Below are 101806 nucleotides of genomic sequence, written 5' to 3' on the forward strand. Positions count from 1 at the left end.
TGGCGGGCTGTTCGGACATCTTTTGGTCTTTCCGTGGGAGGGAAGCGCGAAGGGAAGACCGCTGTAACGCTTGAGCGCGCAGTTGATCCCGAGGGCGTGGCGGACACTGCGGCGGCGCGTCGCACGCATCGGACAGGTGTCTGTCGAGCGTCGTGGCGGCGGAATATGACCAGCCTTAGCGGCGCGGTGATCGGTACGACGTCTGGCTTACGAATGACGACGGCGCAGGCACGGCCTGGCGTGCAACGGATTCCGTCGAGCAGGGCGCAGTTGGGAAATGTTCAGTGAAGATGTGGAGCGGGTGAAGGGAATCGAACCCTCGTCACTTGCTTGGGAAGCAAAAGCTCTACCATTGAGCTACACCCGCCTATCAACGGCAACCCGCTGATCGGGTCGGCATCGGGGTCCGGATGGCACCCTCTGCGCGACGTGGTGGGCCAATGCCACGTTTCGAACGGGGTCGTCAACGGGGATAAGACGATCCGCGCAAACTCCCGCAATGCCGACGATCGCCTCGTCCCTGTCGATTTCGCCGCGGGACCACCGGTACCGCGGCGACATCGTCGTCATCCCGCGATGGTCGCGACCGAGCCGGAGTCGACCCGGATCCCGGCGCCGTTGATGAAGCTCGCCCGTTCCGAACACAGGAAGGCGACCGCGGCGGCCACTTCCTCCGCCCGGCCGCGGCGTTTGAGCACCATCCCGGGCCGTTCCTCGTCGAGGAAGCTCGCGATCGCCGCGTCGAAGCTCTCGCCGCGTTCGTCCGCACGCTTGCGCATCATCGTGTCGGTCATCGGGGTCGCAATGAACGCCGGGGAGACGGTGTTGACCAGCACATTGTCCCCGCCATAGGCCTTGGACAGGCCCTTCGCGAGACTGAGGATGCCGGCCTTGGACGCACAATAAGCGAGTTCGTCGATATAAGGCTGGACCCCATCCTCCGAGGCGAACAGCACGATCCGACCCCAGCCGCCCGCGCGCATCGCCGGGATCGCCTCGCGACACATGCGGACCGCGCCCATCAGGTTGATGTCGAGCGTCTGCTGCCAGCCGGCGTCGTCGACCTCGAGGAAATCCCCGGTCGCGCCGGTGACCCCGGCGGCATTGACGTAGATGTCGGGGTTGCCAAGTTTCCCGCGAACCTCCGCCCAGATCGCGCTGACATCGTCGATCCTGGTCACATCGCCGGTGACCGCGATGACGTCCCCGAGCGGCGACAGTTCGGCAACCGCCTCGTCGAGCGTCCCGCCGGCTTGATCGGTGATCGCGACGCGGACGCCCGCCTCGAGCAGCAGCTTTGCCGTCTCCTTGCCCATGCCCGAATCCGCACCGCTGATCAGCGCGATACGGTCCTTGATGCCGAGATCCATGGTGAACTCCTTACTGTTTGGATGCCAGAAAACGGTCGGCGGTGCGAAGTGACAGCGCCATGATCGTGAGCGCCGGGTTGGCGGCCAGCGCACTCGGGAAGATCGAATTGTCGCAGATCAGCAGGTTGGGGATGTCGAAGCTGCGACCGTCCGGGTCGACCACCGCCGAAGCGCCATCCCGCCCCATGCGGCACGTGCCGATGGTATGCGCCGAGCGGCTGACGGAGAAAATGTCGCGCGCGCCCGCCGCCGCCCAGATCTCGGTCAGCGTGCGGCGCGCGTAATGATCGATCACCCGTTCGTTGGCGTGATAGCTGTAGTCGATCCGCGCCTTGCGATGCCCGAAGGCGTCGGTCTCGTCGGCGAGCGTCAGCCGATTGTCCTCGTGCGGCAGGCATTCGCCGTTGATCCCGATCCCGGCCATGCTGTTGTAGCCGCGCAGCAGCGTCTGGAGACGCTCGCCCCACATGCCCGCGCCGCGCGCGAGACCGGTCGCGAGGTTGACCGGGAGCACGCCGAGGCTCTGGATCAGATAGCCGCCCGCGCAGCCGATGTCGCCGGGGCGCATCATGTCCTCGCTGATCAGCGAGGAGGGATAGCCGCGGTTCATCCGCATGTCGGCGTCGAACCGGCCCCAGACCTGAGTCGCGACATGCGCCATGAAATTGCGCCCGACCTGACCGCTCGAATTGGCGATTCCGAGATTGAGCAGCAGACGCGGAGTCTCGACCCCACCCGCGCACAGGAAGACGGCGGAACAGCGCTGGCGATGCTCCCGGCCGTCCTGCCAATAGACGACCGCGCTGATCCTGCCGCTTCGATCGAATTCGAACGAAAGAAGGCGGGACTCCGCGCGGATCTCGGCACCGTGCGCGACGGCGGCGGGCAGGTACGTCGTGTCCATGCTGGTCTTGGCGGCGTTGCGGCAGCCCTGATGACAGGCACCGCAATTGACGCACGCTTGACGCTGCCCCCAGTGCGGCTGGTCACGATCACGCGACACCAGCGCAGCCGGCGCATCGGTGGCGCGAATGCCGAGGGCGGCACAGCCGCGCGCCATCGCATCGGCGGAGGCGTTGCGTGCTACCGGCGGGTAGGCATAGCGCCGCGTTGCATCCCACGGATAGTCGGCCGGCCCGGATACGCCGGTAAACTGCTCGACCTCCGCAAGGTAGGCGGTGAGCGAGTCATGGTCGATCGGCCAGTCGGCACCTTCGCCGGTCAGCGTTTGCAACCGCAGGTCGCGCGGATCGGGGCGCGGGCAGAACGCGCCCCAGTGGAGCGTCGACCCGCCGACGCCCATGCCCGAATTGTTCGAACCGAACGCGGTGGGGGTCGATCCGCCACTGAGGCGTTCCTCCATCCAGTAGATGTCGGCAGCGACTTCGTCCGCGACGTGATCGTCCGGACGGAAGGCGCGGCCGGCCTCGAGCGCGACCACCGACAAACCCGCCTGCGCGAGCCGGGCCGTCAGCGGCGCGCCGCCCGCGCCGGTGCCGATCACGACCGCGTCGACGACATCGTTGGCGGCATGCCGCGGCGCGTTCAAGAAGATTGCTCCACGGGGCGCTGCCACGTTTCGAGGTCATCCGCGGCCGTGCGGGTGTACCCCTGCTTGCGCGGACCATCGCCGCCGTTCGCGAAGCCGTCATAGCCGATCGCCGCCATCGTCGCGGGGAGGGACATCCACACTCGCGCGGTTTCGGCACGTACGTCCTCGAACCACAGCCGCATCTGTTCGGCGGTGAGTTTCGAGTCGTCGTCCGCGATGCCGATCTCGCCGGCGTCGATGCGCTCCAGCAAGGCCGCCTGCGCCGTGCCCGGCGCGGTCGCAAACCCCCCGTCGAACGCGGCGAGCGTCGCGAGCCCGCGCGTCCATGCCGCGCGATCGGCGGGCAAGGCCGCAAAGCGCCAGCCGTCGCCCGGCCCGTCGGCGATCCCGGCGAGAATCCGGTCCGCCAGCGCGCGGTCCGCGCCGCAATCGGGGAGGATCTGCCCGACCAGCGCCGCCATCGTCGCGACATGGTCGTCCGTCCACGACGACAGGTCGGAGGAGGGGGGATGGAGCCGGTCCACCATCGCGGCGCGCGTCCGGTGGCTGACGCGAGCGGAGTCGAGCAACCGCGCGAACCGGGCCGGGAGTGCCGCCGGTTCGACCATCGCGGCATGACCGTCGATCAGGCCGGCAAGCACCTGCGGCTGTTCGTAGGGAATGAGATGCGCCGCGCCTTCGACCACCCGCAGTTCGGCGGTGGTATAATGCGGCAGGTTGAGCCGTCGCTGCGCTTCCGCGCCGAGATCGCCGTCCTCCGCCCCCGCGAGGATCAGCGCGGGGATCGGCACCCGCCCCGCAACCGCGCGCCAATCCTCGCGGCTGCCGCGCTCGAGCCAGCCGAGCCACGCTTCCCGGCTCGATCGCAGCACGTCGGCGATCGCGTGGTCCCGGGCTTCGCCGGCCAGCGGGGTCGCGGTATTGGCATCGACGAACGTCACGGCGTCGTCACGCGTCGGCGACCGATCGGCGAACCACCCGATCATCTCGGCGCGGCGATCCTCGTCCATCGGTTCGGGCGCGGGCGGCGAGGCCGCGACCAGCACGACGCCGAGGACGCCCGACAGGCCGATCTCCCCGGCGGCGGCGCGTGCCGCCACCAGGGTGACGATCTTGCCGCCCATGCTATGCCCGACCAGCACGCAGGCGATGAGGTGACGCGACCGGATTTCCGCCGCGAGCCAATCCGCCATCGCGGCGACATCGGCATATCCCGCGTCCGCCGCATCGCCGAACCCGGGCAGGTCCAGCGCCACGCAGGCACGGTGCGGCAAGTGCTCGACGACACGATCCCATTCTTTAGCGCTCGCGCCCAGCGCGTGAAGAAATACCAACGTCGGTCCGGTCATGCAGCCTCGCAAATTCTCTTCTGCGTGACGATGCAGCGGCGGGTACGTTCCGGTGAAATGCCCGCGGAACCGAATAATTCCGCCGCCGCCCCGCACGCCCGGCGCGCGCCTAGTCAGACCGTGACTTCGCCCTCGTCCGTTCCATCCCAATAATGCACCCGCACCGCGCGCACATGGATCATCACGAGACCGGGGGTGTCGATGCCTTGCGGAAACCAGCGATCGAGATCGGACGTCCAGCGCTCGGCAAACGCCTGCTTGTCGCGGACGATCTTGCCCGCGCCCTCGACCGCGACGAACAGCGGCGGTTTGCCGAGCAGCCCGGCGCTGCCCTGGAACGACAAGGCGACGTGCGGATCGCTCGAAATGTCCGAGACGGTGCGCGCATCGTCATAGCTGAAGTAGAAGCTGTCGCCCTGCCATTCGACTTCGCCGTTGTTGCTCATCGGGCGGGTCGCGAGCTGGCCGCCTTCGGTCCGGGTCGTGAGCATCGCGAAGTCGATCTTGCCCATCGCCTTGGCGAGATCGTGCAGGGTCATCTCGGTCATCAGGTCTTTCCTCAACTGTCGGAGCATGCCGCCCGGACGGACAACGCCGCAAAGGCCGGGATAGACCCGCTCAAATCCACCGGGCGCTCCCGCCGGCGCGGGCGGGTGCTCCAACACAACGGTTGGCGATTCGTGCGGGAGACGCCAAAGAACGGTGATGTCCGGTACACCGACTATTTCGACCCTGGCCGAACTCGCCGAACTGGCGGGAGTCTCGGTTGCGACGGTCTCCCGCTCGCTCGCGGGAAACGCGGTCATCGCGAAGGCGACGCGCGACCGGATCGTCTCGCTTGCGACCGAACACGGCTTCAAGGTCAACCAGGCCGCGCGCAATCTCCGGCTCAAGCGGACCGGCGCGATCGGTGTCGTGCTGCCGCTCGGGCACGAGACCGAGCAACATTTGTCCGATCCGTTCTTCATGAGTCTGCTGGGGCCGCTCGCCGATGCGATCGCGGATCGCGGGCATGACCTGCTGCTGTCGCGGATCATCCCGAAGGACGATCGCTGGCTCGACGCGATCGTCGATGCCGGGCGAGTCGATGGCGTCATCGTGGTCGGCCAGTCGAACCAGATCGATGCGATCGAACGCGTCGCCGAGCGCTATCGCCGGATCGTCGTGTGGGGGGCGATCATCCCCGACAAGACGCAGGTGACGGTCGGCAGCGACAATGTCGCGGGCGGGCGGATCGCGGCGGAACATCTGCTGGCGCAGGGGCGGCGGCGGCTGGCGTTCTTCGGCAATACCGAGGTGCCGGAATTTGCCGCGCGTTATGCCGGCTTCCAGCAGGCGCTCGCCGCATCGGGGAGCGGGCAGGCGACGCTGCTGCCGGTGCATCTGACGAGCGAGGCGTCCTATGCGGCGATCGAGGCGTATCTCGCGGGGCATTCGTCGCCCGACGGGATCGTCGCGGCGTCCGACGTGATCGCGATGAGCGCGCTGCGGGCGCTGTCCGCGCATGGCAAGCGCGTCCCGCAGGACGTGAGCGTCGTCGGCTATGACGACGTGGTGATCGCGATGCACACCAACCCGCCGCTGACGACGGTCCGGCAGGATGTCGCGCGCGGGGCCGCAGTGATGGTCGACCTGCTGTTCCGGCGGATGGAGGGCGAGGACGTCCGATCGGTCGAGATGGCGCCGGAGCTGATCCTGCGCGCGTCCGCCTGATCAGGCCACGGCGCGCTCCGGCTGTGGCTGCGGCGCGCGGACGAACCAGGTCGCCACCGCCGCGGCCAGCATCATCCCCCCGCCGAGCAGCAGCACGTGCCGCGGATCGCCGCCCAGCAGCGGACGATAGGCGAGCCATACGAACAAAATCTCGACCATCATCGGGATGACGATGAACATGTTGAAGATGCCCATGTAAACGCCGGTCCGCTCGGGCGGGATCGCGTTGGCGAGCATCAGATACGGGTTGCCCATCAGGCTGCCCCAGCCGATCCCGATCCCGACCATCGCGACCACCAGCAGCGGGATCGACCCGGTCGAGGCGATCGTCAGCATCGCAGCGCCCGACAGCACCATCGCGACCGCATGGATCGGCCGTGCGCCGAACCGCCGCGCGAAGGGCACCATCGCGAAGGCCGAGACGAAGGCGACGAGATTGTAGAACGCCCCGAGCTGGCCGTTGAGCAGCCCCGCGTCGCGAAACCCGACGCTCGAGGGATCGCTGGTGTGGAACACGCCGCGGGCGAGCGCGAGCACGACATATTGCCAGTAGCAGAACATGCCGAACCACTGGAACAGCATCGCCACCGCAAGCTGACGCATCGTCGGGGGCATGTCGCGGATTGCGTCGACAAGGCCGGTGACGGTCGAGCGCAACGACAGCGGATCGGCGGTGATTGCGGCGTCCTCCTCCGGCGTCAGCGGCAGCTCGGGGACGCGCCAGACCGACCACAGGATCGTCGTGATCGACAGCACCGCCCCGATCAGGAAGCTGATCCGCGTGATTTCGGGAATGCCGTTGCTGTCGAGCGTGTCCTTGTTGAGGCCCCACCAGACCAGCAGCGACGGGGCAAGATAGGAAAGCGTCTGCGCGAGACCGGTGAAGGCGCTCTGCGTGAGGAAACCGAGCGGGCGCTGCGCCGCATCCAGCCGGTCGCTGACATAGGCGCGGTACGGCTCCATCGTGACGTTGTTCGCGGCGTCGAGCACCCACAACAGGCTCGCCGCCATCAACAACGTCCGGCTGTACGGCATCGCGAACAGGCACAGGCTGCACAGGATCGCGCCGACGAGGAAATAGGGGGTGCGGCGCCCGAGGCGGGTCCGCGTCCGGTCGCTCATCGATCCGATCAAAGGCTGGATGACCAGTCCGGTCATCGGGCCGGCGAGCCACAGCAGCGGCATGCTGCCCTCGTCCGCGCCGAGATAGCTGTAGATCGGCCCCATGTTGCTTTGCTGCAGCCCGAAGCTGAACTGCAGGCCGAGGAACCCGAGGTTCATCTGCAGGATCTGCGCGAACGACAGATGGATCTTGCCGACCGATACGCTGGTCACGTCTCTCTCCCGAAACGGCGGACTGTTGCCACCCTGCAACGGCGCATAAGCGATCCCGCAAACGATTGCAATTTTCGTCTTGCAAACGTTTGCACGAATCGATTAGGACCGGATCGAGCCGATAAACGGCCATGTTGTTTCCAGGAGAGTGATATGTTGAAAGGGCGCACCCTTTTTCTCGCGACGACCGCGCTGCTGGCCGCCACGCCGGTTTTCGCACAGCAGACCCCGGCCCCGGCGGCTGCGCCGGACCCCGCCGCCGAGCCACCGGCGAGTGACGACATCATCGTCACCGCGGTCGCGCGCGGGCAGAACCGCCTCGACAGTTCGGTTTCGGTAAGCTCGCTCAACAGCGATGCGATCGTCAACGCCGCCCCGCGCTCGACCGCCGAGCTGTTCCGCAGCCTGCCGGGCATCCGGTCCGAATCCTCGGGCGGCGAGGGCAATGCCAATATCGCGGTGCGCGGCCTGCCGGTCGCCTCGGGTGGCGCCAAGTTCCTGCAGCTCCAGGAAGACGGGCTGCCGATCCTCGAATATGGCGACATCGCCTTCGCCAATGCCGACATCTTCCTGCGCGCCGACTTCAATGTCGCGCGGATCGAGGCGGTGCGCGGCGGTTCTGCCTCGACCTTCGCCTCCAACTCGCCCGGCGGCGTGATCAACCTGATCTCCAAGACGGGCGAGCAGGAGGGCGGCTCGATCCAGGGCACCGTCGGGCTCGACTACGGCGAATATCGCCTCGACGCCGATTACGGCGGCAAGCTCAGCGATACGCTGCGCTTCAACGTCGGCGGGTTCTACCGCGTCGGCGAGGGGCCGCGGCGTGCGGGCTATGACGGCAACAAGGGCGGGCAGATCCGCGGCAACATCACCAAGACCTTCGACCGCGGCTTCTTCCGCCTCAACGTCAAATATCTCGACGACCGCGCGATCGCCTATCTGCCGAGCCCGGTCCGCGTGACCGGAAGCGACAGCAACCCGACCTACCGCTCGCTGCCCGGGCTCAGCGCCAATACCGACACGATCCACAGCATCTATTTCACGCGCGCGGTCACCCTCGACGGGGCGAACAACCGCGAGGTCGACGACATTCGCGACGGGATGCACCCGGTCGTCAAGGCGATCGGCTTCGAAACCGAATTCGAGGTCGCCGATGGCTGGAAGGTCAGCGACAAGTTCCGCTATTCGGACATTTCGGGGCGCTTCATCTCGCCCTTCCCGGCGAGCGTCGACACCGCGCAGAACCTTGCCAATGCGATCGGTGGCCCGGGGGCGATCCTGAGCTACGCCAACGGCCCGAACGCCGGTCAGGCCTATGCCAACCCGACGACGTCGAACGCGATCGGTGTCGTGCTGTTCAACACGAAACTGAACAGCCTCAACAACATCACCAACGATCTGCGAGTCAACCGGCGGTTCAATGCCGGGGACGGGACGGTCGACGTCTCGGCCGGCTTCTACAAGTCGCGCCAGACGATCAACGTTGACTGGACGTGGTCGTCCTACCTGCTCGACGCGAAGGGTGACAATGCCGCGCTGCTCAACGTCCGGACGGCCACGGGCCTGTCGCGGACCGACAACGGGCTGGTCGCGTATGGCGCGTCCTTCTTCGGCAATTGCTGCCGTCGCAGCTACAACGTGGACTACGACACCAACGCGCCGTTCGCGTCGATCGGCTACACCGGCAGCGGCTTCAACGTCGATGCCAGCGTGCGCTATGACACGGGGAGCGCCCGCGGCTTCGTCATCGGCGATGGCCCGGTGACGAGCTTCGACGTCGATGGTAACGGGACGATCTCCTATCCCGAGACGCAGACCACCATCCTGCCGCTCAACAGCCCGCAGCCGGTCAACTACAACTTCCACTATGCGTCCTATTCGTTCGGCGCGAACTATCGGCTGGCGAGTGACCTCTCGGTCTTCGCGCGCTACAGCCGCGGCGGTCGCACCAATGCCGATCGCTTCCTGTTCAACGCGAACAATGTCAGCGCGACCTCGGGACGACTCCAGCCCGGCGCGCGTCCGGTCGATTTCGTCCGCCAGGCCGAGGCGGGGGTGAAGTACAGCCATGCCGGGCTCAACCTGTATGGCACGGGCTTCTGGGCGAAGACCGCCGAGCAGAATTTCGAGGCGACGAGCCAGCGGTTCTTCGACCGGACCTACCGCGCTTACGGCGTCGAGCTCGAGGGCAATTACCGGGTCGGCGGGTTCAGCCTCGCCGCCAGCGGGACCTATACCAAGGCCAAGATCATCAGCGACAACGTCACCCCCGCGGTGATCGGCAACCGCCCGCGTCGCCAGGCTGAGTTCGTCTACAAGGTGACCCCGCAATATACGACCGGGCTGTTCACGCTCGGCGCGAGCGCGATCGGCACGACGTCGAGCTACACGCAGGACACCAACCAGCTGAAGCTGCCCGGCTTCACGCAGGTCAACGCGTTCCTGAGCGTGCGTCCGGTGGAGCGGGTGCAGGTTTCGGTCAACGCGAACAACCTGTTCAACACCAAGGGCTTCACCGAGGCGGAGGAGGCATCGATCCCCACCAACGGCATCGTGCGCGCGCGCTCGATCAACGGCCGCACCATCTCGGCCGCGCTCAAGCTCGACTTCTGAACCGACCGCCCCGGGCGCCATCGCGCCCGGGGCATCTTGACGCCTGATCCAGTGAGTAGCCCGCTATGACAAGTCTCTGGTCCCGCGACGCGGTCGCCGCGATCGCGGATCGGCCGATCCCCGAGGTGCCGCGGATCGCCGCGCACAGCATGCCGCCGGTCCTCCCGGGGCAGGACCTGTGGGATTACTGGCCGGTCCAGGAACGCGACGGGCAAACCGCGACGATTGCCGGCGGCATGCTCCAGATGCTGCTGTCCGCCCCGGTCATGCCCGACCCCGAATCCCGCCACGCGCTTGCCCGCATCCGGTTGATGCACGAGACGCCGCACGGCTGGCGCGACCTTGGCACCATGTTGCCCGACGGGCTTGCCCCGGGGAGCCGCGAATGGTCGGGGTCCGCCATCGTGACACCCGGGCACGACCGCGTGACGCTTTATTTTACCGCCGCCGGGCATCGCGGCGAGGCCAAGCCGAGCTTCGACCAGCGCCTGTTCGAAACCACCGCCACGCTGTCGGTCGAGGCAGGCGTGCCCCGGCTGACGGACTGGACGACCCCCATCGAGTCGGTCGTCGCCGACGGCGAGATCTACACGCGCGACATGGCCGGGGGCGGCGCGATCGGCACGATCAAGGCGTTTCGCGATCCGGCGTGGTTCCGCGATCCAGCGGATGGGGCCGAATATCTCGTCTTTGCTGCCTCGCTTGCGCAATCGACGTCGTCCTATAACGGGGCGGTCGGGCTGGCGCGGCGCGTGCTCGGGGGCTGGGCGCTGCAGCCGCCGCTGATCACGGCGGACGGGGTCAATAACGAGCTCGAGCGCCCCCATATCGTCCACCACGACGGGCGCTATTATTGCTTCTGGGCGACCCAGCGCAAGGTCTTCGCGCCGGAGGGACCGTCGGGACCGACCGGCCTGTACGGAATGGTCGCCGACCGGATCGAAGGGCCGTGGACGCCGCTCAACGGGACCGGTCTCGTCTGCGGGAACCCGCCCGCCGCGCCGCTTCAGGCGTATAGCTGGCTGGTGCTCGCCGACCTCAGCGTGTTGAGTTTCGTCGACCGGCCCGGGCTCGCCGCGAACCCGGTGGATGCAGCCGAAGCCCGCGCGCATTTCGGCGGCACGCCCGCGACGCCGTTCCGGATCGTGCTGAACGGCGACCGCGCGGCGGTGGCCTGAGGCAGCGGACGGCCGGGCCGTGCCGCTGCCCCGTACGATCAGTTGATCGGCACGCCGCCGGTGACCGCGATCACCGCGCCCGTCATGTAACTGCCCTCGGCAGAGGCGAGCAGGACATAGGCGGGGGCAAGCTCGGCGGGCTGGCCCGCGCGGCCGAGCGGGGTATCCTGCCCGAGTTCCTCGAGTTCCTGCGGAGACTTGGCGATCGGCTGGATCGGCGTCCACACCGGACCGGGCGCGACCGCATTGACGCGGATCCCCTTGGCCGACAGCAGGTTGGACAGCCCGACCGTCAGGCTCGAAACCGCGCCCTTGGTGGCGGCGTAGACGATCATGCTCTTGGTCGCGACCTTGGCCTGTTCGCTCGTCGTGTTCACGATCGCCGAGCCCGGCTTCATGTGCGGCGCGGCGGCCTTTGCGAGGCGGATCATCGCGAAGACGTTGGCCGAGAAGGCGGACTGCATCTCGTCGTCGTCGATGCTGGCGATGTCCTCGTTGATGGTCTGCTGGGCCGCATTGTTGACCAGCACGTCCAGCCCGCCCAGTTCGGCGACCGTGCGCTCGACCAGCGTCGCGCAATGCGCGCGATCCCGAAGGTCGCCCGGCAACAGCAGGCAGCGCCGCCCCGCCTGCTCGACCCAGGTGCGCGTGTCCTCGGCATCGTCCTGCTCGACCTCGAGATAGGAGATCGCGACGTCCGCGCCTTCGCGGGCGTAGGCGATCGCAATCGCCTTGCCGATCCCGGAATCGCCGCCGGTGATGAGCGCGACCTTGCCCGTAAGCAGGCCCTTGCCGACATAGCTCTGTTCGCCATGGTCGGGCTTGGTCTTCATGTCGGTGGTCAGGCCGGGGCCCTGCTGCTGCGGTTCGCCGGGGAAGCTGGTGGGCTGGCTGGTGCGGGGGTTGTCGGTCATGCGGTTCTCTTTCCTGCGATGTCGCTGACCGAACGGTCGTGACCCGGTTAAGTGCCCGCGATTCCGCTCAGTCCGGCGCGCGGCGGCGGGTGGGGGCGTGAAAATCGGCGGGTTTGTCCGCGATCCAGCGCAGGAAGCGCGCGATGTCGGGCTGGACCCGCAACGCGTCGAGATCGGCGAGGCCTGTCGCGAGATCGTGGTTGGAGACGCAGGCGTGGATGGTGCGGTGGCAGATCGGATGCACCGGCAACACCTCGGTCCCGCCACGACTCTTGGGGATGCGGTGGTGCCACTCGACCTTCCGACCGAGCGGTCGCGCGCATAGCCCGCATCGCTCGGCCCCGGCAGGCAGCAGCGCGCGCGCGTCCGCCTGCCGCAGTCCTTCCATCCGCTTCACCCGTCCGCCCATTTTCCCAACATGGTAACCCCCGCGCGCGCTGCCAAGGGGCGTTGAGGATGCGCCATAACCGACTGTTCAGGCCAGCGTTTCGAGCCTTATCGGCAGGTCCCGCACGCGGCGGCCGGTGGCGTTGAAGACGGCGTTGGCGACCGCGGCGTTGACCCCGATGATCCCGATTTCGCCGAGCCCCTTCACCCCCTCGGGGTTGACCGCGGGATCGTCGTCCTCGAGCAGGATCGCGGTCATCGCGCCGACGTCGGCGGCGGTCGGCACGAGATATTCGGCAAGGTCGCGATTGAGATACGCCCCGGTCCGTGGGTCGACGATCGTCTCCTCGAGCAGGGCACTGCTCTGGCCCCAGATCATCCCGCCGAGCAACTGGCTCCGCGCGGTCAGCGGGTTGAGGATTCGCCCCGCGGCGAAGGCCCCGACATGCCGGCGGATCCGCACCTCGCGGGTGTCGGCGTGGACCCCGATCTCGACGAAATGCGCGCCGAAGGTCCAGGCAAGCTTGTCCTTGGGGGTGCTGACGAGCTTGAGATGGCCCTTGCGCAGGTTGTCGATCGTCGACGGGTCCGACCCCGGTGGGGTGAAGGCGACCTCCACCGTCCGGTCCGCGCTCGATGGTTGCGCCAGCAACTGCCGACAGGCTTCTGCAAGCGCGTTGACCAGCGTCGTGCTCGTCGCGGATCCGCCCGAGATGCCCGCGGCGGGCAGGGCGGTGTCGCCCAAGTCGACGCGCACCTTGCCGACCGGCACGTTCAGCCGCTCCGACGCGGTCATCGCCAGCAGCGTGTAGAGGCCGTTGCCGATTTCGTGATGCGCGGTTTCGACATGGACCGCGCCGTCGGCGGTTTGCGTGACGCGGACGATCGCGGCGCCGATCTTGACCGGGCGCGCGGCGGCGGCGCACCCATGGCCGACCAGCCACGCGCCGTCGCGGGTCGTGCCCGGATCAGGGGATCGTGCGGCCCAGCCGAAGGCGGCGGCACCGGCATCGAAGCAGCGCATCAGGGGGCGCGTCGTGAAGGGATCGCCCGTCACCGGATCGCGCAGTGTATCGTTGCGGCGGCGAAGCTCGACGGGATCGATCCGCAGCGCATGCGCAAGCTCGTCGACCGCGCTTTCGAGCGCGAACAGATACGGCACCTCGGGCGGTGCGCGCATCGGTCCCGGCGTGTTGCGGTCGACCCGCGCGACGCGTTCCGCACTCGCGATATTGGGGCAGGCGTAGAGCGCGGTGGTGACGTCGGTGCCCTCCATCGCGAACGTGTCGAACCGCGAGGTCGCCACCTCCGCCGTGTGCGACAGCGCGACGAAGCGGCCGTCCGCATCCGCCCCCAGCCGGATCGCATGCTGCGTCTCGGTACGATGGTTGGCGATGGTGAAGCCGTCGGCACGGCTGACCACGATCTGGACGGGCCGCTGGAGGCGGCGCGCGGCGATCGCGCCCAATACCGTATGTTGCGACAGCGCGAGCTTGGACCCGAAGTGCCCGCCGATGAAATGCGCGACGACCCGGATCTTGGCGGGGTCGATCCCGAGCTGCGCCGCCAGCCCGTTGCGCGCCGCGCCGACGAAGCGGGTGGGTTCGTAGACGGTCAGCGTGTCGCCATCCCAGACGCTGGTCGTGGTCGGCAGTTCGATCGCATTGTGATGCTGGATCGGCGTGGTGTAGCGCGCGTCGACCGTCGTTGCCGCCGTGGCGTAGGCGGCGGCGAAGTCGCCGACGTGCGGGTCCTCGAAGCCCTTGCGAAGCGTCGCGAGCGGGACGGCGTTCGCGCCCGGGTCGCCGCGTTCACCGACATGCGGCGCGGCTTCGTAGCCGGTCCGGATCGCGTGGGCCGCCGCCTGCGCTTGTTCCAACGTCTCGGCGATGACGACCGCGACGATCTGGCCGGCATAATGGATTTCAGGCGAGGCCAGCGGGCGCAGCGTGCTGTTCGCCCAGCCGTCCGCCATCATGTGCCCGATCGGCGCGACCGCATTGGCGACGTTGCGCCAGGTCAGGATGTCGAGCACGCCGGCGCCCTGCAACGCCTCCGTCGTGTCCATCCGCACGATCCGGCCCCGCGCCATCGGGCTGGTGACGAGCACGCCATACGCCATGTGCTTTGGGTGGACGTCGCCCGGGAACGCGGCGGTGCCGCAGACCTTGGCGGGTCCGTCGATGCGGGCATGCGGTTTGCCGAGGGTCGCACGGTCGGTGGCTTGCGGGGCGTTGATTTCCATTTGATATCAACGCGCGAATGCGGCGGAGTTCCGCTATCCCGCCAGCGCCACGCGGTATACCGCATGGTGCGTCAGGACGAACAGCGTCCGCCGGTCCGCGCCGCCGATCAGCAGTTGCAGCGGGCGCGCGGGCACGTCGATCCGGCCGAGCGCGCTGCCGTCGGCGGCGTAGACGAACACCTGTCCGTTCGCGACATAGACGCGGCCCTGCGCATCGACCGCGACGCTTTCGCCGCCACGGTTCGCAAACGGCTTGAGGTCGACCACTGCGCCTTGGGCCGCGAGCCGTCCGCGATAGGTCCTGTTCTCGGACCCGTTGGTGACGAACACCGGTTCGCCCGGTCGCGCTACGGTGAAGCCATGCGCATCGAGGGAGTCCGAAAAGCGCCAACCCCGGAAGGACGACGGACCCTGCTGGAAGGTGCGATAGGCGGGCAGGGCAATGCTGCCGTCGGGCGAGACATACTGCTGCGGCTTGGCGAGCGCCATGTCACGCGCGTACATCTCGGCGAGGGTCGGGTAGGTGTAGCTCCCGAGATCCAGCTGATCCTTGAATTCGCCATTGACCCAAGTGTTTACGGGCAGAACTGTCGCCGCGGTTGGATGATCGGTCGCAAGCGTTGGAGCGATCGTCACGATCGCGCCGTCGGGGGTGCGCGGGTTCAGGCTGTAGACCGTCCCGTTGCGCCCGTCCGACGACAGGACGAGCAGGTCGCCGGACTGCTGGACCGCGAGATTGACCGCGTCGAGCGGCGCGTCGCTGACGATCGACAGCCCCGTATCGGGCGCCCAGCGATGGATGCGCTGCGCATGCCGGTCGACGAAATACAGCGACCCGTCCTGCCCGATCGCCCCACCCGAAGCCGAGTAGAAACCGTCCGCGATCCGCTCGGCGGTGCCGAGCGACGGCGCTTGCGCAACGGGGGCTGCCGCCCCGGACAGGTCGAGCGCGGCGAACTCCCGTTCGCGCACCTCCTTGCCCGAGGCCATGTCCTGGATCGCGTTCTCGTACGGAAATTTGCTGACGCGTAAATAGGTTGCACAGCCTTGCTCGTCGCAGGTGCCAAGCCCGCTCTCGGCATTGACGTGGACGTTGCGAAACCGGACGGCGTTCGTCCCGTACAGCCGCACCGCCGTCGGCGCGGGCTTGATCGAGCGTGTGACGCGATACGCGTGGTAATTGGCGATCAGGATATCGCGCGAATCGCGGATCTCGAACGAGTTCGCGTCCTGGCTCTCGCCGGCTTCCTCCTCGGTCTGCGGCGCGAGGAATTCCCAGTTGGCGACATGGTCGAGCACGAACTCGCTGCGCGCATGGTGCTCGCTCGACATCTGGTAGACGTGACCGGGCGTCGTCGTGTCGGACACCAGCATCCCCGCCGAGGCATAGGTATCCGGCGTCCACAGATTGGCGAACGTCCCGCCGCCGCCGCGCGTCACCCACAAGCTCGGATATTGCGCATCCCAGCGTTTGGCGGGGTCGGCGTCGCCGCTGTGGTTGGCGTTGTACGGATCGAACCGCGATCCATCGGCGAGATCGGTGCCGTGGCCGCCCTGGAACTTGACGTCCTCGACCAGCGACTGCGCCCCCGCCATCCACAGCAACGCGGTCGCGCGCGGGTTGATCCCGCCGGTGAAGAGCCCGAGCCCGGAGACGATCGCAGTACCGCCGTGCGCGCTCTCGATCAGCGGCCTGGCGCTGCCGACCCCCTGGAAGGCGGGCGTGCCGTCGGGGAGGATCAGCTGCGTCAGGCTCGGGTGGAGTGCGACCAGCACGCTGTCGGGCCGGAGCTTGAGCGTATCGGTGACGACATAGCGGCCGGCGGGGAAATAGACGGTGCGGTGCGTATCGATCGCGTGCTGGATCGCAGCGGTGTCGTCGGTGTGGTCGTCGCCCTTCGCGCCGAGCGTGCGGACGTTGGTCCAGTCGGTGGTCGGCGGCAGTGCGCGGATCGCCAGCGCCGCGGGCGCGGGGAGCCTTGAGATCGGCGCGGCCTTCATCACGGTCTGATAGGTGCCCGTCGTCCCCAGCCCGGGAACCATCAGGCCATAGCCGAAGGACGCGACGCGGTAGCTACTGCCAGCGCCGCCGACCGTCCGCCCGCTGTCGCGGAACCGCGCGAACACCGGCGTCGCACGCGCCAGCGCGTTCTCGAAGCCGATCTGCGTGAAGACGGTGTTCTCGTTGCTGATGACGACCGCGGCCTTGGTGATGCGGTCGAACTTGACGTCCTTGCCCCACAGCCAGTCGCCATAGCCCCGGTCGATATCGATCGCGGTCGGCATGTTTCGGAACGCGACGTTGACCAGCGTGAGGTTCGCCTCATGCTCGCGAATTCCGGCCTCGCGCTGCCCGTCGAAGCTCGAATCGAGCAGCGTGAACTGCCACGCGGGGGAGGGTTTCTCGGTCAGGATGCCATAGCGGCCGCCGTGGAAGTGCAGGTCCTGCGCCTGATTGGCGACCTGATACAGTCCGGCGAGCCCCGACCCGATCTGGAAGTCGATATGCGCGAGATAGGCATGTTGCGCGGCGTGGAAGCGGATCGCGGTGGCGGCCGGGTTGCCCTTGCCGATCACGAAATCCACGTTCGACAGCGCAGGGTAGAAGGTGCCGGGATTGGCATCCGCGATCGCCGGATTGAACGGCACGCTGCCGGGGGGCGGGAAGGGCGTGCGATAAGCGGCAGCCGTATCGACCGCGCCGGGTTTCGCGCCGGCAAAGATTACCATGTTGGCGAGCCCCTGCTGGAAGCCGGGGGTCGCATCGCCGAGCACGATCACGGGGCGCGTGTTGCCGACCCCGAAGACGCGCACCCCGGGCCAGAGGAAGATCGTCCGGCTGATCCGGTAGCGCCCCGACGGCACGAACACGATCCCGCCGCCACCTTTCGCCGCCGCCGCATCGATCGCGCCCTGCAGCGCCGCCGTATCGTCTGCACGCCCGTCGCGCACGCCCGCGACGGTGACCGCGCGGGGGTCCTGCGGCGCGGTCCGATAGTAAGACGTCGAGGCGAACGCGGGTGCCGCCGCCCCGCACAGGCTCGCCAGCAGCGTCAGACGGAACGGGAGCGACCTGGCGGCCATGATAGGTCCTTCAACAAAACGTCCCGACCACCGGCCGGGACGAGGGGTTGCCGCGACCACCGGTCGCGGCGGGGGAGGGTAAAGTCAGAAATTGTAGCGCATGCCGATCCGGAACATCCGGCCAAGCGTATCGTACAATCCCTGGTTGACGTCGATTCCGGTGTTGGTCTGCGGCGATGGTTCCGGATCGCTGTTGAGCAGATTGTCGATCTTGAAATAGGCGTTGAGCTTCTTGGTAACGTTGAACGACCCGCCGATGTCGAGATAGAAGGCACCCGGCATCGTGTTGTTGTCGATCGTCGGCCGCTGCGTGTTCTGCAGCGGGGTGCGCCCGGTCGGACAGGTGCCCACGCTGCACACGACATATTCGTTGCTGTACACACCGTCGCTGAACCAGCGTTCCTGCACGTTGAAGCTCACCCGGTCGCTGCTCCATGTCTGCGTCGCGAGGAGCTTCCACGACGGCGTGTTTCCGGCATTGACGCCCGCGCCCTGCGTCGGGATCGTGCCGGGAACGCCCGGATCGGTGATGAAGTTCTTCACGTTGGTCGCCAGCCCGCGGATCGCGATCCGCCCGGGAAGCCCGACCTTGTCGAGCGAGGTCTGGTAGCTTGCCTCGATATCGAACCCGTCGGTGAAGATCGACGCGAGGTTGAACGCCTGGAGATTGACGAACGGCGTGCCGGTCGCGGGGGCCAGATCGAACGCGCTGCACAGCGTGGTGACGCCGTTGAAGCAGAGATTGACCTCCTGCTGCGCGTTGAGCGTCGAGATCACGCCGTTGAGCTTGATCCGGTAGTAATCGAACGAGGCGCTGAACCCGGGGAGCAGCGACGTCCGCGTCAACACGATACCCGCGGTGGTATTGCGCGCGATCTCGGGCTTGAGCGCGGTGTTGCCGATCGCATTCTGCAGGATGGTCAGCGCGCTGCCGTTGAACGGGTTGGTGAAGTTGGGGACGGTCGTGGTGATCGGCGCGGCGAACAGCTCGGACAGGTTGGGCGCGCGGACGTCGCGCGAGGTGACCGCGCGCAGTCGGATGCCGTCGATCGGCGTGTCCCAGGTGCCGCCGATCTTCCAGGTATAGACCGTGCCCGACGTGCTGTAATTGGTCACGCGGCCCGCGACGTTGAGGTTGGCTTTCCCCAGCTGTTCCGAATTGACGAACGGCAGGTTCACTTCGAGGAACCCTTCCGCGACGTGATAGCTGCCGCGGCCATTGTGGTAATTGCCCGCATACCAGTTCGCGCCATTGGTCGAGAGCAGCGGGTCGGCCGGGTAGGCAGCGGAATTCGGGCTCTCGCTCGACACGCCATTGCCGTAGGGATCGCCGACGACATGGTAGAATTCGTTGCGATATTCCGCACCCGCCGCGACCGAGACCGGCCCCGCCCATAACGTCAGCGGCGAGCCGCTGAAGCTGAAGTTGAACGCGTCCTGCGTCTGGCGGGTATGCTGGAACGGGCCGTTCTCGGGTTCGATATAGGCAAGCGCGGCCGCGCTCGGCGTCGCCCCGCCGATGATGTTGATCGGCACGCACCCGCTCGCACGCGCTGCCGCACTCGCGCAGACGATCTCGCCGTTGAGCCGGATCGCCTGGATCGCGGCATTGTAGCGCGGGGTCAGCGTGATGTTGTCGACGTTGATGTCGGTGATGTTCTCGCCATGCTCGTAGGAGACGTCATACGACCAGTCGGTCCCCAGCACCGGCACCTTGCCCGCGGCCCCCCCGACGAAGCGATATTGCTTGCGCGACGGATAGACCGTGATGTTGCGCGGAAGCTCGCCGTTGCTCGTGCCGAACTGGAACTGCGTGATCCCCGCGGTCGCGCACGCCGCCTGGATCGAGGCGGGGACATAGGGGTTCGAACATTGCAGCGTCAGCCCGGACTTGGTCGCGCCCGGGTTGGGCTGGTTCATCGTGTCGACCTGCGCGATGTTGACGGTCGCATAGATCTCGTTGTTGGCGTCGATGTCGAACCCGACACGGCCATAGCCATTGTAGCGATCCAGCCGCGACTGGAGCGTGGTGCCGATCCCGACGTTGCCGGACAGGTCGCCGCCGAGGCAGAATCCGCCAGAGGCGAAACAGCCCGAGACGTTCCCCGCCGCATTCTTCGCGGGAACGCCGTTCGAGCCATATTGGAACGGGAACGGGTTGCCGTTGACGTCGAACGCGGTGCCCTGCAGCGGTCCGGCGCTAATCAGCCCGTATTTGGTATATTGATACGCCTGCGCGTGATCGCGCACGAGATATTGCGGGGATCCGTCGTTGGTGATGCCGCGGTTGACGAAGGTGGTCGTGCGATACCAGTTGCGCGACCCCGCCAGATCCTCGCCGAACCCGCCGGCGGGGACGCCATCCTCGTGATCATATTCGCCGCTGAGCTGGACATGGAGCCGGTCGTTGAAGAACGCCTTGCCGACCGCCGCCTGGAACAGCCCCTGCTTGTTGTCGCCGTAGGTGGTGATGCCGCCCTGGACGTTCGCCTTGAACCCGACGAAGCGCTTGGCGGTGATGAAGTTGACGACACCGCCGACCGCATCCGACCCGTAGGAAGCCGACGCGCCGCCGGTCACCACGTCGACGCGCTTGACCAGCAACTGCGGGAACAGGCTGATGTCGGGCACGCCGGTCACGTTCGCGCCGACGACGCGCTGGCCGTCGAGCAGCGTCAACGTGCGGATCGTGCCCAGGCCGCGCAGCGAGAAGGAGCTCAGCCCCTGCTGGCCGCTCGAGGTGCTGTTGGTGCCGGTGGTGACCCCGCTCGACCCCTGCAGCGAGGGCAATTGCGCAATGGTGGTGAAGATGTTGGGCTGCGCGTTGCGGGCGATGTCGGCGACGCCGATCACGGTCGTGGGCGTCGGCGCGGTGAAGCCGCTCGCGGTGATGCGCGAGCCCGTGACGACGATGTCGCTGTCCGCCGGCGATGCGTCGGGCGCGTTGGGCACCGGGCCGGGGGCGGGGATGACCGCCTGGTCCGGGACCGACTGGCCCGCGTCCGGGGCGGTCTGCGCGCTTGCCGGGACCGCAAGGGCGATCGCGATCAGCGAGGCGACGCTCGCCCCGAGCAGGATCCCGCGGCGCCGTGCGACGGGAGAAGTGTCTGAAACGATGCTAGCCATGATAATCCCCACCTGTTTGTTTTATCGTTTATTCAAAGTCGTTTGCGCTCGCCAGCTCATACCCTGACCGAATAGAGCGCATGGTGCGTCAGGATGAACAGCGTTCGCCCGTCCGCCCCGCCGAAGATCAGTTGCAGCGGCCGCTCGGGCACGTCGATCCGGCCGATCGCGCTGCCGTCGGGGGCATGGACGAAGACCTGCCCGTTCGCGATGAAGACGCGCCCCTCGCCATCGACCGCGACGCTTTCGCCGCCGCGTTCCGTGAACATCTTGAGATCGGTCAGCGTGCCCCCCGCGCCGACCAGCCCGCTGAGCGTGCGCCCTTCGGACTCGTTGCTGACGAACACGCGCGACCCGGTCTTGCCGCGGACGAAGCCATACGCATCAAGCGTATCCGAGAAGCGCCAGCCGACATGGTCGGGCGTGCCCTGTTGCCAAACCCGGAACGCGGGGAGGACGAGGCTGCCGTCGGGCGAGACATATTCGAGCGGTTTCGCGGTGGCCGCATCGCGCGCGAACATCTCGCCGAGCGTGGTGAAATGGTCGGTCTTCGCGTCATATTGGTCGCGGAATTCGCCGTTGTTCCACCAGTTGACCGGAAGAAGCGTGGTCGCGTCGGGATGCGCGGCGGCGGGCGTCGCCGGGATGACCTGCAGCGCGGCTTTGGGGGCGGCCGGGTCGAACGCATAGACGCTCGCCTCCGCGCCGAGCGAGGACAGGACGAGCAGCTTGCCCGACGCCTCGACCGCGAGGTTGACCGGGTCGAGCGCGGCGTCGCGCACCGTCTCGAGCCCCTTGGCCTCGGTCCAGCGATGGATCCGCTGGAAGCGATGCTCGACGAAATAGAGCGCTCCCCTCGCATCGACTGCCGCGCCCGAGATCGAGAAGAACCCGTCCTCGAGCTTGCGGACCGGACCGATCCCGGGGATCGCCGCCGTCGGCGCGGCGACGACCGGGGTCGCGGGCAGGTCGAGCCGCGCGAACTCGCGCTCGCGCAGCGCGACGTGGCGGGTCTTGTCGACGATCGCATTCTCGAACGGGAACTTGCTCGCGCGGACATAGGTGCCGCAGCCCGCGGGCTCGCAACTCGCGAACGCGCTCTCGGCGTTCACATGGACGTTGCGGAAGCGGATGTCGCTGCTGTTGGTGAGCTGGACCGCGGTGGCCGCCGGGTGGAAGGTCCGCGTGACGCGATAGCTGTGGTAGTTGGCGAACAGCAGGTTGCGCGAATTGCGGATCGCGAGCGACACCGCGTCCATTCCCTCGCCGACTTCCTGCTCGGTCTGTGGCGCGAGGAACTCCCAATTCTCGACCCCGTCGAGGACGATCTCGTTGCGGACGTGATGCTCCGCCGACAGTTCGTAGACGTGCCCCGGCGTCTTCGTGTCGGAGACGTAGAAGCCCGCCTGCGCGAAGGTATTCGGCGTCCACACGTCGGCGAAGGTGCCGCCGCCGCCATCGGTTACCCAGATGCTCGGATATTGCGCGTCCCAATGGTTGTCCGCGACCGGATCGCCGCTGCGCGCGCTCTTCGCGCCGAGCGGGAGGCCGTCGGCGGTGGGGGTTCCGCCGCCGCCCATGATCTTGACGTCGTCGAGCAGCGAGTCCGCGCCCGATCGCCACAGCAGCGCCGACGCACGCGGGTTGATCCGCCCGGTGAACAGCCCGATGCCGGAGACGATGTTGCTCCCGCCGCGTGGGGTCTCGAGCAGCGGGACGACGCCGCCGAGCCCGGCGTGCGCGGGGTTGTTGTCGGGCAGGACGAGCTGCGTCAGCGCCGGATGAAGCCCAAGCAGCACGCTGTCGGGCTTGAGCTTGAGCGGCGCGGTGATCCGGTAGAATCCGATCGGCAGATACACCACGCGGTGCGTGTCGATCGCGCGCTGGAGCGCGGCGGTATCGTCGGTCTTGCCGTCGCCGACGACGCCGAGCGTGCGCGCGTCGGTCCAGTCGCTGACCGCGGGCAGGGCGCGGATCGCGGGCGCGACGGGGGCGGGGAGGGCGGGGAGCGCGGTGATCTGCGCCTCGGTCGCGACCGTGCCGATCGCGCCGAGCGCTGGGACCGCGACGCCGTGGCCGAATGCGGTGACACGGTAGCTGCGGCCCTTGCCCGCCATCGTCTTGCCGCTTTCGCGGAACTGCGCGAACACCGGCGTGTCGGTCGCGACCGCGTTGTCGAAGCCGATCTGCGTGAAGACGCTGTTCTCGCGGCTGACGACGACGCCCGCGCGCGACACGCGTTCAAAGCGGACATCCTTGCCCCACAACGAATCGCTGTAGCCCGGGTCGATCTCAATCCCGACCGGCGTGTCGCGGATCGCGACGTTGACCAGCGTGAGGTCGACCTCATGCTCGCGGATCGCGGCATCGCGCTGGCCGTCGAAGCTCGAATCGATCAGCGTGAACTGCCACGCGGGCGAGGTCTTCTCGGTGACGATGCCATAGCGGCCACCGTGGAAGTGCACGTCCTCCATGACGTTGCCCGCCTGGTAGACGCCGGCGAAGGCGGAGCCGAGGCGGAAATCCATGTGGCTGAGGAAGGCATGCTGCGCGACGTGGAAGCGCACCGCGGTCGCCGCCGGGTTCCCCGCGCCGATCTCGACGTCGACGTTGCTCATCGCCGAATAGAAGGTCGCCGAATTTGCGTCGCGCACGTCGTCGCGCGGCGGGACGACGGTGGTGACGGGGACGGGGACCTTGCCGACGTTATACTGGTCGCCGCCGGTGAAGATCACCATCGTGCCGACCCCGCTCTGGAACCCCGGCGTCGCGTCGGCGAGCACCAGCACAGGGCGCGTTGGCCCCACGCCGAAGATGCGGATGCCCGGGGGCACGAGGATGCTGCGCGACACGCGATACCGGCCCGAGGGGAGGAACACGATCCCCGCGCCCTGCCCATCGGCGCGGCGCGCGGCATTGATCGCGTGCTGGATCGCGGCGGTGGCATCGGTCCTGCCGTCCGCCGCCTGCGTGACGGTGATGGCCAGCGGGTCCTTCGGGGTGGTCGCCAGCGTCGAGCGACCGGCCTGCGCGGTGCCGGGCAACAGCATCGCCGCCGTCGTCATCAGCCAGACTGCGCTTCTCTTGATCACGTCGACGCTCTCCCGGGCCCAGCGCCTGCAAGGCCGGACTGCTGCTGGATAGTCTGAGTATTCGGGTGTGCCATCCGCGACCAAGGTCGTAGTTTTCATCCGCGCGGGCGCTGCGCTAGAGCGCCATCCGGCATGGTCCGGCCTCGCGCGATCGTGGAGCGCAGGGGGCCGTGCGGTACAAGGACATGACTTTGCAACGGGCATCCGCCACCAGCACGATCGCGCCGATGGCGGTCATCATCATGGGCGTCAGCGGCAGCGGCAAATCGACGCTCGGGGCGATGCTCGCCCCGATGCTGCACGCCAGCTTCGTCGAGGGGGATTCGTTCCATGACGCGGCGGCGGTCGCGAAGATGCGCAGCGGCCATCCGCTCGACGATGCGGATCGCTGGCCCTGGCTCGACCGGCTCGGCACGGCGATCGGCGTGCGCGTGCGCCGCGATGGCGTGGCGGTGGCGGCATGCTCGGCGCTGCGCCGCGTCTATCGCGAGCGGCTTGCCACCGCGATCGGCCAGCCGACGCGGTTCATCCTGCTCGACGACAGTCGTGCGGAACTGCAGCGGCGGATGGCGGCGCGTGCCGGGCATTACATGCCGCCGAGCCTGCTCGACAGCCAGATCGCCACGCTCGAACGCCCCGCGCCCGACGAGGCCGCGACGATCCTCGACGCCAGCGCCCCGGCCGAGGACCTGAGCGCCGAGGCCGTCGTATGGCTGACGCGCGAAGCGGCACGGCTGCGCGCAGCGCAGGCGTAGGGTTTCCGACCCCGTCGCGCGGGCGGTCCGCTAGGGCATCAGCCGCTTGCGTCCCTCCGACAGATGCCAGCGCATCGCGAGCGCGGCGCCGTCCGGGTCCTGCACCCGGATCGCTTCAACCACCATCTCATGCTCGCGCAGCATCGCGCCGATCACCTCGGGCGGGCGCGAGCGCGAGATGTCGACGCCCGCGCGCATGATCCGCTCGACATCCGCGAACAGCGCCTCGAACGCGATCAGGAACGCGGGGTTGGCGGTCGCCAGCATCACGCGGCGGTGGAATTCCATGTCCTCGTCATGCGCAGGCGCGCTCGACAGCAGGGCGGTGCGGAGACGGAGCAACCCGTCCTCGATCTGCGCCATCTCCTCGTCCGAGCGCCGCGTCGCGGCAAGCCGCGCCGCCTCCGCCTCGAGCACGAAGCGGACCTCATAGGTGCCGAGCGTCGCGGACATATGGTCCATCGGCATGAATGCGATCAACTGGTCGGACGGGCGGCGCTTGACGAACGACCCCGCGCCACGCCGCGCCTCGGTGATCCCGTCCGACGCGAGCCGAACCAACGCCTCGCGCACGATCGTCCGCGACATGCCGAAGGTCTCGGCGAGCCGCGCCTCCGACGGCAGCCGGTCCCCCACCGCCAGCGCGTCGGCGTTGATGATCTCGACGATGCCGGCATAGGCCCTGTCGGCCAGACGCCCCTCGCTCATCGGTCTCTCCCTCGCAATCTTCGCAGCGGCCAGAGTAGCCGAAGCGTCGTCGCATTCAACGCAGATGCCGGGATGGCACACCCGTGGTCAAGCTGTCGGACAGCATTGCGTCAAATTGGCAACAAATCGCAGAATATGACGCTGTGGAAACAATGGGGGGTTGAACCTGTCCAACCAATTTGCCTAGTGTAATGCAGTGAGGACTCGAAAGCGGGCCTTGCGCGACCGGCGTGTCCGGTCGGACGAAGTGCGTGCAACGTCACGCCCAACGCTACAGGGAGAGGTTGCGTGATAGCCGATCAATCGCATGTGCCGTCTTGTGACGCTGCCCCGGACCAGCCGCTCGCGCTGCTGACGCCGACCCAGCGCAAGGTGCTCGACGGCGTGTCCTCGGGCCAGCTCAACAAGCAGATCGCGTTCGACCTCGGGATCGCCGAGGCGACGGTCAAGGCGCACATGACCGCGTTGATGCGCAAGCTCAAGGTCCGGAACCGCACGCAACTCGCCATCACCGCGCAATCGCTCGGGTGGCAGGGGCAGATGCTTGCGTACTGATACAATGGGAAAACCGGTGATGGACTTCGGGCGACGCGACCTGCTGCTCGGTTCCGCCGCGCTCCTGCTGGCGAACAGCAGCGCCGCGCGTGCGGTGCCGGGACGCAAGCTCGGCTATGCGATCGTCGGGCTCGGCAGCTACGGGCTCGGCGTGATCATCCCGCAATTCGTCAATTGCACGCACAGCCGCCTTGCCGCAGTGGTGAGCGGCGACCGCGCGAAGGCGACGCGGGTCGCCGCCGAGCATGGCCTCGGCGCGGGGGCGATCTACTCCTACGCCGATTTCGACCGGATCCGCGACAATCCCGACGTCGATATCGTCTATGTTTGCCTGCCGAACGCAATGCACGCAGAGTTCACGATCCGCGCCGCGCGCGCGGGCAAGCACGTGCTCTGCGAAAAGCCGATGGCGGTGTCGGTCGCCGAATGCGAGGCGATGATCGCGGCGTGTCGTGCGGCGGATCGCAAGCTGATGATCGGCTATCGCTGCCATTTCGAGGCGTATAATCTCGAGGCGGTGCGGCTGGCTCGGAGCGGGGCGGCGGGGAAGATCCGCTACGTCCGCAGCGAGCATGGCTTCGTCCAGCACAATCCGGCGGCGTGGCGGCTCAAGCGGGCGCTGTCGGGCGGGGGCTCGCTGATGGACATGGGCATCTACAGCCTGCAGGCCGCGCGCTACATGACCGGCGAGGAACCCGTCGCGGTCACCGCGCGCGAATCGACCGACCGGCGCGACCCGCGCTTCCGCGAGGTCGAGGACATCCTCGACTGGACGCTCGAATTCCCGTCCGGCGCGATCGCGAGTTGCCAGTCGATGTACAGCGCCGCGCAGAACCACGTGCTGCTGATGGGCGACGCGGGGCGGATCGAGCTCGAACCTGCGACGCGGTATACCGGCAACCATATGTGGGTCGGCGAGGACGGTCGCGAGAAAGCGGTCACCCCGCCGCCGGGGCCGCGCGTCACGCAATTCGCAGGGCAGCTCGACCATATGTCCGAGAGCGTCGTCGCCGGGCGAGAGCCGATCGTCTCGGGCGAGGAGGGCCTGCGCGACATGCGGATCGTCGAGGCGATCTACCGCTCGGTACGCGAGGGGCGGACGATCCGGCTGGGGTAGGAGGGCCGGAACCGCCACCTCTCCGTTCGTTTCGAGCGTAGTCGAGAAACCTGGCACAGCGCGGGGTTTCTCGTCTTCGCTCGAAACGAACGGGGGGGGGCAGGAAAATGCCGGAGCCCCTCGCCCGGCACGGAATTTCGTGGCAGCACGCGGGCATGTCCGATCTCCCGCCTCCCGCCGCACCGACCCCCAAAGCGCTCGAGGGCGTCAAGGTCCTCGACCTGTCGCGCGTCCTCGCCGGCCCGTGGGCGACGCAGATGCTGGGCGACCTCGGTGCGGACATCCTCAAGATCGAGCAGCCGGGGCAGGGCGACGATACCCGTCGCTGGGGCGGACCCGCGCTCGCCGACGGCTCGGGCGATTCCGCCTATTTCCTGTGCGCGAACCGCAACAAGCGCTCGCTCGCGATCGATCTCTCGACCCCCGAGGGCGCCGCGCTGATCCGGCGGCTGGCGCTGCAGAGCGACATAGTGGTCGAGAATTTCCGCGTCGGCGGGCTTGCGAAATACGGGCTCGACCATGCCGCGCTATCCGCGCTCAACCCGCGGCTGATCTATTGCTCGATCACCGGCTTCGGGCAGACCGGGCCTTATGCCGACAAGGGCGGCTATGACTTTTTGATCCAGGCGATGGGTGGGCTGATGAGCATCACCGGCTTGCCCGATGGCGTGCCCGGCGGCGGGCCGATGAAGGTCGGCGTGCCGATCGTCGACCTGTTCACCGGCACCTACGCCACTGTCGCGATCCTCGCCGCGCTGCGCCACCGCGATGCGACCGGGCAGGGGCAGCATATCGATTGCGCGCTGCTCGATACGCAGCTCAGCATGCTGTCGAATCAGGCGTCGCGCTATCTCAACGGCGGCGCGGTGCCGGGGCGGTTGGGGAACGACCACCCCGATATCGTGCCGTATCGCGATTATGCGTGCGCGGACGGCGATATCGTCGTCGCGCTTGGCAACGACCGGCAGTTCCGCGATTTCGCGGCGATCCTCGGGCTGGGCGCGCTGCTCGAGGATCCACGGTTCGCGAGCGTATCGCTGCGCAGCGCCAATCGCGCGGCGCTGCACGATCTGGTCGGCCCGGCGGTGGCACGGTGGCAGGTGGACGATCTGGTCGTCGCGATGGAGGCGGCGAAGCTTCCGGCGGGCAAGGTGCAGGGCATTCCCGAGATCCTCGCGGATCCGCAGGTTGCGGCGCGGGGCGCGGTGCAGACGCTGGCGCGCGACGACGGCACGCCGCTGCGGGTGGTCGGTTTCCCGGTGATATTGTCGGAGACGCCGGCCCGCTACGATCGCGCACCGCCGCGCGCCGGGACGGATACGCGCGCGGTGCTGGCGGAGGTGCTGGGTGTGTCCGAGGTGGAGCTGGATGCGCTTGCGGCGGGTGGGGTGATTTCTGGTTAGAGCGCTGTTGTTGTTCAAAGAATGCGCTTCCCCGGCGAAGGCCGGGGCTCAGTAGCGAAGGTCGCCGTTCTCGCGCGGTGCGCGCGCGAACTGTTGCGCCGCTACTGGGCCCCGGCCTTCGCCGGGGAAGTGTAAGAAGGGGGAAGAGCGGGAAGGGGAGGGTGATCGGCAAGGCCCCCATCACCGCCCGCCATCACCGCCCCTTGAACAGCCCGCCCAGCACACCGCGCACGAGGCTCCCGACGATCCCGCCCGAAGCCCCGCGCGACGAGCCGAATACCGCCTTTGACACCTCGTTCGCGACCTGCCGCCCGACCGCCGAAGACGCCGACCGCGCCGCCGAGGTCGCAACCCGGTTCCACGGCGAGTTTGCCGCGGCGAGCGCGTCGTCCTTCGCCTTGCGGTCGGCCTCGCGCTGTTCGGCGACGCGCTGTTTCTCCGCCACGCGCGCGGCGACCGCATCGGCCTTCGCCTGGACCGCGGCAGCCTTGTCCGCGGCCGACTTGGCGGTGGCTTCGGCGGCGGCGGCGGCGGCTTCCTGCGCCTTGCCCGACAGGATCTCCTCGGCCGAGACCCGGTCGATCGGCGTGTCGTATTTCGTGCCGACCGGATCGGTCTGGATCAGCACGCCGCGCTCGACCGGCGTCACCGGGCCGACGCGCGAGCCCGGTGGCGCGATCAGTATGCGTTCGACCGGCGCGGGCGAGCCATCGGGGAGCAGCATCGAGACGAGCGCCTCGCCGACCTTCAGCTCGGTGATCGCGGTCTCGACGTCGACCCCGGGGTTCGCGCGGAAGGTCGTCGCCGCCGCGCGCACCGCCGCCTGGTCGCGCGGGGTGAAGGCGCGGAGCGCATGCTGGACGCGGTTGCCGAGCTGCCCGGCGACCGTATCGGGAATATCGATCGGGTTCTGCGTGATGAAATAGATGCCGACGCCCTTCGAGCGGATCAGCCGCACGACCTGCTCGATCTTCTCGAGCAACGCCTTGGGTGCGGCATCGAACAGCAGATGCGCCTCGTCGAAGAAGAAGCACAGCACCGGCTTGTCGGGATCGCCCACCTCGGGGAGATGCTCGAACAATTCGCTCATCAGCCACAGCAGGAAGGTGGCGTACAGCTTGGGGCTCGCCATCAGCTTGTCCGCCGCGAGGACGTTGACGATGCCGCGGCCCTTGTCGTCCGTCCCGATGAAATCGTCCATGTCGAGCGCAGGCTCGCCGAAGAAATGCTCGCCGCCCTGGCTGCGCAACTGGAGCAGCGCGCGCTGGATCGTCCCGACCGACTGTTTGGAGACGTTGCCGTAAGTGGTCGTCAGTTCCTCCGCGCGGCCCGCGCAATCGACCAGCATCGCCTGCAAGTCATCGAGGTCGAGCAACAGCAGCCCGTCCTTATCCGCGACGTGGAAGGCGATCGTCAGCACGCCTTCCTGCACCTCGTTCAGGTCCATCAGCCGCGACAGGAGCAGCGGTCCCATCTCGCTCACGGTGGTGCGGATCGGATGGCCCTGCTCGCCGAACAGATCCCAGAACTGCACCGGGGTATCGGCATAGGCCCAGGTCGCATCCCCGATCTCGGCGGCGCGCGCGGCGAAGGTGGCGTGGGTCTTTGCGGTGGGGGAGCCCGCCATCGCGAGGCCGGAGAGATCGCCCTTCACGTCGGCGACGAAGCAGGGGACGCCCGCCTTCGACAGGCCCTCGATCAGGCCCTGGACCGTGACGGTCTTGCCGGTGCCGGTCGCGCCCGCGATCAGGCCGTGCCGGTTGGCGCGCTTGAGGTCGAGCTGTTGGGGCTTGGTGCCGCCCGTGCCGGCGCCGATGAAAATGCCACCTGGGGCAATAGGGGTGTCGGTCATTACAGGGCCTCCCGCGCGCGCTGTTGCGGGCAAAGCTATTGCGCGAAATCGGTGGAGGCGGAAGGAAAATTCCGCTCCCCCGGTGGGGGGAGCGGAACGTTCGTCTTACTTCTTGAGCTTGACGCCGATGAACGCAGCCGGGTTGCGCCCGCGGACCAGCAGCAGCGCGATCTGCGTGCGACCGGCGGCCTTGGCCTGCGCGACGGCTGCGGCGAGCGCTGCCGGGGTCGTCGTCGGTGCGCCATTGGCGGAGATGATGACATCGCCGCGCTTCAGGCCCTTGGACGCCGCGTCGCTGGTCGGATCGACCATCCCGACGACGACGCCCTGCACCGACGAATCGATGCTGAAGGTGCGCGCGATCGGCGGGGTCAGCGTCTGGACGGTGACGCCGAGCGCGTTCGGCACGGCCTTTGGCACCGTCGGCGTATCGTCGTCGTCGCTCATGTCGTCACTCTCGGCACCGCTCGCCTTGGCGATCAGCGCTTCCTCGGACGGACGCGTACCGATCACGGTCGCGATCGTCATCGGGCGGCCCTGCCGCAGGATGTCGATCGGGACGCGGCTGCCCGGCGTGATGTTCGCGACGAGATAGCTGAGCGACTGGTCGGGGTTGACCTGCTTGCCATCGACACGCAGCACGACGTCACCGACCTTGAGCCCGGCCTTTTCTGCGGGCTGGCCCGGCTCGATCTGGCGGAGCAGCTCGCCCTGGTTCTTGGGCAGGCCGAACGAGTTGGCGAGATCGTCGTCGATCGGCTGCGGGCCGACGCCGAGATAGCCGCGCGCGATCGTGGTGCCCTTCATCAGCTTTTCGATGACCGGCTTGGCGTCGTCTGCTGGAATGGCGAAGCCGATCCCGATGTTGCCGCCCGATTGCCCTGCGAAAATCTGCGAGTTGATGCCGATGACGTTGCCCGACAGGTCGAACATCGGGCCGCCCGAATTGCCTTGGTTGATCGCGGCATCGGTCTGGATGAAGCGATCATACGCGCCGCCGCCCGTCACGCGGTGCAGCGACGAGACGATTCCTGCGGTCACCGTGCCGCCGAGACCGAACGGATTGCCGATCGCGACGACCCAGTCGCCGACGCGCGCCGCGTTGGAGTTGCCGAACTTGACGAACGGCAGCGCCTTGGCGTCGATCTTGAGCAGCGCGAGATCCGACGTCGGATCACGGCCGATCAGCTTGGCGACATATTCCTTGCGGTCGGTGAGCGTGACGGTGATCGAATCGACCGTCGCGCCCTTTGCGCCTGCGGCGACGACGTGGTTGTTGGTGACGACATAACCGTCGGGCGAAATGATGAAGCCTGATCCCAGCGACGTCGCCTGGCGCGTCACCGGCGCGGCGCCACCGCCCTGGCTCTGGTTGAACAGACCCTCGAACGGCGTCCCCGCGAACGGATTGGGCTGCTGTGCCTGGGTGATATGCTGGCTGGTCGAGATGTTGACGACCGCAGGCTGCAGCTTGGCGACCAGATCGGCGAAACTCATCGGCGCGCCGGCCTTGGGCGCGGTCGCTGCCATGGCGGCGGGTTCGTTCTGCGCGGTTTGCGCACCGCTCATCGTGGGGAGCGCGATGGCGGTCGCTGTGCCGCTCAGCAACAGGGCGGCGGTGATGGCGTAGGCGTAGCGCACTAGTGATCTTCCTCTCGTCTACCGTGAACGGCAACGCGCATAGTCATACGACGCGATGCTGAACGACGTTTGAATATGAACCGTTAGTCAGGCGAAATGGATGCACTCTATCACTTCTTGCCCTCGAATTGGCGCAGATAGGCATTGTCGCCCGACAGAACCATCGACGTGTCGCCCTTCGCCTCGGACCCGAAAGTCGTGCGGTAGGACTGCATTGCGCGATAGAAATCGTAGAAGTCGGGGTCCTTGTTGAACGCCTCGGCATAGATCTGCGCGGCCTTCGCGTCGGCTTCCGCGCTGATGATCTGCGCGTCCTGCTGGCCCTTCGCCTGGATCGTCAGGCGCTCCTGCTGGCGTGCGGTCTTCATCCGGTCGAACGCGCTCTGCAGCGGGGTGCCAGCGGGAAGATCGGTCCGCTTGATGCGGACGTCGATGATCTGCACGCCATATTGGCTCGCGAGTTTCTGCAGGCCGGCACGGATATTGTCCATCACCTGCCCACGCTCGGGGCTGAGCAGCGACGCCGACGGGCGCTTGCCGAGCTCGTTGCGCAACGCCGAGCTCAGCAACGGCTGGAGCTGGTCGATCACGCGCTGTTCGGTCACCGAGGTGCTGCCGGTCGACGTCACCGCCTGCAGCGGATCGACGATCCGGAAGCGCGCATAGGCATCGACCTCGAGCCGCAACTGGTCGGTCGAGAGCACGGGCTGCTTGTCGAGCTCGACGTCGAGCACGCGCTTGTCGACCCAGATCAGCCGGTCGACGAACGGGATCCGTGCGGCGAGGCCAGCGCCGGTGCTGCCGAACACTTCGTTCGGCTTCCACCGGTTGATCGTGCGGTAGGGCTGTTCGAAGCGCAGGATGACTGCCTGGCTCGTCTCGGGAACGATCGTCAGCGAACTGGCGAGCAGGATCAGCCCGACCATGGCGGCGGCGCCGAGCGTTACGGGGTTACGGGCGAGATTCACTGGGCTGCTCCCGGAGCGGGCGTTTGCGGGGCGAGGGCGGCGGGCGCGATCGCATCGGGAAGCTTCTTGCCGCGCGACAACGGCAGATAGGGGACGACGCCCGGTGCCTCGACGATCGTCTTGTCGCTGCGCGCCAGCACCTGCTCCATGGTCTCGTAATAGAGACGACGGCGGGTCACCTCGGGAGCGAGACGGTATTGCGCGTACAGCACGTCGAACGAGGTCGCATCCGCCTGCGCGCGCGCCAGCGTCTGCTGCGCATACCCACGCGCCCGGTTGATGTTGCCCTGGGCTTCCTGCTGCGCGGCCGAGACCGCCTTGAAATCGTCGATCACCTGCGCCGGGGGCGAGGCGTTCTTGATCGCGACGCCCTGGATGCGGACGCCCGAATTATAGCGGTCGAGGATCGACTGCATCTGCTCCTCGGCGCGGACTTCCATCGCGTCGCGGCCGCCACCGAGCGCCTGGTCGAGCGATACGGTCGCGACGACCGCACGCATCGCGCTTTCGGCGGTCGCGCGGAGCGTCGACTTCTGGTCCTTGATCTGGAACGCGAAGTCCTGCGGGTTGCTGATGATCCAGCGCACCGAATAATCGAGGTCGACCACGTTCTGGTCGCGCGTCAGCATCAGGTTCGCGCCCGCGCCTTCCTCGGGGAAGGTGTCGGTGCTGATCTGCGCGACGTCGACCTTGGCGACCGACGACAGCGGCGCGGGCATCGTCAGGCGGATACCCGGCTCGAGCGTCCCGGCATAGCGACCGAGGAACGTCACGACACCGCGCTGCTGCGGACCGATCGAATGGACCGCGGTAAAGGCGAGCCACAGCACGAGGATGATCCCGACGCCGATGATCCACAACTGCGTCGGCGAGGGCGTGCCGGGGATCCGCGGGCGACCGCCGAAGCCGCCACCATTCCCGCCGCCGCCGCCCGAGGTCCGCGCGCGCTTGAGGAATTCGTCGAGCGCGCTCGGCCCGGTCTGTTTTCCGCGCGGCGTGCCGCTTGGCGGTTGCGCCCAGGGATTGCGCGGGCCACCCCCGCCGGGCGTGCCGCCCTTGCCATCGTCGTCGGAACCGCTCGGAGGGCCGCCCCAGGGGCCCTTGTTGTCGGCGGTAAGGATGGAGAGGCGGCGGAACCAGCCCGAAAGGATCGTCATATGACCTTTATAGGGGGCAAGACTTACGAAAAACAGTGGCAAGCGTACGCCACGCGCCTATCTGCACGCGGATGACCGATCCAGTTTCGCTAGACGCCATGCTAGCCCCCGTTGCGGGCACCCGCGCCACCGGCCGTATCGAAGGCGACCGCGCCAGTATCGTGGTCGATGTCAGCGGTCTCGACGAGGCCGAGCGCGATTCGCTCGAAGCCAATGTCCGCGCGTTCGCGGGCGGCCTACCGGGCGTGGCGACGGTGCGCGTCGCGCTCACCAGCCAGCGCAGCCAGCGGCTTTCGATCGCGGTGGCGAGCGGAAAAGGCGGCGTCGGCAAGTCGACCGTGTCGGCCAATCTCGCGATCGGTCTCGCCGCGCGCGGGCGCCGCGTCGGGCTGGTCGATGCCGATATCTACGGCCCGTCGCAGCCGAAGCTGATGGGGGTCGAGGACGCCAAGCCGACCGCGCGTAATAAAGTGTTGCAGCCGGTGCCGACCCCGTTCGGCGTGCCGATGCTGTCGATGGGGATGCTCGTCGCCGCCGACCAGGCGATCGCGTGGCGCGGGCCGATGGCGGCAGGCGCGTTGCAGCAGATGCTCGACGCGAACTGGGGCGAGGCGGATACGCTGGTGCTCGATCTCCCGCCGGGGACGGGCGACGTCCAGCTCACGATGATCCAGAAATACCGGCCGCAGGGCGCGGTGATCGTCTCGACCCCGCAGGATCTCGCGCTGATCGACGCGAAGCGCGCGATCGACCTGTTCGTCAAGGCGGGTATTCCGATCATCGGGCTGGTCGAGAACATGGCGGGCTATGTCTGCCCTTCGTGCGGGGAAGTGTCCGATCCGTTCGGCAGCGGCGGGGCGGAAGCGGCGGCGCTCGCGCTGGGGATTCCTTTCCTCGGGCGGATCCCGCTCGACATGGCGGTGCGAATTTCGTCGGACGCGGGGCAGCCGTCGGTCGCGGGTGACGGCCCGGAGGCGGTCGCGTTCGGTGCCGTTGCGGACAAGGTTGCCGTATGGATCGGGGCGCAACGCTGATGCTGACGCAGGACGCCGAGATCGCGACGCTGTTGCGCGAGACCCGGACGATCGCGCTGGTCGGTGCCTCGGACCGGCCGCATCGGCCATCCAATGGCGTGATGCGGTCGCTGCTGGCGCATGGCTATCGCGTGATTCCGGTCAATCCGCAGCTGGCCGGGACCGAGATCAACGGGGTCGCCGTCGTCGCCGCGCTTTCCGACATCGCGGAGCCGATCGATCTGGTCGACATCTTCCGCAATTCCGCCGCTGCCGGGGAGACGATCGACGCGGCGATCGCGATCGGCGCCAAGGCGGTGTGGCTCCAGCTCGGGGTGATCAACCCGGAGGCGGCGGCGCGCGCCGAGGCGGCGGGATTGCAGGTGGTGATGGACCGCTGCCCCGCGATCGACATTCCGCGGCTGGCGATTCCGCGCATCGCCTGAAATTTGCCATGATCGCACCGCAGCTTGAATACCATGCTGTTGCTGATCCTCGCCGCGCAGGTCGCGACATCCGCCCCGGTCGCGCCGTCGTCCGCGCCGTCGAAGCCCGCGTGGTCGATCCTCGATCCGGTCGGCACCGAACCGTGCAAGCCGCGTGACGGGGCCAAGGCGAAGCCCGACGACATCATCGTGTGCGGCAACCCGTTGCCGTCGCAGGCGCTCCCGTATCCCAATGAGGTCGTGCTCGATCGACCGAAGCCGTCCAACCCCTATAGGACGGGAACCGGCGCGCTGGCGGTGGAGAGCAGCGCGCCGTGCGCGACGATGCAGGGGGGGTGCCCGGGTGGCATCCAGTTCTTCAGCGGCGGGACCCAGGTGGTGCGGCTCGTGCAGAAGCTGGTGTCGCCGGGGAGCTGTTGCGAGGACCCGGGGGAGGGCAAGGACCCGATCCGCCTCGGCAAGGACATTGCGCACGGGATCGGCGGCGTGTTCCGCAAGAAGCCGGACAAGTCCGGCCGCGTTGCGATTTCGCTGGAGGACGAGCCGCGGCCGTCGGTGATCCTTCCCTAAAAAGCCCCTCCCCTTCAGGGGAGGGGTTGGGGGTGGGGCAGTGCCTCGCAGAGAGCTTAGTTCTGCTGCACGGCCCCACCCCAACCCCTCCCCTGAAGGGGAGGGGCTTAGATTACCCCAGGATATGCATCCACAACGGCTGCCCGACCAGGCTCTGCGACCCGCGCAACCGCTCCAGCGCCTGCGCCACCGCGCGTTCCGGCCCCTCGTGCGTGACGATCGCGACAAGCACCGATCCGTCCGCCATCGCGCCACGCTGCATCAGGCTCTCGATCGACACCCCCGCATCGCGCATCGCCGCCGCGATCTCCGCCAGCACGCCGACCCGGTCGGCGACGGTGAAGCGCACATACGCCCGCCCGCGCCGGTCGCCGGTGTCGGCGGCGGTCTGCTGCGTCAGCGCATCCGCCGGCATCGCGAACGCCGGGCCGAATTCGCCGCGCGCAATGTCGATCAGGTCCGCCACCACCGCGCTCGCGGTCGGGCCGTCGCCTGCGCCCGCACCCTGGAACAGCAGCCGCCCGACGAAATTGCCTTCCGCCACCACCGCATTGGTCGCCCCGGTGACATGCGCAAGCGGATGGCTGACCGGCACGAGATGCGGATGCACCCGCTGGAACAACCCGGCCTCGTCCGCCTCGGCGACGGCCAGCAGCCGCACCCGATACCCGAGCGCCGCCGCCTCCGCGATATCGGCGGCGAGTACGTGGCGGATCCCGCTCGCGGCGACATCGGCGAAAGCGGGCTGCGTCCCGAATGCAAGGCTCGCGAGCAGCGACAATTTGTGCGCGGCATCGACCCCGTCGATATCGAAGCTCGGGTCTGCCTCGGCGAACCCGAGTGCCTGCGCCTCGGCGAGCACCTCGGCGAAGTCGCGGCCCTCGGCTTCCATTTTCGACAGGATGAAATTGCACGTCCCGTTGAGAACGCCATAAACCCGCTCGATCACGTTGGCGGCAGCGCCTTCGCGCAGCCCCTTGATCACCGGCACGCCACCCGCGACCGCTGCCTCGAACTTGAGCGCGACCTGCGCGCCTTCCGCGAGCCGCGCCAGCTCGAGCCCGTGGTGCGCGAGCATCGCCTTGTTCGCGGTGACGAAGCTCTTGCCCGCCCCGAGCGTCGCGCGCGCGAGCGTCAGCGCGGGGCCATCCGACCCGCCGACCAGCTCGACCACCACGTCCGCGCCCGACTGCGCGAGCGACGTCGTGTCGTCGACCCACTGGAAGCGCTCGATGTCGACGCCGCGGTCCTTCGACCGGTCGCGCGCCGACACGGCGACGATCTCGATCGGCCGCCCGGCGCGCCGCGCGATCAGCGCGCCATTGGCGTCGAGCAGGCGGATCACGCCAGCGCCGACCGTGCCGAGCCCGGCGAGCGCGATGCGAAGTGGTTCGGTCATTGTTGCGGTCCCCCGTCCCCCCGGCAACGCGCCGGGGCTGTCATGGCGGACCCGCTAGCGGAGGATTAGACCGCGGAACAACCCCGAAACGACAGATTATTTCTTGATAAGCCCGATCTCGACCAGCCGCTCGTACAGATAGTCATGCGCGGTGATCGGGGTCGGATAGCGGTTCGGGTTCTCCGCGGTGATCGTCGCGGGCAGCGTCTCGATCAGGAAGTCGGGGGCGGGATGGAGGAAGAACGGCATCGAATAGCGTGAATGCCCGCGCCGCTCGACCGGCGGGTTTACGACGCGGTGAGTCGTCGAGGGAAGAACATGGTTGGTCAACCGTTGCAACATGTCGCCGACGTTGACGACCATCGCGCCTTCGGGCGGCTTGATCGCGAGCCAGTTGCCGTCCTTGTCGAGCAGTTCGAGCCCCGCTTCCTCGGCCCCGAGCAGCAGCGTGATGAGGTTGATGTCCTCATGCGCCCCGGCGCGCACCCCCGGCGCATCGGTGGGGATCGGCGGATAGTGCAGCAGGCGCAGCACCGAATTGCCGTCCTTTACGGCAGGGTCGAACCAGTCGGGCGCGAGCCCGAGATGCCGCGCGATCGCCGACAGCAGCCGGTCGCCGGCGGTGTCGAACGCGGCGAACAGCTCGATGAAGGTTTCGCGAAAGCCCTCGGGCTGGTCGGGCCAGACGTTGGGGGACATCTGTTCCTCGAAGCGATGGCCCTTGGCCAGCTCGCGCCCGACGTGCCAGAATTCCTTCAGGTCGACGTGAGTCGCGCCCTTGGCGATCTCGGTCTTGAACGGCGTGTAGCCACGCGCGCCGCCACCGCCTGCGCTGAAATACTGTCGCTTGGTTTCCTCGGGCAGCGCGAAGAACGCCTCGGTCATCGCCCAGGCGCGCGCGATCAGGTCTGCGGGGACGCCGTGATCGGACACGACCGCAAAGCCGAACCGCTCGAACGAACCGCCAAGCGCCGCGGCGAAAGCGGCGGGATCGCCTGCTTCGTCGGCAAGCGAAAGGGCGGGAACCTGTGCGGCGGGGGAATCAGACATGGGGTAGGGTCCATCAGACGAGAGATGGCGCGCTCTACCGCCAAACCGTCGTGCGGGACAATCGCGCCGTGCGGGGCCCGGTCCGTGATCGGACCGGGCCCGCGGATCAGATCAGTTCGCCAGTTCGGCCGGCACCTTGCCGCCGGACTGCGCGAGCTTCGCCATCACCTGCTTGTGCAGCCAGATGTTCATCGACGCGCTGTCGTTGGTGTCGCCGGTGAACCCGAGTTCCTTGGCGAGCTCGAGCCGGTTGGCATGGCTCGAATCGAGATCGAGGACCTTCATCAGGTCGACGATCGACGTGCGCCAGTTGAGGTCCTGTCCCTTGGCGGCCGCCTTCTGGGTCAGCACGGCCTCGACATCGACGGGGGCTGCCGGTGCTGGCGCCGCGGCGGCGGGGGCGGGGGTGCCCGGGTCGGATGGCGTGTTCATCTGCGGCATGTTCGGCGACGACGGCGCGGCCTCGACGGGCGCAGCCTTGTGACCCCAGATCGCGTCCTTGATCCTGCTGAAAATGCTCATCGTCATGGTCCTCTTGTGGTGATGGGACCGGAATGCACTGCGTCGGGGTCCGTTCCGCCTCCAAACCGGACGCTACGGCAAATTGTTGAATTGCGGCGTGACCTGTGCGGCGTGCTGGGGCATTGGCGCGCCATGTCCGATCGTGTTGTTCCCACCGAAAGGCTCGACGGCCCACCGATCCGGCTCGTCGAGTTCGTGCCCCTCGTTGCCGCGCTCATGGCGCTTGGCGCCCTTGGCATCGACTCGATGCTGCCCGCGCTGCCCGATATCGCGCGTCGCCTCGGGGTCGACGCGATCCTCGACGGGCCGTTGATCCTCACCGTATTCGTCGTCGGGCTCGGGATCGGGCAGTTGATCCACGGGCCGCTGACGGATCGCTTCGGGCGGCGCCCGGTGCTGATCGGCGGGCTGATCTGCTACGCGCTGGGCAATCTCCTGGCGGGTCTCGCGAGCAGCTTCGCGCTCCTGCTGATCGTGCGATTCATCACCGGTCTGGCGATCGCCTCGAGCCGGGTGGTGACGATCGCGCTGATCCGCGATTGCTTCTCGGGTCGCGCGATGGCGCAGGTGACGAGCCTTGCGTTCATGGTGTTCATGGCGGTGCCGATCATCGCGCCGAGCTTCGGGCAGGCGGTGCTGCTGGTCGGATCGTGGCGGCTGATCTTCGAGGTGATCGCCGGCGCGGCGCTCGCCTGCCTGATCTGGTTCGCCGCGCGCATGCCCGAGACGCTTCCGCGCGACCGGCATATCCCGCTGTCGCTGCTGACGATGGCGCGCGGCTGGAAGACGACGCTGACCGACCGCTATTCGCTCGGCTATACCGCCGCCGCGATGATCGCGCAGGGGGCGATCTTCGGCTATCTCAGTTCGATCCAGCCGATCATGGAACACGTCTTCCATCGCCCGGCGTGGCTCGGCGCGGTGTTCGCGGCGTCGGCGGGGACGATGGCGGTCGCCAATCTGCTCAATTCGCGGATCGTGATGCGGATCGGGATGCGGCGGATTTCGCAGACCGCGCTCGTCGTCATGATCCTCTCCTCGGGCACCGGCCTGCTGGTCGGGCGGATGGGGGACGAGCCGCTGCTCGTGTTCGTCGTGCTGCAGGCGATCACCATGGCGTGCTTCGGCCTCGCGACGTCGAACATGTCAGCGATGGCGATGGAAAACATGGGTTCGATCGCGGGGACCGCGTCGAGCGTGCAGGGGTTCTTCGGAATCACGATCGGCGGGCTGATCGGCTGGGCGATCGGGCGCAGCTTCGACGGGACGACTGTCCCGCTGCACGCGGGCTTCCTCGTCGCGGGCGTAATCGGGATCGTGATCGCGGCGATCGTCGAGCGTGGGCGTTTGTTTCGACCGAGTTGACCTATTCCGTGCTTCGATGCGGAACCGATCCAATCCTGCTAGGTTCGCATCTGCAGCCGCCCCCCGCATCGGGCCGGGGCGGCCGGGAGACACGACATGAGCATTGGTGGCCATCAAGTGCCCGGCGAAGGCTCGGGCGACGACGGATTCGATGAAGAAGGCTATGACGAGAGCCAGCGTGCGGAGATCCTCGAGGTCACGCGCGACGGACCGACCGACGGGACGATCCTGACCGATCTCAACCCCGACATCACGTCCAAGAGTGACGACGATGATGAGGATGAGGACGACCTCGACATGGACTCGGAAGACGTCGGCGAGGAAGACGACGATGCCGACATGGACGAGGACGATCTCGACGAGGACGACGTCCAGGACGATGTCGACGACGACGATGTCGAGGAAGACGAACTGACCGATCGCGACGACGCAGCGCTGCGGCCGTGATGGCGGGCGGCGGGCCGGGGTACCGGTCCGCTGCCAGTCCCGGCCCGGTACGCCGGGCCAATCGCGCGAGGGAACGGCGCGGGCCGATCTTCGTTAGCCAAGCCCCCGCCGATCCCATTCCCTGTCAGTCGAGCCTGTATATGACGCGCACCCTGCTTTTGTCCGTATCCCTGCTGGTGTTGGCGGGCTGTGCCGAGAGCGAGCCGGTGACCAACACCCCGGTCGACATCAATGCCGCCGCGATCGACGCGCAGGATGCGATCGACGCTTATGGCGACAATGCGTTCGGCAATGACGATGCCGAGGTCAATCCGGCCGGTGGTGCCGACATCAACAAGACCGACGACGAAGCCCCCGACAACCGGCTGTCCCCGCTCAACCCGCTTGCGCCCGGAACTCCGGGAGGACTCTCCGACGACCGGACGCCGGTTTCCGAGGCAAGCTTCACGCCCGACAGCGCGCAGGGCGCGGCAAATGTCGTGCAGACCTATTACGCGCTGCTCGGCGCGCGCAAGTTCGGGGAGGCGCGTGCGCTGTGGCGCCCGGGTAGCGCGGCGGCGGGACGTGACCTTGCGGCCTTCACCGCGAGCTTCGATCGGTACAGCGAATATCACGCCAATATCGGCGCCCCCGGGCGGATCGATCCGGGCGCAGGACAGCGCTTCGTGACCGTGCCGGTGCAGGTCTATGCTAGGATCAAGGCAGACCGCGCGCCGAGCTACGAGATCGGCAGCGTGACCCTCCACCGCGTCGCCGACGTGGACGGTGCGACCGCGGAACAGCGGCAATGGAAGATCGACGCGATCGCGCTCAAGCCGACCCGTGCGACGCGGTAGGGCGCGTCCATCCGTCCGCCGCCGCGATCAGTCGTTGCGCATGGCGCTGGCGAGCAGCGCCAGATCCTGCGCCTTAACCGGTTCGCCGGCAGCATCATGGAATGTCCCGGGTGCCTCGTTGACCCGATGCGCCTTGTCAGGCGCGAAACCGACCGTATCGACCGCGGTCCATATGATGCCCCCGGCCCATAACAGCGCCGACCATCGGCTCAGGAACAGTTTGCGGAACGGCATGCGGACACTCTGGCCGCCAGACCGTGAAGATCCGGCGAGGGTACATCGTTAACGCCGGTGTCTAGTCGCGGTCTTCCGTGTCGCTTTCGGCGTCACGCGCGGCCTCGCGCAGGCGTTCGGCCGATTTGCGCGCAGCGTCTGGCGTGAAGCTTTCGGCCAGTCCTTCCGGTCCATCGAGCAGCACCTCGCCGCCCTCGGCCACGACGTCCATCGGTTTGGAGTGCGGATCTTTTGGCATTACGGACGTCTCCCTCTGGACAGAACGTCGGCATACCGGCCATGTTCCGGGGAAGGGGATTGATCACCAGCATGTATATCGATCTGTTTTTAAAGAAGCATCGCACGCCGGTGCTGTCTGCGGAGGAAGTCGCTGCAATCGAAGCGGCGGCAATCCGCACGACGAGCTATGCCACGCGGCAGATCTTCATCCGGCAACAGACCCCGCTGACGCAATGCACGCTGCTGCTCGAAGGGTTCGTCGAGCGCTTCAAGGACACGCCCGAGGGCCGGCGGCAGATCCTCGCGATCCACGTGCCTGGCGATTTCGTCGATCTCCACAGCTATCCGCTCAAGCGGCTCGAACATTCGGTCGCGGCGTTGACCGATATTCGTGTCGCGCTGTTTCCCCATGCCGAAGTTCGCGCGTTGACGGAGAAATCCGCGACGATCACCGAATTGTTGTGGAAGTCTACGATGATCGACGCCGCGATCAACCGCGAATGGATCGTCTCGGTCGGCGCGCGCGGCGCCGCGGTGCGGCTAGCGCATCTGTTCTGCGAACTGTTCGTGCGGCTGGAGCGGATCGGCCATGCCTCGGGCAACAGCTTCGCGATGCCGCTGACGCAGGTCGATCTCGCCGACGCGACCGGCCTGACCGCGGTCCACGCCAACCGGATGTTGCGGCAGTTGCGCGAGGACGGGCTCGTCACCTTCCGGCAGGGGGTCGCCGAAATCCTCGACTGGCCACGGCTGCGCGCCTTCGCCGAGTTCGACCCGGCGTATCTGTTTCTGGACTGATGCCGCGAACGCCGGGGCCCATCAGCGAGGGACGACGCAACGGAGCGCAACGCCCGGAGATACTAGCGTTTCGCTCCTGGGCCCCGGCCTTCGCCGGGGAAGCAACGAAAGGGAGAAGCTCACCCCCGCCCGATCGGAGCCGAACAGAACCTGCCGTTTTCCGTGCGTGTAACCCTGGGCTCCGGCTTTCGCCGACGAACAACCGGACCGCCGGCTCAACCGGCGTCCGGACTATCGCCCGGCATGCGGCAGGTAATGCGTCTGCGCCGCATCGGTCGCGTTGATCGCGAGGATCGAGCGCGCCTCGCTTTGCGGGAGCGGTCGCCCGTGCCGGTCCACCGCCGCGCCGATCACGCGGTCGAGCAATTCCTGCCCTTCCTGCCACCAGCCGATCCCGCTCGCGGCATTGAGATGCCCCTGCGCGCCCGCATCGACGAAATGGCTGCCCCAGCCGACCGCAAGGCTGTGCGCGCGCTCGATCGCGATCCACGGATCGTCGCGGCTGGCGACGACCAGCGAGGGGAAGGGGAGCGGCGTCGTCGGGGTCGGCCCGAACGACGCGAGTTCGGCCTGCGCGCCCGGACGGTCGACATCCGCCGGTGCGACCAGCAGCGCGCCCGCGACCGGCCAGCCATAAGGCTGCCGCGTCATCTCCGCCCACCACGCGACCGCGAGGCAGCCGAGGCTGTGCGCCGCCAGCACGACCGGCGCCTTCGCCTGCCGGATCGCCTGGTCGAGCTTGGTCACCCAGGCGTTGCGATGCGGGGTGTTCCACATGCCGAGTTCGACGCGGACCGTATCGGGTCGCGCGGATTCCCATAAGGTCTGCCAGTGCGACGGGCCCGAGCCACCGAGGCCGGGGACCGTCAGGATGGTCGGCTGCACGGGTTCGAAACTTGAGAAGCTACCCATCGATGCTCTCCCATTTGAGAATGGGAGACGTGACCGCCCGTGCTCTAGGGGGACGCCGCGCGGCCACGCCTCCCGGTCTCGAAAGCTATTCCTACTGGAACGGTAGGCAATAGACCTGCGCTGAATCGAAGGCCGGATGCGCCGGCCTGAAAAGACGGTTTCGACGCGTCGCGGATTTGCGTGGTTCGGGCGGACGGGGCGATCGGCGACTCGCCGCGCTTGGGGTCGGGCGCGAAGCTTGATAGGGGGTGGCGATGCCCGAATTGCCCTGCCAGCCGACCCCGCATGCCCAAGCTTAGAGCAGACCAGTTGCTGGTCGATCGCGGCCTCGCCGAAAGCCGGACGCGCGCGCAGGCGCTGATCATGGCGGGGCTGGTGTTCCTGGGCGACCGCAAGATCGACAAGCCGGGGCAGGCGGTGGCGGACGACGTCCTGCTCGACGTGCGCGGGCGCGATCATCCCTGGGTGTCGCGCGGCGGGATCAAGCTGGCGCACGGGCTCGAGGCGACCGGCTGGGACGTGACCGGGGCGGTCGCGATCGATGTCGGCTCGTCGACCGGCGGGTTTACCGACGTGCTGCTTCAGCGCGGTGCGGCGCGCGTCTATGCGGTCGACAGCGGGACCAACCAGCTCGCGTGGAAGCTCCGGCAGGACGACCGCGTGATCGTCCACGAGCAGACGAGCGCGCGGATCCTGACCGCGGCGCACATCCCTGAACCGGTCGACCTGATCGTCTGCGACGCGAGCTTCATCGGGCTCGCCAAGGTGCTCGACGTGCCGATGCGCTTCGCCAAGCCCGACGCGCGGTTGCTCGCGCTGATCAAGCCGCAGTTCGAGGCGGGGCGCGGCGAAGTCGGCAAGGGCGGGGTGGTGCGCGATCCCGCGATCCACGCGCGAGTGTGCGACGAAGTGTCGGCGTGGGTCACGGGCAAGGGGTGGCGTGTCGTGACGCTGGTCGAAAGCCCGATCACCGGGCCGGAAGGCAATATCGAGTTCCTGATCGGGGCCGTTCGCGCGGACGCTGCGCCCGCGACGGCAAATAATCCCGACTCCGCCGGGGGAGTTCTCCTATAGCGGCGGCGGGGGAAGGTTCGCGCCGCCATCGGCGCGCGGATCGATAAAGCGGAACAAGGGAGTGCGCGGAATGGCGACGAACATGGCTGGCGGCATCGCATCACGGGAACAGCTTCGCGCGTCGTTCCTGCGCTGGACCGCGGTGACGATCCCCGGAATGCTGCTGCTCGGCTTCGGCGCGGCGCGACTGTCGCCGACCGGCAGCGAAAACCGCTGGTATGCCGCGCTCAACAAGCCTGCTTACAATCCGCCCGACTGGGTATTCCCGGTCGCCTGGTCGCTGCTCTACGTCGTTCTCGGCGTCGCGCTCGCGATGATCCTCAACGCGCGCGGCGCGCGGTTGCGGACCCCGGCGGTGATCGTGTTCTTCGGACAGCTCGTGCTCAACCTTGCCTGGTCGCCGCTGTTTTTCGGTCTGCATCAGGTGGTTGTCGCGCTCGTGCTGGTCGGGCTTATGTTCGGCGTGACGATGCTGATGACGATCGTCTTCTCGCAGGTGCGCGGGCTGGCGGCGGTGCTGCTGGTGCCCTATCTTGTGTGGCTGCTGTTCGCGGCGTATCTCAACTATGAGATTCTGGCGCTCAACCCGGGGGTGGAAACCCTTGCACCGGGTTCGACGACAACCCAGATCAGAGCCAGATAGTTCGATTGGACCCTTCCGCATGCAAGCCGACAACAAGATTTTCGACGATTTCGCCAAGCTCCTCAACGGCGCGGCCGGCACGCTCGCAGGCGTCGGGCGCGAGGCGGAAGCCGGTGCGCGGGCGCGGGCGCGCGAGTGGATCGGCGGGCTCGACTTCGTCTCGCGCGACGAGTTCGAAGTGGTGAAGGCGATGGCGGTCGCCGCCCGCGACGAGGCCGATGCGCTGCGCGCGCGGCTCGATGCACTCGAAGCCAAGGGTTCGTCGGCGTCTTCGTCGTCTTCCGCCGCTGCCTTCACCTCGCCCCCCGAAACCGGAGTCTGACCTCATTTTATCCACAGCTAATTCGACGCGCATGTTCCCCTGCCGCTTGTATCGCCGCGCCGAAGCGGCCACGCTTGCTTGCGTAAAGCGGACGGGAGGCTCCGAATGATGTTGGATGAAGCCGATTTCGACCGCGACGATGCCGCGCCGATCGACATGCTCGAAAGCTATTTCGCAGCGCATGGCTGGGATTACGAGCGGCAGGACGATGAGGTCATCGCCAAGGTCAAGGGCAGTTGGGCGCAATATGAACTGCGCGCGCTGTGGCGCGACGAGGATGGCGTCATCCAGTTCCTGGCATTCCCCGACATCAAGGTCGCCGACGACAAGCGCGCCGCGATGTATGAGGCGATCGGGCTGATCAACGAGCAATTGTGGGTCGGTCATTTCGAGCTTTGGTCGTCGAGCGGGATCCTGCTCTACCGCCACGCCGCGATGATCGACGGCGATGGCGGCACGCTGTCGCTGGGTTCGGCCGAACTGATGGTCGAAAGCGCGATCGACGAGTGCGAGCGCTTCTACCCGGTGTTCCAGTTCATCCTGTGGGGCGGCAAGACGCCCAAGGACGCGCTCGCCGCCGCGATGACCGAAACCCAGGGCGAAGCCTGACCCCGTGACCGACGCGAGCATCGGCCGTATCTGGATGATCGGATGCGGCACCATGGGCGGGGCAATGCTGCGGCGCTGGATCGACAGCGGCGTGGTGGACGCGCGCACCGTGGATGTCGTCAACCGGTCGGACCGCGCGTTGCCGGACGGGGTCCGGCAGGCGCGCGACCTGCCTGACGGTGCGCTTCCCGATCTCGTGATCCTGGCGATGAAGCCGCAACAGCTCGACGAGATCGCGGCGCGGTTTGCGGGGCGCATTGCCGGCGTACCGATCTTGCTGTCGATCCTTGCCGGCGTGGAGGAAGATGCGCTGGCGAACCGGTTTTCGGCTGACGCGATCGTTCGCGCGATGCCCAATCTGCCGGTTGCGATCGGGAAGGGCGTCGTTGCGCTCGACGGCGCTGGCACGGACGTCGCGGCGCGGGCCAGCGTCGAGCAGCTGATGCAACCGCTCGGTCTGGTCGAATGGGTCGCGCCCGCGCAGTTCGACGCGGTCACCGCGCTGGCCGGGAGCGGTCCGGCCTTTCTCTATCGCTTCATCGATTCGCTTGCCCGTGCGGGCGTCGCGCAGGGGCTTCCCGCCGATCAGGCGCAGCGGCTCGCGCTGGCGATGGTCGAGGGGGCAGGGCTGCTGGCTGCGGCGGCCGACGTCGACCCGGCTACGCTAGCGGACCGCGTGGCGAGCCCGGGTGGATCGACCCGCAAGGGGCTCGACGTCCTCGATGCGGACGGCGCGTTGGATAACGTGCTGCGCGATACGATTGCCGCTGCGACCCGCCGCAATGCCGAGATGGCGGCCGCGGCGCGCTGACCGCGCGCGGACCCGAACGCTAGTCCTGCGGCCCCGACAACCGCGCGAGATCCTCCTCGCCGATCATCCCCTCGAGGACCGACCAGAATCCGGTCACGGCGCTCTGCCCGGCCCGCGCATAGGCGCGCGACCAATGCTGCCGCACCATCTCGAACAACTCCTGCTCGAGCGCCGACCCGGCGGTCGACAGCCGCAGCAATCGTTGCCGCCGGTCCCGCTCGCCAACGCGCGTCTCGACCAGGTCGCGATCGACCAGTTCGTTGAGCACGCGCCCGAGCGATTGCTTGGTAATGCCCAGCAAGCTCAGCAGCGCGCTCACCGTAAGATCCGGATGCCGCGCGATGAAGTACATCGCGCGATGATGCGCGCGGCCAAGCCCCATCTCGCTCAGTCGCACCTCGGTGGAGCGAGCGAGCGTGCTCTGGGCGAAGTAGAGCAATTCCATGCCGCGCCGAATTTCGGGTTCACGGAGGAAGAGCGGCGAAGCAGAGGCGATTGCGGTTGCCATTGTTGACCGCGTTTGACGCGTCCCGTACACCCCTTCAACCCCCAAATTGTCGCAATATGTCGCAAGGATATCATGCCGAACACCGTTACGCTCGCCGGCGGTCAGCCTGCCGATCCCGCATTGTCCGAGACACCCGTCTTCGCGTTTGAGCCGAACGCCGCGCCGCTCGCCGCGAACGAGCGCGCCGCGCAGCTCGTCAATCCGGGCTTCGGCCGGGTCTTCACCGATCATATGGTGACGATCCGCTACAGCGAGGCGGAGGGCTGGCACGACGCGAAGATCACCGCGCGCGCGCCGTTCACGATGGATAGCGCGTCCGCGGTGCTGCATTACGCGCAGGAGATCTTCGAGGGGATGAAGGCGTATCGCCTTCCTGACGGCGGTGCCGCACTGTTCCGCCCGACCGCCAATGCCGCGCGGTTCCGCTCCTCGGCCGAGCGGATGGCGATGGTCCCGCTGCCCGAGGACCTGTTCGTCGAGTCGGTCCGCACGCTCGTGCGGCAGGAAGCCGACTGGATCCCCGATATCGACGGCGGCGCGCTGTACCTGCGCCCGTTCATGATCGCGAGCGAGGTGTTCCTCGGGGTGAAGCCGTCGACCGAATATCTCTACGCGGTGATCGCCTCGTCGGTCGGCGCCTATTTCAAAGGCGGCGCGCCCGCGGTGACGCTGTGGGTCTCGCAGGACTATACCCGCGCCGCGCCCGGCGGGACGGGCGCCGCGAAATGCGGCGGCAATTACGCGTCCAGCCTGATCGCGCAGGCCGAGGCGACCCGCCAGGGTTGCGATCAGGTGCTGTTCCTCGACGCGGTCGAGCGGCGCTGGATCGAGGAACTCGGCGGCATGAACATCTTCTTCGTGTTCGACGACGGCAGGCTGCAGACCCCGCCGCTGACCGGCACGATCCTCCCCGGCATCACGCGCGATTCGCTGATCACGCTCGCGCGCGACATGGGGCTGACGGTGCGCGAGGAGCCCTATGCGATCGACCAGTGCCGCGCAGATGCGGCAAGCGGCCGGCTGCGCGAGGCGTTCGCCTGCGGGACCGCGGCGGTGGTGACGCCGATCGGGACGATGAGGCTGGCCGACGGCGGGTTCGACATCGGCGACGGCGGCGCGGGGGAGACCACGCTGCGGCTTCGCCAGGCGCTGATCGACCTCCAGCGCGGCATCGCCCCCGATCCGCACGGCTGGCTCGAGCGCGTCGTCTGAGCGGCGCACGCATTTTTTAGGTTTGCAACGGGGCACGCGCAGCTTAAAGGCCTGCGCTCCCGGATTGGGGCGTCGCCAAGTGGTAAGGCAGCGGCTTTTGATGCCGCCATTCGCAGGTTCGAACCCTGCCGCCCCAGCCAATTTCCAGAAAAACCAACAGTCATAGCGCCGGGCAAGCTGAGTCCATCGTGGCGGTGAACCACTTTGCCCCGCTAACTCGGTCGGCGAATACCCTACGCCGGCCACGGCCACGATCTCCACGCTCGGGTATGAGAGTGCGGTCTGTCCTGAGGGTCTTGCCACCATGATCGAAGCCCACGTCGAGCGTATGCGCGATGCCCGTGTGTTGCCCTGATCGTGCAGGCCCGGCCTTGTCGGGCAGGCGTATCGGGAGTGCTCGAACAGATAGATATCACTGACGTTTATCTGACGAAGCTTTCGTGAAGCAGGGTAAAGATACTGCGATTACATGATTCGTGATCATTTCGCGATAAATATCTGCAGTCCAGCATGACTTAAACATATTTCGACAAGCATTGCGCAACACGGTAGTTGTTGGCATATCGGCAACAACTGGTCAATTTAATCACGAGCGCTATCAGACGTTTTACCTTAGAGACATTGATAGGGGAGTCGTCGTTTCGGAGCATCTGTACGCCACGTCGCCGAGATCATGTCCATGCCACAGTCGACCAGCGGCATAATGACCGGCGGACGCTCGGCGCACGCGGTAACCGACATCATGAGATCTTCGAGCCGACGGCATTGCGATATGGTTCGTCGCAATCGATCGCGACTACGGCAGGTTCTTGGGTCGTCACGTGGGGGGGCACCCTGCTTTTGGTAATGACGGGTGGAATGGTTGCCGCGAGCGCCCGTAGCTTCACAAAGGGAGAGACCATGCTGACCGATCGCTTCGATGAGGCGCTGGCCTATGCCAGCAAGTTGCATCGCGACCAGCGGCGCAAGGGGACCGACGTTCCCTATGTGGCGCACCTGCTCGGCGTCGCATCGATCGCGCTGGAGAATGGCGCGGACGAGGATCAGGCGATCGCGGCACTTCTGCATGATGCGGTCGAGGATCAGGGTGGCGCACCCCAACTGGCGGTGATCAGGGCAACGTTCGGCGACCACGTCGCCGAGATCGTCGACCATTGTACCGATTTCGAAACCGAGCCGAAACCACCGTGGCGTACGCGGAAAGAAGCGTATCTTGCCAGCCTGGCGCACAAGCCGGTCGCGTCGCTGCAGGTCAGCCTTGCGGACAAGACGCATAATGCACGCGCGATCGTCGCCGATCTCGCGGTGCATGGCGACGCGCTGTGGCAACGCTTCACCGGCGGCAAGGATGGGTCGCTGTGGTATTACGAGGCCTTGGCAAAGGCCTTCCGCGCCCGCATTCCCGGGCCGGCGACCGATCGACTGGCGGCACTGGTCGACGAAATGCGGCGGCTCGCCTGACGCTGCCGTAGGTCGCGCAGGGTGGCGCTGTCGAACCCGGTGTTCTCCAACTTCGACCCGAACTTCTGAAGAGGCCGGGCCTCCCGTGCCGCACCGACGCGAGGGCAGGCCCGGTGCTTTACCGCACCGGGCTAGCCGGCTGAACATCTGCGGATTCCTCGGTTTTCGGCATCCGGATCGATGGGCGGAGCCGGGCGAGGCTGCACAGGCCCGCGACGAAGGCGAGCCCCGCCGCCACCAGCGGCGGGGTCGCGCCGCCGCCCATCCCGAGCGCGAGCAACGCCGCGACCAGCGTCGCGCCGGTCGTCTGGCCGAGCAGGCGCGTGGTCGAGACGAGGCCGCCCGCCGCCGCCGCGCGCTCGCGTGGGGCACTGCCGATGATGAGGCGCGCGTTGGGGGGCAGGAACGTCCCGAACCCGGCACCGCACAACGCCATCCGCCATGCGACGTCGAGGTCGCTGGGATGCGCCGGCATATCGGCGATCAGCACCAGCGCGACGATCGAGATCGCCATGCCGATCCCGCCCAGAAGACCGGCCGGGATCCGGCTCGACAGCCAGCCCGACAAGGGTGCGACGACGATGTTGGTCAGCGGCCAGGGTGCCATCAGCAGCCCCATCTCGGTCGGCGTAAAGCCGAACTCGCTCTGCAGCCGGAAGGGCATCGAGATGATCAGCGTCATCGAGGCGATGAACGCGGTGTAGGCGCCGATGACCGACAGCCGCAGCACCGGCCGCGCGAGAAGATCGATCGGCAGGATCGGGTCCCGCTCGCCCCGCTCGCGCCGCACGAACAGCACGCCGACCACGACCCCGGTCAGCACGATCGCCGCCGATACCACCGGACTGTCGCCATGCACCCCGCTCTCGAGCCCGCCGATGATCAGCCCGAACATCGCCGCGCACATGACCGCGCCGACCACGTCGAACGGCGTGTCGCGGGGCGGTGTGTCGGGTAGCGCGCGGCCGAGCAACAGCGAGCCGATCGCGAACGGCACCGCGCTCGCGAACACCCACGGCCAGGGCGCTATTCCCAGGATGAACCCCCCGAGCGACGGCGCGAGCGCCGCGCCTGCCGAGACGATCGCGGAATTGATCCCAAGCCCGCTGCCGAGCTGCTTCGCGGGATAGGTCGAGCGGATCAGCGCCGAGGAAACACTCAGCGCCGCCGCCGCGCCGATTGCCTGCGCGGCGCGCACGATCAGCAGGAACGGCAGGCTTTTCGCGAAGAAGCAAAGCAACGTCGCTACCGTGAAGACGAGCTGACCGATCTGGTACATCCGCTTGAGCCCGATCCGCTCGCCCAGTCCGGCGAAAGGCAGCAGCAGCATGACCAGCATCAACTGGTAGATCGTCACCACCGACACGACCGAGGACCGGTCTACCCCGAGATCGCGCGCGATCGTCGGGAGCGCGATGTTGGCGACGCCTCCGTCGATGATGATGAGCGCCGTACCGAGGCACAGCGTCGCAATCGCGGCGTAGCGCCGGGGAAGGGGAAGGCCGTCGGTCATGGCAGCATCATGCGCCGCGCATGGCGGAAACAGGGTGCGCGTTCAATCGAGCGTTACCTTGGCGACCTTGTCCTTGTAATCTTCCTTGGGGTCGATCCCGAGCAGCATCTTGACCCCGGCGATCATGCTCGAGGCATCGACCCAGATTTGCGCTTGGTCCGGGTCGAGCCGGATCAGCTGGAGCTTGGGGTCGTCCTTCCCGCCCTCGAACCAGGCCGCCACGAAGCGATTCCACAACCGGTCGATCAATGCCCTATCATCGTCGAGCGACAGCGTGCCGTGGACCGCCGCGAAGAGATCGTTGCCCTTCGACGCGAACGTCGCGACCGCCCGTGCGCCGGGCTTCAGATCGGCGACGAGTTCGGTTTCCTTGGAGGTAAAGAAGTAGATCGGGCCGCGATCCTCGTCGCTATCAAGCTGGGCGGTCATCGGGCGCGTATGCCCTTCGTCGACCCCGTCGAGCCCGAGCATCATCGTCATGTCGGAACGCAATGCCTTCCAGAATTTGTGCTCGATCTCTGCCTGGTCGGTCATCACTGTCTCCTGTGGCCGTGCAACGGGCGGTTGCAGCGTGGGGTTCCTCAGCCACACGATCGACCGGATTGATGAGCCGCGAAAACACGGTTCGGCGTGGATCCGACGCGACGGATCGAACGTTACTTGCTGCACCGCACCATTTTTGGTACAACGTTGTCATGAAATATCCCGACGAACAGGGCGAAGCTGCAATGCCTACCGGACCCACGCCGACGGTCTTCGAGGCGATCGTCCGCAAGAAGTGCCTGAGCGCGACGTATAACAAGATGCACATCGTGCTCGCGCCGCACATCATCTATACCCGCCATGACGAACTGTACGTCGACGGCGTCGTGCTGGAACGCGACGGCAAGCCGCCGAAGGAGTTCAAGGTCGGCACCTTCAAGCTGATCGGGCTGGTGGACCTTGGTCTCGTCGACCGCAATTTTCAGGTGAGCGAACTGTTCTCACCGACCGATCCGAAATATGCCGACACGGCGCTGATGGCGGTCGAACACGCCTGAGGCGGCCGACCGCTTCCACGCCGCTTCGCGCGCGGCCGCGGTGCTTCGTCTGTTCGTTTCGTATGATTTCGAGGAACCGGGCATAACGCACGCTTCTCGAAACGGTTGACTTCAACTGTTTCAGGCGTGGCCCGGCAGACGCCGACGCACCATTGTGACCAGGAGCACCGCCACGATCGCCACGCTGGCGCCCGCCAGCATGTCGGCGAGGTAATGCGTGCCCTCGACCGGCGTAGCGACCAGCATCGCGAGATTGACCAGCAGGATCGGCTTGCGGATCCGCGCGAACGGCCACGCCGCGGCAATATACAGGACTGCGCTGGCGGTGTGGAAGCTTGGTGCCTCGACCAGCCCGCGCAGGTTCCCCAGATCGACCTCGCGCAGGACATGGCTTCGCAGCAACGGCAGCAACTGTGATTCGTAGAGGCCGCTCTCGGTCTGATAGGGAGCAGGTCCGTGCCACAAAGTCGCGAACGGTCCGTATGCCGGCCAGAAGCTGAACAGCACCAGCGCGAGCACCGCGGCGACCCAGAAGCTCGCGATCAAACCTCGCGCGGCCGCACGCTTGTCCGCCCAGGCACAATAACCGAGGATCAGCGCGGGGCTGACGTAAATGCTTTGATACGCCGCGGTCCCGAGGATCTGCAGCGCGCGATGATCGGCCACGACCTGATACCAGGCAAGCCAGTCGAAATGGAGCGCGACGTCGATCTGCTGGAGCAGGGGGTCGATCGTGCCGCTGGTTTCCGCGCCGATCGGATAGGTCGCTACCGCCCCGGTCAACGATATGGCGGTGAACAGACCAAAGGTTTCGGCGATATCGCGCGCAACGCGCTGTGCCGCGCTGCGGGGTGTGCGCAGGAAATACCGGAGGCTTGCCGCCAGCGTGAACACCCCTGCGAACACCAGCGTGCTCGGAGCGCGCGGGTCGATCGTCAGCCCGGTGTCGGTCATCAGCGCAACGAGGCACGCCAGACTCGCCGCGAAACCGATCGCCAGCCAACGTCCTGGAATCAGGCCCGTCTGCGATCGCCCGACGGGATAGACGGGGGCGGGCGGGGCGAAGGGGAAGACGACCGAGTTGAACAAATATGCTGCGCCTGGATTGGACGATCGACCCGATCGTCGCAGGATAGGGCGCTGATACCCTGATCTACCCTCTCCATGGCGTGAAGACTTTATGACGTAAAGGTTACATTCGCCCGACTACGCCAGTCGGAGCCGGAGGGGCGCTGGAGCGCCCCTCCGGAAACGGGTCAGCGGCAGATCTGGACGCGACGATGGTTGCGCCAGTCGGTCCGGCAGTTGCGGCCACGGTTGTTATAGCCGTTGTGGCGGCCGTGATAGCGATTGTCATAGCGACGATCGCCACGACGATCGCCACGGAAATCGCGATGATCGCCACGTCGGTCGTCGAAGCGACGATCGTGATGGCCGCCGCGGTCGCCGCGATAGTCCTGCGCCGAAGCGGAGGTCGAAAGACCGATCCCGGCGATCAGGCTTGCAGCGGCGAGAATGTGGGCGATCTTCATGATGAGTCCTTTCGGCCCGGCGATCGGGCTTGTGACGGTTATGCAGTGCTGGCCGGTTATGCTTGCTGAACGTATCCGACAGCGCACGTACACTTTGAGAGCGGGATGGTTGCGCGGACCGGGATTCTAGAGGGCGATGCCAAGGCGCGGTGCGAGCGCGACGAGTGCGGTGTACAGGACGATCGTCAGCGCGCAGCCGACCCCGAGCGTCAGCCAGAAGCCGGCGCCGTGGCGCAGCAGCACCGGCATCACCACGAACATCGGCAGCGACGGCAGGATGTACCAGAAGGTCGCGCCGATATGCGCGGCCATGTTGCCGGTGTCGGGCTTTTCGCCCCACAGCCAGATCATCCCCAGCACCGATACCAACGGAAGCGACGCGACCAGCGCGCCGAACCCCGGATACCGCTTGGCCAGCGTCGATGCGGCGGCGATAAGGATGCCGGAGATGAGGGCTTTGAGCGCGAGGAACAGCATCGTGCCGCTATGCCGCCCATCGTGGTGCGTCGCCAAGGACACACGCGACGGTGAAGCGTATGCCCCGCACGATCAGCCGCCGAGCGTCACGAAGCTGTCCATCACGCGCTTGCGCCCCGCGCTTTCGAAGTCGATTTCGAGCTTGTTGCCCTCGATCTCCGCGATCAGGCCGTAGCCGAACTTCTGGTGGAAGACGCGCATCCCGACCGATACGTCGCTGCGACCCTTGTTGCCGAGGCTGATCGCGGATGACCGCGACTCCTGCACGCGCGACGGTTCGCGCGAGAAGGTGCGGCTGGTAAAGTCCCCGCCGGGCTTGGACCCGCCGCCGACCCCGCCGCCGACCCCTGCCGCCCGCTGCCAGCCGGGGCCACGCCCGGTCCCGCGCGCGACGTCCGCGAACGGATCGGCGCGTTCGGACCAGTTGGCGCGCCACAGGCTTTCGCCGCCCGCCATGCTGCTTTCGGCCTCGATATGCTCGGGCGGGAGTTCGTTGACGAAGCGGCTCGGGATGCTGCTCGTCCACTGGCCATAGATCCGGCGGTTGGCGGCGTGGAGGATCGTCGCGCGGCGGCGCGCGCGGGTGATCGCGACATAGGCGAGGCGGCGTTCCTCCTCGAGGCTCGCGGTACCACCCTCGTCGAGCGAGCGTTGCGAGGGGAACAGTCCTTCCTCCCAGCCGACGAGGAAGACGGTGTCATATTCCAGGCCCTTGGCGGCGTGGATCGTCATGATCGTGACCTTGGGCTCCTCGGCCGCCGCCTCATTGTCCATCACGAGACTGACGTGTTCGAGGAACGCACCGAGGGTTTCATATTCCTCCATCGCGCGCACCAGCTCGGTCAGGTTCTCGAGCCGCCCCGCCGCCTCGACCGATTTCTCGGCCTGGAGCATGCCGGTATAGCCGCTCTCGTCGAGGATGATGCGGGCGAGGTCGCCATGCGACAGCTCGGTCACCTGCGCGCGCCATCGCGCCATGTCGATCACGAGATTGCCGAGCGACTTGCGCGCGGCGCCCGTCAGCTCGTCGGTGTCGAGCAGACGCGCTGCGGCAGTAACGAGCGGGATGCCCTGCGCGCGGGCGAGCTGGTGGACCTTGGACACCGCCTTGTCGCCAAGCCCGCGCTTGGGGACGTTGACGATCCGGTCGAACGCGAGATCGTCCGCCGGCTGCGCGACGACGCGCAGATACGCCAGCGCATCGCGAATCTCGGCACGTTCATAGAAGCGGAAGCCGCCGACGATCCGGTAGTTGATGCCCGTTGCGATGAAGCGGTCCTCGAACTCGCGCGTCTGGTGCTGCGCGCGGACGAGAATCGCGACCTCGTCGAGCGAGGTGCCCGCGCGCTGCGCCGATTCGATTTCCTCGCCGACGCGGCGCGCTTCCTCTGGTCCGTCCCACACACCGAGCACCTTGACCTTCTCGCCGACGTCGAGCTCGGTCCAGAGCTGCTTGCCCAGCCGCCCGCTGTTGTTGGCGATCACGCCCGAGGCGGCCCCCAGGATATGCGGGGTGGAGCGGTAATTCTGCTCGAGCCGGATGATCTTCGCGCCCGGAAAGTCCTTTTCGAACTTCAGGATATTCTCGACCTGCGCGCCGCGCCACGAATAGATCGACTGGTCGTCGTCGCCGACGCAGGCGATGTTCTTGCGCTCCTGCGCGAGCAGACGGAGCCAGAGATACTGGACGCTGTTGGTGTCCTGATACTCGTCGACCATGATGTACTTGAAGCGGCGCTGATAGTCGGCGAGCACGTCGCGATCGCGCTGCAGGATGACGAGCATGTGAAGCAGGAGATCGCCGAAATCGCACGCATTGAGTGCGGCGAGACGGGTCTGGTACGCGGCGTACAATTCCTGCCCGCGCCCGTTGGCGTAGAGCTCGCTCTCGCCCGCGTCGATCTGCGCCGGGGTCAGCCCCTTGTTCTTCCACCCATCGATCAGCCCCGCGAGCTGCCGCGCGGGCCAGCGCTTCTCGTCAAGGTCGGCGGCCTGGATCAACTGCTTGAGCAACCGCATCTGATCGTCGGTATCGAGGATCGTGAAATTGCTCTGGAGTCCGACCAGTTCGGCATGCCGCCGCAGCATCTTCGCGCCGATCGCGTGGAACGTCCCGAGCCATGGCATCCCTTCTACCACATCGCCGACGAGTCGCCCGACGCGTTCGCGCATTTCGCGCGCGGCCTTGTTGGTGAAGGTGACGCTCAGGATTTCGCTCGGCCACGCCTTTCGGGTGTTGAGCAGATGCGCGAGTCGCGCGGTCAGCGCTGCAGTCTTGCCGGTGCCGGCGCCCGCGAGCACGAGCACCGGGCCTTCCGTCGTCAGCACCGCGTCGCGCTGCGGCGCGTTGAGGCCCCGCAAATAGGGTGGATCATGGGGCGCAAGGGCGTCGGGGGAAACAGGGAGACTCATCTGTGAACAGGTAGGGAACGCGCGCCGTGGGAGCAAGCGCGCCGTTGCATAGGCCCCAGCGGTGCGACTCCGGACGACGTCGATCGGCCGGGGATGCCGCGCCAGTGGCGAAGGCTTGCCCCGAAGCGTGCGCAAAACAATGCCGTATCTATACTAGGAGGCAAGTCGAGCGGGGTGCCAGGTGTCGAACGGCGCCATGGGTTAGGGTGGCGACGGTTCGCGGTGGCGACCGACCGTCATAGTATTCAACGTCTTATGGTGAGAATGGGACGCGGTTACCATCGACCGGATGCTTCGGGGCTGGCCTTTGTCGTGCGAGGCAGCTATCGGCGCGGAACACCAGTACATCTTAAACACCCGTAACCAACCGAGTGAAGGCCTTTCAAAGCCATGGCTACTACCTTGTCGGCGCCTCTCGAAGCTGAGGCAGCGAGCGGCCCCCGGTTGGATCATCACCTGCATCCCGCCGGCCGCTGGATCTTCCTGGCGGTGATGGTGGCGGGTCTGGCCTTCGCGGGTTTCAGCATCTTCACCGATACCAAGCAGGTCGGCGAGGGCCTCGCGCTCGGGACCTTCGCGTTTCTCGCGCTCGCGCTGTTGATCGCGCTGGGGTTCGAGTTCGTCAACGGCTTCCACGATACCGCCAATGCGGTCGCGACCGTCATCTACACCCATTCCATGCCAGCCCCGCTCGCGGTCGTCTGGTCGGGCTTCTTCAACTTCCTCGGCGTGATGTTCTCGACCGGGGCGGTGGCCTATTCGATCATCACGTTGCTGCCGGTCGACCTGATTCTCCACGTCGGTAGCAGCGCAGGCTTCGCGATGATCTTCGCGCTGCTGCTCGCGGCGGTGTTGTGGAACCTCGCCACCTGGTTCGTCGGCCTGCCCAATTCGTCGAGCCATGCGCTGATCGGGTCGATCCTTGGCGTCGGTTTCGCCAACCAGCTGATGTCTTCGGGCGTCGGCGGAACGTCGGGCGTGGACTGGAGCCAGGCGACCAAGGTTCTCACCGGCCTGTGGATGGCACCGCTGATCGGCTTCGGCGCGGCGTTCCTGCTGCTGATCGTGATGAAGTTCGTCCTCAAGAACCCCAAGCTCTACAAGGAGCCCGAGGGCAATGCGCCGCCGCCCAAGGGCATCCGCGCGCTGCTGATCTTCACCTGCACCGCGGTCAGCTTCGCACACGGCGGGAATGACGGGCAGAAGGGCATGGGGCTGATCATGCTGATCCTGATCGGCTGCGCGCCGACCGCCTATGCGCTCAACCGCACGATGCCCGAGAGCCAGACGCCGGCGTTCGTCGCGAGCGCGAATGCTGCTGCGAACGCCTTCTCGGTCCATGCCAATGGCGGCACGGTCGCGACGATGGACGAAGCGCGCGGCGTGCTGACCAAGGCGCTCCAGACGCGCAAGGCATCCAGCCCCCAGGTCTATGCCGCGGCATCGTCGCTGTCGCGCGATCTCGGCCAGCGGATCAACGCGTTCGGTTCGCTCAACAAGGTGTCCGCTGCGGCGACCCCGAACTTGCGCAACGACATGTATCTCGTGCTCGACACGACCCGGCTCGCGACCAAGGACAAGAAGGCCGCTGCGGCGACGTTCAGCGAGCCCGAGCTGAAGGCGATCACCGGCTATCAGACCAACCTCGAGAAGGGCACGCGCTACATCCCGACCTGGGTCAAGATCACGGTCGCGCTCGCGCTGGGTCTCGGCACGATGGTCGGCTGGCGGCGGATCGTGATCACCGTCGGCGAGAAGATCGGCAAGTCGCACCTGACCTATGGCATGGGCGCGTCGGCCGAGCTGGTCGCGGCGGGGACGATCATGGCGGCGGAAGTGTACGGCCTGCCGGTTTCCACGACGCACATCCTGTCGTCGGGGGTCGCGGGTGCCTCGGTCGCCAACGGTGCCGGGTTGCAGTCGCGGACCGTCATCAACATGGCGCTCGCGTGGTTGCTGACGCTGCCGGTCGCGATGGCGCTCTCGGGTGCGCTGTACGTGCTGTTCCTGACGCTGACGAAGCTCTGATCCGACCGCGTCGGGTCAGAGCAGGGGGGCGGAAGTCTGACGGCTTCCCGCCCCCCTTTCGTTTTCCGCGACGTCGGGCAACCGGCGCGGTGCTGGACCGCTCGGCTGCGCTCGACGCGAACGGCCAACCGGATAACGTTAAGCGCTTACGCCGGTTCGGTCGCCTCGGCGTTTTCTCGCTCTTCGCGTCGCGCATCGGCCTTCGCCATCAGCGGTGTCGCGGTCATCCCGTGGACGACGATCGACAACAGGATCGCCGTTCCCGCGATCGCCCAGATCTGCGAGCGCTCCCCGAACTGGGCGCGGTTGAAGGCGTATTGCAGGTAGAACAGCGTCCCGATCCCACGGATGCCGAAGAACCCCATCAGCCGCTTCGACAACCCCGGCGTATCCGACCGCGCAAACGCGACGAGGCTGGCAGCCGGGCGGATGACGAACACGATTCCCACCGCGAGCAGCGCCCCGCGCCAGTCGAGCGGCGCGAGCAGGCCCTTGCCGACCGCCCAGCCGAACAGCACCATCACCAGTGTCATCAGCACGCGTTCGATCTGGCCCGAGAATTCGGCCATCGCCGTGTGAAATTCATTGTCGGGGCAGGTCGATCGGATCGTCAGCGCCGCAATGAACACCGCGATGAAGCCGTTGCCGTGGATCAACACGGACAAGGCATAAGCGCAGAAGGTCACGCCGATCGCGACCAGTCCGTCCCCGGTGTCCGACAGTTTGGCCGAGGGCAGGCGGAACATCAGATAGCCCGCGATGCTCCCCAGCACCCAGCCGATCAGCACGCCGAGCGCAAGGTCGCTAGCGACCTCGACCAGCGACCAGTGCAACCAGTCGACCGCCCCCTGTTGCACGCTGATCGCGAGCGCGATGAACGGGAAGGCGAGGCCGTCGTTGAGGCCGGCCTCCGACGTAAGCCCGAAGCGCGTCTCGCCATCTTCGCCCTGCGTCGGCGGGCCGGTCTGAACATCGGCGGCGAGCACCGGGTCGGTCGGCGCGATCGCGGCCGCGAGCAGCAGCGCGGCGGCGATGCTCAAGCCGACACCCCAATGCGCCGCGGCGAACACCGCAAGCATCGTCAGCGGCATCACGGCAAGCAGCAGGACCCAGGTCGAGCGCCAGCGCTGCCAGCCGAACTTACGGTCGAGCCGCAGCCCCGCGCCCATCAGCGCGATCAGCACGATACCTTCGTTCAGATGTTCGAGCGTCGGGTCGTGTGTCAGGCGGGTCTGGCTCGCCTGGAACCATGGCGTCATCGACAGCAACAGGCCGAGGCCGATGCAGATGATCGGCAACGACAGCGGCAGCTTCTTGAGCAGCAACGGAATCCAGGCGGCGAGAAGGATGAGTCCGCCGATCCCGAGCAGGATCAGTTCATGGGAGAGTTGCAGCATCCGCATCAACGAGCGGATGCTGCATAGGCTCCCGTTGCACGACGACGATCAGGCCGCCGCGGATGCCTCGGGCATGTCCGCCGCCATCAAGGCGGCGAGGAACGTCTCGCGCCACCAGTCGATGTCCTGATCCTCGATCGAATCCATGCAGGCGCGCCAGCGGCGGATCCGTTCGTCCTTGCCCATCCGCAGCGCGGTCAGGATCGCATCCGCCATTTCCTCGGCGCTGTACGGGTTGACCTGGATCGCCTCGGTCAACTGCGCCGCCGCGCCCGCGAAGCGCGACAGGATCAGCACGCCCGGATCCTCGGGGTCCTGCGCCGCGATATATTCCTTGGCAACGAGGTTCATCCCGTCGCGCAACGGCGTGACGAGCCCGATCTTCGACGCACGGTAGATCCCCGCGAGCGTATCGCGGCCATAGCCCTGGTTGACGTAGCGGATCGGCACCCAGTCGACGTCGGCATACGCCCCGTTGATCCGGCCCGACAGGCTTTCGAGCGTGTTGCGGATCCGCTGGTAACTCCCGACCGCGCCGCGCGACGGCGGGGCGATCTGGAGCAGGAAGACTTCCTTGCGCTCTTCCGGATGCTCGACCAGGAACCGCTCATAGCCGAGGAAGCGCTCCTCAAGCCCCTTGGAATAGTCGAGCCGGTCGACCCCGACGATCATGTCGCGCCCGTCCGCGCTGTCGCGCATCCGGCGATAGGTCAGCCGCGCGACGACGCTCCGCGCCAGCTCGGCGAATTCGGGCGCGTCGATCCCGATCGGGCAGGCGAGCACGCGAACGCTGCGGTCGCCGAGCGTGACGGTGCCGTCCGCGACGGTCGCGCCCATTTCAAGCCGCGCGAAATCGAGGAAGCTCTCGAGCCACTCCTGCGTGTGGAAGCCGATCACGTCATAGGCGAACATCCGCCGCACCAGTTCCTGCGCTTCCGGCAGGATCGACAGCAGGCGACGTGGCGGCCACGGGATATGGAGGAAGAAGCCGATCCGGTTCTCGCACCCGCGCTTGCGCAGCTCGTCGCCGAGCGGGAACATGTGGTAATCCTGGATCCAGACGACGTCCTCCGTCTCGATCAGCGGCTGGACGGTCTCAGCGAAACGTTCGTTGACGCGCTGATAGCCGCCCGCAAAATCGCGTTCATATTCAGCGAGATCGACGCGGTAGTGAAAGAGCGGCCACAAGGTCCGGTTGGCATAGCCGTTGTAATATTCGTCGATGTCCTGGTCTTCGAGGTCGATCGTCGCGGTGGTGACGCCATCGTTGCGATGGAAGTTGATGTCGCCGGTAAAATGGTCGGTGCGTTCGCCCGACCATCCGAACCACACGCCGCGATATTGCCGCAGAGCCGATTGGAGCGCGACCGCAAGGCCACCCTGCGCGCCCGATTCCGACCCCTTGGGCGCGGATACGCGGTTCGAGATGATCACCAGACGAGTCATCGGATCGAGCTCCACGGTTTGCTCAGCAGGGCGGCGCAATTGATCATGCCGACCAGCGAGTAGGTTTGCGGGTAATTGCCCCAGAGTTCGCCCGTCTCGGGCTCGATATCCTCGGACAGCAGCCCGGCTGCGGTCCGGCGCGCGAGCATTTCCTCGAACAGCGCGCGGGCATCCTCGCTCCGCCCGGTAAAGTGGAGCGCCTCGATCAGCCAGAAGGTGCAGACGTTGAAGGCGGTCTCGGGCATCCCGAAATCATCCTCGATCGCGTAGCGCAGCATGAACGAGCCGCGCCGCAACCCTTCCTCGGCCGCCTTGAGCGTATCGATGAAGCGCGGATCCTCGGGTTCGAGGAAGCGGAGGTCGAGCAACTGCAACAGGCTCGCGTCGAGATCATCGCCCGAGAAGGTCGCCGACATCCGCCGCGTTTCGGGCCGCCACGCCGCAGTCTCGATCCGTTCGCGGATCGTCGCGGCGCGGTCCTGCCACAGCGTCGCACGTTCGGTCAGCCCAAGCTTGTGCGCAGCATTGGCGAGCCGGTCGCACGCCGCCCAGCACATTGCCGACGAATAGGTGTGGACGCTCTGCCGTGTGCGCAGCTCCCACAGGCCGGCGTCGGGCTGGTCGTAATTGGCCCAGGCGCGTTCGCCGACATGTTCGAGCGATTCGAAATCCTCGAGCCCGGCGAGCCGGAACAGGCGGGTGTCGAAGAACGCGTGCACGCTGCACAGCACGATCTGGCCGTAAGCATCGTGCTGGATCTGCTCATACGCCTGATTGCCGACGCGCACCGGGCCCATCCCGCGATAGCCGGGGAGATCGGGCGCGACGCGCTCCTCGAGTTGCGCCTCGCCAAGCACGCCGTAGAGCGGCTGGATATGGCCGCCCGCCGCCGCATCGACGATGTTGCGGAGATAGCCGAGATACCCTTCGAGCACGTCGAGCGCGCCGAGCCGATTGAGCGCCTGGACGGTATAATAAGCGTCGCGCACCCAGCAGTAGCGATAGTCCCAGTTGCGCTGCGACCCCGCATGTTCGGGCACCGACGTCGTCATCGCGGCGACGATCGCACCGGTTTCCTCGTGCTGGCACAGCTTGAGCGTGATCGCGGAGCGGATCACCACATCCTGCCATTCGAGCGGGATCGCGAGGCCACGGACCCATTCCTGCCAGTGTGCGGTGGTCTTGGCGAGCATCGCGTCGAGCGTCTCGGCGAGATCGCCCGCGAAACTCTCGTCCGGGCCGAGGAAGAAGTGCAGCGGGCGCTCGACCCGGAACGCAAGTTCGTTCTGGATCATGCCGACGGGGGCGGTGGTGCTGAGCCGCATCGCCATCGTTTCGAGCAGGAAGCGGATGTGATTCGACCCGCCGATCTTCTCGTTGCAGCTGCCGCCCCAGCCGCAGGTCGGGCGAAGCTGGATGCGGACGCGTGGGCTGCCGGCGACCGGGCGGATGATCCGCGCGAACGAAACCGGGCGATAGCTGCGGCCATTGCTGATGAAGCGCGGGCAGAAATCGATCACTTCGATCGCGTTGCCGGCGCCATCGGTGTGGCGCGTGACGAGGATCGGGGTGTTGCGGATGTAATGCTGCTCGACCGAGACACTGTCCTCGATCGCGATTCCCCAATAGCCGCGCTCGGGCTTCTCGCCGCCGAGTAGCGCGGAAAACAAGGGGTCGCCATCGATCCGCGGGACGCAGCCCCAGACGAAGCTGCCCGCACGGTCGACGAGCGCGCTGACCTGGCAATTGCCGATCGGCCAGAGATCGAGCGAGCTCATGCCGCCACCCCGCACGCGGCTTCGAGCCAGTCGAGCGTCGCCGCGACATCGGGCAGCCGGTAGGCCGCGCTGCTCGGGCGCGATGCCCCGATCAGGATGCCCGCGCCGCCGAGCGCCGCCGCCGCCGCCATCGCGGGTTCGTCGGTATCGTCGTCGCCAAGGAAGACGGGCGTGAACCCCGCCATCTGCGGCGTGGCCATCAGGCGCCGCAGCGCCGAACCCTTGTCGCCGCCGCCGACGCGGAGCTCGACCATCATCTTGCCGGTCTGCAGATGCAGCGCGCTTTCCTCAGAGAGGGTCCGGGCAAGTGCATGCGCCTGCGGTTCCATCTCGGGGCAGGCGCGATAATGCAGCGCCGCGCCAAAGGGTTTCTCCTCGACCAGCAGGCCGGGTGTCGCTTGAGCAAAATCTTTCATGATATTCAGAATACGATCGAGCGCAGGTGGTCGTTCCGGCAGCGATCGCAATCCGTCGTGCGATTGCACCTCCAGGCCGTGACTTCCCGCGATCGTCAGCGGCACCGGGCCGAACAGCGCGAGGATGCCGTCGACCGACCGCCCGCTGATGATCGCGACGCGGTTGTCAAGGGTCGTGCGGAGCCGCTCGAGCAGCGTCGCGAGCCGCTCGCTGACCGTCACGAGTTCGGGCCGCGCGGCAAGCTCGACCAGCGTCCCGTCAAAATCGAGGAACAGCGCCGCGCCACGCAGCAGCGTGACGGGCGGGAGCGAATCCGGGGAGGGGGTCGTCATGCGCGCCCGATAGCAAGGCGGGGGGGCTGGCGTCACCCGAAACTGGCGGTGTTGGTGCCGCGGGGGGGGCGTTGACGTCCTTACCCGGGGTTGCCGTGAGGATGCTTCAGGGGCAGCGTGGGGCGAATCCGGTTCGTGACTGGTGCGCGGTGGATTCTCAAACGCGTTCAGCATGCCGCAGTTGAGACAGGCTCGGGCTAGGGGGTGAACCTGTAAAAGCGACCGACCGCGCTCGCCCAAACCTAGTCGTCAGGGCCTACTATTTAGCGATGACAAACTGTGCCAACGAGTGCTGCAAGTACAGCTGTGGGCGATCCGCCCGCATATCGTGCAGATGCCGCAATCACGGTTCTACTTCCTAGCTTGACGCCGCAGCAATCGATTGAGGTCTGCCTTATACTGTGCACAGGTTGAAGAGAGATGGCGCCCGCCCCGCTCTTCGGCGACACACCGCGTCCGCAGCGACTTTTGCTCGCTGAAAGTTCCCGTCGTTTCATGCGTGCCGCGACCGTATCGCACCGACGGGTCGGGGTCCAAAGCCTGCGCCTGGGCACCGGTCGCCGCCCCCGCGACAAGCGCGGCAAGATACACTAACTTCATGAATTACCCTCTCATTCGTTTGCTCGACGATACGGGAATATGGACAGCACGCAAGCGGGTCGGGCACCGGCCTAAGCAGTTGAGCTGCGTGTGCCAGCAACTTGCCCGTCGGAAAGCGGACAGGCCGAAAACGGCCAATTGCGGACAACCGATGGAGCGTGCAACTTACCCGAATGAGCGACAGCCGTTACAGGGGCGGAGGAACCCGTGGGGGTAGATGGGGCTGCGGACTGGCGGCGCTTTTCGGCATCCCGGTCTTCATGTTTGCAACCCTTGTAGCGAGCTTGGGTGACTGCATGCCTGATGTAGAGTGCCATCCCGGCTTCTGGCTCGAAGTTCTTCTTCCTACCTTCCTTGTGGCTGCTCCCATAGGCATCGGCGTTCGCTGGTTGGTGAACAGGCGGGCGGGCAGTGACGAATAATAAGCATGGAGCGGAACGACCGCTTCCCACCAGATTACGACGTTCGGCCGCGATGAACGCGAACTACGCGCCTGATAGCTGACAGTCCGAAAACGCCCATAACCCGCCGGTCGGCAAGTTAATGGATTATCTCGATATTCGCATCGTCGTCTATACTCGCCAGAGCCAGATTGACCCAAATAGTCACTGTTAATTCTACCGACAGTGAATCAAGACAATGTGTAATCAACTTTTACAGTCTCATCTGGCCAATACGATAGCTGATTGTAAATTTGACAGTGGCACGGTCCTTGCTCCTTTTCAGGAGGTCACAAACGAGAATAGTCAAGAGGACGATTCCGTCGACCAAGGAGAGCTCGTCATGAAATCTCGCCTAGCTACGATAGCTGCTGCATCCGTGATTGCTCTGTGTGCCGCAGCACCAGCATCAGCTGCAGTCACAGTTCTGACGTTTGAGGGCATTGCCGACAGCACAGCAGTCGGTAACTTCTACGCTCCGAATTATACTTTCTCAGCCTCGACGCTTGCTCTGGTTGATTCCGACGCCGGCGGCAACGGTAACTTTGCAAACGAGCCGTCGGGAAACACGATTTTCTTTTTCACCGGCGCCGAGATCCCGATCCTGAACGTGACAAACGGGTTCGATACCGGATTCTCCTTTTTCTACACGTCCGCGACGGCCGCGACGGTACGCGTGTTCAGCGGTTTCAACGGAACTGGCACCCTGCTCGGGACAATCGATCTGAGCGCGCAATTTACCCAGAACTGCGGCGGTGACCCCACCGGCGATTTCTGCAACTTTACCAATGCGGGCGTCGCGTTTGCAGGTACCGCTCACTCGATCGACTTCGGTGGAACCGCGAGCCAGACCGGCTACGACGATATCACGTTCGGTTCGGACGTGGCCGGCGGCGCTGTTCCTGAGCCCGCAACGTGGGCGATGATGCTGGCAGGCTTCGGCATGATCGGTTGCACCGTTCGTCGCCGCCAGCAGGTCCGGACGACAGTTGCCTACGCCTAATTTCGACTGAAATTGAAAGAGCCGCTGGCCGAAAGGCTGGCGGCTTTTTGCTATTTGACGCACAGCAGTTGACGGTCAGTACTCCGCCAAAACACGACATTCGCATGTACAAACCTACGGCGCACTACCGTCGCCGGGGTGACGGCACCGCCGCCACCCCGACCAAGCCTTACCCGTGCGGGCGCATCACGACCTTGATGACGCCGTCTTCCTTGTCGCGGAACTTCTGGTACATTTCCGGCGCATCCTCGAGCGAAGCGGGGTGCGTCACGACGAAGCTCGGGTCGATGTCGCCCGCCTCGATCCGCGCGAGGAGCGGCTTGGTGTACGCCTGGACGTGCGTCTGGCCCGCCTTGATCGTCAGGCCCTTGTTCATCAGCGCGCCGAGCGGGACCTTGTCGCCCATGCCGACATAGACGCCCGGGATCGACACCGTGCCGCCCATCCGGCAGCTCATGATCGCTTCGCGCAGCACATGGATGCGATCAGTCGCAAGGCCGACCGTGGCCTTGGCCTTGTCGAGCACCGCATCCACCGAACCGTGGCCCGAGGCTTCCGCACCGACCGCGTCGATGCAGCTGTCCGGCCCGCGGCCCTTGGTGCGATATTGCAGCTCGTCATAGACGTTCTCGACGTCGCTGAAATCGATCGTCTCGGCGCCGCCGGCTTCCGCCATCCGCAGCCGCTCGGGCACTTCGTCGATCGCGATGACGCGCCCTGCGCCAAGCATTAGCGCCGAGCGGATCGCGAACTGGCCGACCGGGCCGCAACCCCAGATCGCAACCGTGTCGCCGGGCTCGATCTGCGCGTTTTCCGCTGCCATGTAGCCGGTCGGGAAGATGTCCGAGAGGAACAGCGCCTGCTCGTCGGTGATGCTGTCGGGCACCTTGATCGGGCCGAAATCGGCCATCGGCACGCGCAGATATTCGGCCTGGCCGCCGCAATAACCGCCGAGCATGTGGCTGAACCCGAACAGGCCGGCGGGCGAATGGCCCATCGCCTTGATCGCCATCTCGGCATTGGGGTTTGTCGTGCAGCAGGCCGAGAACAGCCCCTTGCGGCAGAACCAGCAATCGCCGCAGCTGATCGTGAACGGCACGACGACGCGGTCGCCGATCTTGAGGTTGGTCACCTCCGACCCGAGCGCGACGACTTCGCCCATGTTCTCATGGCCAAGGATGTCGCCCGATTCCATCGTGGGCTGATAGCCGTCGAGCAGGTGAAGATCCGACCCGCAGATCGCGCAGGCGGTGACCTTGATGATCGCATCGCGGGGGTGCTTGATTTCGGGGTCGGCTACGGTGTCGACGCGAACGTCGCCTTTTCCATGCCAGCATAATGCACGCATCGCTTGTCTCCGTCGGGCTGCGGATCCGCCCCGGGGGTAGGGCAGTAAATCCTGTCGCGGTAACGAGCGGTGCCGGAAAAGGTCCCGGTCCTTAACCGGATGGCAATAAGTAAATATACTGGGGGTAACCTGTGTTGTCTGCCGAACTAAACCTTGGTTAAGATTGTCCGGCCAACGTGGTTAGTCGTGCTGCATTCTTGGCTTGAACAGTGCCCCGCCCTCGACGACCCAGATGATCCCCAACACAGCGACCCCGATCGCGAGATAGCCGATCGCGAGCGGAAAGGTCGTGCCATTGTACGATTGCCCGATCGCGGTGCCGACCAGGACCGCGCCGACGCTGGTGATGAACCCCTGCACCGAAGACGCAGTTCCCGCGATATGCCCGACCGGTTCCATCGCCATCGCGCCGAAGTTGGAGCCGCACAGCCCGATGCACGTCATGCTCAGCGCCTGGAACACCATGTAGGTGATAAGCGACTCCGCGCCGGTCGCGATCACCGCAAGGTGGATCAGCGACAGGCCGATCAGGCCGAACACCGCGACCTGCGAGATCAGCCGCGTCCCCAGTCGCTCGACCAGCCGGCTGTTGGCAAAGGAGGCGCACCCCATCGAAAACGCGCAGACCGCGAACAGGATCGTGAAGCGTTCGCCCGCGTGGAATTCATCGACGAAGATCTGCTGCGCCGACGCCACGAACGCAATGATCCCGCCGAACGTCAGCGACGCGGCGAGCGCATAGCCCGCCGAATAGCGGTTGGTCAGCGTCAATCGGTAGGAGCTGGACAGCGTCGCGATCGAGATCGGCACCCGCCGCGCGACCGGGAGCGATTCGCGCAGCCGTGCGAGCGTCCACGCCAGCACGAACGCGGCGAACCCGGCGAGCCCGTAGAAGATGAAGCGCCACGGCCCCATCGTCAGCAGCACCTGCCCGAGGCTCGGCGCGAGGATCGGCACGAGGAAGAAGATCATCTGCGCGACCGACAATGTCCGCGCCATCGTCCGCCCCGAGAAATTGTCACGCACAATTGCGACCGCGAGCACGCGTGTCGCCGCCGACATCAGCCCCTGCAGGATGCGCGCGCCGAGCAGCGCGCCGAACGTACCCGAACTCGCCGCGAAGATGCTTGCCGCGACGAAGCCGAGCAGCGTGATGATGAGGATCGGCTTGCGGCCATAACGGTCGGTCAGCGGGCCATAGGCGAGCTGGCCGGTGCCGAACCCGAGCATGTAGGCGGTGATGATCCACTGCCGGTGGTTGGCGGTGGCGATCGACAGGTCGCGCCCGATGTCGGCGAGCGCCGGGAGCATCAGGTCGACGCCGAGCGCGTTGACCGCCATCAGCGCGGCGACGAAGGCGACAAATTCGTGGCGGTGCATCGCCGGGGCTGGGGCGGGGGTGGTCATGCGGGTCCGCTTAGAGGGGTGGGGCGGGATAGGCTATCTTTGATGGTGCTCGTGCGGGAGCTATAAAGGTGTATGTCCGCAGTCCCCCTCCTTTCGCTTCCCCGGCGGAGGCCGGGGCCCAGTAGCGATGGCCTGTGCAAGCACGTGCAGCGTCTGCCATGACTGGCCCGCGACTGGGCCCCGGCCTTCGCCGGGGAAGAAGGGGAGGTGGTGCGCGTGCAGCGAGGGCGATCGTGCTCTCCCCGCCGGCAGGGCTTTCCTCCTGCGACGATCCCGCGGTAAGGCGCTCCACCAACGATAAAACATTCCCGGGGGAAGCATGGCCAGTCTGTTGCGCCGCAAGATCATCACCAGCGGCGCGGAGCAGCCCGCCGGACAGCAACTCGCGCGGACCCTGTCCTGGCCGCATCTGATCGCGCTCGGCGTCGGGGCGATCGTGGGAACGGGCATCCTGACGCTGATCGGCGTCGCGTCGGATCGCGCGGGTCCGGCGGTGTTGCTGAGCTTCGCGGTCGCGGGCGCGATCTGCGCGTGTGCGGCGCTGTGCTATGCCGAGATGGCGACGATGATCCCCGCCTCGGGCAGCGCCTATACCTATAGCTATGCGGTGCTCGGCGAGATCATCGCCTGGGTCGTCGGCTGGAGCCTGATCCTCGAATATTCGCTCGTCGTCTCGGCGGTCGCGGTCGGCTGGTCGAGCTATGCGGTGCGCTTCCTCGCAGGGGTCGGAATCGTGCTGCCCGAGGTGCTGACGCACGGGCCGAGCGTCGGGGGCGCGTTCGGGATCAACCTGCCAGCGGTGTTCATCATCGCGGTCGTCGCCGGGCTGCTGACGCTAGGCACGCGCGAGAGCGCGCGGATCAACAGCGCGCTCGTCATCCTCAAGATCGTCACGCTGACGCTGTTCGTCATCGTCGCGCTGCCGCATTTCGACACCGCCAACCTGCATCCGTTCGCGCCCTATGGTTATGGCAGCGTCGCGGGCGCGGACGGGGTGAAATACGGGATGATGGGCGCGGCCGCGATCATCTTCTTCGCCTTCTACGGCTTCGACGCGATCTCGACCGCGGCCGAGGAAACCAAGAACCCCGAGCGCGATCTCGCGATCGGGATCGTCGGGTCGATGGTCGTGTGCACGATCATCTACATCGTCGTCGCGCTCGCCGCAGTCGGCGCGGTCCATTACAGCGTGTTCGGCAAGAGTGCCGAGCCACTTGCGCTGATCCTCGTCCAGTTGCAGCAGCCCGGTATCGCGACGATCATCGCGGCGGCGGCGGCGATCGCGCTGCCGACGGTGATCCTCGGGTTCCTGTACGGGCAGAGCCGGATCTTCCTCGTGATGGCGCGCGACGGGTTCCTCCCACCTGCGCTCGCGCGCGTCTCGGCGCGCGGGACTCCGGCGCGGGTCACGCTGGTGACCGCGCTGTTCGTCAGCATCATCGCAGCGCTGATGCCGATCGACGTGATCGCCAGCCTCGCCAATGCCGGCACGCTGTGTGCGTTCGTCGCGGTGGCGGCGTGCGTGCTGGTGCTGCGGCGGCGCGCGCCCGACGCGCGGCGGCCGTTCCGCATGCCGCTCGCCTGGATCATCGCGCCGCTCGCGATTCTGGGCTGCGCGTATCTTTTCACCAGCCTGCAGGTCGTAACGCAGCTTTCGTTCGTTGCGTGGAATGCGATCGGGCTGCTGGTGTATTTCATCTACGGTCGCGCGCGCGCCACCATCGCCGCCTGACCGGCGCGCGGAACAGGAAGTCCGACATGTCCGCTGCCAAAGAAGGCGAGTCCAACCTGGTGATCTTCGCCGCGCTTGCCGCCAATCTCGGCATTGCGGTGGCGAAGTTCGTCGCGGCGGCGATCACTGGATCGTCGTCGATGCTGACCGAAGGGTTCCACTCGGTCGTCGACAGCTTCAATCAGGTGCTGCTGCTGTACGGCCAGCATCGCGGCAAGCGCCCGCCCGATGCGGCCTATCCGTTCGGCTATGGCCGCGAACTGTACTTCTGGAGCTTCGTCGTCGCGATCCTGATCTTCGGGGTCGGTGCGGGCGTGTCGGTCTACGAAGGCTGGGTCCATCTCGAGGAACCCGAGCCGCTGCGCGACCCGCTGGTCAATTATATCGTTCTGGGGGTCGCCTTTGCGCTCGAGGGGACGTCCTGGGTCCTCGCGATGCGCGGTTTCGCCGCGGATAACCGCGGGCGTGGGTGGTGGCAGGCGGTCCGGCGGTCGAAGGACCCGGCGGGGTTCATCGTGCTGTTCGAGGATTCGGCGGCACTGGCGGGGTTGATTGTCGCAGGCGTCGGCGTGTGGCTGAGCCATTATCTGCAGGATCCGCGGATCGACGGGATCGCGTCGATCGTGATCGGGGGAATCCTCGGCGTGGTCGCAGCGTTGCTCGCGCGCGAGGCGAAGGGGTTGCTGATCGGGGAGGGCGCGGACCCGGCGATCGTCGCGCGAGTCCGTGCGATCGTCGACGGGCGCCCGGAGATCACCTGCGTCAACCACGTCCGCACGATCCACACCGCGCCGCAAAGCATCTTCGTGGCGATCAGCGCGGACTTCGTCGATACGCTGACGATGGGCGAGGCGGAGACCTCGATCGAAACGATCGAGACCGACCTGAAGAAGGCCGAGCCGATGCTGTCGTCGATCTACATCCGGCCCGAGAAGCGCGAGAATGCCGCGGACCTGCCGGAGACCGGCAAGGCCTGACGGGGGAGGCGACGGCGAACGACCGCGGCTATTCCGCCGGCACGATCTCCACCACGTCGAGCACCGATTCGAACCGCGGTGACGGCAGGACGAGGCGCCACCGCCGGACCCCGATCCGCTCGACATAGCCCGCAAGGTCGCGAGTCCCGTCGCGGCCATAGGCGAGCGGGCGGTGCTCGTCGCCGAACAGCATCGTGCCGAGGAAGACCGCGCGCGACGATGAATCGTCGAACAGCACGCCGACCGGGCGTTGCCCGCCGCCGACCTTCGACAGCCGGACCTGCCCGCCGTCGCGATCGACCCGGCAATCGACCGGCGGGTACATGGTCAGGTCGCGCATCGCCGTGCCGTGCGCGCCGAGTTTTGTCACGCTGCAGCGATAGGTGCCCGGCGGTGGCACCGCATCGGGCAACGCGCGGTCGGGATCGAACAGCAGCGGATCGGCGTCGATCGGCGCGATCAGGCCCGCGGCGCGGACCTTCGCCAGTGCGTCGATCCACGCCCCGCGCCAGGACCGCAAGCGCGACCGATCCGCCGGGGTCGCGACCCGGCGCCAGTCGAGATCGGTGCTGACGGTGCCCGACTTCTTGGCGATGGCCTTCGCGGGCTTGCACCCGAAAGCGGTGAGCGCGGCAACGAGCATCAACCCCGAGCAGCGGGCCGGACCCTTCAGGGGCATCGAAGTGCGGACGGCGGGCGGTCATGCGACATCCCACCAATCAACCACGCCAGCCCGGGAAAGCCAAGGATAACCGTCAGGCAGTCGCCGACGGAGCGGTCAGGCCGCGGTCCACCCGCCGTCGACCGAGAGGTTCGCGCCGGTGATCGCCTTCGCCTCGTCGCGGCACAGGAACAGCGCGAGCGCGGCGACCTGGTCGACCGTGACGAATTCCTTGGTCGGCTGCGCGGCGAGCAGCACGTCGTCCATCACCTGCGCGCGCGTCAGGCCGCGCGCCTTCATCGTGTCGGGGATCTGCGCCTCGACCAGCGGCGTCCAGACATAGCCGGGCGAGATGCAGTTGACCGTGATCCCGTCCGTCGCGGTCTCGAGCGCGATCGTCTTGGACAGGCCGACGAGGCCGTGCTTCGCCATGACGTAGGCCGACTTGTTAGGGCTCGCGACGAGCGAATGCGCCGAGGCGGTCGAGATGATCCGGCCCCATTTCGCGGCCTTCATGTACGGAACCGCCGCCTGCATCATGTACCAGGCGGAATTGAGGTTGATCTGGATGATCGCCTCGAACTTGTCCGCGGGAAAGTCCTCGATCGGCGCGACATGCTGGATGCCCGCGTTGTTGACGAGAATGTCCGGTCCGCCGAGCTCGCGGTGGCAGCGGTGGACCATCGCCGCGATCTGGTCGGGCCTGGTCATGTCGGCGGCGTCGTACAGCGCCTTGCCGCCGCTCGCTGCTTCCAGCGCCGCACGGTCGGCTTCGATCGCGGCGGCGTCGCCGAAACCGTTGATCATCACGTTCGCGCCTTCGCGCGCGAACAGTCTGGCGTAGGCGAGGCCGATCCCGGAGGTCGACCCGGTGACGATCGCGGTTTTGCCCTTGAGGAACATGGGGAGTCTCCGTTTCGGCGGGGGAAGGGTCAGAACGGGCGCGGGGTGAGGCGCTGGGTCAGGTCGAACGCGGCGCTCTTGCCGGTCTCGATATTCTGCGCGATCAGCTCGGCGTTCGCCATCGTCTCGGCGACCGCCTTCATCCCCGCGTTCCAATGCTCGCGCATCGTGCGTGCGGAGAATTCGAAGTCGCGGCTCCCGCCCTCCCATGCATTGGCACGGTGGATGAGATGGACGAGGTTGACCGGATCGGCGTTGGTCCGTGCCGCGAGCGCCACCACGTCGGGGTCGTCGCGCATCGATTCGGGCAGCTTCGCGAGCACGCGGCGGGCGAGTTCGCGATCCTTGCGGTCGCGCATCATCTGGTCGGAGACCTGGCGCGTGCGGCTCGAGAAGCGGATCTCCTTCTCGCGCGCCATCACGTCCATGATCGTGCGCGGGCGTTCGGTCGCGGCGGGGAACAGGTCGATCTGGAACGCGAGCAATTCGCCCTGCTGATGTTCGAGCACGTGCGTCAGCGGAGTGTTGGAGACGAGCCCGCCATCCCACCACAGCCGCCCGTCGATCTCGATCGCGGGCAACCCCGGCGGCAGCGCGCCCGAGGCCATGATATGGCGCGCGTCGATCCGCATGTCGGTCGTGTCGAAATAGCTGAAATTGCCGCTCTCGACATCGACCGCGCCGACCGACAGCCGCACCGGCCCGTCGTTGAGCAGGTCCCAGTCGATCAGCCCGTCGAGCGTCGCCTTGAGCGGGGTGCTGTCGTAGAAGCTCAGCGCGTCCGGGGTGCCGGGGAAGGCCATCGTCGGAGGAAGGAGCCGCGGCGAGAAGAACCCCGGGACCCCCATCGACAACACGGTCGCAGCCGAGACCTCGTGGAGGAACTCGCGGATCCGGTCGTCGGGAAAGATCGGGAAGCACGGCAACGCGCCGGTCATCGTGTCCCAGAAGGCGGCGAGTTTCTCGACGCGCTGCTCCGGCGGATTGCCCGCGAAGATCGCGGCGTTGATCGCGCCGATCGAGATGCCCGAGACCCAGTCGATCTCGATCCCGCTCGACGCGAGTCCCTCGATCACTCCGGCCTGATAACTGCCGAGCGCACCGCCTCCTTGCAGCACAAGCGCCACACAATCGGGCAAGGGCAGCGCCTTCGCGCGCCGTTTGGGCTTGATCGACTCTGCATCCGCCATGCGTTCGACATGCGCGTGTTGCGGTGCGGGATCAACGACAGTTTGATGAAACGCGAACGGGTCCGCCTGACAAAAGTGCCGCATCGGCCTGCGCGCTTGCAACAAGCGGGGCCGCCGCGCATTCATGCCGCAACGGCAACGAATCCGGAATATATCCGCCATGCGTCTCGACGATTTCGATCCCAACATCAACGTCGAGGACCAGCGCGGTCAGGGCGGCGGCGGCGGTGGGTTCGGCGGGGGCGGCGGCGGTCTGCTGCTCGGGCTGGTGCCGCTGGTGTTCAGCCGGTTCGGTTGCGGCGGCGTGGCGGTTTTGCTCGCAGTGCTGGTCTTCTTCGGTGGCGGCCTCGGCATGCTCGGTGGTGGCGGCGGGCAGGTCGGCGCGCCGACCCAGCAGGTCGGGCAACAGGGCGGGAGCGCGCGCGGCGGGACCGACGCCAAGTCGAGCTGCACGCTGAATGCCGAAAGCCGGACCGCGTGCAACGCGTTCAGTTCGGCGGACAAGACCTGGGCGGCGATCTTCCAGCGCAACGGGCAGCAGTTCCAGCAGCCCAAGCTCGTCTTCTACGGCGGCAACGGTCGTTCGGGCTGCGGCGCGGCACAGAGCGCGATGGGACCGTTCTATTGCCCGCGCGACCAGGGCGTCTATCTCGACACCAGCTTCTTCGCAGAACTCGCCAACCGCTTCGGCGCAAAGGGCGATTTCGCGCAGGATTATGTGATCGCGCATGAATTCGGCCATCACATCCAGAACCTGCTCGGCACGTCCGACAAGGTTTCGCAGATCCAGCGAAGCGGCAACGAGGTCGAGGGCAACCAGGCATCGGTCAAGCTCGAGCTGCAGGCGGATTGCTATGCCGGCGTGTGGGCGGCGCAGAATCGCGACCGGCTCGAGCCCGGCGACGTTGAGGAAGGCATGACCGCCGCGCATGCGATCGGCGACGATACGCTCCAGCAGCAGTCGCAGGGCCGCGTGGTGCCCGACAGCTTTACGCACGGCACCTCGGCTCAGCGGATGAAGTGGTTGCGGACCGGAATGGAGAGCGGCGATCCGAATGCGTGCAATACGTTCGCAGGGGCGATCTAAGGGTCGCCCTGCTTTCGCTATCTACCTCCCCGGCGAAGGCCGGGGCCCAGTAGTGAGAAGCAGGGAAACGAAGCGTGAAATTTCGATAACGCTTGTTCCTCTCTTGGGCCCCGGCCTTCGCCGGGGTGGCACTGGCAATCCGGCGTGAACAACCGACCGAGGGCGTCGCGCCGCGACACCCCCGGCCAGAGACCTTACAGCCGAACCAGCATCTTCCCCGTATTCCCCCCGCTGAACAACCCGAGGAACGCGTCCGGCGTCGCATCGAGACCGTTATGGACGGTATCCTGACTGGTCAGCGCACCCGACTTCACCATCGCCGCCATATCCTGGTAGAATTCCTGCGCCCGCGCGAAATACGGCGTCACGAGGAAGCCCTGGATCCGGATGCGCGCCGCGATGACACGCATCAGATATTTCAGCTCGGTCGGCTTGCTGCTGTTATAGCCCTCGATCATCCCGCAGACCGCGAACCGCGCCTGATCGTTCGCATGTGCCAGCGCCGCATCGAGGTGACTTCCCCCGACATTGTCGAAATACACGTCGATCCCGTTCGGGGCCGCGGCGCCGAGCGCCTTCACCAGCGGGACGTCGCCCTTATAGTCGATCACGTGATTCGCGCCGAGCGACGTGACCCAGGCGCACTTGTCCGCGCCGCCGGCCGAGCCGATCACCGTCATGCCCTTGGCCTTGGCGACCTGCACCACCGTCGACCCGACCGCGCCTGCCGCCGCCGAGACGAACACGGTATCGCCCGCCTTTGCCGACGCGACGTCGAGCAGGCCCCAATAGGCGGTCATCCCCGGCATCCCCAGCATCCCGAGGAACTGCTCCACCGGAACGCCGAGATCGGGCAGCTTCTGGACCTGTGCCGCGGGCAGGACGGCTTCGTCGCGCCAGCCGAGCATGTGCTGGACGATGTCGCCGACCTTGATCCCGTCGGCACGGCTCTCGACGACCTCACCGAGCGCCCCGCCCTGCATCGGCTCGCCAAGCGCGAACGGTGCGACGTAGGACTTGGTGTCGTTCATCCGGCCGCGCATGTACGGATCAACCGACAGCCATCTGTTGGCGACGCGGACTTCGCCGTCGTTCAGCGCTGCCGGAGCGGTTTCGACAAGCGCGAAATTGTCCGCCTGCGGCATGCCGTTGGGGCGACTTTTCAAGGTCCAGGAACGGGGCATCTGTCTTTACTCCAGGCTGTGTTTCGAAATGGAGGTATGCGCAGCGCGCGCGCGTGGCAACGAAAAACCCCTCCTCCGCGCGGGCGGAGGAGGGGCCGATCCGGCGAACCGGAATTCGCCGTGTGATACGAGGGGTTTAGTAGGTGCCGCCAAAGCTCTTGTTGAGCGTCCGCGGGCCGGTGCTGCCGGTCGTATCGGTCTGTGCCGAGCCTTTGTCGTCCTCACCGAAGAACGCCTTGTTGCGTTCCTCGTCGCGCCAGTGCGCCTTGGCGTCCTCGGCGGTCTTCGAGATCGTCACCTTGTCATCGACGGTCTGGAGCCAGCTCGACGGGATCGAGTGGTGGCGACCGCCCGCGTCAGTATCGGTCTTGGTCAGGATGATGCGATCACCGCTGACCTTGTCGACCTTGCCGACATGCCCACCGTCCGACCCGACGACATCCATATGCTCGGTGACCTTGGACAGCGACGAGCGTTGCGTCTGCCGATTGGTGCGCCACGAGCCGAACTCGGACTCGAACCGGCCGCGGTTCTCCTCGCGATATTCGTGATAATCACGGTCGAGCGCGTCGATCTGCGACCGGCGCCAGTTGCCGTAATGCTCGTCATGCACGCCGCTGTAGCGCTGTTCGTCGAAGCGGGCGTCCGCATCGCGGCGGCGGCTTGCTTCGTCGTCGCCGAACCACGAACGGACCTCGTCGCCTGCGCGGTCGAAGAAGCCACGGTCGTCATAGTCATAGCCCTGTGGCTGGCGGCCATAACCCTGCTGGTTCTGGCCACGGCCGTCACCCCGGTTCGACTGGCGGTTGCCGTACATATCGGGGCGACCGTAATCGTTGCGGCCCTGGTTGCCGTAGCTGCCACCGCCCTGGAAGCGATCGTTCTGCGCGCCGCCGCCGTAGGACCCGCGGCCATTGGAACGGTCGCCGTACGTGTTCGCGCCATAATGGTCGCCGCCACCCTGGCTCTGATGACCGCCGCGATCGCGATCGTAGCCGCCCTGGTTGCCGTAGCTGCCACGGTTGTCCTGATCGTCGTCCTGGATGCCGTAATTCTGATAGCGCGCAGCGCCATAGTCGCGTCCCGACGCCGCCGAGCGGTCGCCGTACGAACTCTGGCTGTAGCCACGCTCGCGTTCGCGATTGTCATACCGGTCCGAACCGGGGCGGGAATAGCGTTCATCAACCATGATAGCGTCCTCCTGAGACAATGGTCACCAAATGGCGCGTCGTTCGATGCGTCCTGATGGTGCGTCTAAAACCCTGAAAAACGGCAGGAGGTTCCGCGATTTGACGCAAACCCAGGGCGAACCGTCGCCCCCGTCTGATGGGAAGATCGTCAGCAATGTTGCGTCCCGCCCAAACCGCCGCTATGGCGGCACTCCCGCCCGGAAATGGCGGGAATGGCGTGGTGCGGGGCTGTAGCTCAGATGGGAGAGCGCTGCAATCGCACTGCAGAGGCCAGCGGTTCGATTCCGCTCAGCTCCACCACGCCTGATCACAGCCAGAATCTGAAATGCCCGCCTGGCGAGCGGCAGAGAGGCCGATCATCTCGGGGGCAGCAGAAAGCGCGCCGACCGAAATTGTGAGTACGCGTTGCTTGCCGCGGCGGTAGATGTATCAGCCTTTACGCTTGGCGATGACGCGACCGATGGCGGTAAAGAGCGTATCAATATCGCGCTGCCTGTTGATCTCGAAGGCGATCAACGTCGCGGTCATCCCCAACCGCCGTCGCTTGTCCGCACGACCGTGGGAAGGCGCTTGCTTCCAGGCTTATCACCCTCGTGCCCCTTGCGAGCAAGCCTGCACCTTTGGTCACCTGCCGCACGTCGCGCGGGATTGCGGGAACGCAAGGACCCTAGTCGCGCGCGCATCGTTCAGTCATCATGCCATCGATGTCCCCAGCCGACCGTCTCGCCCGCCCGCTGAAGGGGCTGATCATCGGCCAGGTCCGCGCGCTGTTCAACGACACGGCGCGCGGCGAGCGTCCGGTCCAGCGGCGAGAGGATGCGTTGTTTCCGCCGGATTCGGTCGCGTGGCGGGTGCATGGCGATGTCACCTCGATGCTGGTGGGTGGCGTCACCGCGTTGATGCTCCAGATGCTCCACCCCAAGGTGCTTGCGGGGGTGTGGGACCATTCCGGCTTCCGCGACGACATGCAGGGGCGGTTGCGGCGCACCGCGCGGTTCATCGCGGTGACGACCTATGGCGCGCCCGACGATGCGGCGGCGTTGCTCGCGAAGGTCCGGCGGATCCACGATCACATCGGTGGAACGCTCCCCGACGGCACGCCGTATCGGGCGAATGATCCGGCGTTGCTCGCCTGGGTCCATGTCAGCGAAGTGTTGAGCTTCCTCGACGGCTGGATCCGTTATGGCGAGCCGGGCATGTCGCGCGCCGACCAGGACCGCTATGTCGCGGAAATGGCGCGGATCGCGGCCCCGCTCGGGGTCGATCCGATCCCGCGCACGCGCGCCGAGGCGGAGGCGATCCGTACCGCGATGCGCCCGCAGTTGCGCGTCGATGCGCGGACTCGCGATGTCGCGACCGTGTTGCTGAACGAGCCCGCGCCGTCGATCGCGGCACGCCCGTTCCAGGCGATGACGATGCAGGCGGCGATCGACCTGCTGCCGGGCTGGGCGCGATCGATGCACGGGTTCGAGCAGCCCGGCGTCGGCGTGCCGCTGCTGCGGGCAGGGACATTCGGGGTTGCGAGCACGTTGCGCTGGGCGTTCCGCGCATGACCGCGCCGTCCGCGACGCCGATCCCCGCCGCGACGCTCGTGCTGTTCCGGGCAGGGGCGGGAGCGCCCGAACTGCTGTTCGTCGAACGCTCGCGCGCGATGGCGTTTGCGGGCGGGGCGCTGGTCTTCCCGGGTGGGCGAGTCGATCCCGGCGACCGGGCGCTGGCGACAAGTTACGACGGCGACAGCGACGACGTCAGCGCGCGGATCGCGGCGATCCGCGAGACGCTCGAGGAGGTCGGCGTGCCGGTCGGCCTGCCGCCGCTTGCCGCTACTGACCTTGCCGCGATGCGCGCGGCGTTACAGGCGGGGGTACCGTTGGGAACGGTGCTGGACGGGCTTCCGCTGGCGCTCGACGCGCTGGTCCCGTTCAGCCGCTGGTGCCCCTCGCATGCGCCCGCGCGGATCTTCGACACGCGTTTCTATCTGGTCGAGCTTCCGGAAGGCGCCCCCGCGCCGATCGTCGACGATACCGAGAATGTCCGCGTCTTCTGGGCGACCGCGCAGGCGGTGCTTGACGCGGCGGATGCGGGGCAGGCGACGGTCATCTTCCCGACCCGGCGCAATCTCGAGCGGCTGGCGCAGTTTGCAAGCTTCGCCGCCGCCGCCGAGGATGCTTCGCGCTTCCCGCAGCGGACGGTGACGCCGTGGGTCGAGAATCGCGCCGGCGTCGCGCATCTGTGTATCCCGGACGATCTGGGCTATCCCGTCACGGCCGAACCAATGCGCGACGCGGTGCGCGGATGATCAGTGCGGCAGGACGCCCGCTTCGACCTTCTCGACCCATTTCGGGTAGAAACCGGGTTGCCGGTTCGACCAGCCCGACGCGGTGGCGGCGGCCTCGCTGATCGACTGGAGCAGCTTGCGGCGCAGATCCGGGTGCAGGTGCGGGAGCGCGGCTGCAGCGCAGAACGCAGCCGGAAGCCACGGGCGAACCTCGGGACCGACGAGCCGCTCGTACAGGAAGCGATAGGCGGCAAAGGTCGTGAGGCGTCCTTGTCCGAGGTCGAACGCGGTCACCGTCAGCAGCGGGGCGAGAAAGGGTTCGACCGATTCGAGCGTTCCGCCCTCGGGCATCGTCAGCCGGATATCCGGCAGACGAACGTAGAGGCGCGCCTGTGCCCGGATGCTCGCCGCCTCGACCACGTCGCGCGACCAGCGCGCCATCGCGTCTTCCCGGTCCAATCCGATGTCGAGCGAGCGGCGGATGTAGCGTTGCGTTGCCGCCGGAAACCCGGCGAATTCCTTCATCTCTGCCAGCGTCATCGTGCCGTTGGCCGCTTTCATCCGAGAACCCATCGTGCCACTCCGCTACAATCGTGCAGTCAGGCGATGATGCGCTCAATGGATTGATCCATGGTTAACACGCAACGCCCGCTGCACGAGCAAGCGACCACAGAATGTGTTGCAACGCAACATCTGTTGCGATCAGATGAGTCTGGCGACCGAAGATTTCGAAAAGTGCGACACCCGCGCAACAGCGGCGCGGGTGTCGTTAAAAGGTCAGGCCTTGTCGGCGGCAATCTTCGCCTCAGCGTCGGCGTCATACCCCGACGACTTGGGCGGCTCGCCATTCTCGCCCGGACGGGTCGAGGCGGGTGGATCGGAGGCGTCCATCGACTCGTCCAGCGCGTTGTCGAGCGCCGCATCGGGGCTGTCCGGGTTGCGCTCGAGCCGCTGCGCGATCGACTGGTCCTGCCCGGCATCCTGCTTGGGATGCTGGATGTGCTTGGCATCGTCCTCTTCCGGATCGCCGGGGGCAACCGAGAGGCCGTCGAGCGCCTGCTCGTCGATCAGCTTGGGGTCGTCGGTCATGATGGTCTCCTGATCGTTAGCCCCATAGAACGATCCGACCTGCGTGCCTGTTCCCTCAGCCGAGCCGCGTGACCGATACGCGCTGCGCCATGAAGGTCGCGCTGCCGAACACGGTCATGAACGCGATGTCGGTCGCATCGCGCCCGACCGCGACGCGGACGAGGTCGGCGCAGGACGCCATCCGCGTTGCGTCGACGAGATGCCAGCCGCCGCCGATCCACAGCTCCGCCACCGCGTGGAAATCGGGCGGGTCGACGCCGGGTGCATAGGCCGAAACGCAACGCGCGGGGATTCCCCCGGCGCGGGAAAGCGCGACGAGGAGGTGCGCATAGTCGCGGCACACCCCATGCCGCTCGGCGAAGGTCATCATCGCGGTCGTCGTCCCGTTCGACGTCCCGCATTCGTAGCGCAGATGCCCCGCGACCCAGTCGACGAGCGCCGCCGCGAGCGCGCCGCCCTGCAGGCGCCCGAATTGCTGGTCGACGAACCCCTCCAGCCGGTCCGATTCACAATAGCGGCTGGGAAGGAGATAGGGGATCGTCTCGGGCGGCATCGCGCGGACCGGAGTGGGGCCGAGCGTCGCGAAGTCGACGAAGGGGCGGTCGATCCGCACGATCGCCGTGTAATCCGCGCGGAACGCGCCTTCGCCGCGCGCCCAACAGCGTTGCCCGATCCCGTCCTCGCCGCGGATCGCGCGCAGCGGCTCGGGGGAATAGACGCGCAGGTCCTGAACCTCGAGGTGCTGGTCGGGCATTTTCGCGGCCTCGATCAGCAGCAGCACGTCGGCCGCGCCGTCGATTGTGTAGTCGAGCATGGCCTCGATCGCGATGCGCATCATGATCCTTCAGGGGCAAGAAAAAGGGCCCGATGGAGTGTTCCATCGGGCCCTTCCGAAAGGCCGTTCCCGGCGGTGCGTTTAGTTGCGGTTACCGAACAGACGCAGGATGAACAGGAACATGTTGATGAAGTCGAGGTACAGGCTGAGCGCCGACATGATCGTCACGCGCTGCTCGTCCTGCGTCCCGGCGACCTGCGCGTAGAGCGCCTTGGTCCGCTGCGTGTCGTAGGCGGTGAGGCCCGCGAACAGCAGCACGCCGACGAAGCTGATGACCAGCCCGAGCGGCCCGGAGTTGAGGAAGATGTTGAGCAGGCTTGCGACCATCAGGCCGATCACGCCCATCACGAGGAACGTGCCGAACGCCGACAGGTCCCGCTTGGTGGTGTAGCCGTACAGGCTGAGGCCACCGAACGCCGCTGCCGTCGCGAAGAACGCCTGCGCGATGGCGACCGGGCTGTAGACCAGGAAGATCGTCGAGAGCGACAGGCCCATGGCGACCGCAAAGCCCCAGAACATCATCTGGAGCGTGCTGTTCGCCATCCGCGCCTGGCCGAAGCTCATCCCGAAGACGAAACCGAGTGGCGCGAGCGTGATGACCCACTTGAGGATGCCGGGGCCGCCGAATACCGAAGCCGCAGCACCGCTGGCGACGAAGCCGAGCGCGACGATGCCGGTCAGCAGGACCGCCGACGTCATGTAATTGTAGACAGACAGCATGTACCGCCGCAGGCCGGCGTCATACGCCTCCGAGCGGGTGGTCCCAGCCGTCTGGAACGCAGACGCGTTCGGACGGGGATCAGACCAGTTTGCCATTACCAAAAGCTCCTTGCAGCCGGCCGTGTGCCGGTTGTCCTGAATATCGGCGCAGTGCGGCCGCTTTTCAAGCGAATCCACGCGTCGCGCGAGGGCAGCAACACAGCGTAACAAACGCACGGTCGGATCCGCGACCTTCGCCGCTGCGACGTGTATCGCCGACGGTAAGCCCGCCACTCCCCGCTAATTCGCTTTCGTAATCGCGGTATGCTCTATAGGCTTCGCCGAAAGAGCAGAAACGACCGAGAGGAGCCAGCATGACGCCCACCGGCACGGCGCCGTCGCATTCGACGCCCGGAACGCCCGAAACTGCGCGTGTTTCGCGCTATGCCTGGTACGTCCTGACGATCCTGTTCCTGATCTACGTGCTCAACTTCGTCGATCGCCAGATCATCTCGATCCTTGCCGAGGACATCAAGCGCGACCTGCATTTGAAGGATGAGGATCTCGGATTCCTGTACGGGACCGCGTTCGGCGTGTTCTATTCGCTGTTCGGAATTCCGCTCGGGCGGCTGGCGGACAATTGGCACCGGGTTCGCCTGATGACGGTCGGGCTGGCCCTGTGGTCGACGATGACCGCCGCCTCGGGGCTCGCGTCGAGCGGGACCGGGCTTGCGGGCGCACGGATCGGCGTCGGGGTAGGGGAGGCGACCGCAAGCCCGTCGGCGTATTCGATGATCTCGGACTATTTCCCCAAGCGGCTGCGCGCCACCGCGCTCGCCATCTACTCGTCCGGACTGTATGTCGGGGGCGGGCTTTCGCTCGGGATCGGGGGGCTGATCGTCCAGCGGTGGAACCATGCGTATCCGTCGGGCGGCCCGCTTGGGCTGCATGGATGGCAGGCGGCGTTCATGATCGTCGGCATCCCCGGCCTCATCCTCGCGGCTGTCGTTGCGACGTTGCGCGAGCCGATCCGGGGCGCGGTCGAGGGGTTGCCCCGGCCGGAGCGGCACCCCGCGCCGTTCAACGCCTTCCTGGGCGAACTGGTCACGATCCTGCCGCCGTTCACGCTGATCGGCGCGGCGCGCGGCGGGGCGGTCTCGCTCTTGGTCAACGTGCTTGCGCTCGGGGTCGTGGTTGGCGGGGTGCTGACGCTGCACGCGTTCGGCGAACCCTGGCCGCAATGGATCGCAGTGGGGATCGGGGTCTACGCGGTGTTCTCCTGGGCCGCCGCGCTCAAGCGGCGCGATGCGCCGACCTATCGCCTCATCGTCGGCAATCCGGCTTTCCTCTGCATCGTCGTCGCTTACGGTCTGAACGCGTTCATGGCCTACGCGATCAGCTTCTGGGCGGCGCCGTTCGTGTTGCGGACGCTGGGCGAAACGCCGGCGATGGCCGGGCTGTTCGTGGGTTCGACCGGAGCGCTCGCGGGCTTCCTCGGGGTGATGCTCGGCGGGTTGATGGCGGATCGGTTGCGGCGTCGCAATCCGGCGGGGCGCGTGCTCGTCGTGCTGTTCGGTGCGACCGTGCCGATCCCGTTCGTCATCGCCGCCTTCACCGCCTCCTCGACCGCCGTATTCTACCCCTGTTTCTTCATCGCCAGCATCTGCGCGAGCACCGCATTGGGTGCGGCGGGGGCAACGATGCAGGATCTGGTGCTGCCGCGCATGCGGGGGACCGCGACCGGCACGTTCTTCATCGGCACGACGCTGCTCGGGCTGGCGATGGGGCCGTACCTCGCGGGACGGATCTCGACGCTGTCGGGAAGTCTGTCGGTGGGTGTTCTGTCGCTGCTGTGCGCTGCGCCGATCACGATTGCGGCGGGGATCGCGGCGTACCGGCTGGTGCCGCGCGCGGAGGCACAGCGCGAGGAATGGGCGCGCGCGGCGGGCGAGGACATCTGACCGCCGGGCACATGGCGTGACGGTTGGGGAAACGCGCTTGCGCTGATCCTTTGGGATGATCCGGCGGGCGTTTCATTCCAACGGATGACCCTTGCAGCGGCTTTGGCCGCCCTTCGGCAACCTTTGGGAAAGGGGTCGCGTCGCTACCTTCGCTGCAATCATACAGGGGGAGGGATCGATGTTTTCGGCTGAAATCGTCCGGTTGCCGGAGGGCGCGCCACCGCGCGGCCGGCGTAGTGTCCGCGATGCGGGCCGCATCACCGTCGCGATGCCCGGGCGGGTCGGGGATCAGGGGGCGCGCAGTCTGTGCCGGATCTCGGACCTGTCCACCTCGGGCGCGCGGCTCAAGACGTTCGAGCCGCTGGTGCCGAACAGCGTGGTCATGGTGCGCCTGCCCAACCAGCCGCCCCGCCGCGCGCGCGTAGTCTGGGCGGACGAGTATACCGCCGGGTGCGCGTTCGAGACGCCGATCGAGCAGGCCCTGTTCGACGCGCTGGTCGCGATCTACGGGTTCACGCCAGCGCTGCCCGAGATCGCGATGTTCCGGATGGGGTAACGGGGGGTGAAACGGGGGCTCAGCTCGCGCCGAACACCCCGCAGGCGACGCGGCCCCCGCTGTTGCCCGACGGATCGGTCATCAGGTCGTCGGGGTTGGCGTGGACGACCATCGCGGCGCCGTCGGCGTCGAGCAGCCCCGCCATCGTCGCGCCGGGCAACACAAGGCCGATCGTCCCACGCCCGTTGGTGCCGACGATCAGGTTCGGCAGATCGCCCTGATGCGGTCCCTGCGGGTTCATCGTGCCGTGCTTGGTCGCGGTCGGGTTCCAGTGCGGGCCGGCGGTCGTGAAATCGGGGGCGTCGCAATGCCCGACCGAATGGATATGCGCGCCATGCGTCCCCGCGGGCATGCCGTGGACGTCGAGCGTGATCCGCAGCCCGCCGCCGACCTCGGTCGCGGTCGCACGCCCCACGTCCGCGCCATCGGCGGTGCGCAGCATCGCCACCGCATGCGCGCCATTGGCGAGCGGCGCGCCGGTTCTGACTTCGGGCTTGTCGCACGCCGAAAGACTGAGCGTCATCACGGCTGCCGCGGCGAGGATCGGTACGCGCATAGGGAATCTCCAGGTCTGATGCCGCGATAGTATTGCGCGCTAACACCCGCCGCGACAAGCGAAGCCCGCACGCCGTCGCGAACGCCCTCCGCCCGGTGAGCAGCGGCACGGCGGGGCCTTGGTCGCGGCATTATCGCCGCGATCACGTCCTGCAGGATCAGGCCGCGGTCGACGGTGGACTGGCTCCAGACGTCCGACACAAAAAAAGGGCCGCGCGAGTAACTCGCGCGGCCCCGCAGTTCGTCGTCTCAAGTCAGTTCGCGTTGCTGGTCTTGATCGTGCCGTTGACGCCGTTCGGAAAGAACCCGCCGCCGACCGTCGCCGACTTGGTCAGATAGACGATGTTGAGGACGTTCGCCGCGGTGCGGCTGTACGCGATCCCCGAGCTGTCGGTCGGCACGATGTTCGAGATCGTGTTGTCCGCACCCGCGATGCCCTGATCGTCGTCACTCGCGCCATCGAGGCTGTCGCGCGCGTCGCTGATCTGGCGGACCTGCTCGAAGATCGACCCCGCTGCGTTCCCTGCTGCGAAGCCCTTGCTGTACAGGATCGTGCGGATCAGGCCCGCATGATAGGCCTCCGCCGCCAGGATGCCGGCCGCCGCGTCGAGATACACCTTGCTCGTGAGCAAAGGTGCCGCACCCTTATATGCGCTGACCCCAACGTCCTCGAAGATGAACGCGCCGAGCAGGAAGTTGGTGTCGTTGGCGTACGGATCGAACGTCCCCGTCGCCGAGACCACGCCCGCCGCCCGCGCCGCGGCGGTGAACGCCCCGCTCGCGCTGCCATCGATGTTGATCGCGGGCATCGCGACCGCCGAGGCACCAAGCGCCTGACGCAGGAAGGCGACGTGCGCGATCTCGTCGCCGGCGATCTCGCGCGCATATTGCGCGACGACCGGATCGGTGAAGGTCACCTGTCGGCCCCCCGTGACCGCGCCCTGCGTCCCGGTTCCCGTGAGCTGCGACGCGGGGAGACCCGTGCCGAACACCGCGAAGGAATAGAATTGCGCCTCGAGATATTCGAGGTTGAGCGCGAAGTTCAGGATGTCCGCGTCGGTGATCGCCGCGGTCGGGGTGGGCGTGGGGGTCGGGGTGGGTTGCGGGACGACGGTGACGCCATTGCTGTCGCCGCACGCCGCGAGAAGCGAAAGCCCGCCCGCGGCGATCGACGCTTGCCCGGCAACGCGCAGGAAACTGCGCCGTTCTTCGCGGCGACGATCGCTCGCCTCCAGCACCTGCGTGAGGATGGTCTTGGTATCCATTGCTGCTCTCCCTTGGAGAATTCGTGACGTCGAAAGCGTCTTAATTGGCGCCGCTGAAGCGAAGGTCGGGGTTCGGGTTGTTCGTCCCGGCCGGGAAGAACCCGCCCGCCATCGCGCGTGCGTTGGTGAGGTACGCAATGTTGTGGACCTGCGCGACGGTCCGCGAGAAGGCGAGACCGTTGTTGTCGAGCGGAACGATGTTCGACGCGGTGCCGCCGTTGGCGGTGACCGGCGAGATGCCCTGGTCGAGATCGGTCGTGCCATCGAGGCTGTCGCGTGCGTTCGAGATCGCGTCGGCCGAAGTGCGCAGCGACGGCGTGGCGATACCCTTGCCGTACAGCACGGTGCGGACGAGGGCTGCGTGATACGCCTCTACCGCGAGGATGCCGGCGGCGGCCTCGAGATAGGTCTTGTTGGTCAGCAGCGTCGCGCCGCCCTTATAGGCGGTGACCCCGACGTCTTCAAAGATGAAGGCGCCAAGCAGGAAGCTGTTGTCGTCGGCATAGACGTCGAACGCCGCGCCCGCGCCGATCAGGCCCGCCGCGCGCGCCGCGTTGCTGAACGCCGAGGTCGGGGTGACGTCGATGTCGATCGCGGGCTGCGCGATCGCCGATGCGCCGAGCTGGGTCCGCAGGAAGGTAACGTGGGCAAGCTCGTCGCCTGCAATTTCCTTGGCATAGGCCGCAACGATCGGGTCGCTGAAATTGACCTTGCGTCCGCCCGTTACCGCGCCCTGCGTACCGAGACCGGTCAGCATGTTGGCGGCAAGCCCAGTGCCGTTGGCGGCGAAGCTGTAGAATTGCGCCTCGAGATATTCGAGGTTGAGCGCGAAGTTGAGCACGTCGGCATCGCTTGGCGCGGTCTGCGCCTCGGCACGCCCGGCGAGCCCGATGGCACCGCCCGCGATCCCCGCAACGGCGGCAGCGCCGAAAGCGGTCTTGAAAAAGTCGCGACGTTCGCTGCGGCGTTCTGCGCGCCGGTCGAAGGTTTCGATCAATTGCTGGTTAACATCGTCGGTCATGGAACTCGACCTCCCTGTGGATGGTGATGCGCTAACTTGCGACTGCAATCTTGGTTCCAACCTATTAATAAATAAGCACAAAACCGAAAAAACAGACGCGCGCCGACGGCATCCGGAAAATGCTTTTTCCGAACCCTCTCCCGTCGTGCCGCAGGTACGCCCGGGAATTTGAGCGGGATGCACCGGTAACGAAATATTACGTTCTGTTTCCGCCGCGTAAAAGAATGCGTCGTCGGAGGCGGTCTTCGCGATGAACGCGTCCCATCGTCCGCGCGCCCTTTCCCCCGCGATGCCCCCTTGCTAAGGGCTGCCCCGACTCTTGCATTCGCACAGTCGGTCGCGCCCGTGTGGAACCTGACGGTTTCGCCTCCCCGCCGCGGCCCGACGCATAGGGAAGGACCCGCTGCACATGACCGCCATTGGCCAGGACACACTCGGCACGCGCACCACGCTCGACGTCGGTGGCACCTCGTACGACTATTTCAGCCTCGCCACCGCCGCCGAGAAGCTGGGCGACATCAGCCGCCTGCCGTTCTCGATGAAGGTGCTGCTCGAGAATTTGCTGCGCTTCGAGGATGGCGTCACCGTCACCACCGAGGATCTCCAGGCGATCATCGACTGGCAGCAGGAGCGCAAGTCGGACCGCGAAGTCCAGTATCGCCCCGCGCGCGTGCTGATGCAGGATTTCACGGGCGTCCCCTGCGTCGTCGATCTGGCGGCGATGCGCGATGCGATCACCAAGCTCGGCGGCGACGCGGTCAAGATCAACCCGCTCGTTCCGGTCCACCTCGTGATCGATCACTCGGTGATGGTCGACGAATTCGGCACGCCGCAGGCGTTCGAGGATAACGTCGAGCTCGAGTATCAGCGCAACAACGAGCGCTACGAGTTCCTCAAGTGGGGTTCCAAGGCGCTCGACAACTTCAAGGTCGTACCCCCCGGCACCGGCATCTGCCACCAGGTCAACCTCGAGAACATCGCGCAGGCGGTGTGGTCCTCGACCGCGCCCGACGGCAAGATGATCGCATACCCCGACACATGCGTCGGCACCGACAGCCACACCACGATGGTCAACGGCCTCGGCGTGCTCGGCTGGGGCGTTGGCGGGATCGAGGCTGAGGCCGCGATGCTCGGCCAGCCGGTGTCGATGCTGATCCCTGAAGTCGTCGGCTTCAAGCTCACCGGCGAGCTCGCCGAGGGCATCACCGCGACCGATCTCGTGCTCACCGTCACCCAGATGCTGCGCGCGCGCGGCGTCGTTGGCCGGTTCGTCGAGTTCTACGGCCCGGGCCTCGACGCGCTCAGCCTCGCGGATCGTGCGACGATCGCCAACATGGCGCCCGAATATGGCGCGACCTGTGGCTTCTTCCCGGTCGATGACGCCACGCTCGATTACATGCGCCTGACCGGCCGCACCGAGGAGCAGATTGCGCTGACCGAGGCCTATGCCAAGGCACAGGGCATGTGGCGTCTGGCGGATGCGCCCGATCCCGTGTTCACCGACACGCTGTCGCTCGACATGGCGAACGTCGTGCCGTCGCTCGCCGGACCGAAGCGCCCGCAGGACAAGGTCATCCTCACCGAGGTCGACGACACGTTCAACGCCGATCTCGCCAAGGTCTATCACCACTCGACCGCCAAGCGCGTCCCGGTCGAAGGGCGTGACCATGACATCGGCGACGGCGACGTCGTGATCGCGGCGATCACGAGCTGCACCAATACCTCCAACCCTTCGGTGCTGGTCGCTGCAGGGCTGGTCGCGCGCAAGGCGAACGCGTTGGGCCTCAAGCCCAAGCCGTGGGTCAAGACCTCGCTTGCGCCGGGCTCGCAGGTCGTCACCGACTATCTCGACAAGGCCGGGCTCACGACCGACCTCAACGCGGTCGGTTTCAACCTCGTCGGCTATGGCTGCACCACCTGCATCGGCAACTCGGGCCCGCTCGCGCCCGCGATCTCCGCGGCGATCAACGGCAATGACATCGTCGCTGCCTCGGTCCTGTCGGGCAACCGCAACTTCGAAGGGCGCGTCTCGCCCGACGTGCGCGCGAACTTCCTCGCGTCGCCGCCGCTGGTCGTCGCCTATGCGCTCAAGGGCACGGTGACCGAGGACTTCACCACCACCCCGATCGGCCAGGCGACCGACGGCCATGACGTCTATCTCAAGGACATCTGGCCGACCAACGCCGAAGTCCGCGAAGTGATGGACGCGAACATCGGCCGCGGGATGTTCCAGTCGCGCTATGCCAGCGTGTTCAAGGGCGATGCCAAGTGGCAGGCGATCGAGATCGAAGGGTCGGACACCTATGCGTGGCCCGCCAGCTCAACCTACATCGCCAACCCGCCGTATTTCGAGGGCATGTCGATGACCCCGGCACCCGTGCAGGACATCATCGAGGCGCGTCCGCTCGCGATCCTCGGCGATTCGATCACGACCGACCACATCTCGCCAGCGGGTTCGATCAAGGCTGACAGCCCCGCAGGTGCGTGGCTGATGGAGCGGCAGGTGTCGCGCGCCGACTTCAACTCCTACGGTGCGCGGCGCGGCAACGACAACGTCATGGTCCGCGGCACCTTCGCCAACATCCGCATCAAGAACGAGATGGTCCCCGGCGTCGAGGGCGGCATGTCCTCGTACAAGGGCGAGACGATGCCAATCTACGACGCGGCGATGCGCTTCAAGGCGGATGGCGTTCCGATGATCGTCATCGCGGGCAAGGAATATGGCACCGGCTCGTCGCGCGACTGGGCGGCGAAGGGCACCAACCTGCTCGGCGTGCGCGTCGTCATCACCGAGAGCTTCGAGCGGATCCATCGCTCGAACCTCGTCGGCATGGGCGTGCTGCCGCTCCAGTTCGCGGAAGGCGTCGATCGCAAGACGCTGGGCCTCGACGGGTCGGAGAGCTTCACGATCATGAAGGTCTCGGAAATCCGTCCGCGCCAGGATGTCGAGGTCACGCTGACCCGCGCCGACGGCACGGTCGAGACGTTCATGACGCGCTGCCGGATCGATACCGTCAACGAGCTGGAGTATTTCCTCAACGGCGGCATCCTGCAGTACGTGCTGCGCAAGCTGGCGGCGTAAGCGGGGCGGGCGGGCTTCGGTCCGCCGGTCTTGATGCGTTGACGAAGGGGCGGGGAAACCTGCCCCTTTTTTTGGCTGTGTGGCAGAGTTGACCGTTTTCAAAACAGTGCCTCCCCGGCGAAGGCCGGGGCCCAAGTGGGCAGGTCGAGGAAGCGCAGCGCAGCGCGCGATGATCGACGGCCCGCTGCTGGGCCCCGGCCTGCGCCGGGGAAGCCCACGTGTGGCGCGGGGTCTCTTTGACGCCGTTCACAGGAAAGATCGTCGCGTAAGCGGGCCGGGCTTCGGGTCGCCGGTTTCCGGAAACGAAGAAGGGGGCGAAAAAACCTGCCCCGTCTTTCATGGTATGCGGTCATCGATTTGTAGTCGAGCACTTCCCCGGCGAAAGCCGGGGCCCAAGAGGGCAGGTCGAGGAAGCGCAGCGCAGCGCGCGATGATCAGCGGCCCGCTGCTGGGCCCCGGCCTGCGCCGGGAAAGGGAAGGGGTAGTCGTGCGGGGTGTCGGCGCACTGTTTGCCCCCCCCCCGTTCGTTTCGAGCGCAGTCGAGAAACCTGCGCTGTGCCCGGTTTCTCGACTTCGCTCGAAACGAACGGAAGGAAGGCACTGGGCAGAACGCAGCGGCCGAAGGGCACACCCCCCGCAACGGGAAATGCCCGCCACACTTGCGTGTGGCGGGCATCCTTTCCTCCCCAGGAAACTTTCTTGACCCGTCTCTAGAAGGACAAATGCGGTTCCGTATCGCCGGATCGTTCGGCAGCACGGTCACCTTGTCACGATCGTCGGTAAAGCGTACGTACGGTTGTAAAGTATTGACGAACGGAGGCGTAAGTGGCTGATCGTAAACTGTTTGCCGGGCATGCGGTCCGCCGGCTTCGGCGCGGTGCGGGGCTGACGCAGGCGGCGATGGCCGAAGTGCTGACGATCTCGCCGAGCTACCTCAATCTGGTCGAGAAGAACCAGCGACCCTTGTCGGCAACGCTGCTCGTCAAGCTCTCCGAGACGTTCGACTTCGATCCGCGTGCGCTGGCAGCGGGGGAGCCTGGCGGTGGCGAGGCGGCGCTGCGGCGCAGGCTCGCGGATCCGATGTTCGCTGACCTCGAGATCGATCGCAACGAGATCGAGGAATGGCTCGCGGGCGCACCCGGCGGCGCGGAGGCGTTCGCACGCGCGTTCGACCGCATGGGCGCGGGCGGCACCGCCGACGATGCCGCAGCGATCGATCCGATCAGCGAAGTCCGTCGCGAGATCGAACGCTGGCGCGGGCATTTCGCGGATCTCGACGCCGCCGCCGAGGCGCTCGCGGACGAGCTGCGGATGGGCGCGGGCGACCTGTATGGCGCGATCTCGGAGCGGCTTCGCGTCAAGCACCAGTTGACGATCCGCGTCCTGCCGGTCGACGTGATGCCCGACCTGCTCCGCCGCACCGACCTCCACGCGCGCCAGGTGCAATTGTCCGAGACGCTCGATCCCGCCAGCCGGACCTTCGCGGTCGCGGTCCAGCTCGCGCAGATCGAGGCGCGCGACGAGATCGAGGCGCTTGCCAAGGGGGCGGGGTTCGCTGACCGCGCCGCCGAGCGGCTCTACCGGCGGCACCTCGCCAATTATTATGCCGCCGCGCTGATGATGCCCTACGCCCGCTTCCTGCGCGCGTGCGAGGCGACGGGCTATGACCTCGAATTGCTCCAGCGGCGGTTCGGCGCGGGGTTCGAGCAGGTCGCGCACCGCGTGACGGCGTTGCAGCGGGTCGGTGCGCGCGGGCTGCCGTTCTTCCTCGTCCGGGTCGATCGCGCCGGGCAGGCGTCGAAGCGGTTCTCGGGCGCGAGCGCTTCGCCGCTGGCCGAGGCGGAGGCGCGTTGCCCGTTATGGCGGCTGCACGCCGCGTTCGATCGCCCGGGTACATTGGCGGTGCAGCTGGTTGCGCTCGAGGACGGATCGCGCTGGTTCACGATCGCGCGAACGGTGACGCCGCAGGGGCGACGCTACGGCACGGTGCCCGCGGAGTTCGTCGTCGGGATCGGGGTGGCGGCGGCGCATGCCGGGGCGCTCGCGGCGGCACGCGGGATCGACCTCACCGGCGAAGCGATGCCGATCGGGCTCGGCTGTCGTGCGTGCGGGCGGGGGCAATGCCCGCAACGGTCGCTTCCGCCGTCGGGGCGTGCGTTGACGGTCAACGAACGCGAGCGCGGCGTGAGCGGATTCTCGTTCGGCGGCGATTGAGCGTCTGTAAACAAACTCACAACATTACATCGTTGAACGGGGAACGTTTACGGCCCGACGCGCAACTTTGACCATTTTAGGCCGGATATCGTGTAAAGAACGCTATTCCGTGGATATCGCTACACAGTGAGGCCACGATGACCTACCAGTCCCATATCGCAAACGCCGACTCCCTGATCCGCGGCTACAACGGCACGTGGGACGGGATTTCCGCCGAGTCCGTCGCGCGGATGAAGCTTCAGAACCGTTTCCAGACCGGACTGGACATCGCGCGCTACACCGCGGCGATCATGCGCAAGGACATGGCAGCCTATGATGCCGATCCGGCGAACTACACCCAGTCGCTCGGCTGCTGGCACGGGTTCATCGGGCAACAGAAGATGATCAGCGTCAAGAAGCACTTCGGCTCGACCGAGCGGCGCTATCTGTACCTGTCGGGCTGGATGGTCGCCGCACTCCGCAGCGAATTCGGCCCGCTGCCCGACCAGTCGATGCACGAGAAGACGAGCGTTCCCGCGCTGATCGAGGAACTTTACACCTTCCTGCGGCAGGCCGACGCCCGCGAGCTCGGGATGATGTTCCGCGACATCGATGCGGCGCGCGCCTCGGGCAATGCGATCGAGGAACAGCGCCTGCTCAACGCGGTGGAAAATTACCAGACGCATGTCGTTCCGATCATCGCCGATATCGACGCCGGCTTCGGCAACGCCGAGGCGACCTATCTGCTCGCCAAGAAGATGATCGAGGCGGGCGCCTGCGCGCTCCAGATCGAAAATCAGGTCAGCGACGAAAAGCAGTGCGGCCATCAGGACGGCAAGGTCACGGTGCCGCACGAGGACTTCCTCGCGAAGGTCCGCGCGTGCCGCTACGCCTTCCTCGAGCTGGGGGTGGACGATGGCATCATCGTCACGCGCACCGACTCGCTCGGGGCTGGTCTCACCAAGCAGATCGCGGTGTCGAAGGAGCCGGGCGATCTCGGCGACCAGTATAACAGCTTCCTCGACTGCGAGGAGATCGACCCGACAAACGCGCGCAACGGCGACGTCATCCTCAACCGCGACGGCAAGCTGCTGCGGCCCAAACGGCTGCCCTCGAACCTGTTCCAGTTCCGCGCCGGGTCGGGCGAGGATCGCTGCGTGCTCGATTGCATCACCTCGCTCCAGCACGGCGCTGACCTGTTGTGGATCGAGACCGAGAAGCCGCACATCGAGCAGATCGCGGGCATGGTCGACCGGATCCGCGAGGTGATCCCGAACGCCAAGCTGGTCTACAACAACTCGCCGTCGTTCAACTGGACGCTCAACTTCCGCCAGCAGGTGTTCGACGCGTGGAGCAAGGAAGGGCGCGACCTCTCGGCGTTCGACCGGGCAAAGCTGATGTCGGTCGATTACGATGGCACCGACCTGGCGGACGAGGCCGACGAGCGGATCCGGACCTTCCAGCGCGATGCCGCCGCGCGGGCGGGGATCTTCCACCACCTCATCACGCTGCCGACCTATCATACGGCGGCACTGTCGACCGACAATCTCGCCAAGGAGTATTTCGGCGACGCGGGGATGCTGGGCTATGTGAAGGGCGTCCAGCGCAAGGAGATCCGCGAGGGGATCGCCTGCGTGAAGCACCAGAACATGTCGGGCAGCGACATCGGCGACGACCACAAGGAGTATTTCGCCGGCGAGGCCGCGCTCAAGGCGGGCGGCGCGCACAATACGATGAACCAGTTCGCCGCCTGATCGCGGGAGGAAACGACCAGCAACGCCCGGGACTGTTGACCCGGGCGTTTGCTTGCAGGCTTGTCGCAACACCAGACCATTTCGGCGCATCACTCCCGGTATGTGCTTGCCGCCAATCGAAAAGGCGCGCTGGCAGAAACGCCTCTGGCTGCCTGCTGCGTGGTGAACCGATGCGCGTCCTGACCCTGGCTCTGATCCTCGCTGGACTATCGATCGGCCGGGAGGCCGGGCATGCGCCGGACCGGCCCACCGGAGCGCCGCTGGCTGGAACCGGCGTCGGTGCTGACCGGCCACACATCGGACGCGAGATGGGGCGGTTGTTCATCAGTCCGATGGGGGAACCGTTCCGCTCCCCCGCGGGTGGCAGGAACCCGATCGACGTCTGGTTCGAACAGGCCGACACCAACCATGACGGTGCGCTGACGGATGCGGAATTCGATGCCGATGCCGCACGGTTCTTCGCCATCCTCGACCGAGGTCATGACGGGGAGATCGATCCCGACGACATCGAAGTATATGAGGACAGCATCGTCCCAGAAGTCCGCGTCGGCGGCGGCGGAGGCGGCGGGCGTTCCGCCGGATCGCACGGTCGGGGCGGTGGCGGGGGACGGCGCAGCGGCGGGGGCGGCTCTGGCGGCGGCGGACATCGTGGTGGGGGCGGCAGTCGTGGCGGCGAGGGCGGCGATAGTGCGTCGCCGAGTCAGCCCGCCTATGATTCCGTTCGCCAGGGCGCGGCGCGCTACGGCTTCTTCGAGTATCCGGAGCCAATCACCGTCGCCGATACCGATTTCAATCGCGGCGTGTCACCGAAGGAATTCAAGGCGGCGGCGGACAGCCGGTTCGCGGTGCTCGACCGGAATGGCGACGGGCGAGTCACGCGGGCCGAACTTCCGCGGTTCGATCCACCCGCCGCCGCACTCGCTCCCCCAAGCCGGCGACCGATGGAACGACCGCATCGCGACGAGGATCGCGACCCGGACGGTTGATCCGGGTCAGGCGCCCGCGTCGGTAAGCCGGTCCAGTTGCTCGACGCTGAGCGTCAGGGCCATCGCGCCCAGCAGGTCCTCGACCTGAGCGACACTCGTGGCGCTGGCGATGGGTGCGGTGACTGCTGGTTGTTCCTTGAGCCACGCCAGCGCAATCTGAGCTAGGCTCGCCCCGGTTTCCTCCGCAACCGAATCCATTGCCGCCAGCACGGCAGGTCCGGTACCGTCGAGAAAGGCCTGCATCCGCCCGCCGCGCACGCTTTTGCCGAAATCGTCCGCACTGCGATATTTACCGGTCAGGAACCCCGAGGCGAGGCCGTAATAAGGCACGGCACCGATGTTGTTCTCGACGCAATAGGATTGCAGCTCGCCCTCGAACTTGCTGCGACTGACGAGATTATATTCGGGCTGAAGCACATGGAAATGCGGCAGGCCATGCGCGCGCGCGGCGTCGTTGGCGGACTTCAGGCGCTTGGCGTGAAAGTTGGATGCGCCAAGCGCGCGAACCTTGCCCGCGTCGATCAGCTTGCCGAACGCCGCCAGCACGTCTTCCTGCGGGACCGACTCGTCGTCCTGATGCGCGAAATAGAGATCGATCGTCTCGATTCCCAGCCGCTTCAGTGAGGCGTCACAGGCCGCTGCGATCCGGGCGGGCGCAAGCTTCTCGCCACCCTCACCGGGGAGCATCCCGACCTTGGTCGCGATCTGCACCTGATCACGCTTGCCGCTCTGCTTGAGCCACGCGCCGATCACACTTTCGGATTCGCCGCCGTGATGCCCGGGCACCCATGCGGAATAGGCGTCGGCGGTATCGATCATCGTCCCGCCGCCCGCGACGAATGCGTCAAGCACCGCGAAGCTCGTGTCCCGGTCGGCGGTCCAGCCGAACACGTTGCCGCCCAGCACGAGCGGTGCGATGCGAAGGTCGGTGGCGCCGAGGCGACGTAGGTCGGTCATTGGGTTTGTGCTCCGGAATCGTTTTCGCCGCCGCCCTCGTCATCGGGGACGATCTCGGCGGCGTTCATGTCTTCGCTGTTCGCATCGCGCGAGACAGCAGCGGCGTTGAGGGCCGCATCTTCGCCGGGGGGCGTGCCGGGGGCCGATGATCCGCCGCCCGAGCACGCCGTTACCAGCAGCGCGGCCAAGACGATGGCCGCGCGCATCAGTTTTCGAGCTCGTTGCCGATGTCCTTGGCCGCGACTCCGGCGCGATGCGACGCTCGATCCGCCTTGTCGCCGACCCGGTCGGCGGCATTGTCCGCCTTTTCGCCGAACCGGTCGGCGGCGCGATCGGCCTTGTCGCTCAGGTTCGCGGTCTTGTTGCTCAGCGTATCGCCAAACTTGTCCATCCGCTCGGCGGCCGCGCCAAGTGCCGCATCCGTATCGTCCCGCGCCTTGCGCGCGGTCTGGTTGACGTCGCCCGAGATTGAATTGGCGGCTTCGGCGGTGTCGTTCTGCGCCTTTTCACTGCAGGCGGACATGCCGATTGCAGCGATCGCAAGCATCGGGACGAGGGCGAGTTTGTAGGTCATGAAAGGCTCCCGTGAGGTTTGAGGGGAAGGTATCCACCCGCATAAACCCGCGCAACCGCGCAAAGGTCCGTATCGCGGCCGCGGTCTCGGCCGGGGTTCAGAAGACAAATCTCCGCCGACCTGCGGACGTCGTTGACCCCATATAAAGATATCTTTATATCAGGGTCCAACATGACGATGGCTCTCGATATATTTCGCGCCCTGGCGGATGCGACACGGCTACGGATCGTGGCGTTGCTGCGCTCGATGGAGTTGTCGGTCGGCGAGCTCGCGCAGGTGCTCGGGCAGAGCCAGCCGCGCGTGTCGCGCCACGTCAAGATCCTGTGCGACGCCGGATTGGCGGAGCGGCGCAAGGAGGGCAGTTGGGTCTTCGTCGCGCTTGGTGCGGATGCGACGGTCGGGCCAGTGCTCGCGGCGCTCGACCAGTGGGCCGCGCTGTCGCCTGACCATTGGGCGGTCGCTGATGCGGCGCGGCTCGCGGCGGTGCGGGCGGATCGCGCGGCGTCGGCAGCGAGCTGGTTCGAGGCGAATGCGGGGCAATGGGATGCGATCCGCTCGCTCCACATTGCCGAAAGCGAGGTCGAGGCGGCGATCGCGGCGGTGCTCGGCGATACGCAGATCGGCCAGTTGATCGACATCGGGACGGGGACCGGGCGGATGCTCGAGCTGTTCGCCGGGCGCGCGGAACAGGCGCTCGGGATCGATCGGTCGTCCGAGATGCTGCGGCTTGCGCGCGCCAAATTGTCCGAGCGCGGGCTGACCAATACCGAGCTGCGCCAGGCCGATCTCTACGCCTTGCCCCTCGCCGACGGTGCTGCAGATGTCGCGATCGTCCATCACGTGCTTCACTTCGCGCAGCAGCCGGGCGCGGCGATCGCCGAAGCGGCGCGGGTGATGACGACGGGCGGGCGGCTGCTGATCGCCGATTTTGCCGCGCATGACCGCGAGGAACTGCGCACGCAGGACGGGCATACCCGCCTCGGTTTTGCCGACGAGCAGATGGCGACGTGGTTCGCGGCGGCGGGGCTGATCCCCGAGCGGACCGAGACGCTGATGGGGGGCGAACTGACGGTCAAATTGTGGCTCGCGCGAAAGCGCGATGCGAAGCGTTCCGGAATACGAGAGGCGATGGCGGCATGACGATTTCGGTAAACCAGCTCGAAGAGGCACGGCGCGCGCTCGAGGCGCCGCTGTTCGCGGATCTCGCGGGCGATGCGGCGGTATCGTTCGAATTCTTCCCGCCCAAGACCGAGAAGATGGAAGAGGCGCTGTGGGAGACGGTGCGTACGCTCGAACCCTTCGCGCCCGAGTTCGTCTCGGTGACGTATGGCGCTGGCGGAACGACGCGCGACCGGACGCATGCGACTGTCGCGCGGATCGAGCGCGAGACGAGCATGCCGGCGGCGGCGCATCTGACCTGCGTCGAGGCGTCACGTGGCGAGATCGACGAGATCGCGCAAGAATATTGGGCAGCGGGGGTGCGGCATATCGTCGCGCTGCGCGGCGATGCGCCGGGGGCGGGGGACTTTGTCCCGCATGCCGATGGCTATACCAATGCGGCGGACCTGGTGGCGGGGCTTAAGCGGCTCCATCCGTTCGAGATTTCGGTCGCAGCCTATCCCGAATGCCATCCCGACTCGCACGACGATGCGCATGATCTCGACAATCTCAAGCGCAAGCTCGATGCGGGCGCCACGCGCGGGATCACGCAGTTCTTCTTCGAACCCGAGACGTTCTTCCGCTTCCGCGATCGCGCGGCCGCGGCGGGGATCGATGCGCCAATGGTGCCGGGCATCATGCCCGTCACCAATTTCCAGAGCATCGTGAAGATGTCGGCGATGTGCGGGACGGAAGTGCCCGCGTGGATGGGGCGGTTGTTCGAGGGGCTCGAGGATCATGCGGGTGCGCGCGGGCTGATCGCGGCGACGCTGGCGGCCGAGCTGTGTCGGAAACTGTACGCGGGTGACGTGCGGAACTTCCATTTCTACACGCTCAACCGCGCTGAGCTGAGCTTCGCGATCTGCCATCTGCTTGGGTTGCGGGCGAAGACCGTGGCGAAAGCGGCAGCGGCATAATTTTCTTAGCCCCTCCCCCTCGGGGGAGGGGTTGGGGTGGGGCCGAACAGCAGGGGCGCGCTCTCTGCGAGGCACTTCCCCACCCCCAACCCCTCCCCTGAAGGGGAGGGGCTTAGATAGTGGACCAGTAGTATGACGACCCGTGACACATTCCTTGCCGAGGCTGCCAAGCGCATCCTCATCACCGACGGCGCGTTCGGGACTGAGATCCAGAACTGGAAGCTGTCGGAAGCGGACTATGCCGGCGACCTCGGCCTCGCGAAGGACCAGAAGGGCAACAACGACATCCTGGCGCTGACCAAGCGCGAAGTGCCCGAAGCAATCCACCGCGCCTATTTCGAGGCAGGCGCGGACATCGCCGAGACCAACACTTTCTCGGCCAACCGCATCAGCCAGGCCGATTATGCCGCCGAACATCTGGTGCGCGAGATCAACGTCGAAAGCGCGAAGCTCGCGCGGTCGATCGCGGACGAGTTCCAGGCGAAGGACGGCCGCCCGCGTTTCGTCGCGGGCGCGATCGGGCCGACCAACAAGACGCTGTCGCTTAGCCCCGACGTCAACGATCCCGGCTTCCGCGAGATCGACTTCGATTATCTGAAGGGCGTGTACCGCGAGCAGACCGACGCGCTGATCGAGGGCGGCGCGGACTTCATCCTGGTCGAGACGGTGTTCGATACGCTCAACTGCAAGGCCGCGATCATGGCGGCGCTCGAGGCAGGCGAGGCGCTCGGGCGCGACGTGCCGATCATGCTGTCGATGACGCTGACCGATCTGTCCGGGCGCAACCTGTCGGGGCATACGGTCGAGGCGTTCTGGCATGCGGTGCGGCATGCCAAGCCAGTGACGATCGGGCTCAACTGCTCGTTCGGCGCGGAGCAGCTGCGGCCGCATGTGCGGACGCTCTCCGATATCTGCGACACGCTGATCATGGTCTATCCCAATGCCGGACTGCCTAATGAACTCGGCGAATATGACGAAATGCCCGCGACGACTGCCGGCCTTGTCGGCGAATGGGCGCAGGCAGGGCAGGTCAACGTGCTTGGCGGCTGCTGCGGATCGACGCCAGCGCACATCAAGGCGATTGCCGATGGCGTGCGTGGGCTGACGCCACGTGCGCTGCCGGTGCCGCCGGTGGTGACGCGGCTCGCCGGGCTCGAGCCGATGACGATGGCGGCGTGAAATCTCCCTCTCCCCGCTTGCGGGGAGAGGGTGCCGAGCGAAGCGAAGGCGGGAGAGGGGCAGTCAACGGAAGCCTACTCCCGGTACT

89 protein-coding genes and 3 tRNA genes (1 of these 92 running past the window's edge) are annotated in these 101806 nt (G+C 66.7%); 40 read left to right on the top strand and 52 right to left on the bottom strand.

The window, feature by feature from the left end; genetic code table 11:
• From RH91_RS12100 to RH91_RS12125, 6 genes are all read right to left on the bottom strand, one after another.
• Positions 1-19, bottom strand: partial view of an alkene reductase gene (locus RH91_RS12100; RefSeq protein WP_010163033.1) — the beginning only. The gene continues 1094 nt to the left of window position 1, outside the view; 19 of the gene's 1113 nt are visible here — the first part of the coding sequence; its start codon is at positions 17-19; its stop codon lies off the left edge, out of view.
• A gap of 274 nt (positions 20-293) precedes the next feature.
• Positions 294-367: transfer RNA gene (locus tag RH91_RS12105), tRNA-Gly, on the bottom strand.
• A 199-nt stretch (positions 368-566) separates the two neighbouring features.
• Complete coding sequence (locus RH91_RS12110; RefSeq protein ID WP_010163034.1) at positions 567-1370, bottom strand: SDR family NAD(P)-dependent oxidoreductase; 804 nt, start codon at positions 1368-1370, stop codon at positions 567-569.
• Positions 1371-1380: 10 nt separating this feature from the next.
• Entirely contained in the window at positions 1381-2919 is a 1539-nt protein-coding gene (locus tag RH91_RS12115) for a GMC family oxidoreductase (RefSeq protein WP_010163035.1), read from the bottom strand.
• The gene (locus RH91_RS12120; protein ID WP_029623816.1) at positions 2916-4271 is read right to left on the bottom strand and encodes an alpha/beta hydrolase; all 1356 of its coding nucleotides are present in this window, start codon (positions 4269-4271) and stop codon (positions 2916-2918) included. The genes RH91_RS12115 and RH91_RS12120 overlap by 4 nt, the downstream gene beginning before the upstream one ends.
• A gap of 113 nt (positions 4272-4384) precedes the next feature.
• Complete coding sequence (locus RH91_RS12125; protein ID WP_010163037.1) at positions 4385-4819, bottom strand: pyridoxamine 5'-phosphate oxidase family protein; 435 nt, start codon at positions 4817-4819, stop codon at positions 4385-4387.
• A gap of 157 nt (positions 4820-4976) precedes the next feature.
• Here RH91_RS12125 and RH91_RS12130 point away from each other — a divergent pair, with 157 nt between their 5' ends.
• Complete coding sequence (locus tag RH91_RS12130; RefSeq protein WP_010163038.1) at positions 4977-5984, top strand: LacI family DNA-binding transcriptional regulator; 1008 nt, start codon at positions 4977-4979, stop codon at positions 5982-5984.
• On the opposite strand, the gene RH91_RS12135 is transcribed toward RH91_RS12130, so the two are convergent.
• Positions 5985-7319, bottom strand: a complete 1335-nt coding sequence (locus RH91_RS12135; RefSeq protein ID WP_010163039.1) for an MFS transporter — start codon at positions 7317-7319, stop codon at positions 5985-5987.
• A 153-nt stretch (positions 7320-7472) separates the two neighbouring features.
• On the opposite strand from RH91_RS12135, the gene RH91_RS12140 reads away from it, so the two are divergent.
• Complete coding sequence (locus RH91_RS12140; RefSeq protein ID WP_010163041.1) at positions 7473-9932, top strand: TonB-dependent receptor domain-containing protein; 2460 nt, start codon at positions 7473-7475, stop codon at positions 9930-9932.
• Positions 9933-9997: 65 nt separating this feature from the next.
• Positions 9998-11110, top strand: coding sequence for a glycoside hydrolase family 68 protein (locus RH91_RS12145; RefSeq protein WP_010163042.1), 1113 nt, complete (start codon positions 9998-10000; stop codon positions 11108-11110).
• 38 nt (positions 11111-11148) lie between these two features.
• Here RH91_RS12145 and RH91_RS12150 read toward each other — a convergent pair whose 3' ends face one another.
• The 6 genes from RH91_RS12150 to RH91_RS12175 form a co-directional block, all read right to left on the bottom strand.
• The gene (locus tag RH91_RS12150) at positions 11149-12024 is read right to left on the bottom strand and encodes an SDR family oxidoreductase (RefSeq protein WP_010163043.1); all 876 of its coding nucleotides are present in this window, start codon (positions 12022-12024) and stop codon (positions 11149-11151) included.
• Positions 12025-12091: 67 nt separating this feature from the next.
• Positions 12092-12412, bottom strand: coding sequence for an HNH endonuclease (locus RH91_RS12155; RefSeq protein WP_010163044.1), 321 nt, complete (start codon positions 12410-12412; stop codon positions 12092-12094).
• Positions 12413-12499: 87 nt separating this feature from the next.
• Entirely contained in the window at positions 12500-14656 is a 2157-nt protein-coding gene (locus RH91_RS12160; RefSeq protein ID WP_010163045.1) for a xanthine dehydrogenase family protein molybdopterin-binding subunit, read from the bottom strand.
• 33 nt (positions 14657-14689) lie between these two features.
• Entirely contained in the window at positions 14690-17740 is a 3051-nt protein-coding gene (locus RH91_RS12165; protein WP_010163046.1) for a glycosyl hydrolase family 28-related protein, read from the bottom strand.
• 84 nt (positions 17741-17824) lie between these two features.
• Positions 17825-20866 (bottom strand): TonB-dependent receptor plug domain-containing protein, encoded by a 3042-nt coding sequence (locus RH91_RS12170; RefSeq protein ID WP_029623818.1) that lies wholly within the window; start codon positions 20864-20866, stop codon positions 17825-17827.
• 56 nt (positions 20867-20922) lie between these two features.
• Positions 20923-23931 (bottom strand): glycosyl hydrolase family 28-related protein, encoded by a 3009-nt coding sequence (locus tag RH91_RS12175; RefSeq protein ID WP_010163048.1) that lies wholly within the window; start codon positions 23929-23931, stop codon positions 20923-20925.
• A 212-nt stretch (positions 23932-24143) separates the two neighbouring features.
• Between RH91_RS12175 and RH91_RS12180 the strand changes: the two genes are divergently transcribed.
• Positions 24144-24713 carry a gluconokinase gene (locus RH91_RS12180; protein WP_051116686.1) on the top strand — a complete coding sequence of 190 codons (570 nt, stop codon included), beginning with the start codon at positions 24144-24146 and terminating at the stop codon, positions 24711-24713.
• A gap of 30 nt (positions 24714-24743) precedes the next feature.
• Here the strand turns inward: RH91_RS12180 and RH91_RS12185 are convergent, their stop codons facing one another.
• Positions 24744-25421, bottom strand: coding sequence for a FadR/GntR family transcriptional regulator (locus RH91_RS12185; RefSeq protein WP_010163050.1), 678 nt, complete (start codon positions 25419-25421; stop codon positions 24744-24746).
• A gap of 291 nt (positions 25422-25712) precedes the next feature.
• Here RH91_RS12185 and RH91_RS12190 point away from each other — a divergent pair, with 291 nt between their 5' ends.
• From RH91_RS12190 to RH91_RS12200, 3 genes are all read left to right on the top strand, one after another.
• Positions 25713-25976 carry a helix-turn-helix domain-containing protein gene (locus RH91_RS12190; RefSeq protein ID WP_051116725.1) on the top strand — a complete coding sequence of 88 codons (264 nt, stop codon included), beginning with the start codon at positions 25713-25715 and terminating at the stop codon, positions 25974-25976.
• 19 nt (positions 25977-25995) lie between these two features.
• Positions 25996-27093 (top strand): Gfo/Idh/MocA family protein, encoded by a 1098-nt coding sequence (locus RH91_RS12195; protein WP_010163053.1) that lies wholly within the window; start codon positions 25996-25998, stop codon positions 27091-27093.
• 155 nt (positions 27094-27248) lie between these two features.
• Positions 27249-28496: a CaiB/BaiF CoA transferase family protein gene (locus RH91_RS12200; RefSeq protein WP_010163054.1), complete on the top strand. Its 1248-nt coding sequence runs from the start codon at positions 27249-27251 to the stop codon at positions 28494-28496.
• A 193-nt stretch (positions 28497-28689) separates the two neighbouring features.
• Here the strand turns inward: RH91_RS12200 and RH91_RS12205 are convergent, their stop codons facing one another.
• The 4 genes from RH91_RS12205 to hflK all read right to left on the bottom strand — a co-directional run bounded on the left by RH91_RS12205 (position 28690) and on the right by hflK (position 34114).
• Entirely contained in the window at positions 28690-30348 is a 1659-nt protein-coding gene (locus tag RH91_RS12205) for a helicase HerA-like domain-containing protein (RefSeq protein WP_010163055.1), read from the bottom strand.
• Positions 30349-30453: 105 nt separating this feature from the next.
• Complete coding sequence (locus RH91_RS12210; RefSeq protein WP_010163056.1) at positions 30454-31989, bottom strand: Do family serine endopeptidase; 1536 nt, start codon at positions 31987-31989, stop codon at positions 30454-30456.
• A gap of 110 nt (positions 31990-32099) precedes the next feature.
• Complete coding sequence (gene hflC, locus RH91_RS12215) at positions 32100-32915, bottom strand: protease modulator HflC (protein WP_010163057.1); 816 nt, start codon at positions 32913-32915, stop codon at positions 32100-32102.
• 38 nt (positions 32916-32953) lie between these two features.
• Entirely contained in the window at positions 32954-34114 is a 1161-nt protein-coding gene (gene hflK, locus RH91_RS12220; protein WP_010163058.1) for a protease modulator HflK, read from the bottom strand.
• Positions 34115-34185: 71 nt separating this feature from the next.
• On the opposite strand from hflK, the gene RH91_RS12225 reads away from it, so the two are divergent.
• The 3 genes from RH91_RS12225 to RH91_RS12235 are packed head-to-tail and all read left to right on the top strand — an operon-like array spanning position 34186 to position 36143.
• Positions 34186-35148 carry an Mrp/NBP35 family ATP-binding protein gene (locus RH91_RS12225; RefSeq protein ID WP_029623820.1) on the top strand — a complete coding sequence of 321 codons (963 nt, stop codon included), beginning with the start codon at positions 34186-34188 and terminating at the stop codon, positions 35146-35148.
• Complete coding sequence (locus RH91_RS12230; protein WP_010163060.1) at positions 35127-35573, top strand: CoA-binding protein; 447 nt, start codon at positions 35127-35129, stop codon at positions 35571-35573. The genes RH91_RS12225 and RH91_RS12230 overlap by 22 nt, the downstream gene beginning before the upstream one ends.
• A 33-nt stretch (positions 35574-35606) precedes the next feature.
• A complete protein-coding gene (locus tag RH91_RS12235) occupies positions 35607-36143 on the top strand; it encodes a hypothetical protein (RefSeq protein ID WP_010163061.1) in 537 nt (178 codons plus the stop codon).
• 112 nt (positions 36144-36255) lie between these two features.
• On the opposite strand, the gene RH91_RS12240 is transcribed toward RH91_RS12235, so the two are convergent.
• The 3 genes from RH91_RS12240 to RH91_RS12250 form a co-directional block, all read right to left on the bottom strand.
• A complete protein-coding gene (locus RH91_RS12240; protein ID WP_010163063.1) occupies positions 36256-37542 on the bottom strand; it encodes a homoserine dehydrogenase in 1287 nt (428 codons plus the stop codon).
• Between the two features lie 96 nt (positions 37543-37638).
• Positions 37639-38592 carry an isopenicillin N synthase family dioxygenase gene (locus tag RH91_RS12245; protein WP_010163064.1) on the bottom strand — a complete coding sequence of 318 codons (954 nt, stop codon included), beginning with the start codon at positions 38590-38592 and terminating at the stop codon, positions 37639-37641.
• Between the two features lie 111 nt (positions 38593-38703).
• Complete coding sequence (locus RH91_RS12250; protein WP_010163065.1) at positions 38704-39120, bottom strand: DUF3597 domain-containing protein; 417 nt, start codon at positions 39118-39120, stop codon at positions 38704-38706.
• Between the two features lie 126 nt (positions 39121-39246).
• Here RH91_RS12250 and RH91_RS12255 point away from each other — a divergent pair, with 126 nt between their 5' ends.
• From RH91_RS12255 to RH91_RS12265, 3 genes are all read left to right on the top strand, one after another.
• Positions 39247-40479 (top strand): multidrug effflux MFS transporter, encoded by a 1233-nt coding sequence (locus RH91_RS12255; protein ID WP_037478741.1) that lies wholly within the window; start codon positions 39247-39249, stop codon positions 40477-40479.
• Between the two features lie 96 nt (positions 40480-40575).
• Entirely contained in the window at positions 40576-40926 is a 351-nt protein-coding gene (locus RH91_RS12260) for a DNA primase (protein WP_170318353.1), read from the top strand.
• Positions 40927-41066: 140 nt separating this feature from the next.
• Positions 41067-41762: a hypothetical protein gene (locus tag RH91_RS12265; protein WP_010163068.1), complete on the top strand. Its 696-nt coding sequence runs from the start codon at positions 41067-41069 to the stop codon at positions 41760-41762.
• A gap of 27 nt (positions 41763-41789) precedes the next feature.
• Here the strand turns inward: RH91_RS12265 and RH91_RS12270 are convergent, their stop codons facing one another.
• Together RH91_RS12270 and RH91_RS22845 are read right to left on the bottom strand one after the other, a co-directional pair.
• Positions 41790-41996 carry a hypothetical protein gene (locus RH91_RS12270; RefSeq protein WP_010163069.1) on the bottom strand — a complete coding sequence of 69 codons (207 nt, stop codon included), beginning with the start codon at positions 41994-41996 and terminating at the stop codon, positions 41790-41792.
• Between the two features lie 61 nt (positions 41997-42057).
• Positions 42058-42234, bottom strand: coding sequence for a hypothetical protein (locus tag RH91_RS22845; protein WP_198283255.1), 177 nt, complete (start codon positions 42232-42234; stop codon positions 42058-42060).
• Positions 42235-42305: 71 nt separating this feature from the next.
• Between RH91_RS22845 and RH91_RS12275 the strand changes: the two genes are divergently transcribed.
• Positions 42306-43013, top strand: coding sequence for a Crp/Fnr family transcriptional regulator (locus RH91_RS12275; RefSeq protein WP_010163070.1), 708 nt, complete (start codon positions 42306-42308; stop codon positions 43011-43013).
• A 231-nt stretch (positions 43014-43244) separates the two neighbouring features.
• On the opposite strand, the gene RH91_RS12280 is transcribed toward RH91_RS12275, so the two are convergent.
• The gene (locus RH91_RS12280; RefSeq protein ID WP_029623823.1) at positions 43245-43925 is read right to left on the bottom strand and encodes an RBBP9/YdeN family alpha/beta hydrolase; all 681 of its coding nucleotides are present in this window, start codon (positions 43923-43925) and stop codon (positions 43245-43247) included.
• A 285-nt stretch (positions 43926-44210) separates the two neighbouring features.
• On the opposite strand from RH91_RS12280, the gene RH91_RS12285 reads away from it, so the two are divergent.
• The 5 genes from RH91_RS12285 to proC all read left to right on the top strand — a co-directional run bounded on the left by RH91_RS12285 (position 44211) and on the right by proC (position 47384).
• The gene (locus RH91_RS12285) at positions 44211-44999 is read left to right on the top strand and encodes a TlyA family RNA methyltransferase (RefSeq protein WP_051116687.1); all 789 of its coding nucleotides are present in this window, start codon (positions 44211-44213) and stop codon (positions 44997-44999) included.
• A gap of 61 nt (positions 45000-45060) precedes the next feature.
• On the top strand, positions 45061-45642 hold the full coding sequence (locus tag RH91_RS12290; RefSeq protein WP_010163073.1) for a tryptophan-rich sensory protein: 582 nt from the start codon (positions 45061-45063) through the stop codon (positions 45640-45642).
• Between the two features lie 19 nt (positions 45643-45661).
• Complete coding sequence (locus tag RH91_RS12295) at positions 45662-45964, top strand: accessory factor UbiK family protein (protein WP_010163074.1); 303 nt, start codon at positions 45662-45664, stop codon at positions 45962-45964.
• Positions 45965-46072: 108 nt separating this feature from the next.
• Complete coding sequence (locus RH91_RS12300; RefSeq protein WP_029623825.1) at positions 46073-46573, top strand: YbjN domain-containing protein; 501 nt, start codon at positions 46073-46075, stop codon at positions 46571-46573.
• A gap of 4 nt (positions 46574-46577) precedes the next feature.
• Entirely contained in the window at positions 46578-47384 is an 807-nt protein-coding gene (gene proC / locus RH91_RS12305; protein ID WP_010163077.1) for a pyrroline-5-carboxylate reductase, read from the top strand.
• Between the two features lie 19 nt (positions 47385-47403).
• Here proC and RH91_RS12310 read toward each other — a convergent pair whose 3' ends face one another.
• Entirely contained in the window at positions 47404-47892 is a 489-nt protein-coding gene (locus tag RH91_RS12310; protein WP_010163078.1) for a MarR family transcriptional regulator, read from the bottom strand.
• Positions 47893-47964: 72 nt separating this feature from the next.
• On the opposite strand from RH91_RS12310, the gene RH91_RS12315 reads away from it, so the two are divergent.
• The 3 genes from RH91_RS12315 (at position 47965) to RH91_RS12325 (ending at position 50565) form a co-directional block, all read left to right on the top strand.
• Positions 47965-49104, top strand: coding sequence for a branched-chain amino acid aminotransferase (locus RH91_RS12315; RefSeq protein ID WP_010163079.1), 1140 nt, complete (start codon positions 47965-47967; stop codon positions 49102-49104).
• Positions 49105-49169: 65 nt separating this feature from the next.
• A tRNA-Gln gene (locus tag RH91_RS12320) sits at positions 49170-49244 on the top strand.
• A 760-nt stretch (positions 49245-50004) separates the two neighbouring features.
• A complete protein-coding gene (locus RH91_RS12325) occupies positions 50005-50565 on the top strand; it encodes an HD domain-containing protein (RefSeq protein ID WP_010163080.1) in 561 nt (186 codons plus the stop codon).
• Positions 50566-50683: 118 nt separating this feature from the next.
• Here RH91_RS12325 and RH91_RS12330 read toward each other — a convergent pair whose 3' ends face one another.
• Together RH91_RS12330 and RH91_RS12335 are read right to left on the bottom strand one after the other, a co-directional pair.
• Positions 50684-52078 carry an MFS transporter gene (locus tag RH91_RS12330; protein WP_010163081.1) on the bottom strand — a complete coding sequence of 465 codons (1395 nt, stop codon included), beginning with the start codon at positions 52076-52078 and terminating at the stop codon, positions 50684-50686.
• 42 nt (positions 52079-52120) lie between these two features.
• Entirely contained in the window at positions 52121-52612 is a 492-nt protein-coding gene (locus RH91_RS12335; RefSeq protein ID WP_010163082.1) for a pyridoxamine 5'-phosphate oxidase family protein, read from the bottom strand.
• Positions 52613-52773: 161 nt separating this feature from the next.
• On the opposite strand from RH91_RS12335, the gene RH91_RS12340 reads away from it, so the two are divergent.
• A complete protein-coding gene (locus tag RH91_RS12340) occupies positions 52774-53118 on the top strand; it encodes a hypothetical protein (protein WP_010163084.1) in 345 nt (114 codons plus the stop codon).
• 120 nt (positions 53119-53238) lie between these two features.
• Here RH91_RS12340 and RH91_RS12345 read toward each other — a convergent pair whose 3' ends face one another.
• From RH91_RS12345 to RH91_RS12360, 4 genes are all read right to left on the bottom strand, one after another.
• Complete coding sequence (locus RH91_RS12345) at positions 53239-54207, bottom strand: phosphatase PAP2 family protein (RefSeq protein ID WP_010163085.1); 969 nt, start codon at positions 54205-54207, stop codon at positions 53239-53241.
• Positions 54208-54374: 167 nt separating this feature from the next.
• Complete coding sequence (locus RH91_RS12350) at positions 54375-54650, bottom strand: hypothetical protein (RefSeq protein WP_010163086.1); 276 nt, start codon at positions 54648-54650, stop codon at positions 54375-54377.
• Positions 54651-54776: 126 nt separating this feature from the next.
• Positions 54777-55127, bottom strand: coding sequence for a DUF3147 family protein (locus RH91_RS12355; RefSeq protein WP_029623827.1), 351 nt, complete (start codon positions 55125-55127; stop codon positions 54777-54779).
• Positions 55128-55199: 72 nt separating this feature from the next.
• Positions 55200-57539, bottom strand: coding sequence for an ATP-dependent helicase (locus tag RH91_RS12360; protein ID WP_029623828.1), 2340 nt, complete (start codon positions 57537-57539; stop codon positions 55200-55202).
• 390 nt (positions 57540-57929) lie between these two features.
• On the opposite strand from RH91_RS12360, the gene RH91_RS12365 reads away from it, so the two are divergent.
• Entirely contained in the window at positions 57930-59567 is a 1638-nt protein-coding gene (locus RH91_RS12365; RefSeq protein ID WP_029623829.1) for an inorganic phosphate transporter, read from the top strand.
• Between the two features lie 146 nt (positions 59568-59713).
• Here RH91_RS12365 and RH91_RS12370 read toward each other — a convergent pair whose 3' ends face one another.
• From RH91_RS12370 to otsB, 4 genes are read right to left on the bottom strand one after another with little or no spacing between them, the layout of a single operon-like run.
• The gene (locus RH91_RS12370; protein WP_010163090.1) at positions 59714-60964 is read right to left on the bottom strand and encodes a cation:proton antiporter; all 1251 of its coding nucleotides are present in this window, start codon (positions 60962-60964) and stop codon (positions 59714-59716) included.
• Positions 60965-61012: 48 nt separating this feature from the next.
• A complete protein-coding gene (locus RH91_RS12375) occupies positions 61013-62410 on the bottom strand; it encodes an alpha,alpha-trehalose-phosphate synthase (UDP-forming) (protein ID WP_037479395.1) in 1398 nt (465 codons plus the stop codon).
• Positions 62407-64188, bottom strand: a complete 1782-nt coding sequence (locus RH91_RS12380) for a glycoside hydrolase family 15 protein (protein WP_010163093.1) — start codon at positions 64186-64188, stop codon at positions 62407-62409. Before RH91_RS12380 ends, RH91_RS12375 begins: the two co-directional genes overlap by 4 nt.
• Complete coding sequence (gene otsB, locus RH91_RS12385) at positions 64185-64937, bottom strand: trehalose-phosphatase (protein WP_010163094.1); 753 nt, start codon at positions 64935-64937, stop codon at positions 64185-64187. Before otsB ends, RH91_RS12380 begins: the two co-directional genes overlap by 4 nt.
• 1383 nt (positions 64938-66320) lie before the next feature.
• Between otsB and RH91_RS12390 the strand changes: the two genes are divergently transcribed.
• A complete protein-coding gene (locus RH91_RS12390) occupies positions 66321-66980 on the top strand; it encodes a PEPxxWA-CTERM sorting domain-containing protein (RefSeq protein ID WP_081469535.1) in 660 nt (219 codons plus the stop codon).
• A 169-nt stretch (positions 66981-67149) separates the two neighbouring features.
• Here RH91_RS12390 and RH91_RS12395 read toward each other — a convergent pair whose 3' ends face one another.
• The gene (locus tag RH91_RS12395; RefSeq protein ID WP_010163096.1) at positions 67150-68328 is read right to left on the bottom strand and encodes a zinc-dependent alcohol dehydrogenase; all 1179 of its coding nucleotides are present in this window, start codon (positions 68326-68328) and stop codon (positions 67150-67152) included.
• Between the two features lie 180 nt (positions 68329-68508).
• Entirely contained in the window at positions 68509-69708 is a 1200-nt protein-coding gene (locus tag RH91_RS12400; protein WP_010163098.1) for a multidrug effflux MFS transporter, read from the bottom strand.
• 346 nt (positions 69709-70054) lie between these two features.
• On the opposite strand from RH91_RS12400, the gene RH91_RS12405 reads away from it, so the two are divergent.
• Positions 70055-71467, top strand: a complete 1413-nt coding sequence (locus RH91_RS12405; protein ID WP_010163099.1) for an amino acid permease — start codon at positions 70055-70057, stop codon at positions 71465-71467.
• A gap of 26 nt (positions 71468-71493) precedes the next feature.
• Positions 71494-72444, top strand: coding sequence for a cation diffusion facilitator family transporter (locus RH91_RS12410; protein ID WP_010163100.1), 951 nt, complete (start codon positions 71494-71496; stop codon positions 72442-72444).
• Between the two features lie 28 nt (positions 72445-72472).
• On the opposite strand, the gene RH91_RS12415 is transcribed toward RH91_RS12410, so the two are convergent.
• From RH91_RS12415 to RH91_RS12425, 3 genes are all read right to left on the bottom strand, one after another.
• Complete coding sequence (locus RH91_RS12415; protein WP_010163101.1) at positions 72473-73087, bottom strand: DUF4893 domain-containing protein; 615 nt, start codon at positions 73085-73087, stop codon at positions 72473-72475.
• A 135-nt stretch (positions 73088-73222) separates the two neighbouring features.
• A complete protein-coding gene (locus RH91_RS12420; RefSeq protein WP_010163102.1) occupies positions 73223-74008 on the bottom strand; it encodes a 3-hydroxybutyrate dehydrogenase in 786 nt (261 codons plus the stop codon).
• Between the two features lie 29 nt (positions 74009-74037).
• Entirely contained in the window at positions 74038-75198 is a 1161-nt protein-coding gene (locus RH91_RS12425; RefSeq protein WP_010163103.1) for a DUF3734 domain-containing protein, read from the bottom strand.
• 160 nt (positions 75199-75358) lie between these two features.
• Between RH91_RS12425 and ypfJ the strand changes: the two genes are divergently transcribed.
• Complete coding sequence (gene ypfJ / locus RH91_RS12430) at positions 75359-76285, top strand: KPN_02809 family neutral zinc metallopeptidase (RefSeq protein ID WP_010163104.1); 927 nt, start codon at positions 75359-75361, stop codon at positions 76283-76285.
• A gap of 194 nt (positions 76286-76479) precedes the next feature.
• Here the strand turns inward: ypfJ and RH91_RS12435 are convergent, their stop codons facing one another.
• Positions 76480-77430: an MDR family NADP-dependent oxidoreductase gene (locus RH91_RS12435; protein WP_010163106.1), complete on the bottom strand. Its 951-nt coding sequence runs from the start codon at positions 77428-77430 to the stop codon at positions 76480-76482.
• A gap of 175 nt (positions 77431-77605) precedes the next feature.
• A complete protein-coding gene (locus tag RH91_RS12440) occupies positions 77606-78658 on the bottom strand; it encodes a DUF2171 domain-containing protein (RefSeq protein WP_010163107.1) in 1053 nt (350 codons plus the stop codon).
• A 225-nt stretch (positions 78659-78883) separates the two neighbouring features.
• Between RH91_RS12440 and RH91_RS12445 the strand changes: the two genes are divergently transcribed.
• From RH91_RS12445 to RH91_RS12455, 3 genes are all read left to right on the top strand, one after another.
• Positions 78884-78959, top strand: a tRNA-Ala gene (locus tag RH91_RS12445).
• Between the two features lie 404 nt (positions 78960-79363).
• Positions 79364-80212: an oxygenase MpaB family protein gene (locus RH91_RS12450; RefSeq protein ID WP_010163108.1), complete on the top strand. Its 849-nt coding sequence runs from the start codon at positions 79364-79366 to the stop codon at positions 80210-80212.
• Positions 80209-80958: an NUDIX hydrolase gene (locus tag RH91_RS12455; protein ID WP_010163109.1), complete on the top strand. Its 750-nt coding sequence runs from the start codon at positions 80209-80211 to the stop codon at positions 80956-80958. Before RH91_RS12450 ends, RH91_RS12455 begins: the two co-directional genes overlap by 4 nt.
• Here the strand turns inward: RH91_RS12455 and RH91_RS12460 are convergent, their stop codons facing one another.
• The 4 genes from RH91_RS12460 to RH91_RS12475 all read right to left on the bottom strand — a co-directional run bounded on the left by RH91_RS12460 (position 80959) and on the right by RH91_RS12475 (position 83677).
• Complete coding sequence (locus tag RH91_RS12460; RefSeq protein WP_029623833.1) at positions 80959-81510, bottom strand: hypothetical protein; 552 nt, start codon at positions 81508-81510, stop codon at positions 80959-80961.
• A 204-nt stretch (positions 81511-81714) separates the two neighbouring features.
• On the bottom strand, positions 81715-82026 hold the full coding sequence (locus tag RH91_RS12465; protein ID WP_010163111.1) for a hypothetical protein: 312 nt from the start codon (positions 82024-82026) through the stop codon (positions 81715-81717).
• A 55-nt stretch (positions 82027-82081) separates the two neighbouring features.
• On the bottom strand, positions 82082-82864 hold the full coding sequence (locus RH91_RS12470; RefSeq protein WP_010163112.1) for a transglutaminase-like domain-containing protein: 783 nt from the start codon (positions 82862-82864) through the stop codon (positions 82082-82084).
• 78 nt (positions 82865-82942) lie between these two features.
• Positions 82943-83677 (bottom strand): Bax inhibitor-1/YccA family protein, encoded by a 735-nt coding sequence (locus tag RH91_RS12475; RefSeq protein ID WP_029623835.1) that lies wholly within the window; start codon positions 83675-83677, stop codon positions 82943-82945.
• A 257-nt stretch (positions 83678-83934) separates the two neighbouring features.
• On the opposite strand from RH91_RS12475, the gene RH91_RS12480 reads away from it, so the two are divergent.
• Together RH91_RS12480 and RH91_RS12485 are read left to right on the top strand one after the other, a co-directional pair.
• Positions 83935-85521: a spinster family MFS transporter gene (locus RH91_RS12480; protein WP_010163114.1), complete on the top strand. Its 1587-nt coding sequence runs from the start codon at positions 83935-83937 to the stop codon at positions 85519-85521.
• Between the two features lie 178 nt (positions 85522-85699).
• Positions 85700-86077: a PilZ domain-containing protein gene (locus tag RH91_RS12485; RefSeq protein ID WP_010163115.1), complete on the top strand. Its 378-nt coding sequence runs from the start codon at positions 85700-85702 to the stop codon at positions 86075-86077.
• Between the two features lie 19 nt (positions 86078-86096).
• Here the strand turns inward: RH91_RS12485 and RH91_RS12490 are convergent, their stop codons facing one another.
• The 3 genes from RH91_RS12490 to RH91_RS12500 all read right to left on the bottom strand — a co-directional run bounded on the left by RH91_RS12490 (position 86097) and on the right by RH91_RS12500 (position 88918).
• Entirely contained in the window at positions 86097-86633 is a 537-nt protein-coding gene (locus tag RH91_RS12490; RefSeq protein ID WP_010163116.1) for a superoxide dismutase family protein, read from the bottom strand.
• Positions 86634-86886: 253 nt separating this feature from the next.
• Complete coding sequence (locus RH91_RS12495) at positions 86887-87897, bottom strand: ferritin-like domain-containing protein (protein ID WP_010163117.1); 1011 nt, start codon at positions 87895-87897, stop codon at positions 86887-86889.
• A 40-nt stretch (positions 87898-87937) separates the two neighbouring features.
• Complete coding sequence (locus RH91_RS12500) at positions 87938-88918, bottom strand: ferritin-like domain-containing protein (RefSeq protein WP_010163118.1); 981 nt, start codon at positions 88916-88918, stop codon at positions 87938-87940.
• A 409-nt stretch (positions 88919-89327) separates the two neighbouring features.
• Here RH91_RS12500 and acnA point away from each other — a divergent pair, with 409 nt between their 5' ends.
• From acnA to RH91_RS12520, 4 genes are all read left to right on the top strand, one after another.
• Positions 89328-92000 carry an aconitate hydratase AcnA gene (acnA, locus tag RH91_RS12505; protein WP_010163119.1) on the top strand — a complete coding sequence of 891 codons (2673 nt, stop codon included), beginning with the start codon at positions 89328-89330 and terminating at the stop codon, positions 91998-92000.
• An 825-nt stretch (positions 92001-92825) separates the two neighbouring features.
• On the top strand, positions 92826-94214 hold the full coding sequence (locus RH91_RS12510; RefSeq protein ID WP_010163120.1) for a helix-turn-helix domain-containing protein: 1389 nt from the start codon (positions 92826-92828) through the stop codon (positions 94212-94214).
• A 137-nt stretch (positions 94215-94351) separates the two neighbouring features.
• Positions 94352-95947, top strand: coding sequence for an isocitrate lyase (locus tag RH91_RS12515; RefSeq protein ID WP_010163121.1), 1596 nt, complete (start codon positions 94352-94354; stop codon positions 95945-95947).
• A 170-nt stretch (positions 95948-96117) separates the two neighbouring features.
• Complete coding sequence (locus tag RH91_RS12520; protein WP_010163122.1) at positions 96118-96933, top strand: EF-hand domain-containing protein; 816 nt, start codon at positions 96118-96120, stop codon at positions 96931-96933.
• Positions 96934-96939: 6 nt separating this feature from the next.
• Here RH91_RS12520 and RH91_RS12525 read toward each other — a convergent pair whose 3' ends face one another.
• From RH91_RS12525 to RH91_RS12535, 3 genes are read right to left on the bottom strand one after another with little or no spacing between them, the layout of a single operon-like run.
• Positions 96940-97890, bottom strand: coding sequence for an aldo/keto reductase (locus tag RH91_RS12525; RefSeq protein WP_010163123.1), 951 nt, complete (start codon positions 97888-97890; stop codon positions 96940-96942).
• The gene (locus tag RH91_RS12530) at positions 97887-98096 is read right to left on the bottom strand and encodes a hypothetical protein (RefSeq protein WP_010163124.1); all 210 of its coding nucleotides are present in this window, start codon (positions 98094-98096) and stop codon (positions 97887-97889) included. Before RH91_RS12530 ends, RH91_RS12525 begins: the two co-directional genes overlap by 4 nt.
• Positions 98096-98464, bottom strand: coding sequence for a hypothetical protein (locus RH91_RS12535; RefSeq protein WP_010163125.1), 369 nt, complete (start codon positions 98462-98464; stop codon positions 98096-98098). Before RH91_RS12535 ends, RH91_RS12530 begins: the two co-directional genes overlap by 1 nt.
• A 171-nt stretch (positions 98465-98635) precedes the next feature.
• Between RH91_RS12535 and RH91_RS12540 the strand changes: the two genes are divergently transcribed.
• The 3 genes from RH91_RS12540 (at position 98636) to RH91_RS12550 (ending at position 101718) form a co-directional block, all read left to right on the top strand.
• Entirely contained in the window at positions 98636-99604 is a 969-nt protein-coding gene (locus tag RH91_RS12540) for an ArsR/SmtB family transcription factor (protein WP_010163126.1), read from the top strand.
• Positions 99601-100539 carry a methylenetetrahydrofolate reductase [NAD(P)H] gene (metF, locus tag RH91_RS12545; RefSeq protein WP_010163127.1) on the top strand — a complete coding sequence of 313 codons (939 nt, stop codon included), beginning with the start codon at positions 99601-99603 and terminating at the stop codon, positions 100537-100539. The genes RH91_RS12540 and metF overlap by 4 nt, the downstream gene beginning before the upstream one ends.
• A 132-nt stretch (positions 100540-100671) precedes the next feature.
• A complete protein-coding gene (locus RH91_RS12550) occupies positions 100672-101718 on the top strand; it encodes a homocysteine S-methyltransferase family protein (RefSeq protein ID WP_010163128.1) in 1047 nt (348 codons plus the stop codon).
• The last annotated feature ends 88 nt before the right edge of the window (positions 101719-101806 follow it).

It is taken from the genome of Sphingomonas sp. PAMC 26617 (assembly GCF_000242835.1).
Classification (GTDB): Bacteria; Pseudomonadota; Alphaproteobacteria; order Sphingomonadales; family Sphingomonadaceae; genus Sphingomonas.

Coding starts and splice junctions, on each gene's coding strand:
- RH91_RS12515 (WP_010163121.1), top strand. CDS start 94,352: ATGACCTACCAGTCCCATATCGCAAACGCCGACTCCCTGATCCGCGGC.
- RH91_RS12390 (WP_081469535.1), top strand. CDS start 66,321: ATGAAATCTCGCCTAGCTACGATAGCTGCTGCATCCGTGATTGCTCTG.
- RH91_RS12540 (WP_010163126.1), top strand. CDS start 98,636: ATGACGATGGCTCTCGATATATTTCGCGCCCTGGCGGATGCGACACGG.
- RH91_RS12400 (WP_010163098.1), bottom strand. CDS start 69,708: ATGCACCGCCACGAATTTGTCGCCTTCGTCGCCGCGCTGATGGCGGTC.
- otsB (WP_010163094.1), bottom strand. CDS start 64,937: ATGACGACCCCCTCCCCGGATTCGCTCCCGCCCGTCACGCTGCTGCGT.
- RH91_RS12340 (WP_010163084.1), top strand. CDS start 52,774: ATGAAATATCCCGACGAACAGGGCGAAGCTGCAATGCCTACCGGACCC.
- RH91_RS12425 (WP_010163103.1), bottom strand. CDS start 75,198: ATGGCGGATGCAGAGTCGATCAAGCCCAAACGGCGCGCGAAGGCGCTG.
- RH91_RS12405 (WP_010163099.1), top strand. CDS start 70,055: ATGGCCAGTCTGTTGCGCCGCAAGATCATCACCAGCGGCGCGGAGCAG.
- RH91_RS12520 (WP_010163122.1), top strand. CDS start 96,118: ATGCGCGTCCTGACCCTGGCTCTGATCCTCGCTGGACTATCGATCGGC.
- RH91_RS12235 (WP_010163061.1), top strand. CDS start 35,607: ATGCTGTTGCTGATCCTCGCCGCGCAGGTCGCGACATCCGCCCCGGTC.
- RH91_RS12310 (WP_010163078.1), bottom strand. CDS start 47,892: ATGGCAACCGCAATCGCCTCTGCTTCGCCGCTCTTCCTCCGTGAACCC.
- RH91_RS12420 (WP_010163102.1), bottom strand. CDS start 74,008: ATGTTCCTCAAGGGCAAAACCGCGATCGTCACCGGGTCGACCTCCGGG.
- RH91_RS12120 (WP_029623816.1), bottom strand. CDS start 4,271: ATGACCGGACCGACGTTGGTATTTCTTCACGCGCTGGGCGCGAGCGCT.
- RH91_RS12535 (WP_010163125.1), bottom strand. CDS start 98,464: ATGACCTACAAACTCGCCCTCGTCCCGATGCTTGCGATCGCTGCAATC.
- RH91_RS12300 (WP_029623825.1), top strand. CDS start 46,073: ATGTTGGATGAAGCCGATTTCGACCGCGACGATGCCGCGCCGATCGAC.
- RH91_RS12160 (WP_010163045.1), bottom strand. CDS start 14,656: ATGGAAATCAACGCCCCGCAAGCCACCGACCGTGCGACCCTCGGCAAA.
- RH91_RS22845 (WP_198283255.1), bottom strand. CDS start 42,234: ATGCCAAAAGATCCGCACTCCAAACCGATGGACGTCGTGGCCGAGGGC.
- RH91_RS12255 (WP_037478741.1), top strand. CDS start 39,247: ATGTCCGATCGTGTTGTTCCCACCGAAAGGCTCGACGGCCCACCGATC.
- metF (WP_010163127.1), top strand. CDS start 99,601: ATGACGATTTCGGTAAACCAGCTCGAAGAGGCACGGCGCGCGCTCGAG.
- RH91_RS12530 (WP_010163124.1), bottom strand. CDS start 98,096: ATGCGCGCGGCCATCGTCTTGGCCGCGCTGCTGGTAACGGCGTGCTCG.
- RH91_RS12455 (WP_010163109.1), top strand. CDS start 80,209: ATGACCGCGCCGTCCGCGACGCCGATCCCCGCCGCGACGCTCGTGCTG.
- RH91_RS12325 (WP_010163080.1), top strand. CDS start 50,005: ATGCTGACCGATCGCTTCGATGAGGCGCTGGCCTATGCCAGCAAGTTG.
- RH91_RS12475 (WP_029623835.1), bottom strand. CDS start 83,677: ATGGCAAACTGGTCTGATCCCCGTCCGAACGCGTCTGCGTTCCAGACG.
- RH91_RS12500 (WP_010163118.1), bottom strand. CDS start 88,918: ATGACCGACGATGTTAACCAGCAATTGATCGAAACCTTCGACCGGCGC.
- RH91_RS12465 (WP_010163111.1), bottom strand. CDS start 82,026: ATGACCGACGACCCCAAGCTGATCGACGAGCAGGCGCTCGACGGCCTC.
- RH91_RS12360 (WP_029623828.1), bottom strand. CDS start 57,539: ATGAGTCTCCCTGTTTCCCCCGACGCCCTTGCGCCCCATGATCCACCC.
- RH91_RS12350 (WP_010163086.1), bottom strand. CDS start 54,650: ATGAAGATCGCCCACATTCTCGCCGCTGCAAGCCTGATCGCCGGGATC.
- RH91_RS12280 (WP_029623823.1), bottom strand. CDS start 43,925: ATGGGTAGCTTCTCAAGTTTCGAACCCGTGCAGCCGACCATCCTGACG.
- RH91_RS12250 (WP_010163065.1), bottom strand. CDS start 39,120: ATGACGATGAGCATTTTCAGCAGGATCAAGGACGCGATCTGGGGTCAC.
- RH91_RS12435 (WP_010163106.1), bottom strand. CDS start 77,430: ATGCCGCAGGCGGACAATTTCGCGCTTGTCGAAACCGCTCCGGCAGCG.
- RH91_RS12230 (WP_010163060.1), top strand. CDS start 35,127: ATGGATCGGGGCGCAACGCTGATGCTGACGCAGGACGCCGAGATCGCG.
- RH91_RS12295 (WP_010163074.1), top strand. CDS start 45,662: ATGCAAGCCGACAACAAGATTTTCGACGATTTCGCCAAGCTCCTCAAC.
- RH91_RS12395 (WP_010163096.1), bottom strand. CDS start 68,328: ATGCGTGCATTATGCTGGCATGGAAAAGGCGACGTTCGCGTCGACACC.
- acnA (WP_010163119.1), top strand. CDS start 89,328: ATGACCGCCATTGGCCAGGACACACTCGGCACGCGCACCACGCTCGAC.
- RH91_RS12240 (WP_010163063.1), bottom strand. CDS start 37,542: ATGACCGAACCACTTCGCATCGCGCTCGCCGGGCTCGGCACGGTCGGC.
- RH91_RS12130 (WP_010163038.1), top strand. CDS start 4,977: ATGTCCGGTACACCGACTATTTCGACCCTGGCCGAACTCGCCGAACTG.
- RH91_RS12460 (WP_029623833.1), bottom strand. CDS start 81,510: ATGGGTTCTCGGATGAAAGCGGCCAACGGCACGATGACGCTGGCAGAG.
- RH91_RS12195 (WP_010163053.1), top strand. CDS start 25,996: ATGGACTTCGGGCGACGCGACCTGCTGCTCGGTTCCGCCGCGCTCCTG.
- RH91_RS12185 (WP_010163050.1), bottom strand. CDS start 25,421: ATGAGCGAGGGGCGTCTGGCCGACAGGGCCTATGCCGGCATCGTCGAG.
- hflK (WP_010163058.1), bottom strand. CDS start 34,114: ATGACGATCCTTTCGGGCTGGTTCCGCCGCCTCTCCATCCTTACCGCC.
- RH91_RS12550 (WP_010163128.1), top strand. CDS start 100,672: ATGACGACCCGTGACACATTCCTTGCCGAGGCTGCCAAGCGCATCCTC.
- ypfJ (WP_010163104.1), top strand. CDS start 75,359: ATGCGTCTCGACGATTTCGATCCCAACATCAACGTCGAGGACCAGCGC.
- RH91_RS12480 (WP_010163114.1), top strand. CDS start 83,935: ATGACGCCCACCGGCACGGCGCCGTCGCATTCGACGCCCGGAACGCCC.
- RH91_RS12205 (WP_010163055.1), bottom strand. CDS start 30,348: ATGACCGACACCCCTATTGCCCCAGGTGGCATTTTCATCGGCGCCGGC.
- RH91_RS12175 (WP_010163048.1), bottom strand. CDS start 23,931: ATGACGACGGCGGCGATGCTGTTGCCCGGCACCGCGCAGGCCGGTCGC.
- RH91_RS12365 (WP_029623829.1), top strand. CDS start 57,930: ATGGCTACTACCTTGTCGGCGCCTCTCGAAGCTGAGGCAGCGAGCGGC.
- RH91_RS12450 (WP_010163108.1), top strand. CDS start 79,364: ATGTCCCCAGCCGACCGTCTCGCCCGCCCGCTGAAGGGGCTGATCATC.
- RH91_RS12315 (WP_010163079.1), top strand. CDS start 47,965: ATGCCGAACACCGTTACGCTCGCCGGCGGTCAGCCTGCCGATCCCGCA.
- RH91_RS12415 (WP_010163101.1), bottom strand. CDS start 73,087: ATGCTCGTTGCCGCGCTCACCGCTTTCGGGTGCAAGCCCGCGAAGGCC.
- RH91_RS12150 (WP_010163043.1), bottom strand. CDS start 12,024: ATGACCGACAACCCCCGCACCAGCCAGCCCACCAGCTTCCCCGGCGAA.
- RH91_RS12265 (WP_010163068.1), top strand. CDS start 41,067: ATGACGCGCACCCTGCTTTTGTCCGTATCCCTGCTGGTGTTGGCGGGC.
- RH91_RS12355 (WP_029623827.1), bottom strand. CDS start 55,127: ATGCTGTTCCTCGCGCTCAAAGCCCTCATCTCCGGCATCCTTATCGCC.
- RH91_RS12200 (WP_010163054.1), top strand. CDS start 27,249: ATGTCCGATCTCCCGCCTCCCGCCGCACCGACCCCCAAAGCGCTCGAG.
- RH91_RS12165 (WP_010163046.1), bottom strand. CDS start 17,740: ATGGCCGCCAGGTCGCTCCCGTTCCGTCTGACGCTGCTGGCGAGCCTG.
- RH91_RS12275 (WP_010163070.1), top strand. CDS start 42,306: ATGTATATCGATCTGTTTTTAAAGAAGCATCGCACGCCGGTGCTGTCT.
- RH91_RS12410 (WP_010163100.1), top strand. CDS start 71,494: ATGTCCGCTGCCAAAGAAGGCGAGTCCAACCTGGTGATCTTCGCCGCG.
- RH91_RS12155 (WP_010163044.1), bottom strand. CDS start 12,412: ATGGAAGGACTGCGGCAGGCGGACGCGCGCGCGCTGCTGCCTGCCGGG.
- RH91_RS12270 (WP_010163069.1), bottom strand. CDS start 41,996: ATGCCGTTCCGCAAACTGTTCCTGAGCCGATGGTCGGCGCTGTTATGG.
- hflC (WP_010163057.1), bottom strand. CDS start 32,915: ATGGTCGGGCTGATCCTGCTCGCCAGTTCGCTGACGATCGTTCCCGAG.
- RH91_RS12145 (WP_010163042.1), top strand. CDS start 9,998: ATGACAAGTCTCTGGTCCCGCGACGCGGTCGCCGCGATCGCGGATCGG.
- RH91_RS12485 (WP_010163115.1), top strand. CDS start 85,700: ATGTTTTCGGCTGAAATCGTCCGGTTGCCGGAGGGCGCGCCACCGCGC.
- RH91_RS12370 (WP_010163090.1), bottom strand. CDS start 60,964: ATGCTGCAACTCTCCCATGAACTGATCCTGCTCGGGATCGGCGGACTC.
- RH91_RS12525 (WP_010163123.1), bottom strand. CDS start 97,890: ATGACCGACCTACGTCGCCTCGGCGCCACCGACCTTCGCATCGCACCG.
- RH91_RS12110 (WP_010163034.1), bottom strand. CDS start 1,370: ATGGATCTCGGCATCAAGGACCGTATCGCGCTGATCAGCGGTGCGGAT.
- RH91_RS12375 (WP_037479395.1), bottom strand. CDS start 62,410: ATGACTCGTCTGGTGATCATCTCGAACCGCGTATCCGCGCCCAAGGGG.
- RH91_RS12180 (WP_051116686.1), top strand. CDS start 24,144: ATGACTTTGCAACGGGCATCCGCCACCAGCACGATCGCGCCGATGGCG.
- RH91_RS12380 (WP_010163093.1), bottom strand. CDS start 64,188: ATGAGCTCGCTCGATCTCTGGCCGATCGGCAATTGCCAGGTCAGCGCG.
- RH91_RS12245 (WP_010163064.1), bottom strand. CDS start 38,592: ATGTCTGATTCCCCCGCCGCACAGGTTCCCGCCCTTTCGCTTGCCGAC.
- RH91_RS12260 (WP_170318353.1), top strand. CDS start 40,576: ATGAGCATTGGTGGCCATCAAGTGCCCGGCGAAGGCTCGGGCGACGAC.
- RH91_RS12330 (WP_010163081.1), bottom strand. CDS start 52,078: ATGACCGACGGCCTTCCCCTTCCCCGGCGCTACGCCGCGATTGCGACG.
- RH91_RS12470 (WP_010163112.1), bottom strand. CDS start 82,864: ATGATGCGCATCGCGATCGAGGCCATGCTCGACTACACAATCGACGGC.
- RH91_RS12440 (WP_010163107.1), bottom strand. CDS start 78,658: ATGGTTGATGAACGCTATTCCCGCCCCGGTTCGGACCGGTATGACAAT.
- RH91_RS12495 (WP_010163117.1), bottom strand. CDS start 87,897: ATGGATACCAAGACCATCCTCACGCAGGTGCTGGAGGCGAGCGATCGT.
- RH91_RS12170 (WP_029623818.1), bottom strand. CDS start 20,866: ATGGCTAGCATCGTTTCAGACACTTCTCCCGTCGCACGGCGCCGCGGG.
- RH91_RS12490 (WP_010163116.1), bottom strand. CDS start 86,633: ATGCGCGTACCGATCCTCGCCGCGGCAGCCGTGATGACGCTCAGTCTT.
- RH91_RS12225 (WP_029623820.1), top strand. CDS start 34,186: ATGACCGATCCAGTTTCGCTAGACGCCATGCTAGCCCCCGTTGCGGGC.
- RH91_RS12335 (WP_010163082.1), bottom strand. CDS start 52,612: ATGACCGACCAGGCAGAGATCGAGCACAAATTCTGGAAGGCATTGCGT.
- RH91_RS12140 (WP_010163041.1), top strand. CDS start 7,473: ATGTTGAAAGGGCGCACCCTTTTTCTCGCGACGACCGCGCTGCTGGCC.
- RH91_RS12125 (WP_010163037.1), bottom strand. CDS start 4,819: ATGACCGAGATGACCCTGCACGATCTCGCCAAGGCGATGGGCAAGATC.
- RH91_RS12285 (WP_051116687.1), top strand. CDS start 44,211: ATGCCCAAGCTTAGAGCAGACCAGTTGCTGGTCGATCGCGGCCTCGCC.